The sequence below is a fragment of the Lysinibacillus sp. NPDC093190 genome (assembly GCF_050280425.1).
Taxonomy (GTDB): domain Bacteria; phylum Bacillota; class Bacilli; order Bacillales_A; family Planococcaceae; genus Lysinibacillus.
In genome coordinates this window covers 1-115,343 of sequence record NZ_JBNNVG010000015.1, presented here as the reverse complement: position 1 = coordinate 115,343, position 115,343 = coordinate 1, and the positions used below count along the sequence as shown (strand labels likewise).

Below are 115,343 nucleotides of genomic sequence, written 5' to 3'. Positions count from 1 at the left end.
ATGCACACTTACCCAGCTAGCACCACTTGCTGTATTAACAAGTGCATTTAGAATTGGCCAATCTGATACTGCGTCAGAGCCATCAAGCATACCCTCTGTTTCACGATTTGGTGATGCAACAGAGCCTGAGTCTAGATGATCTCGACCAAAGACAATCGGTGCTGATAGCTCACCATTAGCAACCATTTCATTAACCTTCAATGCAAAACGATGACGATCACCATAGCCTAACCAGCAAATTCTTGCAGGTAACCCTTGCCATTTCACCATTTTTTGCGCCATATCAATCCAATTCACAAGACCTTCATCTTCAGCAAACATTTCTTTTGCAAGTGCATCTGTTTTATAAATGTCCTCAGGGTTACCCGAAAGTGCAGCCCAACGGAATGGCCCTTTCCCCTCACAGAATAATGGACGAATGTACGCCGGAACAAAGCCAGGGAAGTCAAAGGCATTCGTTACACCCATCTCTTTGGCATAAGCGCGAATATTATTACCGTAATCAAATACTTCTGCACCCGACTGTTGGAATTCCAGCATTGTGCGAACATGCTCAGCCATCGTCTCTTTTGCTCTTCGCTCATACGTTTTTACATCACTTTTACGCAGTTCAAGCGCTTCCCCAAACGTCATGCCATTTGGAACATAGCCATTTATCGGATCATGGGCAGATGTTTGGTCAGTTACAAAATCAGGGATAATTCCTCGGTTCAATAGCTCACGATTAACGTCTGCACAGTTGCCAACAAGGCCAATCGACGCAGGCTCTTTTTGGTCACGTAGTTTATTGACTAATTCAATAGCTTCATCTACTGTCTCCACAAGATAATCACAGTAGCCCTCTTTTATTTTACGTTCAATTCGAGCACGATCCACTTCGACTACTAAAATGACAGCGCCAGCCATTTTCCCAGCTAAAGGCTGTGCACCACTCATGCCACCCATACCACCTGTAAGGATGAATTTGCCTCGTAAATCTGCTGTGCCAAATACTTTTTTGCCCGCCTCTACGAATGATAAATATGTTCCTTGTAAAATCCCTTGTGCACCAATATAAATCCAGCTACCAGCCGTCATTTGACCGTACATCATTAAATCGCGGTCCTCTAACTCATAAAAATGCTCCCAATTTGCCCACGCTGGTACTAAATTAGAATTCGCAATTAATACACGTGGTGCATGTTCATGCGTACGGAATACAGCTACCGGTTTTCCTGATTGAATAAGAAGTGTTTCATCATTCTCCAATTCTTTTAATGACGCAATAATTTGCTCATAGCTTTCCCAATTACGTGCCGCTTTACCGATCCCACCATAGACGATTAGCTCATCTGGATTTTCTGCTACTTCAGGATCTAGATTGTTCATTAACATACGCATTGCAGCTTCCTGCGTCCAATCCTTACAATTTAGTTCATTTCCACGTGGTGCACGAATATTTGTTTTAACTACCATTAAAAACACGCTCCTTTAAAATAGTAAAAATGCTATTGGTGTTACGATGATTAAAGTTAATACGACACGCTCAAACCAAATGAGTAAAATTTGGCGCAATGTCAATGGAATTTCAGATGATAAAACAAGTGGAATAACGGCTGAAAAGAACAGAACTGCCGATATCGATACGACCGCCACAATAAATTTCGTCACAAGTGCTGCCTGTGTGACAACAAGTGCTGGTAAAAATACTTCTGCTAACGATAATGACAGCGCTTTCGCTGCTAAATATGGTTCTGGAACTTGTAACACATATGTGAATGGTACAAAAATATACGCAAACCAATCAAAAATTGGTGTATATGTTGCAAGTACAAGCCCTAGTAGACCAATTGATAGAATCGATGGAATAACTCCCATCGCCATAATGAAGCCATCCTTTAAATTCGCCCATAAAACTTTAGATAAAGGTGGATTTTGCTCAACTGCATCCATCGCTTGACGCCATGCTTCTTTAAAACGGTCCTTCTTTACAAGCTTTTCTGGCATCGGCGTCGCGCCCTTGTAGTATTCATCCTTCATTGAACGAAGTGGATAAATACGCGCTGTTAACGCAGTGACCACAAATGTTACAACGAGCGACACCCAGAAAAACGCATTCCAATGCTGCATGATATCCAGCGTACTCGCAATGACAACCATAAACGTTGCAGATACAGTCGAGAAACCTGTTGCAATAATCGCGGCTTCCTTCGCTGTATAGCGACCTTCCATATAAACACGATTCGTTAAAAGTAAGCCAACCGAATAACTGCCAACAAATGAGGCAACCGCATCCACTGCTGAACGTCCAGGTGTTTTAAAAATAGGCTTCATAAACGGCTGTGTTAAAACACCGATATATTCAAGCAACCCATAGCTTACTAGAAGTGCTAAAAACAAAGATCCTATCGGGATTAGTATCCCTACCGGCTTAATAAGCTTCTCCAGTAAATACGGACCAATACTTTCATTTGCTAGCCATGCAGGTGCTATATTAAAAATTAATAAAATCCCGGCAACCATACCGCCCACTTTAAAAATTGACAATACAATATTGACGATCGACTTATTCCACTTCTTCGTAAGGAATGGATGAACCGCTCCACCTACAAGCATTATGAGTACATATGCAGTTACAAGTAATGGTGCTTCGGTGCGAATAAAATTCACGATGTGATCAATTAAAATTGTATTCTTACCTTGCCATTCAAACGATACAAAGAAACTGAATATTCCGACTAAACTACATACAATCATCTTCATAGCGGAGGAGACTCGGAATTGCGAGTCTTGCCTCAGCTCTTGTTGTTGAAATTCCATCCTATTCCTCCTCGACCGTTAAATAGAATTCCCAGTCAATCCGGACAAGTTGAAAGATTTGTCGGATTTCTTATAGGAAGTTATCATCTTAAGGATTACATATACTCATTTAATAGAACATCACTCGTTAATAAATACTGTGAAAGCGCTTCAATTTCATCGCCAATTGGTTGATCTGCTAACAGCGGCGGGCAAAATTCACGCACTTTTTCTAAAAACTTTCGCGTTGTTGGAGATAACTGCTCTTCTGCCTTATCTAAATGGATAGCCTGCGATGCACAAATCAATTCTATTGCAATGACACGAGCGGCATTGTGTACGATTTGACGTACTTGGCGAGCAGATGTTGTACCCATGCTCACATGATCCTCTTGGTTCCCTGATGTCGGTATAGAATCCACACTTGAAGGATGTGCCAATACTTTGTTTTCGGATACAATAGAGGCTGCTGTATATTGAGCAATCATTAGTCCACATTCAATACCAGGATTTGTCGCTAAAAATGGAGGCAAACCTTCATTAAGCTGTGGATTAACCATGCGTTCTGTACGTCGCTCCGAAATATTAGCCCATTCACATACACCGACTTTTAAAAAGTCCATTGCTAATGCAATTGGTTGACCGTGGAAATGCCCACCAGACAATACTTCTCCATTTTCTAAAACAATCGGATTATCTGTCGTTGCATTCATTTCAGTTTGCACACGCTCCTGAGCATAGAAAAATGACTGCCATGAAGCACCATGCACTTGTGGAATGCAACGTAGTGAATAGGCATCCTGCATACGGATTTCACCTTGCTTTGTCACACGTTTACTTCCATCAAGCCACTTACGGATTCGTCCACCAACAAGCTCTAATTCCGGGTGTGGTCTTACTGCCAAAAGCGCTGGATCAAATGCGGAAGTAATCCCCTTTAGTGCCTCAAGCGTTAAACTTGCTGCCATATCTGCTGCTAGCCCCATACGCTCTGCCTCGTTCACTGTTAAAACTCCTATACCCGTCATCGCTTGTGTACCATTTACAAGCGCTAGCCCTTCCTTAGCTTGTAGTCGGACAGGCGTTAGCCCAGCTTGCTGTAACGCCGCACTGCCGCTCATAACCTCTCCATTAAACTCCGCCTTACCTTCGCCTACTAGCACTAAAGCCAAATGTGATAACGGCGCTAAATCCCCACTTGCTCCAACTGAACCTTGAGACGGTACAATCGGATGTACTCCCTTATTAATAAAATCCAATAGTAGCTGCACCGTTTCCAGACGAATCCCTGAAAAACCACGAGCTAAAGCATTGGCACGTAAAACCATCATGGCACGTACAACATCTGTTGGAAACGGCGCACCAACACCTGTTGCATCTGAGCGCAATAAATTTAACTGTAAAAGTTCAATGTCTTCCTCTTCAATCTTTATATTACTTAGCTTTCCAAAGCCTGTATTTACACCATATATCGTTTGCCCCTCAGCTAAACGTTTTTCAATTTGTTCCCTACTTAAACGTATACGCTCCACACTGTCTAGAGAAAGCGCTACCGTGGCATGACCGTCTACAATTTCCCCTATTTGCTGTCTTGTTAATGTATTGCCATCGAGCTCGATAATAGACTTCATAATAATGACATCCCCCTGTTTCCTTAGAGCTATGTAAAAATGCTTTTAATCAATTTCGCTATCGCTACAAAAGATAAATAACAATAACACTAACTACATTGTACTAACTACCTTTTTCAGAAAATAGGGAATTTTAAAAGAGAAAACATGAATTATTTCAGAATTTTTGTTATTTTAATAATATAATAGTATTTTTTTATGAAACTAGATAATTTTAAGGAGGTTTACACTTTTGAAATTGTTATTAATTGACAGAGATTCCACTGACCTTTCGGGAATTCGCTGGTTTTTACATACATATTTCCCTGGCGATGTAACTATAGAAATAGGTACAACTATTAATGAGGCACTTCATAGTATCCAGCACTTCGAGCCTGAGGTGATACTGCTAAACATTGACCTATTCTCGAATAATCGTTTAACAGCACTTTATCGTGTTTTACAAAAACATTCAGGTACTATTTTAGCTATGACGACAGAGCCATTGTTTAAAAATGCATTAAAGGCAATCGATTTACAGGTCGCACATCTCTTCGTTAAACCAATTGATTTAGAAGTATTAAAGCAAAAGCTCACCGCTATTTCCCTTCGGACACCCAAAGCAGAAGCAGTGTATCAAGAAGCTACAGATGAATCTTTTTACTATCAACTATTTTTAGATAGTAAAACTAGTTCCCTAGAGACAAATATACATTTCACAATGATCGAGCCTGAGCATTCTGAAATGTTTAACAAACTATACAACTGGCTTCAGCAAACTCCTATTTATTCTAGTATGAGGATTTATCCTTTATCAGAAAGAATTGTTTGTTTATTCCAAACAAATGATTTAGAGAAGGATGTTCGTACATTAATGAAGGAATGGCGATTAACAAATAATAGCTCTTTAAATATTGGGGTTTATGATGGAGACCCGACCACCATGAAGAATATGTATACCTTAACGAAACGTGCACTTCATCAAAGCTTTTACGAAGGCTATGGACATATTTTTTATGCGAGCAAACAATTGGAAACACAGCCCTTCGATCCATTGTTAACACCTGAAGAGCAGCAATTACTAATAAGTAGTTTAGAGGACGGAAATATTGAAGCCGTCAAAGCATTTTTATATCGACTATCTAATGAAGGAATTTATTACAAGCAAGATGACTTACGTATTCACCTAACGAGTGTTTTGGCGCAAATTCGACGCTTTATGCTGAAGTATAAATTACATGAGAAAGCTGCAATTGAGCAAAATTATCGTCAGCTTTTTCATTTAATTATTGAACATCCTATATTTTATACCATTCTAAATGGCATTATCTCATTTACACAAAGGCTGATTGAATTAGCTAATGAGGCACGAATGGAAAAACGGGCTGACTATGTAGAACTAGCCATAGAAATTATCGACCAGCAATTTCAGGATAGTGGGTTATCTTTACCTTACGTTGCCCATAAATTAGGGATTAGTCCTAATTATTTAAGTACGATTTTTTCTAAGAAGCAAGGCCTGCCATTTAAACGCTACCTACAGCAAGTCCGAATTCAAAATGCCACAAAGATGCTTGTAGAAACAGATTTTGCTATTAGTGAAATTGCCTATTTAAATGGTTTCGATGATTCGAATTACTTCATTAAAATTTTTAAACAGCACATCGGAATTACTCCCCATCGTTATCGTAAAACGTAAAAAGGCACATCAACGTCATGGGGTTGATTTTCGTTCCAGCTGGGCGCTTGTGTGAAAGTGTAGCGGATGAAGGCTTTATCTTCGCGGGATCTCATCGATAACGGATTCCCAAGAAGTGCCCCACAGCCACCGTAATTAAGTATTTTTTCAATTATCATATCCCATTTTCAATAAGAATATATAAACAAAGGAGTTCATTTTAATTTCTTTTATTTTTAAGTAATTCTCGAAAATGTTTAAAAAACTTAATTAGTGGTAAAAGTTATTCATAAACCTTTTAAATCTAGCATATATTTATAGTTTATATCTTAATGTAAAAATTCTTTAACAATAATCATTATAATTTACTAGCAATTCTAGTTTGTGTTTGTTATAGTTATTGATGAAGAGTTTGACTCACAATTTTTCTTCAGGAGGTAAACTAATATGACAAATGAAAATGATCGTAGCCGTCGATTTACAACAGCAGGTGGCGCTCCAGTAGTAAGCAACCACGATTCAATGTCAGCAGGTCCTCGTGGTCCTCTATTACTTCAGGATGTATGGCTAGTTGAGAAATTAGCGAACTTCAACCGTGAAGTTATTCCTGAACGTCGTATGCACGCTAAAGGTTCAGGTGCATTCGGTACTTTCACTGTAACGCATGATATTACTAAATATACAAAAGCAAAAATCTTCTCAGAGATTGGGAAAAAGACTGAAATGTTTGCACGCTTCTCCACAGTTGCAGGTGAGCGTGGTGCAGCGGATGCTGAGCGCGATATTCGTGGCTTCGCACTTAAGTTCTATACTGAAGAAGGTAACTGGGATTTAGTTGGTAACAACACACCTGTATTCTTCTTCCGTGATCCTTTACACTTTACAGATTTAAACCACGTGGTAAAACGCGATCCACGTACAAATATGAAAAACGCTAATTCAAACTGGGATTTTTGGACTTCATTACCAGAGGCACTTCACCAAGTAACAATCGTTATGTCTGATCGTGGTATTCCGGCTGGATACCGCAATATGCACGGTTTCGGTTCTCACACTTATAGCTTTATTAATGAAGAAAATGAGCGCGTATGGGTTAAATTCCATTTCAGTACAGAGCAAGGTATTAAAAACTTATCTGGTGCTGAGGCTGCTGAAGTGATTAGTAACGACCGCGAATCTTCACAACGCGATCTATATGGAGCAATTGAAAAAGGCGATTTCCCTAAATGGAAAATGTCCATTCAAGTAATGACAGAGGAACAAGCTCGCAAATTACCATATAACCCATTTGATTTAACGAAAGTATGGTATAAAAAAGACTTCCCATTAATTCCTGTAGGTGAATTCGAGTTAAACAAAAACGCGGACAACTACTTTGCGGAAGTTGAGCAAGCTGCATTTGCACCATCTAACATTATCCCTGGTATTAGCTTCTCGCCAGATAAAATGTTACAAGCTCGTATCTTTGCGTATGCAGATGCACAACGCTACCGTTTAGGTGTGAACCACTACATGCTTCCTGTAAACGCACCAAAATGTCCATTCCGTACGTTCCACCGCGATGGTGCTATGCGTTTCGATGGTAATCTTGGTTCAACTTTAGGCTATGAACCAAATAGCTATGGTGAATGGGAGCATAATTTAGACTACAAAGAGCCTGAATTACGTATTGACGGTAATGCTGGTATCCACGACTTCCGTGAAGACGACAACAACTACTTCGAGCAGCCGGGTAAATTATTCAGCCTAATGACTGCCGAAGAGCAACAACGCCTATTCGAAAATACTGCTAATGACATGGCGTCAGTTGAAGAGTTCATCAAACGTCGCCATATCCTGCACTGCTATTTAGCTGATCCAGCATATGGTGAAGGTGTAGCAAAAGCTATGGGTCTTTCATTAGAAGGTATGGATCTTTCAAACCCATACGTAAAACAACCAACTAACGTCTAATTTTCCACTATTATTGATATCCAAATCCAACTTTTTACTCCATGTGAAGGGCAACTTCACATGGAGTTTTTTTTATCTTAATGACTAAAAAAGAGGCTGGGACAAAAGTGTTTCAGCCAACAAAAATACCGAACTATCCAATGAAACGCTCATGAAGTGTTTCAAAATAGTTCGGTTTTTCTATTTATCGTTTTTTGTTAATTTAGAGATTATTCGGCTTTATGAAGGAACCATTTAGTTATGTCCCAGCCTCGCTCTAATAATTATTGATAAATTTGACTGCCTGCCTTTTTAAATTCCTCGGCTTTCTCCTGCATACCTTTGTGGATTGCTTCAGTCGTATTTAAGTCACTATCTTTTGCATAATTACGAATATCCTGTGAGATTCTCATACTACAAAACTTAGGTCCACACATTGAACAGAAGTGCGCAGTTTTTGCCCCTTCTGCAGGCAACGTTTCATCATGATATTCGACTGCACGCTCTGGATCAAGCGATAGGTTGAATTGATCGCGCCAGCGGAATTCAAAGCGTGCCTTAGATAGTGCATCGTCACGCTGCTGTGCTCCCGAATGTCCTTTCGCTAAATCTGCCGCGTGTGCAGCAATTTTATACGTAATAACCCCTACACGAACATCCTCACGATTTGGTAAGCCGAGATGCTCTTTAGGCGTTACATAACATAGCATTGCCGTACCATACCAACCAATCATCGCAGCACCAATGGCCGATGTAATATGGTCATAGCCAGGCGCGATATCTGTTGTCAGTGGCCCTAAAGTATAAAAAGGAGCTTCCTTACACACCTCTAACTGCTTATCCATATTTTCTTTAATAAGATGCATTGGTACATGCCCTGGTCCTTCTACCATCACCTGGACATCATGCTTCCAGGCGATTTGCGTTAATTCCCCTAACGTTTCTAGCTCCGCAAACTGAGCCTCATCATTTGCATCTGCAATAGAACCAGGACGTAAACCATCACCTAAAGAGAAGGCAACATCATAGGTTTTCATAATTTCGCAGATTTCTTCAAAATGAGTATATAAGAAGCTTTCTTGATGGTGATATAAACACCACTGTGCCATAATCGAGCCTCCTCGAGACACTATGCCTGTTACACGATTGGCCGTTAATGGCACATAGCGTAGCAATACCCCTGCATGAATCGTGAAGTAATCGACACCTTGTTCAGCCTGTTCGATTAACGTATCACGATACACCTCCCACGTTAAATTCTCTGCCACACCATTTACTTTTTCTAGCGCTTGATAAATTGGCACCGTTCCTACCGGCACCGCGGCATTACGGATAATCCATTCACGTGTCGTATGAATATGTTTACCGGTAGATAAATCCATAATGTTATCAGCACCCCAGCGTGTAGCCCATGTCATTTTTTCTACCTCTTCTGCAATAGAGGATGACACCGCTGAATTTCCAATATTGGCGTTAATTTTTACGTGGAAGTTACGTCCAATAATCATCGGCTCTGCCTCAGGGTGATTAATATTAGCTGGCAAAATAGCACGTCCTGCCGCGATCTCTGAGCGCACAAATTCTGGGTCCATATTTTCGCGAATCGCTACAAATTCCATTTCTGGAGTAATAATTCCCTTTCGTGCATAGTGAAGCTGTGTTACATTTTTACCTTTCTTCGCACGCAAAGGCTTCCTAGATAAATCCGGAAAAACATTTTCATTCATTCGTGGATCATCAGCTTTGCGGAAACCATTATCTTCTGGCTTGATAGTACGACCTTCGTATTCTTCAACGTCACCTCGTTCTTTGATCCATGCACTACATAAAGCTGGCAATCCTTTTGTAATATCCACCTTATGTGCAGGATCAGTGTACGGGCCGCTCGTATCATAAACACGTACTGGTGCATTTTCCTCTTCACCAAAGCTTCCTGTCGTAGGACTTAGAGCAATTTCACGCATTGGCACTAAAATATCTGGTCTAGAACCTTCTACGTAAACTTTTTTACTTCCTTCAAAACTTGACATAATCGTAATATTCTTGTCGCTAACTGTTGTCATAAACTACTTCGCTCCCTTTTACTTTTATCCAAGGACCGAATCTAGCTCACCCCACAAAAACAAAAAGCCGAATCCAAAAAAATTTGGATCCGGCTAAGAATGTAAAGGTAAAGTTATTGCAAATAACGTAGAGTGCAATAATGGTTAACTTTCCCACGCTGGTATGAGCCAGATCAGGTCCAAAGGGTCAAGAAACCTCTATGCGTTTCCCTCTCAGCCTGACTCATCAGACTCCCCTAGTTAATGCTATTAAGTTTGATGCTAGTGTAGCAGATATTGCTAAGAGATGGAAGCTTCATTTGAATATTTTTGTGTCATCATCATACGTGTGGTTGATTTCCGTTCCGGCTGGGCGCTTTGTTGCTGTCGCTTCGCTTTCGCACAGATAAAACATTTGTTGCTGTCGCTTCGCTTTCGCACAGAGCAAAGCTTCCTGGGGGCGCCCGATGAGCCGCTTGGGCCAACATGATGTTGGTCACGAAGGCGTTATCACAGGACGTGATGCCCTTAGCCTTTGTTCCCCTACTTGCTCGCTCCAGGGTCTCATCTGTGGCGCTAATCCCCAAGGAGTCGCCCAGCCTCCACTCCAATCAACTTATTTACATGGCATACGTTTTAAAAAGTATAATCCCTAACTTTTGGTGATTAGCCTATTTTTAAAAATCAGAAGAAAAACCGCTTACTCCAGATGGGCTGTCACTCTATCTTATTCCGAATAACATCCAGCTGTTAGGTAAACAACAGTTCCGCTACGTAAATCACGATCGTCACTGTAATACAGCTCACAATCGTTGAAAATAATACTGTTTGTGCAGCAGTTGCCGATTCTACGTCATATTCTAATGCCAGACTAGAACTATTTCGCGATGTTGGAAACGAACTAGCTATAAAAAGTGATTGTGCCACGACACCGTCAAGGCCAAGCGCATAAATGATCAGCAATGCTACGGCTGGCCCTATGACTAGTCGTGTAAAACAGCTAATGAATACCATTTTATTGAACATGGATTTGATTTCAAGCTGTGATAGTTGTGCCCCTAAAGTTATTAATGCTACAGCGATGAAGCCATCTGCCACATGGTCTATTGGAATTCTTACAAACTGCGGAATAGCGATATTAAAATAGTTCATTGCTACACCAATAATAAGTGCATGAATAATAGGCATTTTGAGGAAGTCTTTCACAATAGACATGCCCGATTTTGTTGAAGAAATTAAATTGTACAAGCCGTAAGTATAGGTCGTCATATTTTGAAATATGACGAGAATGACCTGAATTGCTACTCCAATCGGCTGGGTCACGAAAATCATTTGTGCAACCGGAATACCGTAGTTACCCGAATTAATTAGGACAACACTATTTTTAAACACCGCCGCCTCTGTTTTTACTAAGCCGAGTCCCTTTGCTAGAAAGTGACTAAGCACCATTTGGCTTCCGATAAAGAGTAAAATAAATAACGCAACTTCTCCAAGTACAGTCAGCTCTATACTCGTTTCATATATATTCACAAAAACAGCCGCTGGCATGAAGCAATATGTAATAAGTTGAGATAACGCCTTTAAATTAAAGCGAAATTTCTTTTGTAAAACTGCGCCAAGTACTAGAAGCACTAAAATTGGAGCTACAATTTTAAAAAAAATCATACCGAGATACATCATAGCGTGTCCCCTTTCCTCTCCTATAGTAGGGCTGTTTTTATACTTGGTCAATGTACTTCACCATTAACTCATAGCCCTTTACGAAGCACTTTTAGCCCAACGCCTTTTATCATAAATGAACAAAAAGACCGCCTCATATTGAAGCAGTCTTTCTCTGGAAGAAGTTAAACAAGCTTAAATCGATTAACGACCGCTTGTAATTCTTTTGAAATTTCGTTCATATTATTGATGGACTCTGCAACCTTTTGTAGTTCCGCTTGTTGGTCAATAGCAGATGCACTTACCTGTTCTGCAGATGCAGCAGTCTCCTCAGAAATAGCAGAAATACTTTGGATTGCCATAATCGCTTGATTTTTATGCTCTAACATATGAGAAAGTTTAGCCATTAACTCACTAATTGACGTTGCAATAGAACTAGAAAGCTCACTATTGTCTTTAAACGCAACCTCAGTGCTTTGTACTGACTCATTTTGAGCTTGTATTAAGCCCGCGTTTGAGGCAATGACAGCTACCGTTTGCTGAGAATTTTCAAGAATGCTATCTACCGTTTGCTTAATAATATCTGTTTCATTTCTAGATTGCTCTGCTAGCTTTCGTACCTCTTCAGCGACAACTGCAAAACCTTTACCATGTTCGCCAGCACGTGCAGCTTCTATGCTTGCATTTAAGGCTAATAAATTTGTTTGCTCAGTAATACCCTGAATAGACGCTATAATATGATTGATATTGGCAATATTAGACGCCAATGACTCCATTTGCTGCTGAATACGTCCATTCATTACATTCGTTTCTGAGTTACGTTCACGTAAGCTTTCGACTTCTTTCATTCCTTCGTCTGTAGTTGTTTTCGTTTTTTTCGATAGCTCATCCATTTCATTTGAAAGCGTTGTAATAGCATCAATTTGATCGGATAAATCTATCATTCGATAATTAGTTTCTTCTGTATCCTCAGATTGCTTTGATGCCCCCTGCGCAATTTCATTAATAGCTACCGAAACCTCTTGACTTGAAGCAACTATTTCATTAAACGCCTCATGAACATAATTTGATGATTGATTGAGTAATGTCGTAGCATTCAGCACGGTTTGAATGGCGCTATTCGTTTGATCTAACATATTATTATAAGCTAATGCAACAGCACCAATCTCATCAGACTTAATATATTTCTCATCCACTTTTTGAGTTAAATCTCCATCTGCCGCCGTTTCAATAGAAGTGCGTAAAAACTTTAATGGCTTCAGTAATTTATAGATAAACAATGCACTAGCAACGGCCATTAATACAATTATAATAATTGACGCTATGATGGTAAAAGTAAGCACATGATTATAGGTTTCTAATATTTTGGATTTTGGTAGCACTAATTGTACAGTCCATGTTTCATCAATCTCATCTAAATTCATCGGAGCAAAAACGTTAAATGAATTTTCCTTAAGCTCTTTGGAATCCAAATACATACTTTTTAGCTCGCCACTATCCATTGTTTGTTTAATACTTGTCCAGTCCAAATTATCCTGCATATTTAATCCTTTTAATGACTCACCAAAGCTATTTGCAGTTAAAACTCCATTATTAGTAATAATAGCTGCATAGCCACCATCTGGCTTTACGGACTCTGTCAATCCCTTTAAATAGTCAATAGCTATATCAGCCGTCAATGTGCCAAAAAACGATCCGGAAGCATCGACTAACGGAACAGCAATCGTTGTCATTTGTACTGTTTGTCCGTTGATATTATATTCGTACGGTTCCGTTAGGACGGATCTTCCTTCTTCTTTCGGTATCCAATACCACTCGGAAATACTCTTGTCGTCGATGCTTTCAAGAGACGTCGTTGTTATTCCATTTCCATCCTTATTTAAATAAGGTATAAAGCGTTTTTTTGAATCTACTAAAGTAGCATTTATTGTTGGCTCTATATTTGTGGAGTTCTGTTCAAAAACAGCTCCTACACCAAGTAAATCTTCATTATTAGTTAAGTTAGTTTCCATCATTTTTATTATGTCTTCTGCAGAAAGTTTACCTTTTTTCTCCATATCCTCGACTATACGTTTCATCGTCAGTAAAGTCGTGTTTACTTTATTAAAGCGTTCACTCATCTTTGCTGCCGAATATTCAGCAGTTTTCAATGTTGCACTTTCTGCATCATCAACACTTTGACTCTTTAAAATAACACCTACAATAACCGTATATGTAATAAATAACACTAAAAATAAACCTATAATTAAAGCAGATAGCTTTAAAGCGATACTCCTAGACTTCCCCATCACAACACCCCATTTTTATACATAATGATAATAGATGGAAGGTTTTATCACAATAAGAAATTTATCGAATTAAGTAGAATTTTACGGATTTACAGAGAATTTAAATGTATATATCCCAAAAATTCAAACCATATAAAAAAGGACTAATTACCCATCAATTTTTGAATATCCGGCAAAACATACCTATTATATACTAAAATATTGAAATATATGATATATTATCTATAAAACACTGAGATTGGAGTGATTAACTTGAAGAATAAAGCGTTATCGACTTTTATGGCAACAGCAATTACAGCAACCTTAGTTTTGCCAGTATCACCTGCAAACGCCGCTTCAAATGATTCCTCTTTAAACCACTCAATTCAAATTGATGGGCAGGTAGCTGCAGCCAAAGCAAAGGGGCAAACCGTTACCATTAACAACATCACTAAAGATAAAGTACTTACATCCAATGGCCAACTTAAAATTAGTCAGTCGCTGAAGCCCCTTTTTAAATCAGCGAATAGCACTGCATTGAAGAATGCTGAAGCTACTATTGTCGTAAAAAACGGGGAAATTACGAGCGTTACAGAACTATCATTAACTAAAGCTGGCACAAGCAATAAAGCGGTATATTTTGATGGCGGTGACGCGCAAATTGAAGGAAGCCTAACTGTGAATGCGGATTACGTAAAGGTTCAAAATGTAACTATTAAAGATGAGCTTATTGTAACTAATCGTGTGAAGAAAGCCATTACAATTGATGACGTTACTATCGGGGATACAATTACTTTTAAGCCTTTATTGACTAGAAATATTAATTGGTTAAATGTTTCCCTAAAAGATATTAAATCTCCAAACATTAACTTGGAGCGCACTAAAGTAAATGTGACTTCTGACAAAGCTATTTCAAAAATCGATGTAGTTGGTAAAGTTACAGCATTTGAAGTTACAGCCAATGTTGATAAGCTTACAATCGATGTTGAGAAAGATTTTAGCCTTTACGGAGAAGGTAAAATTGAGCGAGTGATTGTCAAGCACGGGGCAAAGGTGGCATTAGATTCAGGACATCTAATTAACAAGGTGCAGGTGGATGATAAAAATGCCTCTGTGATATTACCTGTGGTGAATAAAAATGAGCTTAGTAATTTAGTAGCTATACCTCCGTACGTTGCCGTATCCGTTAATGGATACGACGTTTTAACAACTGAAAAATGGACGACACAGGCTGAACGTACAGCATTCGAATCTGCCGTAAGCAGTGCAAGAGCAGTAGCTAATAATTCCAACGCCTCTCAAGAACAAGTAAACAATGCTATTACACAATACAGAATTGCATTAACCGTTTATCAAGCTGTGCAAAAAAGCGGAACAAAATATGTTTATGGCGATAAGTCTTCATTACAATCGACGATTAATTCTATACAGTATGTAACGGTTTCTTGGAACAATGGTAATGATGTAGCATCATATGTACCTTGGACGACGCAAAGTGAGAAGGATGCTCTTACCTCTGCCGTTTCATCGGCTCAGTACGTTGTAAATCATATCTATGCTACGCAGTCTGATATCACGAACGCTATTAGCAATTTAAACTACGCTATCACAGTTTATAAAAATGCTCAAAAATATGGCACTTATCAATATAATGCTGATCGATCTGCCCTTTTATCACTTATTAACTCTGTTCAGTATGTAACCGTTTCTGTGAATGGATCTGAACTAGCCTCCAATGTAATTTGGACGACGCAAAGTGAAAAAGACGCTCTAGTTTCTGCTGTTTCATACGCACAAAGCATTGCAAATAATGGCTCATCATCTCAGTCAGATATTTCGTCTGCATATAATTATTTATATAGTGCCATTTCAACATATAGAGGTAATTATAAATCCGGTGTGAATTATCGAAATTACGTTGATAAATCTTGGCTAACATCACTCATTAATTCTGTTCAGTATGTGAAGGTTTCTGCGAATGGGGATGGCTCTGATATCGCCTATTATGAATGGTGGACAACAGAACGAGAAAAACGGGACCTAAAAAAAGCAGTTGAACACGCCCAATCTGTTGTTAATAACTCCTATGCTTCTTCGTACGAGGTGACAGATGCTATTAACAGTTTAGACAAGGCCATCAAAATCTATAAAGATGTCCAACGTCCAGGTAAACAATAAAAATTGAAAGGACTCGGCACAATGCCGAGTCCTTTCATGTTGATGAAAAACAACTATTGTATGAATAAAATTAAGTTGTCCTATTAAATATACTATTGTTCTTCAATCTCATATAAAATCAAATCTCAACCCAAAATATCTACCGATGAAATCATACTCATTTTTCTCCAGTCTTTATACCATTCTTCAATTTCCTCTCTAGGCTCCATCGCTAATTGCTCCTGCAGCATTTTTTTTAACAGCCAATATTGCTCCTCTACTGCAGCAACGTTGTTCAGTAAATCATAGAGCTTCATCAAGGTGAAATAGCTTTCTTCTTCATCAGGTGAAAATAATTGAACTTTTTCTTGCACCTTCACAGCAGCTTGATAGTCTTTATTTTTTATATAGAACTCACTTAATTGCTGAGCATGGCGCAACCACAATCGTCTTAGTCGCTCTTTTTCACTTTCTGACCATATATAACCATCATCACCTAAATAATGGCCTGTATAAGCTTGGAATACACACTCATACTCCTCTATCGTTCCCTGATCAAGTGGAGGCAAAGATTTTAATTGAGTTAGCCATTGCTCTACATCGATTACCACATTTTCTAGCAATACTTTATAGCCTGAATTTAGTAATGGACTAGAGATCTTCACACCATCTAGTCCATAATTTTTTAAAGTTTGTCGGACGTTGTAAATAGCTGTATATAGCTGTTTGGAGGCCTTATCTATATCAGATTCTGGCCAAAACAACTCCAAAATAGTGTCTCGATAAATTATTTCATTGCGATGGCTAAGCATATAAGTAAACAATCCTTTTGCTTTCGATGTACGCCATTTCATTAATTGTGTAGTACCATCAGGCGTAACCACCTTCAGGCCCCCTAATAGCTGAATCGTTTTTTGCTTAGTTGGAATTGGTGGATTTTTTTCGATAATCCGTTGTAGTCGTTCCAATGCTTTATGCAAACGAGGCTTTTGCACAGGCTTTAATAAATAATCTATAGCATGCAAATTGAAAGCATCTATAGCATATTGGTCAAATCCTGTAGTAAAAACAATTTCTACGTTTGGCAATAGTTCTTGAATTTTTTCCCCGAGCGCAAGTCCATCCATATTAGGCATTACTATATCTAAAAATACAACATCAGGTTGTAAACTTTGTATTTGAGCAATCGCTTCTAAAGAATCTGTATAATCTCCAACTATGTCAATTTCCGGGATACTACTTTTTTCAATTAAGGTTTTTAGTCTCATTAATGGCAAATATTCATCATCGACTATTACAATTCTCATAACATCCCCTCCTAAAAAGCTAGTCATACCATTAATATCGTTCATTTATATTAATATTTGATAAAAAACATTACTTTTGAAGGAGTTTTTGAGAATCTGTCGAAAAATATCATCTATGATAAAAACAAAAACTCTTTCAAAAAAAATAAAAATTTTCCTGATTGCTAGTATATTCTTTACCTTGCTTACATTACTGCGATTCGCCTGGATGGATTTCATTAATGTCCCAGAAGGGTTAGTTGCGAAACAAGGGACTATCGATTTAAGAGGTATTGAAACTAGTAAAGATTTTCAAAGAAAGCTACAGGGTGAATGGGCATTTTACCCAAATACCCTACTCGTTTCGAAAAACCAAAAACCATCTGAACAGAATGATCATGAAATTTATTCCACTTTACCAGAATCTTGGGATCAATACTTTAACAATGGAAAAAACATTCATTTTGGTTCTTATCGCTTAACTATTTTGAAAGATCACAAAAAGCCTCAACTATATGGCATTACTATACCCGAAGAACTGTCACCATATGAGCTTTATGTTGATGGACAGCTTATTGGTGGTCTAGGAGACATGACATTAGATAATGAAAAAACTGCCCCTATCGGTAGACCTATCACCTATTATTTTACACTAGATTCCAGTGAGAGTGAGATCATCATACAAGGCTTCCAAACAAATCGCTATGTACAAGGTGGTTTTACAAAAGAAATTATTTTTGGCGATTTACAGTCTATGGAACAATCCAAGTTTTTTTCATTTGTAACGCAAATTGTAGTTTGTCTAGTGTTTATATTTTACTTACTTTTCACGGTTTTACTTTATGCGATGGGAATTCGAAGTAACTCACTTATTTACTTCACAATGCATATTATTTCTACATGTATAACTATTCTTGCTTCGAGCAATAGAATTTTATATATTTACATGCCCATTAGCTGGATTTGGGCGAATAAAATATATTACTTCTTTTATATTAATACCATGCTATTTCTCTTTTTATTTTTACGCGATCTGGTCAAGAAGTATTCCAAACCCAAAATATTAAATGTTATTCCAATACTATTAGCTGCATACTTACTGTTTATTGTCATAGCTCCTATTGAGTATATTGTTAGTACTAAAATTATTTTCATAATACTCCTTATTGTTTCACCTATTATTATAACCATTTTCATGCTAATTATAGTAATTAAAGGAGAAAGCGGAGTAGCATTTTTATTATTAATGGGTGCTGCGGTTGTAAATAATTCGTTATTTTTCTCATTTGGCCGAAAAAATTACCCATTCGATATATTGATTGCTATCACTGCCTTATCAGCATTTTGGTTTACTCGTTATTTCCAAACAACGCTGCAAACTGAAAAGCTTTCCGTGAAGCTACAAAAAGAGATAAATACAAAGGATGATTTTCTTGCAAATACCTCACATGAGCTTCGCAATCCTCTGCACGGCATGATGAGTATTGCACAAACACTCTTAGTGAAGCAGGATCATCAACTCGCTGAAAAAAATAATGACGATTTAAAGCTTTTGCTAACGATCGGTAATCATATGTCCTATATGCTAGATGATTTACTTGATTTAGTAAATTTAAAGGAAAAAACTATTCGTCTTCAGCTAAAGCAGATCAATGCTTATAATCTAGCAAGCAGTGTAAGCAATATATTTCTTTTTATGTTAAAAGGTAAACCTGTAGAGGTAATAATAGACATCCCTAAAGATTTACCACCTGTGTTGGCAGACGAGACTCGGCTTATTCAAATTTTTACGAACTTACTTCATAATGCTATTAAATTTACTGAAAAAGGTTCCATTACTTTCGATGCCGAAGTGGTCGGTAAAAAACTATATATTTCTATTACGGATACAGGGATTGGCATTGAAAAGGACATGCAAGAAAAAATATTTGAGCCCTATGAGCAAGTTGATTCAAGTATGACATCTATCGGTGGTGGACTTGGTCTAGGATTAAGTATCTGCCAAGAACTCGTTACCTTACATGGAGGCACAATGTCGCTGTCATCCACTGTTGGCAAAGGCTCTACGTTTACTTTCTCATTACCGATAGCTAAAGATTTGGCGGTGGACGAAGCTGACTTAAACGCTGAACATGATGCTTCTCTTTCAAAATACGTTTCATTACTAAACAACCTTTCTATGATTGAAGGTGAAATTACTGCAGCTACCGAACAAGGGTCCCTTGTGACAAGTCATTCGCGTGTTTTAATTGTTGATGATGACGCTGTGAACTTACAGGTGCTTGTTAATGTGCTGTCAACGGAGCCATACGAAATTGAAACGGCAATAAGTGGTGCAGAGGCTCTAAAAAAACTACAGGAAGGCAGCTTTGATTTAGTCATTTCTGATATTATGATGCCGTATATGTCAGGCTATGATTTAGCAAAACGGATTCGTGAGCGATTCTCTATTTCCGAGCTACCTATTCTTTTCTTAACAGCTCGTCAGCAAAGAGAGGATATACAACTTGCTTTTTTAAGTGGTGCAAATGATTATGTAAAGAAACCAGTGGAATATGTGGAGCTTAAATCAAGGGTCCATGCACTCGTTCGTGTTAAGCAATCCAGTGAAGAACGTCTACGCATCGAAGCAGCATGGCTACAAGCTCAGATCCAGCCCCACTTTTTCTTTAACACACTTAACTCGATCATTTCTCTACACGGAGTAGACGATGAGCAAATGGAGGAATTACTGCTTGCTTTTAGTGATTATTTACAGATGAGCTTTGATTTCCAAAATGCCGACTTAGTTGTACCTCTTAACTACGAATTAAAGCTGGTCCGCTCCTATATAGCCATAGAGCAAATACGCTTTGGCAATAGAGTTCAAGTAGAATGGGACATCCCTGAAAATATAGAGCTATCCGTCCCACCACTGTCGATTCAAACACTGGTTGAAAACGCCATCCAGCATGGAATTTTACCTAAACAGCAAGGAGGAACCATCACAATTCGCATTACAGAGGTCGACGAGTACTTTACAATATCCATTTCCGATAATGGCGTTGGCTTCGATAACACCGACTCTAAAAAGAAAGCAAGCATCGGTCTCGTTAATACCGAACAACGCCTAAAGCAATTATTTGGCGCGCAATTAACGATCGAAAGTGTGATTGGACAAGGCACGACCATCTCTTTCCCAATTCCTAAATAAGGGTAGGATCATCGGGTTCTATCCGTTCTACAAATAAAAAAACAACAGGCTAGATCCCTATAGCCTGTTGTTTCTTTTATATAAGCAATATCGCCTCTGTATAGGTTTTAAAATCACTTGAATGCTTCTCGATAATTGCTTGGAGTATATTTAATTCAATAGCTTGATATAGGTTCTATCCATCATTCTTCCGATTCTATTCATCTCTATTGAAAAGCGACATGCTTACCTTTCATATTTTCAAAAGTACTTAAGACACAAAGTATTAAAAAAAACACACAACCTATCTACCTATTCACCTAAAATATACATAAAAAACCCTAGTCTATGATAAAATTGGTTTATCAACATAAATTAGGATATTATCAAAACAATCAAAGGTTTCATCTAGGATAAAAACCCTATGATTTATTCATTGCAATTATCTAAAACCCAATAGGAGGTTTCCCGTATTATGAAAAACAAAAGAAAACTAGCCTTACTCGCCCTAGTTGCGGCCCCTTCATTGATCTATGCTGCACCTACTACGTCAGCATCGGCTGCTGATATTACAGGGCAGGTAAAAACTGCTTATATATACGATAATACTTATTACTACAACTCTAATGTTGCGAATGTTGTTCGACTTATTTCCAACATTAATGATACAACCGCTACATTCCAAGCAACTTTAGAGACAGCCAGCAAAGCATACGATGCATTAACCGCAACGGAACAACAGTACGTCACGAATTATTCAACGCTGTCAAATCATAAACAGACGAAAGTAGCGTATCGTAAGCTTGCTGCACAAATCGAAGAAAAATTAGCATCAGTGGAATCCACTTCTATTAATTACTATCAAAATGTTATTGAAACGAGAGATTGGTACAATACGTTAAACGCAGCGCAGAAAACCTTTGTGAGTGCGGAATCACAAAGAATACTGACATCCTATATTTCGCCAAATACATCTATCGATAAAGTGGTTTATAAAATTCGATTGTTAAACTCTTCTCGCATTACTTTCCATCAAGATGTAGCTGATGCTAGAGCAGAGCTCAATGCATTACGCAAATTTACAAACGTTTCTTTACCTGTTGGCGTAGAGCAGCTTTTATTAGATGCTGAGCAGCTTGTTGTGAAAGATAAGGAAGCAGCTAAGGAAGTGGAAAACGCCATTGCAGATTTATCGCCTAAAACGTCCACTACCCAAGATGTACAGGCAGTGAAAACAGCCTTCGAAGCTTTAACGCCTGTGCAACAGCAGCTTGTCCCTAATGTCTGGACTTTAGTGGACTTTGTAAATGGGAAATATAAGCTACCGACTAAAGGGAACGGGACAAAAACTCCAATTTTATCGGATACGGTAGCAGTACCTGGTAAAATTACAGCTATGACTAGAAATAAAAATACCTATACAGCAAAAATAAACGTTACTGATTCGGAAATCAGTACAGAGCGCTTCGTTTTAACAACAAAATCTAATATGACTGTTATTATTCCACCGCTAGGAACTCTTCTTAATGAGGATACTGGTGTTATGGAAATTAAAATTACACGAAATTTGAATCGTATCACATTCCAAGCAACATTAAATAAAAAACTAGTTGAATTTGAGGCAGATATGGAAATCATTATCGATAATTTATCGCCGAATACCTCCATCGTTCGTACGTTTGATCTTGGCGATCAAGAGCCTGCTGATTACATAGTAGAAGGCAATCGTCATTTCATTCAAACAACTACATCTGGTTCATTCCAAATTGTTAGATAGTAACCCACTAATATCTCAGTAAAGAAAAAAGCATAACTCTCTGCCAATATCGCAGAGGGCTATGCTTTTTTCTGCTCTGCTATCGCTTCTTCACAGTCAATCCCTTCTTTCAAAAATTCAATAGGCACCTGTAACGAAATCTTACTTACATTAATACATCATAAAGAGGACCTTTTCATACCATTACATCAACAACTTTGCTCAGTGGTACGCCTACAGCTCCCCATTTTTTAACATTTCTTGGTCCAACAACTGATTAAGTAATGCGCTTTTGTTCCCTTCATCAGTACGCTCTTTTATCGCGTTCTTTCAGAAAATTTTCAGAAAACCATTGACAATTGTCATAAAACAGGGATAATCATTAATAAAGTTTCCTTAGAGAAACAATATGAAGTTCGGGAAATATTATTATAGAGAGGAACAAAAAATGCATATGGAAAAGACATCATTGAAACCACTTTCTGAATGCTCATTTGGAGATTGCTTTTTAATAAAAGAAATAAATATTAAAGGGCCTTTAAGAAGAAGATTATTAGATTTAGGCTTTGTGAAAGAAGCAGAAATCTCCGTTCTTCGTAAAAGTCCTTTAGGAGACCCTGTTGCTTATCGCGTAAGCAATACGACGATTGCATTACGTAATGATGAGAGCTCTATGATTCTCGGCGAAATTGTTAGGGGGAATACAAAATGAGAGTAAATAGAATAGCTTTAGCAGGTAACCCAAATACCGGTAAAAGTACATTGTTTAATACATTAACAGGATTGAAGCAACATACTGGGAACTGGCCAGGGAAAACGGTTGTTCATGCAGAAGGATCTTTTGAACACAAAGGAGAGCAATATGTACTCGTGGATTTGCCCGGGACCTATTCTCTATTTTCCAATTCAGCAGATGAAGAAGTTGCAAGAGACCATATTGTTTTTGACCAACCGGATGCAACGATTGTTGTGCTTGATGCAACATCATTAGAGAGAAATTTAAATCTTGCGCTCCAAGTTTTAGAAATGACTGATAATGTCATCATTTGTATCAATTTAATTGATGAAGCTGAGAAAAAAGGTATCCGAATTGATGAAAAGAGATTATCTCGTGAACTAGGAGTTCCTGTCGTAAAAATATCGGCAAGAAATAAAAAAGGTATTAATCGATTGTTGGATACATTAAGTCAACTGGTGAATGGGACAATTGTGACAACTCCGTATCGCATGAAATATTCGAAAGAAATAGAGGAAGCCATAACTAAGATAGAATCGAAATTAGAAGGTTATTTTGATGAAAAATATCCATCAAGATGGGTTGCCCTTCGCTTACTTGATGGTGATGAGGAATTGATTTTAAAACTGCAAAATCATAAGAATACTAAACAGCACGAGGTGAGAACGAATGGAGTCCCAGTCAGTGTTAAATCATAATTCGCTTAAGGGTATTTTAGCTGAAGTGAACGAGGTTTCGAATGAGGATATTCGAGATGAAATCGTTAGTGATATTTATACTAAAAGCAAATCTTTATGTAAAAAAGTAGTATCTCAGCAGCCTGCAATGTACAGATCTGATAAATTAGATGAAATTTTCACATCCCGCATTTGGGGATTCCCTATTATGCTTATCTTGCTTGGAACTGTCTTTTACATTACAATTGCTGGCGCAAACGTACCGTCTGATATGTTAGCAAACTTATTTGGCTATCTAGAGGGTAAGCTAACAATTCTTTTTGAAGCAGTGCACGCACCAGAATGGCTACACGGTATTTTAATTCTTGGGCTATTTAGAGGAACAGGCTGGGTTATTAGTGTTATGTTACCACCGATGGCTATATTCTTCCCTATCTTCGCTCTATTAGAAAACTACGGTTACCTACCACGAGTAGCATTTAATATGGACCGTTTATTTAAACGAGCAGGTGGACACGGGAAGCAGTCATTAACAATGGCAATGGGCTTTGGCTGTAATGCTGCTGCTATTCTATCAACGAGAATTATAGAATCTCCTCGTGAAAGAATGTTGGCCATTTTAACGAACAATTTTGTTCCTTGTAACGGGAGATGGCCAACACTTATTTTATTAGCATCATTATTTATGGTAACTGGTTTTTCAGGTGCAACAGGTTCATTGGTCACAGCGGGTATTTTAATAGGATTTGTTATGTTGGGCGTCGTTGTGACATTATCCGTTTCCTGGGTTCTTTCTAAAACCGCTTTAAAGGGTGTACCTACCCATTACACATTAGAGCTTCCACCATTCCGAAAACCAAAGTTTTGGGATACAGTTTTAAGAGCGAGTATTGATAAAGCATGGAATGTATTAAAAAGAGCAGTTATCGTTGCAGCGCCTGCCTCTATTTTGACTTGGGTATTCGCCAATATTTACGTTGGTGATACAAGTATTCTAATGCATTTTGTTAACTTTTTAGATCCGTTTGGTCAGGCTCTTGGTATGGATGGCTTTATTATGGCTGCGTTTATTCTTGGGCTACCAGCCAATGAAATTGTTATCCCTATCCTAATTATGGCGTATTTATCACAAGGAGCTATGCTAGAAATTGAGGATTTATCGAAGCTAAAACAAGTGTTTATCGACCAAGGCTGGACGTGGCTAACAGCTTTAAATATGATGTTGTTCTCACTGCTACACTTCCCTTGCGGAACGACTTTAGTCAATATTTATAAAGAAACAAAAAGTGCAAAGTGGACATTTATGTCATTTTTAATTCCAACTGTTATTGCCATTGGCGTAACATGGCTAACAGCAACAGTTGCTCGCGCGTTTGGTTGGGTGTGATGATGAAAGGGATGGTCTTAAACCAGATACCCCCTATTTGGTATCACATACGTATTTACACCGCATAAGGGCGTAATTGTTCATAAAGCGATAGAGCAAGAAACTATAAATGGAAAGGCAACTTACTAGTTATCCTTTTGATATTCCCATAATAAACACCTTAAATTGATTTACTCAATTTAAGGTGTTTTTATAATCTAGGACTCTACATTCGATTAAGGTCTCTTAATATTTCTCTAGGATTAATTCCAAATTTCTCTTTAAAAATCTCCGCAAAATAGCTAGGATTAGAATATCCTACTGCATTCGCAATGTCTGTTACATTCATAGTCCCCTCTTGTAATAAAAGAAATGCCTTCTCTAGCCTTTTTTCTCGTAAATATCCAAACACTGTTGTTCCGAACATCTCTTTAAATCCCTTTTTTAATTTGTAATCGTTTAAACCAACTAAACGTGATAGTTCAATAAGTGTAGGAGGATTAGACATATGTTCTGTAATAATTGATTGAGCTTGCTGTATTTTGGTTCTATCACTTTTTGAAAACATAACAGGGCTAAGAGAATTATCAAATAGTTGAGATCGAAATGTCATTGATAATAGCTGTAATGCTCGACATTCTAGCTCTAAATTGGTCATTTTCTTACTTGCTATAGCATCTAACATTTGCTGAACAATAATTAAGGAAGATGCGTTAATTCTCTCTTGAAAGAGTCTATATCGTTTCCCACCAAGAATTTTAGAGAAATTTAGGGATTCCTTACTAGTTTTACTAGTTTCACTCATAAAATGATTAAAAGTTGAAACCGGAATACCAATCCCAACCATTTGATAGGATTGATTTTTATGAAACATAAAATTTGCCCCCACCTGCTCTATAAATTGAAGCGAGCATGTTCCTGAAGAAATTTCATATTCTGAGCCTGAGATGTAAACACCTCTATTACCTTGTAAACAAAGACTAAGCTCAACCATAGGCTGTTTTGTAACTATTTGCATTTGGTGCTCTCGATAAAATGAATAATCAGATGTAACCACTTCTAAATCTCGGCGGGGAATAAAACGATGTATAGCTCCTTCCTGCATATTTGGTTGGAATACAAACGGACATTCATGTACCTTTGATATTTCCAATGCATGAAAAAATTCATTAAAATTATCATGGAAATTAGTATTCAACGTGTTCATCACCATCCTTCAGTTTATTGAGAACGATTATCAATTATAACCAAAGTATAGCAAACGAACTGCGATTTAGCTATTCTTCTTTAGTTGTAAGTGCCATTGATAGCAGTAAACACAAAAAGAAGATAGTAGCTCCAAAACCATAAGCAGTAGCATATCCCCCAGCATATTCTATAAGCCATCCTGCAAGTCCAGGCCCAATCATTTGACCGATAGCATAAAAGATAGAAATAAAGCCGATCGCTGATGCCACATATTTTGGTGACACCCCTTGGCTTGCCTTCATTTGAATAAGCACAAGGACACCCCCAAGAGACGAGCCCCATATAATAGCAGACACGATAAATCCAGCTACATTAGGAAATAACATCGGAAAAACATCTCCTACAATTGACAAAAGCAACGCTGCCATTAATGCTATTTTTACACCTATCTTATCCGCTAGCATTCCCCATAATGGCGCACCTCCAATTGAAACGATCCCTGCAACAGCATAAATGGAGCCCGCCACTGCATTTGAAATCCCGATGTCCTTCATATAACTTGTTTGATATAAATTCGGAATAAGATAAACAAGTCCCACGGCACAATAAATTCCAGCTATGAGGTACAGCTCTTTACTTCTCCAGGCTTTAGTTTTTTCTTGTACAGTACCCTTTTCTGCCGTTGATTTTGGTGTCTTTATCACAAAAGATGCTACTAACACGACTATAATTGTGATTACGACAAATACTAACCATACTCCTCGCCAGCCAAGCTCAGGAAAATGTCGAAGCATAAAAGGTACAAGTACTCCAGAGAGTAGCATTCCTACTCCCGCACCACTCATTAGCAATCCCATCACTGTCCCTCTTTTCTTAGGGAAAGAGCTAACTGCTATTGATAATAGTGGCGTATAGACAAGAGCACTACCAGCACCAGCCAAAAATAAAGCTATAGCAGCCCACCAGAAATTCGTGACAAATACAAGACCCCCTAAACCCGCAATAACAAAACCTCCGCCTACCAACAGCACGTTTTTCGCTCCAATACGCACCGTTAGCATCCCTGACAGACCTACTGTAAGTAAATAACCTAAAAATAGTATAGTACCTAATAAACCTGACTGTGATGTAGTTAATGACAGCCCTTCCTGCATAAAAGGTAATATAATACCGTAAGCCATACGGGCAAATCCTGTAGTTGTAACGATTAATAGCATTCCAGTTATAACAAATGCCCAAAAATTTTTCATTTTTATTCCCCTTTCATTCATTAATGCCTATGACTCTTAAAATAAAAAAACTATTCATTATGTTTATCTAAGATCTCCTTTTCATCTTTTGTTAATTTTTCTCTTTAGAAATATAGTTATCTTAATTTTTTTAGTCCTACTTCTCTACCAATAGACGGATAATAATGCCGTTTAACGGATTTTATTTTCTTTTAAACATGAAAAGAGACATCTCAATAGATTTTGAGACGTCTCTTTTGGGTACTATATATTTTATCCCCACTTCTTATTAAAAAACAGAAAGCTAAGTAGGCACTACAAAATTATAATGATCAAGTAAAGTAATGATTGATCAAAAAGGAGGGTCTATCATGAATATCTCCTCTATGTCTGGCATCATTGCGAATACCCACTATTTCAATCTTCCTATAACGCATCAAAAGCCGGTGTGAAATGCTTACGAAGAGTTTAGCAATGGAATGGGCAAAGCATAATGTAAAAGTGAATACAATTGCTCCAGGATACATGAAAACAGAGCTAACAAAGCCTTATTTTGAGCAAGACGGCGATATGATCGATACTTGGATGAGCCTTACCCTTATGGGCAGACCTGGGACACCGGATGAACTAGGAGGCATTGCGTTATTCCTAGCTTCGGAGGCTTCTTCTTTTGTTACAGGAGGCGTGTTTACTGTGGATGGTGGGTATACTGTGCTGTAGTTGTTAACCGTTTTAGGAAACATTTTTAAAGGAATCAACACCTTCAATAAAGGCATATTGATTCCTTTTTCTTTGGATATTCTCATTAGTATACTTGCCCTTCCCTGTTTATAGACTGCAATGAAGTGGGAGGGAGGGAGGGAAAGAAAACGCTTTTACCTTGCTCAACTAGATAAAAAAGAAGAAACTCATCAACTAAAAATGTTGAAAGTTCCTTCTTTATTACTATTCTTTATTTTGTTATCTTATCCTGAACTTTATACATGTTACCGTATTTGTCTACAATTACAATCACGATATAATCCCCTTCGATAAACGGTACTGTTGGATGTGTAATAGGTTTCTCAGTACGTCCTTTTGAAAGTTCTGTTTGACCATCACCACTACTTAAGCTTATTAGTGCGCCAGATGCATCTGGTTGAATTACCTCTATTGGCTTAATTGCATCAATAACTGTCTGCGAATATGTTTTACTGTATGCTTTATAGTAGAATTTTGCCGCTTCCCCCGGTTGAACCGATGGATCAGCAAAGGTAAAGTCAAATGTTGCTAAAATATTTTTCCCTCTATCCGTTGAAATAGGTGGTTGTAATTTCGCACTTTCGATATTTGTTGTAAGTGTTCTGTAGATGTAAGAAGCTGTTGGTTTACTAAATGTCCAGCCACCTTTATCTTTGACTGTAGCACTTACAGTAATATCAAAGCTTTGTTTTACTTCATTAGCAAACTTGATAATTAGCTTACGAGGTTCCCAATCCTTTTTGCCTGTAGTATCTTCCCACTCCCATGATGCATAGGATGGTGAAATAGCAGTATTTGTACCTGGTTCTACTAATTTAAAATCTGAATCCTTTAGATCAACAGCCTCTGAAAATGTTACTTCAAATGTTTTACCATCAATACGTTTAAAGATTGGATCTTCTACCTTTGATGGTGTGCCATCTGAGAAAAATTTGTATGCCATAACACCTGTGCCATTTCCACCAGGAGTCAGGGTTATTAGTTTATTTTGTTTTTCATCAAATGTGTAAACTTTTGATTCTGTACCCACCTGTAGCATTGTTGCGTTATTATAGCGATCCTTTACAGCAATATAAAGCTCGTAATCTTGATGTTCTGATAAGGAAAGGTTAATTTCATTTGTATCTTTTCGCATATTGCTAGCTGTTCCTCTAGCGATAATCTCTTCTGCACTAGTTGGAACTGGGATGGTTGTATCATCAGCTTTTCTAAGGATATAGTGATAGGTTCCATCTTCGTCTGACATAAATTTAAATGTGGCCTTCTTGTCACCCTCAGCTATTTTTATTGATGTATTTTCAATTTTCGGTGGTGTTTGGTCATCAATAACATGTTTTGCTTGAATGTCAGATACATTTCCTGAGCGATCTCGTAACACCATATAAATCGAATAGCTTTTAAATGGGTCCAAACCTGTAGTTGGCAAAGGAATTGTAACCTTTTGTTTTCCTAATTGCGCTGGTTTATTACCGCCACTACCGACAATGGCTACATCCTCTGTGCCAACTTTAAAAGTTTTCGAATTCAATTGAACGGCTTCAATTAAGCGTAGACGATCATCACGTGTTAGCTTTAAGTCTGACTCCATAATCAAATAATGGTACGTACCTGCTTTAGTTGCATTGAATTCAATAAGCGTCTGATCTTTTGTCGCATTAATCGCAGGTTCTCCTATAATTGTTAAGTAAGGCCATTCACCGTCTTTATGAATATATTCAGCCGTATTTCTAGGAACACTATTAGGCGGAATATTATTAATATTTTCGAATCCATTATCAGCTAAGTCTTTAACATTTGGAGAAATAGTTACAACTAAGTTATCACCATTGACAAATCCTGTTAATGAAGGGATTGTGAATATTAATCTTTTTTGTGATTTATTATAGACAACTTTTTCTGGACGAATTGGTTTTTGTAAGCCTTGATTGACAATCCCTGTACCCGTAAGTTCATAGTTCTCTACTTTTTCAGCAGAAACAGGATCTAACTCCTCACTCACTGTTACATAAAACTCATTTTTTATTTCATCAAGTAAAAACAGCTCGCCACCTACAATATATGGTGGGATATTATCAAGTGCACCTGTCTTAAAGCCTTTCGAAGCAGGTGGGTCTATCGAATAATTACCCGAATCATCCTTCATCACTACATAAAGTTCATACTCTGTTTCAGCCTCTAAGCCTGTTAGAATTTCAGTAATTCCAAGTTTCCCTGCAACTGCCTTGCCCTTACCTGTTGGTTTAGCAACAATATCTGCAGTTGTTGGAGCAGCTGCAGTTGTCTTTTTACGTACGTAGTAGTAATAGTCTCCTGGTTCACTCGCTGTAAATGTAAACTCTGCACGTGTTCCACCATGTAGAGGTGTTACTGTTAAAGATTTAACAACTGGTGGTGTTCCATCTTTCATTTGGAATGATTGTGATTTAATATCCGAAACATTTTTCGCTCCATCAACGACCATCACATAAACAACATATTCTTTTTTCTCACCTAAATTAGTGATTTTAATAGTGTTTTTGCCATTCACTGCTGCGCCTGTTCCACTTGCCGCATTGTCAGTGGAAATACGATTTACCATTTCTTTTTTCGTTGGTGCATCGGCGCCTTTTTCACGAACAATATAGTAGTAGGTTCCAACTTTATCTGAAGTGAAATCTACTTGAATATCACTACCATTTAAAACCGTTACATTTGTAATGTCGATTAAAGGTTTTGTTTTATCAGCTGGTTTTTGATTATCAATATCGTCTTTATCAATCGGCTTACCGTCTGGATCTGTAATAGTACCGATATTATCTTTATCCTCTAGGAAGTCATCGAAGATATTATTCGGTGACTCGTCCTTCGGCATAATAACTCTATCAACATACGTGTAATCTCCAAGATCAATCCAACCATATACATTATCAACGTACAGAATACCTACGCGACCGTCTATATATAGCTCTAAATCAGTAAAGCTATTGTAGTTAATCCTGTCGATATTACCAGTTCCGTAAATTGTTAGCTTCGTTTCTGTATCAAGGTTTAGTGTACCGATATTTCCTTGAATCTCAAATTCACGGACATTCCCGATGATGTCTACACGTGGTAGCTTCATATTTGTTTCGATTTTTGTACCGCTTTGAGAGACTACTAGGCGTGATACAGTGCTGTTATAAAATTCAATATGTTTTTCAACATTTTTCATCGTCACTTTATCTTTAGACCAGTTCACAAATGGCTTATTTTTATCAGGATTCTTGTCGGAATTCTGATCTGTCCAATTTTGAAGATCTGTTGTCGGACCGTTATTGGACGAGGATGAGCCTTCATCATTTGGATTATCTGGATTAGACCAGTTAATAAATGCCGTATTTGTGCTTGCTATACGACCAAGTGATAATGGCTTATAGTTGGAAGCGCCTAATTGTAAAGGTGGACGTACCGTTTCATTGACAAGCATTGTGCCAGTCAGTGTAACATTGGAAAATTCAATATAGTTCCCGTTAACAACGATTGTCGCGCCGAAGGACTTATGATCGCCATCAAACTCTAGAAATTTTGAGCTTGTCCCACTTGCATTCAATGTTAGCTTTGAGACAGAGCGGATGGTTTTGCCTGAAAGATCCCCTTCAATAAGTGCACCTTTTAATACTGGGGCATTATCTTCGTTAAAAATATGCGAGAGACTTTCCGGTACTGAGTAAGGTTCACCATTTATGAAGACATTATCGTCTTCAATACCTGTAATTTTGAAAGATGTGGCATGGCCCTTTTTCTCTTGTGAACGCACAATAAAAGATGAAATTTGTCCACGTGTTACCGCATTATATGGTGAGAAAGTAACAGGTGTTGTTCCTTCTGTAATCTTTAAATCTACTAAAGTTTGAATATAAATGGCGTTGCTCGTCTGACTAGTAACATCTTGGAAACTATGGTTGTAATTAGATGCTACCTCAAATTTAAAGCCTAGCGCTAAAATTTTCGCTAATTGCCCACGTGTAATCACTTCATTAGGCATAAATGTTCCATTTGAATACCCAGACATGATTCCTGCATTTTGTAATGCAGCTATATACTTGTAGTATTCACTACTTTTTGGGACATCTTTAAAATATGGGTCTTGCACATTTTTTAAATCCAAGTCTAAAACAGTTGCTAGCATTTTTGCTGCTTGACCACGTGTTACATTTTGATTTGGTCGAAAGGTTTTATCTGCATACCCACTAATTGCACCTTGAGAGTATAATTTTAAAATATTGTCGTAATGGCTTGAATATTGGTCAATATCCGTAAATGGTGAAGTAGCCGCAGCTGCATTTTGTGGTGGTACTACAACAGCAATCCCACTAGTAGCAAAAACAGTTGCTATAAGTGCTTTGTTCACTTTTTGGACTTTTGTTTTATCCATCCCACTCTTCCTTTCATCTATGTATTTGATACGTTCAAAATATCATTTTCATCATACCCTTTATATCGACAGGTAGGTAGTGAACCTTCATAGATAATTCTAAAATACTGGAAGAAAATCGTTAACAAAAATAGGCAACAAACTTAAAAAGTTCACCATCATGATGTGGGGTTGATTTCCGTTCCGGCTAGGCGCTTCCCTGGGGGGCGTCCAGCCTTCACTCCAATCAACTTATCTACATAGCATGAGTTTCAACAAAATATCAATCTAACTTTTAGTGATGAATTAAATAACAGTTTAGACACTGTACACTCTTAGTCATCCAAACCATTCTACTTTTCCGAAACACCGTTTCCTTAACCCCACATAAAAAAGCCAAGGAGCATCGGTGCTCACTTGGCTTTAACGATATATAGGCATACATCTAGTCGTACTTGTGATGTCATAAGGGAAAGGGGGATAACCTTGCATCTTGTCAAGTCGAATCAAGAGATGTGTCCCGAGTTTACGTATCATTTGAACATGATTTACAAGTCATATGGGGAATGACTAAAAGTAGCTTGCCCAAATGATCGTAGCATTAATCATGTACCCCAAAAATTAGAAATGTATGCTTATTCCGAAATATTTTTTATTTATTTTCTTGCTCTGTTACTATGACTCGATTACGTCCAGCTTGTTTAGCTAGATATAGTGCACCATCCGCTACCTCAATTAACTTTTCCGTCGTGTCGGCCATTTGTGGATATACTGCAACGCCTGCAGATAAAGTAACTGGGCGACCACAGGGGCTTATAGTTTGTGCCAAAACATCGCGCAGTTGCTCGGCCACCTGTGTCGCTTCCTCAGCAGTAGTAGTTGGCAATAACAGCACAAATTCCTCACCACCGTAGCGGCAGCAAACATCTCCCTCACGAGCGACTGCTTTCATATTTTGAGCTAAAAATTGTAAAACCTTATCTCCTACTGCATGACCATACGTATTATTAACACTTTTAAAATGATCTAAATCCAGCAAAATGAGGGCATGTGGCAAATCGTTCTCAAGCCACTCAGCTAGCATCGCATCCATTGTGCGACGATTAGTTACACCCGTTAACGGATCTGTTGTAGATTGATCTTTAAAATAGGACACCTGGCCCTGTAAAAATGTTAAACTCCGAATGAGTGCACTTTTTAGAAAGTGCGCTTCAAAATACCAACTACGTACAGATTTCAAGCCTTCTACATTTTTCGATTCCATGCTCTCCTCTGTTAAAGTAGCTAATTGCTGTAAGGGATTGGCAATACGTGCTGCCATCCAAAGGACAATGAAAATTGAAATTAGCATAAGCGGAATGGATTTTATAGCTACATCCTGTACTCTATCAAATGAAGGAGCTAATGCTACCTTTAACGGTCTTTGAGCAACTACTCCCCAGCTTGTTAAAGGTACAGCGCTATAACCAGCAAGCATTTCTACTCCTCTAGTATTCATTACTTGCTGAGCCCCACTTTTTCCAGAAATCACTGCTTGAACAACTTTATTATCAATAGCAATTTCATTAACGAGATTTGGGTCCTGATGATAGATAACACGCCCATCTGAATCAACTACGTACACATATGAACCCTCATGATAATAATGCTCTCCGAGTAATTCATTAAAAACATTTCGTTCCTTTAAATAAATTGTCCCAGCTACCATTCCTAAATATTCATTTGTCTCTGAAAATATAGGATACGATATAAAAATAAGGAGACGCCCTGTCATTCCCTTATAAGGCTTTGAGACAAGAGGTTCCCTTTTAGATAAAGCCTCTTTTGCTCCAACTGATGTTAATACTTCACCTTGTACCTCTACAGATGGTGGTGAAATAGATAATACAAGACCTTTTGCATTTGTAATAAGAACAGAGTTAAACATGTTATTTTGCTTTTTCAAACGCTCAGTTTCCTGAATCAATGCATTATTATCATGCATTTTCGTCTTTATCGTGCTGGCGCTATACCCTAAAATCTGAAATGATTCTTCAAGATAAGAACTTGCGGTTGTTGCTAATTTCTGTGCATATACTCGATTCGTTTCAAGCGTATTTTCTTTAATCGAAGCAACATTCATACGGTAACCACTCCAAATGCCACCAATTCCTGTTAAGAAAAAAGCAGCCATGGCAACACCCATGATTAAATACTTTAACTTTATCTGTTTTGATTTCATTTTCTATCTTTTACCCCTAGTTTATAAATTCCTCTATTATTCTATTAAAGCACAAAAAAATTCCTTATTAAGAAAATATCTTATATTGAGAGAAAAGTATTTGTAAAAATAGTACTTTTCAATTCCCTCTTATAACAAAAGCAAAATATTAGACTCACCACTAAAGCGTCGGGTTGATTTCCGTTCCGACTTGGCGCTTTCGCACAGAAAACATCCGCTGCGCTGCAGGGTCTCGAGCCAACAGATGTTTTTTGCGCGAAAGCGAAGCGGCAGCGGCACCGATGTTGGTCACGAAGGCGTTATCACAGGACGTGATGGTTTTAGCCTTCGTTCCTCTATCGCTGGTCCCCAAGGAGTCACCCAGTCCGAACGAAGATCAACTTTTATAAATGGCACACATTTTAACAAGATCATCCCTTCAGTAAGCCATATAGTAGGGAAAGTTCCAAAATTTTAGCATCGTTAACAGAACAAAAATATAGTAACTTTATATCTATAAAACTTTTATTATTTTGATAGATTTTTATTATAAATTTATTATTAGAAGAGGGTTTAAATATGTTGTTACGTAAAGTAGCTCCAATAATGGTTGGTTTTAGTATGGCTCTTTGGACGAATACTTCTCTCAATCCAAATAAGTCAGCTCGTACAAAAATAATAGATACGCAAAAAACTTTGTCACTATCCAGCTTTCAAAGTGAATATAAAATAAAATGGCATCGAGTAGAGACGGATTACTCCCAATTTCTCCTCGTAGGAAAGCATAATTCCAATGAGGTTGGAGGTTATGAAACACGCACTGGGCATAGCGTATTTGGTATTCCTATCGGTGCTAATCGAATAGATGTGAATAGAAAATACAGTCTTCCAATTAGAGCTATTCACTATCAAAATACAAGCTATTTGCTCGATTACAATGATTGTGATGGCAATACTACACACGGGACCTATTTGATTGATGATCACTATGTTACTTTTTTCTATGATTTACACAAAAATAATATTGTCCGTTCTATTATTTGGATTAATGCCAAAACAGAATTAAGTAAACGTAGTTATTATGGTAAGCCTTCCAATGAGCTACGAGCAGGACATGAAGATTTAATGGTTGATCTTATTAACCATGAGCGGGTTATAGAAGGATTGCAACCGCTCATTTATGACAAAGGATGTAATCCTATTGCTCGGCAGCATAGTAGCAATATGATCACACATCAATTTTTTAGTCATGAAGATCATAAAGGTAATCATTCCAATGACCGCCTCACTACTGGTGGAGTTAATCACTATTGGTATGGCGAAAATATAGCACAAGGTCAGCCCAATAGTATATTTGCCCATGAAGCACTGATGAATTCAAAAGGGCATCGTATAAATATTTTAAGAAAAGAATTTACACATATATTTGTTGGTGTCTGCTTTAAAGATAACGGTGCGCCCTATTATACAGTTAACTTTTATTCTAAGTAATTTGAATAGTTGAAGCTTATCGACGATGACCAATATACACAAAAATCTCTATGCAGAAATCTATTGCATAGAGATTTTTTGCAGCCTTACTGAAATATGACAGAAAATCTGTCCCCTTTTATTAGTTGATTGGATTGTACCAATCGGAACGAAATCACCCCTACGTTATGAAGGTAACCCTACATTCTGAATTTTTTTACTTTTATTGTTATTCTGACATATAATTTTTTGACTAAATATTTTATAATAAAATTTAACATAGTCAAGCCATCATTTTTTCTGTTATAATACTGATAATTTATCATCAATCTGTATTAATACAGTAGTGATACATGCTTTTCACAAAATGGGGATTATGAGAAAAGCGCTACAATGCATTCTTGAATACAATGTAGCCTACACAAAAAGGGGTTGGGAGATTTGGGTATTTTAAAGGGGTTAAAAATTCTCGATTTTTCTGCATTACTACCGGGACCAATGGCGACAATGATATTTGCTGATTTAGGCGCAGAGGTTATTCACGTTGAATCATCAAAGCGCGTAGACTTAACGCGTATTATGCCTCCTTACGACGATGATCATGAGGCGTATATTCATCAACATTTGAATCGCTCTAAAAAGTCATTAACATTAAATTTAAAATCTCCTGAAGCTATAGAGATTGTTAAGTCACTCGTGAAAGAGTACGACATCATTATCGAAGGATTTCGACCTGGTGTCATGCAACGACTCGGCATCGGCTATGACACTCTAAAAGAAGTAAATCCTAAGGTAATTTATTGTGCTATTACAGGCTATGGACAAACTGGACCATATAGCAATCGGCCAGGACATGACAATAACTATTTATCATTAGCTGGGATACTTGATTATTCACGCCATAAAGATAAAAAACCTGTCTCCATGGGTATTCAGCTAGCTGATATTGCTGGGGGCACGATGCATGCAGCAATTGGAGTACTTGCAGCTGCTTTACATCGTGAAAAAACAGGTGAAGGACAATATATTGATATAAGTATGACCGATGCTGTATTTTCGCTCAATGCTATGTATGGGTCTGCCTATATTGGCGCTGGTCGTGTGCCTCAGTCCGAACAGGAAATTTTAAATGGTGGCAGCTACTATGACTTTTACAAAACAAAGGATGGCCGATTTTTCTCGGTAGGAAGTCTTGAGCCTCAATTCCGCAGATTACTCTGTGAAGCGCTCGATATTCCTGAGCTCATTGATAATACTTTTAATGATTCATACTATACACAAATTCGTTTTAAAGAGGCTGTCCATGATGCGTTCTTATCGAAGACTTACGAAGAATGGCTTGAAGTGTTTAACGAGAATTTCGAGGGATGTGTCGAACCTGTATTAACTTTTCCAGAAGCATGCGAGCATCCTCAGCTCAAGGCTCGTGACATGATTGTTGATATTCCCAAAAGCGACGGTACTACGCAAAAACAAATTGCATCTGCTTTTAAGTTTGACGGTGTTAAACCGCAGTACAAGCATGTCGGTGCTAAGCTTGGAGAGCATAATGAAGAAGTGTTATCTTCACTTGGCTATAGTAGCGAGCAAATTGCGGACTTAAAGGACAAAGGGATTTTAGAATAATATCGTAGGCCAACTACAAGAAATAAAAAGAGTGTCTAATGATGCATGTAAAACACATTAGACACTCTTTTGTATTTCTATTAAACGTGCACTTATAAAAACTCGTAGCTTTTCGAAATGATCGTCAATGAGTAAATATTTTTTATAAATTTCCATTAATTTTTCAAACAGCTCGTACTGCTCTGTCACAAATAAAACTTTTAAAATATTAAGTATATGCAAGGATGCGCTCTGTGCTACCAAATAGCAAGGCGTTTCTGGTTGACGATAATGTCGGCGCCATTCTTCTACAGACAAGCCGATATGCTGTAATGAATTATTCACATGGAGAGCAACATCCTGCTGAACTGACGCCTCAATCGCAATAAATTGCTCATTACTATAGTTATTCTGTACTAAAGTGGCATGTATTTTTTTATTGGATGCTAGTACATGTTCCTTTAAAAGCAGGAGCCCCTCTTGATAACGCTCCATTTTTACATAATGCTCAAGCAATACTGCATACAAGTTTTCTAAAAAATTTAGTTCATAATTTTTAATAATGGCAGGAGGTGTTGGCTTACGATTCGGCAATAAGTCCTTATATTCCAACAAAATCTCTATCGCGTAATTATTAAGTCTTTCATCTTCTAATAAATACTCACCGTAGTGAATAACAGTTTCATGATTCTGCTCCTGATGTGCTATATGAAATAGAAGATATGCAATCAGAACTTTTTCTTTCTCTGTCAATGCATACATCGAATAACGCCAATCGGCTTCAAAGGAAGTAATTAGAGCTTTAACACATCGATAATTCCCTTTTGATAAGCGATAGTGCGTTACAATTTGGTAAAGGTGTAACTGTTTTTTGGCCAAGCAAGTCGAATTATAGTTATCCACATAAGTTATACACTTATCCAAAGTTTCTCTATAATTATTCACAAAGTTATCCACATGCGCACAAGATTCTCTTGTAGATTGTTCAATATGACCCATCATTTCATGGATAAATGTGAATTGTTCTAATGGTTTGTGGATAAACAGTGAATAAACCTTTTTCGTGAAAAGCCAATGCCAAAATTGGACTTCTTCTTTATAAATCATATGCACGAAATATTCATTTTCAAATTTATATAAAAATATTGTTTGTAGTTCGTTAACTGGCAATGTAATTTGCAATCGCTTCCCGAAAATTAGCCAGATTAATCGTTCTAAGTCCATTGTATGCTGTGCGAAAAGCTGCTCAAAAAAGGTCTCCTTGCCTTTTTGCGTGTAAAAAAAAGCATCGAGACGTTCATTGACAAATTTAGTATCTAAACCATGCTTGTTAAAAAAAGTTTGCATATCTTTCGTTACACGACCCCAATATTTTCGTGCAGTTGAAAACGCAATATTCATCGCTGTTTCCTCATTCACTAAAAATAAATTCGGTGAAAGTGCAGTACCTAGAATTTTCGGGTCAGCAGGTGAGTCAATCTCTGCCTCTAACCATTTTGAAAGTAATTTCTCAGCACCCTTTTCACCACTTTGTTTATATGTCATGAATAACTGCTCATCACAATCCAACAGCATGCAACTGGAGCCCCCCATCAAATTCAACCAACAAAGATCTTCCCCTATCGTGTAAAATACTTGCCTATATGTTTTAACTTCTTTCAGCAAATGTCTTTTGTAGCGAAAGCAAAGCGTCAGCTACAGCAGTCTCCACCTCTATAGGTAGTGAGATGAATGCGGATTTAAGTTACATTTGTGGGTGTCCAAACATTCGCTGAAATAGAGGAACTCAGTCTAAGAACGCCACGTCCTGTGGCATCACCGAAATGACCGACATCGTGTCGGCCCTCGTGCAGGCCTAAGCACAAAGCCGATTCCGGACGCAATTATGCCGAGGCATAATTGATCACTCTTTCTTCAATATAACAAATCTTATCCAACATATGCTAAAAAAATCGTGATATGCATAAAAGAAATGACAACAAAAGTATTCGTGCACAATCGACAACTTTAACTACAACGCATAAAAAAAGCCATCTATAAAGGTCAAATACCTCATAGATGGGTAAAGAATAAATTTGCTATTTAAAAGAAAAACGGCAAATGAGCTCATTGGACAATTACTCATAAGTTGGTAGCCCATTTGTATTGTCTCAAACGGCTCATTGCCTACGCCAGCTCAAAGCTAGCACCATAGTACGCACAACTTAGAAAGCTATGCATCATTTCACCAATACAATCGAGAAAAAGCATTCTCACAACAGTAGACGAGCAACCAACAAAATAGTTACAAAAAAATCCGTCAATTTTGACGGATTTTTTTCTGCCCCGAAAGCGCAGCGGCAGGGGCAAAAGATTTTCAATACGTCAAATTTTTTGACGTATTTTTTCTGCATCGAAAGCGCAGCGGCAGGGGCAAAAGATTTTCAATACGTCAAATTTTTTGACGTATTTTTTCTGCATCGAAAGCGCAGCGGCAGATGCAAAAGATTTTCAATACGTCAAATTTTTTGACGTATTTTTTCTGCATCGAAAGCGCAGCGGCAGATGCAAAAAGCTCTTCAATTAAGGCAAATTTTTTCCGCCCGAAATTGCAACATATTTTTTCCGCAATTTGCTTAAATTTATTCCTCACCAAAACAAAGGATACTTCCGCGTTTCTCGTAGATTATTTATCACAAGACCAAAAAATACGATAATGAGAGCTCCAATAAGGACAGGCATTACTAGATAGCTCCATCCATAGCCTCCTAATATAATAATAATCGGATTTGCTCCTGCTGGCGGATGAATGATTCCTAATAAGGCCATTAAAAAAATGGTTAAACCTACACCAAGGCTAATTGATACAATGCTCGTCCCCAACAGTGAATACATGATCAAGCCGATGACAGCTGAAATTAAATGACCTCCGATAATATTTCGAGGTTGAGACAATGGCGCATTCCAAACGACAAATACGAGTACACAGCTCCCACCAAGTGATGCCATTAACCATGGTGCCCCTGTATAGTTCGTCAACCAAAGCAATATAGAAATACATATTAATCCGCCGAATGCACCTGTTATGGCATCAGCAAAATTTGTTCGTGAAGGAGCATGTCCCCCACCTTTCATCTTGAATATGTATGTTTTAATAGGGTTTGTTTTTTCTTCCTTATCCTGCAAACGTACGAAATCTGCCATGAGTCACCTTTCTTTCTATCCAAAATTCTATGGAACCGTATCGATTTTTTTATCTTCTAAGCTTGTTCTATTATAACAACTACTGTATAGAATTCAATTTCAAAATGTCGAATTTTAGACACAATTCCAAATAGCATCTGACTTTTAATTAAGTAGTTTATCGCCCTATAACACAAAAAAGCAAACTATGAAATCTTCTAGTTTGCTTTCTTTTCGGGCTTTTCGGTATGCATTTAATCATATTGCTTTTTCACTGGCTTATAAATTTTCGCTTTTTTCAGTACTGTTTTAGGTACTTGGAAGGTTGCTGTTACAACTCCCGGATGACGACCGATTTCAATCGATCCTGTAATCGTCGCTCGATTCATAACTTCTGGTTCGCTCATCTCAAAAAGTCTTGCAGCACGGCTTATAGCATTAGTTGTTGCCTCATTTAATGATGTTCCGGAGCCAACAATTGATACAGGGAATACTTCCTCAACTTGTTTAACGCCGAATTCCTCCGCAAGCTCACGTGCACGACGTTTTTCTTCCTTTGTAAAAGGTTTAGCCGTATAAGGTAAATCCTCTGTATTTGGCAATAAAATAGGGCCATCCAAAGCTACTTTTTTCATTACACTTACCTGAAGTTGAACAATACCAGCAACATCTGTTGTATGTCCTGCAATTTCTCCGTCCCCTTGCATAGCGTGCATATCGCCTATATACACACCCCCACCCGGAACCTTTACTGGACAAATAATTGTTGCTCCCTCACGAACACGGCTTATATCCATATGTCCATCTGTACGGTGTGTGTCTAATTCAGTCTGCGTAAATGCATATTCATGTGGCGCACCAATTAAAAACGAACCAAAATCTCCAGCATTATGGGAGTCTGGCATCGCCTTTGAAGGTGTCGTTCCAAGCTGCCCTAAAAACGGTCGCATTCTTGCCATAACACCAATTAAATCACTTGGTGCTAATGCAACTACAGGATTTTGCACAGAATTTTCAGGTGTACGCATATAGTTTTTCGCATCAAGTGCAATACGGCGAGCCCCTTCTCGCCCAACAGTCACACCAATATTACCATTATGATCTAAAGCCATAGTATAGCCATTCGTCATGTTAAAAGGTGACGTTTCTGTATCACATGTCGAACAGCGAATGGCCTGCCGACCTATCCCTTTGACAACTGTACTAGGATGAAGCTTACCACAGCCTGGACATTTTACTGATACGAACGGATCCCCAATAAATCGATCCAAAATTGCCTCATCATGCCCAGATGCTGTTGCTATTGATGTTACCTGTATTGATTTAATCTTGATAACAATGGCGTCTCCTACCTCTGCCCCTTCTACAAATACAGGTTTTGTTACTTCATGCCCACCACGAATCGTTGGTGTTAGCATCGGGCCCCAACATCCTGGCGTCGTATTAGCAATAATTGTTCCACCATCTTTGACAGGCCCAAGCATTTTCTGTTGTGGATCTAAAATACCATCTATGAACTCATTTACAAATAATGTTTCGACGGCTTGCGGCTGCTGTACAAAGTCTTCACTTTGCACTCCTTCTTTTTCTAGCACATGCAATTCGCTTGTCATTTTTTTCGTCACACTCCTAAGTTTTTATTTTATGTAAATAGATTTTAGTTAAATATAATTTCAACGCTTTATATAACTCTTTGTAGTGAATTGTCGATTGTAAAACTTAATTTCGACATAAAGTTTAATAGTTCCTGCCATTTCGAGGAAAATGTCACTAATCGTATGTGTTGAATAATCAAAGTAGCGTGAAATCCTTTCTTCTTAGTGCATTTTCTATATGAATAAATACATGATTTTCGTCCAATAGAATGGCTATTGAATATATGGAAAATGATGCCGTTCATTTTATATATTTTCAACCATTTATACACAAAAAAGCACAGACTCATACAAATGCATTGTAAAAGTCTGCACTTTTAGTTGTAATAAACATTCATCTCTTTGTAAGTATGGGCTATCATCCCCTTTTGTTTATTTTGATATCACCGTTTCATATTTTCAAATTAGTTAGACGATATTTTTTGAAGTCATTTTATTACATATATATTCTACATAAAGCTCGATAATTCCTGCCATTTCATGAAAAGTATCGCTAATATGCATTGAGTAATCAAAGTAGCGTGTATTTCTCAGTGTATTAAAAAAGCTCCAGCGATCAGTGGTCGAACGCTGGAGCTAGTTAGTGCTCTAATAAATTTCTCAATATATTGTTTAAAAATGATTTAAAATCATTGAAATCAATCCATATAGCATTCCAATAACCGGTATCAAAACCCACCATCTTGTCGTTTGAAGTTTATTATCTGTATTTTGGATTATAATTTTTTTTTGAAAATCTTTATCGCCCTTAACCAATTCATCTAGCGAAATATTATATAGCTCACTTAACAAAATGAGATTATCTAAATCCGGATAACAATTACCGTTTTCCCATTTTGAAACAGATTGTCTAGAAACATTTAATTTTTGAGCAATATCTTCTTGTGAAAAACTGTGCTCTTCTCTTTTATTTTTTAAGTTCTGAGATAAATTCATAAATCATTCCGCCTATCGTTTTTGATACCTTAACTTTACTGAAAACCAAAAAATTAATCGAGAACTCATTGGTTACTTTTTCCGCAACTTGAAGTTGCATCGTTGATTTTAAAGGCTTTTTCACTTATTTCAAAAATAAGTCCTCATCTTTTTTTACAAATTTCTTGAGATTTGTACGTGTTTAAATATAGACTTTTCAAACGAGGATTTAAAGTATTATTTTACCTTTATAGGTAATTGATAAGTTAACATCTTTTTATTTTTTAATTCAAGTAAGTCTCAATTCCTTTTTTAAGCAAGTTTCATTTATAATGAGTCACATAAAGTGAAACTTCAATCGGCGGGCAGATCTCAAACTAAGAACGCTAATTTTTGTGGTAATTGATGACCCGTGACTCTATTCGGGTGAGTTAGATAACTTTTTTTGGGCGCTAAACCATTTAACGATACGCTATTTTTAAAATGAGGATTTACAATAATAAAGAAGAAAGGACGTGTGAACAATGCAAGAACCAACTATTCTAGTGGTGGATGATGAGGCAGATTTAGCAAACCTTCTAAAAGTCAGCTTACAAAAAGAAGGTTATAAGCAAATTCATACAGCTGGCTCCATTCAAGAAGCTTGGACGAGCTTTCAACAGACACAACCCGATATTGTACTTCTTGATGTGATGCTTCCTGATGGCGAGGGCTACGATTTATGTCGACGTATTCGAGAAGTGTCGCATGTGCCAGTGCTTTTCATGTCAGCGAAAAATGAGGAAATCGATAAAATTTTAGGACTTGCGATCGGAGGCGACGATTATATTACGAAACCTTTTAGTCCTAAAGAGGTTGCCTATCGTGTGAAGGCACAGCTTCGCAGAGCTGGTTATCAGACGCAGGAAGCGGCACCAGTAATTTCCGTGAAGTCGATTCAAGTTGGTCCATTTTTGCTTAATGGGGATGAAACGGAAGTACATAAGGACGGCGTTTTATTGGAGCTAACGGCAAAGGAGATTGGCTTGATGGCTTGCTTTATGAACAATCCTAATCGAATTTTAAGTAAAGAGACGCTGTTTGAGCGTGTATGGGGAGAGGACTTTTTCGGCTCAGACAATACTGTTATGGTGCATATTCGACGTCTGCGTGAAAAGGTTGAAAAAGATGCATCTAAACCTATGTATATTACAACTGTAAAAGGGCTTGGCTATAAATTTGTCGTTCCAAAAGAGGAGCAAGTATGAAATGGAAATTAACAGCTAGATTCCTTCTGTCTGTGCTGTCCATTGTTATTATTGTTATTTTCTTGAATACAGCCATTTTAATTGGGTTTTTCATTTTTCAACAGGTAAAAGATTACGATCATACAACTTCGTATTCAGAGGAAAACTTCGTGCGCGAGTTCCAGCAGTATATTGATATAAGTAATGGAACGCCAGCAGTAAGCAAAGATGGACTTCAACAATTGCATCAGCGAAATGCCTGGATTCAATTACTTGATAGTAATGGACAGGTCGTTGAAGCCCATTTTGCTCCAGATAAAGCTCCTTCACACTATGCGCCGATTGACTTAATCCAAGTTTATAAATATAAAGAATTCGATGTGGATACTACCGTATATGTGGGAAGTAAAGAAAGTATTAGTTATCTTATCGGCATCGAAGGAAGTGGCGTTACTAGATATGTCACTCATTTTTCTGGCTCATCAGTCTTACAGTTTATTGGCAAGTTTGGTTTGCTCATTGTCATTGCTGATTTATTAGTAGCTACACTCGTTGGCTGGCTTTTCGGTCGAACATTGACTAAGCCTCTACATGCAATGATTGAACGTATTCGTCATTTAAAAAATCATGAGCATGTGGCTAGTAAAGTGCCAGGTGGTGTGTACAAACCTGTTTTCGAGAATTTAAATGAGGTATCACGAGAACTAGCTGCACACGAGCAGGAACGCAAACGACTTGAGATGATGCGTGAGGAATGGATTAGCAATGTCTCACACGATATGAAAACACCACTTGCCTCGATTCGTGGGTATGCGGAGCTACTGAATGATGGAAAATTAGCTCCTTATGAACATACAGAATATGCGCAGATTATCGAAAAACAATCATTGCATATGCAAGATCTACTGGATGATTTAAATTTAACTATGCGATTAAGACATCAGCAGCTTCCGCTCAGTTTAACCGAGGTAAATATGGTGCAATTTATTCGCGAAATCGTTATTGATACACTCAATACACCACAATATGAGCAGGCCAATATTGAATTTAATGCAACTAAAGATGTCATCAAGCATTACATTGACGAGCACTTTATGCGACGAGCGATAATGAATTTTTTACACAATGCATTGCTTCATAATCCTTCCGACGTATCAGTTAATATTCTTGTTGAAGATCATTCTATTACGATTTCTGATAACGGTAACGGTATTTCTGCAGAAGACCTTGAGCATATTTTTGAGCGCTATTATCGAGGTACCAATACTGAACAAACACATGGTACTGGGTTAGGTACTGCTATTGCTAGAGATATTATTGAAGCGCACGGAGGAACTGTAACGATTACCTCTGAAGAACAACAAGGTACAACTGTCAGCATTCAATTTCAAGTAGAAAAAAAGGAGTAGCCCGATACTAGGGACTACTCCTTTATCTTATTTCTTCATTAGCTCCTGTACTTTTGTAGGTAGCTCATGGAATTTTACTTCATCATATGATGTAACTTCCGTTTCTTTTTTTACATAAAGCTTCAAGTATGCATCGTGGCGTAAATTTTTCTGAGCTGAAAACTTTAATGTTTGCTCTTCACCATTTTTGTCATAGGCAGGTACCTCATACCAATATGACTTCCATATTTCGCCGTTGCTTGCCTTGAATTCCTCTACTTCACCGTCAGTAGTGATATGAACATAGTATGCTTCTTTATTTAAACGGTTAAAATCTACGGTCATCAGAACAACAAGTCCTGCTACGAACAATAAGAACAATGCTCCTATACCTAAGAAAACCTTTTTCATATTAATTCCCCTGTCTAATAATTTTATAGAATGAACGAACTGTAAAGATATAATATATACCGTAAATTGCTGAATAAGCAATCATCCACAGTATTACTGGTTTCGTTATATCCATACTAAATAGCTGTGAAAAGGCTAGCAGCGCAAATGCACTATGGACGATGCCGACCACGAGTGGTGCACTAAAGATAACTGCAACCTGCCCTGCAACTGTTTTTAATATTTGTTTTTTGTTAACACCGATTTTATTTAAAATCGCATATTTAGACTGATCTTCCTCTGCCTCTGTTAAAACTTTGAAGTAAATAATACTTCCTGTCGCTGCTAAAAATACTAATCCTAAAAAGCTTCCTACAAACAATAGTGATCCTACAGCAGCTATACTACTCTCATAACTTTGCGGAACACTTGAAAATCCTTCCTGATGTTCAGTAGATAGTTGATTGTAAATTTCCTTTGAAATAGCCTGTTGCTTCAAGTCATTATCCATACCAACTACTTGCATTTTAACATTTTCTGCATTTGTTGCTGTGAACACTTTATCATTAACAACGAGTACTGTACCAGCTGCAATATAGTTTAATACGCTCTCTGTATACATTTTATCAACATGAAATGATTCCCCGTTCTCCAATTTAAACACTTCACCCGTAAAATCATGTGAAAAACGTTCATCGAAGCTTGCATCAAGTAAAACGGTTGAACCATTTGCAATGTGCAGTTCTTCATCTTTACCCTGCAATTTTGCAAGACGATTATAGTCGGATTCCTTTAATAATGTATATTCAAAAAACGAAAATTCATTATCAACACGTAAATTTTTCACAGAAAGCGATTCGTTGTACAAAACGTTTTCTTGGGAAAATTTCACTGCATCACCCTTCCACATAAATGTATTAGGTAGCATATGACGTACGCTGGCTTCCGCATTATAATACATTCCGAATACACCGCCGCCAGCTGTGATCGTTGTCGCACTTAAAATAGCGATGATCGAAAGCGATTTAGCATTTGCTCGAATACGGTACAATAATTGCGATACACCAATTAAATTCAAGCCTTTCCATGACCAAGAGGTTGCTTTTTTCAACGCCGTTAATACAAATACGCTAACACTATGGAATAATAGATATGTCCCTGCAATTGTCACACCTATAACCATTAATGGAGTGCCTAGCACTGTGAAGAATTTCCAAATATTACTCGTAAAGATATCTGAAGACGCTGTATAATAACCAAATGCAAGTAGCGCTGTCCCAAGAATAGCTACTAAAATTGATGCGCGTGGAATTTTCTCTCCTTGCTTCTCAGCATGGAACAGGTCAATCAATTTAAATTGATAGATAACACGATAGCCCTGTAAGGATGTAAATAAAAATAGTAGCGTAAAAATTCCTGCTGTATTTACTAGAGCCTCAGTGGAAAATGTTAAACTTCCTACAACATCATAGCCCATCAAACGTACCAAAATCATTAATAAACCTTGTGACATAAAGAATCCAAGAACAATTCCTAGTACTAGAGAAACAAAACCGATCACTAAATTCTCAAAAAAGAGCATTAAGCCAATTTTCTGCTTACGCACACCTAGTAGCGAGTATAGTGCTACTTCCTTTTTCCGTTTCTTCATAAAAAACGAATTGGAATACGCCATAAAGATGATGATAAAGAATAATAGCACTACGGATGATGCACTCATCAATCCTTTAATTTGCTGTGATGATTGTTTTAAGGCTGAAAGATCATCATTATATTTCAATGTCACAAACGTAAAGTAGATGACGATACTAAAGACCATTGAGGCGATATATAAGAAGTAGTTCGACAAATTGCGCTGAATATTTTTACGCGCTAAACTAAATAACGTCATTTACTCCACCTCCGATGCCAGCAAGCACCTGTAAAATCTCTTGGAAGAATTGCTTTCTTGTTTGAGTACCACGATGAATTTCTTTAGAAAGCTGTCCATCCTGAATGAATAGAATACGCTGGCAGAAGCTTGCTGCGAATGCATCATGCGTAACCATCATAATAGTAGACGCTTGAGAATTATTCAGATCACTTAAACTTTCAAGCAAGTCTGTTGCTGATTTGGAATCAAGAGCACCAGTCGGCTCATCCGCAAAAATTAATTTCGGCTCTGTAACTAATGCACGTGATGATGCTGTACGTTGTTTTTGCCCACCTGAAATTTGATATGGGTATTTATCTAGCAACTCTTTTATCCCAAACAGTGTAGCTATGCGTTCTACCCTTGCGTTAATTGCCTTTGTTGGCACTTTTGCAATCGCAAGAGGCAGTACGATATTTTCACGAACTGTTAAAGAATCGAGTAAGTTATAGTCTTGGAAGATGAAGCCTAGATTGTCGCGACGAAAATCTGCTAACTCAGCATCCTTCATGCGCGCTAAGTTTGTATCTCCAATAATGATTTCACCAGTTGTTGGTGTGTCAATTGTAGCTAACACATTTAGTAGCGTCGATTTCCCAGCCCCTGATGGCCCCATTACACCAACAAACTCTCCTTTTTCTACTTCAAATGATATATTCGATAGCGCTGTAAATGTATTTGCGCCTTTGCCGTAAGTTTTTTCTACATTTTGTACCTTTAATAATGGCGTCATAAACGCTCACCTCTTCTTTCTGACTTTAGTATACGACCCCAAACTTACAACAAAATTGTCGCAAGCTTACAACAACCTTAAATCGTAGGCACTTTATCGAGGAGTTTTTTAATTTTATCGGAACACTTTTGAGTTTTATCGATTAACTTTCGCTTTTTATCACCCAACTTCTGAATTTTATCGACATCTACCTGAAGAGCAAAAAAAGATTCACACACAAAATTGTGCGTGAATCCTCTACCTTTATTATGCTAATACTTTTTTTATTTCATCCTCAAAGCTACTTGGCTTATCAGCTGATCCATAGCGTCCAACGACTTCACCATTACGATTCACAAGGAATTTTGTGAAATTCCACTTTACACTGTTGCCGAGAAAGCCTTTTGAATGAGAGGTCACATGCTCAAAAATAGGGTGTGCATCCTTACCATTGACCTTCACCATTTTATGCATCGGGAACGTCACACCATATGTCAAACGACATTGTGACGCCGCTTCCTCAGCAGTCGCTACCTCTTGCTTAAACTGATTTGATGGGAAGCCAAGAACTACAAGGCCTTCATCCTGATACTTTTTATATAGATCTTCTAATTCTTCAAACTGCGGTGTAAAACCACATTTGGAAGCCGTATTAACAATTAACATTGCCTTACCCTTATAACGATCTAAGCTATATTCAGTACCATCTTCTAAAGCAACTTGAATGTCGTAAATGCTCATTTCTAATACCCCCTATGTTATAAACGCGCATTTATTCTAGCAACCTGCTGTAGAGGATCCCAAACACCATTGAATGGAGGCGCGTAGGCTAAATCTAAATCTAGTAAATCTGGTAACGTCATTTTATTGTATAAGGCTGTTGCAAACACATCGATCCGTTTATCAACACCCGCAGGTCCAACAATCTGAGCTCCTAAAAGCTGTTGATCTCGCTTACGAACAACAATTTTAATAAACATCCGTTGAGCACCTGGATAATAACCAGCAATATGGCGTGCAGACAATTTAAAGGCCTCATATTCAAAACCAAGCTCTTTAGCCTTGCGCTCATTAATACCTGTCGTGGCGATCGTTAAATTGAAAAACTTTAAGATCGAAGTACCTACAATACCACGAAATGGCGCAAACTTGCCCGACATATTGAGTCCCGCTAAACGGCCTTGCTTATTAGCTGTCGTTCCAAGAGGTACATAATCTAAGCGTTCTTTCACAATATTAAATTGCATTGCGCAATCTCCCGCAGCATAAATATTTTCAACAGATGTCTCTAAATGTCTATTGACGATGATCGCACCATTTTTAGCTAGTGCTATGCCTGTCCCCTCTAAAAATTGGGTATTCGGTTTAATCCCTGCAGCCATAATGACTAAATCTGTATCAAATGCGCCATTATCCGTAATAACACGCTCAACACGGTGATTCCCCTCAAACGCCTCTACTTTTGTATTTAACACAAGCTCGATGTCGTTCTTTTTTGCTTCCTCATGAACATGTTGTGCAAGCTCTTCATCTAGAATTCTTGCAACATAACTACCTCGTTGAATCAATCTTACTTTTTTGCCGCAAGCATGTATCGTCTCGGCCATCTCTAGCCCAATATAGCCTGCACCTATAATTGTTACATTTTCTATATCTGGCGTTAAATCGGCTAGTAATTCCTCGAGCTGAGGTATTGTTTTCACAGTGTGTATGCCTGTTAAATCCGACCCCTTCTTCACCGGCATAATAGGATCTGCGCCTGTTGCAATTAGTAGCTTATCATAGGGAATTTCAAATGATTCCCCAGACGACTGTGTTCCAAAAACAAGCTTCTTGTCTACATCAATACCATTAACTTCATGACCAACACGGGCATCGATACGATACTTATCACGAAACGTTTCCACATCTCTTGCTATTAGACGCTTGGTCGATGAAATACGTCCATCTACAACATAAGGCAAGCCACACTGCCCATATGAATAAATAAATCCACGTTCTACAGATGTAATCTCTGCTCCTGGTACATTTCGATATATTTCCATTGCTGCTGACATTCCGGCAGCATCTCCTCCGATGATTACGTATTTCATCCAACAATCCCCCTTATTTTTTTCTCGTTGCTAGTAAGCCTGCATAATAGTCCATAAATAAACGGCGTCTGCCTCCACTTACGATGACGCGTATTACATGAATAGCAATAACCATCGTTAGAACAAAATTTGCAATAAAGGCTAGCAATGTAATGACAATTTGCAGTACATAAAATGGTGAATCCATATCTAATTGAATATGGCCTAAAGTTGTTATCATCTTCGAAGTACATACTACTACAAGAATAGCAACACAACGGCGCCAAGATTGTTTTACAATACTTTTGCCGTCTTCACTGACCATTGTAAATCGCATAACCTTCATCCCTAATGTTGCCCCATTTGTAAAGCTTGGAACAACACCAAATAACAACATATACAAAGCAATTTTTACTAAAAATTCGAACATACCACTATAGCCTGTTACAACACCAACGTAGAACAAAATAATATATGCGCTAAATAAATCTATTGCTAGTGCCAATAAAATTGATAATGGCTTGACGATATCTTTTTCTACCATCTCTGCTGCTTTAGCTGCAACCTCTTCATGAGAAGGAAATAGCGCCCACACAACAGGGGCTAAAAAGAACCCTAATAGTGCACCAACACTGTTAAGCATTAAATCATCCACATCAAAAATTCGATACGCACAATTAAAGATGCCATATATCCCTGTGTATTGGGTTACCTCATAAAACAATGTTAGCAAAAAGCTAAATAGAAATGCACGCTTCCAGTACTCTCTTTTTTTAAGAAAATAACGCAAGTATACGCCAAAAGGCATGAGCAGTAAGAAATTATAGAATGCCTGATAAAAAGCAGGCTGCTTTGGGATATAAATCCATGTTGATGGATTCGTCAGAACAATCCCACTATCCTTTAAAATATCAGTGACAAATTGAAAAGGATGTAAATTATAATGGATCGTATCCGGGGCTTGTAGAGAACAAGTATCACGTGTTTCCGGGAAAGGTAGTAAAACTAAACATAGTGCCGATAAAAAGTAAAAAATAAATGAGAACATAATAATGGTTTTGGATACAGATAAGTAGCCATATTTCCGATACGTATAAATAAGCCAAGGTACAAATAGCACAAAGGATGCGAAAATTGTTATTAAAAAAGCTACCATTATAGAATGTGAGTAAACTGACATAAAACACCTCTTCGTTTAAAAATTCCCGTTTTTTTATATCTTAAACATAGTTTAGCACTTAAACACAACACGAATATTTCACCAATCTTAAATAATCCTTAATTTAAAAATAAGGCAGTCATATTGATGTAAAGTTAAAATTCCGCGTAGACTCCCAGGAGACAAACAAGAGAACGCCTCGTGCCTGCCCACTGAAAGAAAAGCGGAATTTTACCAAATAAGAATATTAATTTTTGTTTGGAGGATTTTCACACGAGCATACTATGCTTTTGCAATTTCCTCTTTGCAGAATGCTAAAATTTCCTCTAGCTCTTCATCCTCTAATGCAAAATCTAAATACTCACCTTTAGCTTTTTCTAGGATGAAGTAATTTAAAATAAATGGCTCTTCACCTTTTTCAGCAATTAATACACGAAGCTCAATTCCTGCTTCATGATAAAGCTCATCTTCTTCATCAATATCTACATCTAAAATAAATTCATAACGCTTACCTTCAATAATGTTTGTTGGATCTAAAATTTCTTCCATTGAGAATTGTGTAATTTCCATTGTATTATCTCCTTTAAGTTAACCTGTTCTTTTATATATTAAATCAAATTCAGCATGGGTCAACTATAAAACTCGTATACACTTGAAAGTAATTATGCCAAAATAAAATGGAACTAATTGAGAGACCTGGTTCTCTTAAGAATACTCTACATAAAGGAGGCTTTTTTCTTGAAAGAGCTACTATATTATCAAGATGTTATGCTACGTGAATTTAGAGCAACAGTTATTAACAGTGGAACTGATAAAGATGGCCGTAACTACGTGGTGCTATCTAATACTGCATTTTATCCAACAGGAGGCGGACAACCTCATGATACAGGTACTTTAAATGATATCAAGGTCATTGATGTTGAGAAAATTAATGATGAAATTCGTCATTATATTCAAGACGGCTCTTCCACTTTAACTGGCGAAGTGCATGGTAAATTAAATTGGCAACGACGATTCGATCATATGCAGCAGCATGCAGGTCAACATATTTTAACAGCGGCCTTTGTCGAGCTTTTTGATGCACCAACTGTTAGCTTCCATTTAGGTAGTGAGCAGGTCACGATTGATATTGCCATGGATGCCCTAACAGAAGAACAGCTTGAAGCCGTGGAAGTCCGTGCCAATGAAATTATTCTAGAGAATCGCCCAATTGAAACGAAATGGATTACAGAAAAAGAACTTGAAAACTATAGCCTTCGTAAAGAGGTAGCCGTCACAGGAGATATTCGACTTGTTATTATTCCTGATTTTGATTACAACGGCTGTGGTGGTACCCATCCGATATCCACAGGACAAGTAAGTGCTATAAAAATCCTTGGCACAGAAAAAATGAAGGGTAATATTCGCGTCTCCTTTGTCTGCGGTCACAGAGTTTTAGCAGAGCTTACAATGCGAAAGAAAGTACTAGCTGACGTTGCAAGACAATTAAGTGTACCTGAAGTTGAAGCATCTACAGCACTTACAAAAGTCTTAACAACACAGAAAAATACAGAAAAAGCACTTGTGGCAGCAAAAGAGGGGCTACTAAATTATGAAGCAAAAGCGCTAGTTTCTAGTAAAAAACGTATTATTACTGCTGCCTTTACTCAGCGTACTATGCAAGAGCTTCAAAAATTAGCTCGGACTGTTGTCGCTGAGCAGGCAGACGCTATCGTAGTACTAGTTTCAGAAAATGAAGACAAGCTTCAGTTTGTCGCAGCACGTGGCGCAAAGGTTGCGAAAAGTATGAAAGACATTGCTGCAAAAGCACTGCCACTCGTAAATGGAAAAGGCGGCGGCACTTGCTGCACGTTCTATTGCGACTATCTTCCCTATCAATGATTGTTCACAGACATTTGCTCAGTTGACGTAATCAATTCCTCAGCACCCTGCATTTATCCACATATTATCAACAATTAATCCACAATTCCCCCACAATTTATCTCAATTACATCAAATCAATTCACCATTTGGATTAAATTAAAAATTTTTCCATAGATACCTGATTATAATTTACTTTTTTTGCTGATTATAAAAAATAGAATAGTTTCTATACATTTTGAGGGGAGGATTTCGATGAGTTCGGAAAAGGATGTTTCACGTCGTGATTTTTTAAAAACAACAGGGATTGCAGCAGGTACATTAGTCGGTGGTGGATTAATAGGAGGTCTTGTAGGCTATAACATGCCCGGTAAAGGAACTGCCACGCTAGAGCATGATCAGCATGGAACTGCTACTGAAGAGACTGGCTCGCCAAAAGCTAAAATGTTTTTTATGAATCAACGAGATTTTAATATTTTAGCAAATGCTACTGAACGTATTTTCCCTGAGGATGATTTAGGTCCAGGAGCAAAGGGCTTAGATGTGCCTTACTTTATCGATCACCAGCTAGCAGGACAATATGGAAGTAATTCTAAAGAATATATGCATGGACCATTTGGTGAGGGTGCTCCAACACAAGGTTATCAGAGTCGTTTAACCCGCGCAGAGATTTTTAAACAAGGTGTTCAAAAGTTAGAGTCGGAAGCACAGAATCGCTATAAAAAGAGCTTTAATGATATTGATAGTAAGCAAATGGATGAAATTTTAACTGCCTTCCAGAAAGGTGACGTGCAAATGAGTGGTGTCACATCTGCTTTCTTCTTTACTTTATTACGTGCAGCAACATTAGAAGGTGCTTACTCTGACCCTATATATGGCGGTAATCGTAATATGGATGGCTGGCGTATGAAAGGCTTTCCTGGTCATCAAATGGCATATATTACTCAAATCGAAGATCCGAAATTCCAAAAAATTGAGCCTAATTCATTAGGTAGCCACTAATATAAGGGGGTTAGAAAATGGCAACAACATTACCAGGTGTAGACGTTGTTACAGTCGGGGTAGGTTGGACCGGCGGCATTGTCGCTGCAGAGTGCTCGAAGGCAGGCTTAAAGGTCGTTGGTTTAGAACGCGGACAAAAGCGTGGCACAGAAGATTATCTAACTATCCATGACGAGTATCGTTATGCAATTCGTTACGATATAATGCAAAATCTTGCAAAGGAAACTATAAGCTTCCGTAATAATCGCAATATGAAGGCATTGCCTATGCGTCAGCTCGGTTCCTTTTTACTTGGTGAAGGGCTTGGTGGCTCTGGTACACACTGGAACGGTATGACGTATCGCTTCTTACCATATGATTTTCAAATTAAAACATTAACAGACAAACATTATGGTCCGAAAAAGCTTGGACCAGATTATTTATTACAGGACTGGGGATTAACATACGATGAACTTGAGCCCTATTTCGACAAATTCGAAAAAACGGCAGGTATTTCCGGAGATGATAAAAATCCATTTAGCGGAAAACGTTCAAATCCTTATCCGACTGGGCCTATGAAAATGACACCGATGCTTACGCAATTTGAAACAGCTGCAAAAAAACTAAAATTATCACCATACATGGTACCATCTGCAAACGTATCAGAAGTTTATAAGAATCCTGACGGTGAAACGATTAATGCTTGTCAATATTGCGGCTTCTGTGAGCGCTTCGGCTGTGAATATGGTGCCAAATCATCTGCAGAGATTACTGTTGTTCCTACTGCATTAAAAACAGGTAATTTTGACTTACGCTATAATTCCAATGTTGTTGAAATCTTAAAGAAAGGCAATAAAATAACTGGTGTCCGATACATCGATACGATATCTGGTGAAGAATTTATTCAACCAGCAAACGCTGTTGTACTCACTAGTTATGTTTTTAATAATGCCAAACTATTGATGGTCTCTAACATTGGAGAACGATATGATCCGGCTACTGGAAAAGGGACACTTGGAAGAAACTACTGCTATCAAATATTACCTGGAGCAGCAGGATTCTTTGATGAGCAATATAACACATTTATGGGTGCAGGTTCACTCGGTATGAGTATAGATGACTATAACGGTGATAATTTCGATCATAGTGACTTAGATTTTATTCACGGTGGAAATATAGCTCTAACACAAACAGGTGCACGCCCTATCGGCTCCAACCCAACACCTCCTGATACACCAACATGGGGATCAGAATTTAAAAAACAATCTATTCATTACTATACACGCTCATTCGGAATTGGTGCACAAGGTGCTTCGATGCCACATAAAGAAAATTATTTGTCTCTTGATTCTACGTATAAGGATGCTTACGGCTTACCTCTAATGCAGTTAACGTACAACTTTACAGATCAGGATCGTGCACTTCATAAATATATTTCAGCCCGTGCAGCTGACATTATGAAAGAAATGGGCGCCAAAACTGTTGTCCCAAATGCTGAAATAACTGATTACAATATTGTACCGTATCAAACAACCCATAATACAGGTGGAACAGTTATGAGCTTAAAGCCAGAGGATGGCGTTGTGAATAACTACCTGCAGCATTGGAATGTAGAAAATCTTTTTGCTGTGAGTGCCGGAAACTTCGCACACAATAGTGGTTATAATCCAACTGGTACGTTAGGGGCACTAGCCTATCGCTGCGCAGAGGGTGTCGTGAAATATAGCAAATCAGGTGGTTCATTAGTTTAAAAGGAAACGCTATAGCTAGACATTTTATTCAAAGGAGGCAAGACTATGGGAGGTCTTGGAGCAATTGGTGTACCTGGGTTAATCATCATTTTAGTAATTGTTTTAATCGTGTTTGGTCCGAAAAAATTACCAGAAATCGGCGGTGCAGTCGGTAAAACATTTGCGGAGTTCAAAAAGTCCACGAAGGGGCTTATCGATGATGAGGATGATTCAGCGAAAAAAGAAGAAAAAAAATCTGACGCTTCGTAGGAGGTTGTCCTATGGATCCATATGAAGAAGGAAAAAGAAAATATTTAAGTCCACTTGATAAGAAAGAAGCTGAGCCTCTCACACCTGTAGAGGCTTTTGTTGAAGTTCCAGTAGTGACAATTGAAGAGGATACGGAAGTCGAGGGACCACTTTTTCCAATAGCATCATTGCTTGAACATCTTACTGAACTGCGAAAACAAATTATTAAAGGGCTTATCGTATTTATTCTATTTTTTATTATTGTATTCTCTACCATTAATATTTGGTTTCCTTATGTAACTCGAGGACATTCACTAATTATTTTAGGGCCTTTAGAGGTTGTCAAATTTTATATGACGATTTCCACAACACTAGCATTCGGGCTATCTATGCCGTTTTTAGTTCATTTTTTGTGGAGCTTCGTTAAGCCAGGTTTAAAAGAAGAAGAAAGCCGTTTCCTCGGTCTTTATGCACCTGTCATGCTTGTACTCTTTTTATTAGGCGTAGCTTTCGGTTACTTTATTGTGAATCCACTTAGCTACTCGTTTTTAGTAAGTATAGGGGCAACTAATTTTGATATTATGGTATCAGCAAATGAATACATGCATTTTTTAATAATGACAACTGTACCACTCGGACTACTCTTTGAACTACCAATCGTAGCTCTCTTTTTATCGTCCATTGGTATATTAACGGCTGAATCCATGAAAAAAATACGAGGCTGGTCTTATATCGGGATGGGCGTTGGTTCTGCTTTGATTACACCACCTGATTTTATTAGTCAGCTACTCGTCTTATTTCCAATGATTATTTTATATGAAATAAGCATCTATCTCGTTAAACGTATAGAGCGTAAACAAATTGAAAGCACTGCGTAGCAAAACGCAGTGCTTATTTTTTCTTTAATTCCATGACAAGAATCTCTGGTGGATTAAAAATTCGAATAGGTACTGTACTATTACCTAACCCTCGACTAACGGCCATAGTTGTTGTTCCTTCCTCAACAACGCCTGCCGTATATTTTGGGAATATTCCCTGTCCTCGTGCGAAAAGACCGCCAATACCAGGAATTCGAACTTGTCCGCCATGTGCATGTCCTGCAAATACTAAATCAATTCCAAACTCCACATACGTATTAAACACTTCTGGTCGATGCGCTAGTAAAATCGTTAATACATTGGGTGGAACATTTTTTGTTGCTATCTTTAGCATTTCTTTCGTTGTTCTACCCGATAACGGATCTTCTATGCCAACAATCGCCAAGCGCTCCCCGTCGCGCTCAATGATGGTCGATTCATTGGACAATACATGTACACCTAACGATGATAGTTCCTCATAAATAACGTTCACTTTATTCGTCGCTACTTCATGGTTTCCTAGTACATAATAGACATCCGCTAATTTAACTAATCCTCTAACAGCCTGCAAGCTTCGCTCCAAATTATAACGATTACTATCAACTAAATCACCTGTAATAAAAATCAGGTCAGGATTTGTTGTCTTCACCTTTGCAATGAGTTTCTCTTGCTGTTCGCCAAAGAGAGCATCCTGTAAATCTGTTATTTGCGTAATGCGTAGCCCATCAAAGCTGGCGGGCACTTTTTCTGACTCGAATTCATGCTTGCTTACAACCAGCCAATGATTGTTTACGTACAAAAAAATGACTATAAAAACAACAAAAAAAGCTACATATAATAATTTTTTCAATCGCAATCGCTCACCCTAGGCTACTTTTTCATCAGATCAATACTGAATGCAGATAAAAATCTGCCCCCCCTATTATAAGCATAAAACAAAGTAATTGTAAGCACATACACATAAAATCATTAGATTGCACAAAAAGAGTTACTCTAAACGTTACATTTAAAGTAAATAAAAAAACGCATTTAGACACTCCTTTCAGAAAGTCTAAATGCATTTCCCGTTTATAATACTTTTTCTAAGAAATCTTTCGCGCGCTGTGTAGATGGTGATGTGAAAAACTCTTCTGGTGATGCATCCTCAATTAACTTTCCGCCATCAAGGAATAGTATACGGTCAGCCACTTCACGTGCAAAGCCCATCTCATGCGTTACGATTAACATCGTCATCCCCGTATCAGCAAGATTTTTCATAACAGCCAATACCTCTTTTACCATCTCAGGATCAAGAGCTGAGGTAGGCTCGTCAAATAAAATTACTTTTGGATCCATTGCAAGTGCTCGAGCAATGGCAACACGTTGCTTCTGCCCTCCTGATAGACGGTTTGGATATTCATTGCGCTTTTCAAATAGGCCCACCTTCGTTAATAAATCTTCAGCCTTTTTGATAGCAGCTGCCTTATCCATTCCTTTTACATTAATCGGTGCGTATGTTAAATTTTCAAGTACCGTTTTATGAGGGAAAAGATGAAAATGCTGAAATACCATACCGACTTCTTCACGGATCTTCATAATGTTTGTCCCTTTGTCCGTTAGAACGTCGCCAGCAATTGTAATCTTTCCGCTCGTTGGCTCTTCTAATAAATTTAAGCAGCGCAGGAATGTTGATTTACCAGATCCTGATGGTCCAATAATAGCAATTACTTCTTTTTCTTTAATTTCTGTTGAAATACCCTTCAGTACTTCGTTTTGTCCAAATGATTTGTGTAAATCTTCAATTTTAATCACTTTTTCTCATTCCTTTCTCAATTCGTTTACCAAGGAACGTTAATACAAGCGTCATAATGTAGTAGATCACACCCGCAAATAGTAAAGGCTCAAGATAGCGATATGTTGAACCACCTACAATGTAAGCACGGCGCATAATATCAAGTGCACTAATAACTGTGACAACAGCTGTTTCTTTATTTAATGTAATAAACTCATTCACTAAAGATGGTAATATATTTTTTACGGCTTGTGGGATAATAATATCTTTCATCATTTTTGCATATGGAATACCTAGCGCTTGTGCCGCTTCCATTTGCCCTTTATCAACCGCATTAATACCAGCGCGAATGATTTCAGAAATATAAGCACCTGAGTTTAACCCGAATGCAATAATAGCCGTTGGAACTGGGTCAATTTGAATATCTAATAACTGTGGCACCGCATAGTAAATAATCATTAATTGTAATACGAGCGGTGTGCCACGGAAAATCGATGTATAAAAATCTGCAAACCAACGCAAAACATTCACTTTACCGATTTTGCATAATGCTAGTAATATACCAACTATAAAACCGATGATTGATGCACCTAATGCAATTTGAAGTGTAACGCCTATCCCTTTTAATATATAAGGAATAGAGGGAATGATAGCTGTAAAATCTAAATTCACAGCGTCCCCTCCTTTCTTGTTCTCTTTTAAGGAAACGTAAGCGATAGCTCGAAATAGAGCTATCGCAGTTTCAACTTACTTATTTAACTTTTAACCATTTATCTTCTAGCTCTTTAATTTTACCTTCATCAGCTAATTCTTTTAATGCTTTGTTAATTTTATCTTTAAGATCGCTGCCTTTTTGAACAGCGATTGCTTTAAAGTCTTCAGGTTGCTCTTTAACTGGGAAGGCATCTAGTTTATCGTTCGTATCAAGATAACCTTTTGCTACACCACTTTCTACAATCCCGGCATCTAAACGCTTAGACATCATGTCTTGAATAATTTCTGGAATTCGTGTACGTCCTTCAACGCTTGCATCTACTTCTTTTGCAATTTTATTACCTAAAGTTTCTTGGATAGAAGCGTTTTGAACACCAATTTTTTTACCCGCTAAATCAGATTCTTTTTTAATTCCACTATCCTTTTTCACGATAAACACTTGCTCTGTTTGATTATATTTATCAGAGAAATCTACAACTTGTTCACGTTCTTCATTAGGTGACATACCAGAAATAACAATATCCACTTTACCTGCTTGTAGAGCTGGCACTAGACTATTGAAGTCAATATCTTGAACCTGCACTTCTGCCCCAATTTTTTCACCAACTAATTTAATTAAATCAATATCAAAACCAATAATATCTTCACCCTTTGCAGCGTCAACATACTCAAATGGTGCATAATCAGATGAAGTACCTACTTTTAATACTTGCTTTTGTTCTGTGCCTTCGCCAGCATTTGAATTTTTATCGCTCGCCTTATCATCTTTTGCGCCACATGCCGCTAGTACACCAATTACTAGAACAAGCATTAGCATGAAAAATTTATTCTTCATATTCAATGATCTCCTTTTATTTATGTTTTTTGTCTATGAAAATTTAAGTTCTTGAAAATACTTGAATGGATATTTATTCACTTTAGAGAATAAAAATCTATCTGCTAATAAGATATACTCTTTTGAAATAATAATCAAGCTAAATTGAAAATTTTTAGACAAAACATTATAAACATAATTTTTCGACAAATCAATCTACTTAGATTCCCCTATAAACAATAAGCTCATCACCATAACGTATGGTTGATTTCCGTTCCGGCTGGGCGCTTTCCTGGAGGCGTCCAGCCTCCACTCCAATCAACTTATACATGGCGTCAAATGCAATCCCAAACTTTTGATTATGAACATGTTTAAGCAGTTTTATTCAACAAAGACCCCCAAACATGGAGGTCAGTCACTTATTTTTCATCTGCAAATAGTTTTTCCTTTAACTCATCCTCCCCAGACCCTTCTGCTAAAGGTACGCGAGAGCGATACGCTGCACGACATATTAAATGTCCTGCTACAGGAGCTGTTACAAAAACGAAGATAATTCCTAAAATTAAACGTACACTCACATATCCATCATGTACCCAAAAGTAAATAAATGCGCCTAATAGACATGTTAAGACCGACAATGTCGAACTTTTTGTTGCAGCATGTGAGCGTGTGTATACGTCAGGTAAACGAATCATCCCAAATGCGCTAATAACACTTACAATGGAGCCAATCAATATAAGTATAACTGCCGCCCATTCAATCATTTGATTTACGTTCAACAATCACACCTCTTTCAATATATTTCGTAAATGCAATCGTGCCGATAAAAGCTAAAATACCTAATATTAAAATGGCTTCTAAATACGCCTTTGTTTTCAATATAATTGAGACGATAGCGATTGCTGAAAGTAGATTAACACCTATTGTATCAAGTGCAATAGCACGGTCAGGCAATGAAGGACCTCGAATCACACGAAATAGCGACAACGCAATCGATACACTGAATAATGCAAGAGCCAAAAGTAAAATTTTATCAATCATTAACGTGTCACCTCCATGATCGCTTGTTCAAATTTCCCTATTGAACGAATGACAGCTTCTTTCGATTGTTCAATATCCATTGCATGAATATAAAACAGATCTCCTTCTTCAGAAACTTCCATCACGACTGAACCTGGAGTCAGAGTGAGCAACAACGCAAGAGCTGTTATTTCCCAATCTCCTTTAAGCGCTGTTTTATACGTAAATATTCCAGGAGTAATAGTGAGCTTCGGAGTAGTAATTTGTCTTAATACGCTGTAACTCGATAATAGTAGCTCCCAATTAAAGAGCCATAATAACTTAATGATTGAAAACACACGTCGTAAATAAAATTGTGTGCCGTAAAAGCGATGCATAGCATATAAAATCCCTATTCCGACGATAAACCCCATTAAAAATGTCGAAAACTGCGGTATAACTTCATCCTGTAACAATAGCCAAAGTGCTGCGATAAATAAATTTAAGATAAATTGCATCGCCATTATTTATTCACCTCACATTGCCATGTTGTGCCATCTAGCACTGCATCAATATAGATTGATGGCGTGTAGAGTGTTTTTGCTGCATCTGTTACATACGGAGCCATCCATTCAGCTCCAATTCCTAAAGCAATTGTACAAGCTGCCAACAATGTTAATGGTAAGACCATACGCTTTGGTAACGGCTTTTCATCCTCTAGACTAATAATCGTTTCCCCAAAGAAAGAGGAAAGAAAAATTCGTAATAGTGAATACAAAACAATTAAACTAGATAAAAACCCTAGCCCTAGTAGAACAAAATTTCCTCCCTCAATAGCTCCTTGTCCAATTAAAACCTTGCCTAAAAAGCCACTTAATGGTGGTATCCCAGCAAGGGAACACATGACAATAAAGAATAACCAGCCAAATAGAGGGTAATTTCGAATAAGCCCACTCATTTTATCAATAACCGTTTCGCCAGTAACATACATCATCATGCCAACTGCTAAAAACAGCATAGCCTTAGCTACCATATCATGCATCAAATAGTATGTTACGCCCTGTAAAGCAGACTCCGTACCAATCGCTAGACCAGCTACTATAAAGCCAACACCAATCAGGACGTTATAAGCGGCAATTGTTCTTACATCTCGCCCTGCCAGTGCTCCCATACATCCAGCAATAATCGTAAGTCCCGCCATAATTCCTAGCACCATATGAGTCACTTCAGTATTATTTGGGAAAAGTAATGTAAAGGTACGGACGAGCGCATAAATTCCAACCTTCGTTAATAATGCTGCAAAAAGTGCACCTATAGCTGTTGGAGGTACGCTGTATGAGCCTGGAAGCCAGAAGAATAACAATAGGCCAGCCTTCAAGCTAAAGACAATTAAGAAAATAAGACCCACAGTCGTTATAAGTGGGTTAGCTCCTGCCTCCATAACACGGACAGAAATATGTGCCATATTCAACGTTCCAACGGTTCCATATAAAAAAGCTAATGCCACTAGGAAAATCCAAGATGCAACAATATTGATCAGCACATATTTTAACGCCTCGCGCAGTTGAACTTTATCGCCACCTAAACTAATGAGTGCGTAAGAAGCAAGTAACATAACCTCAAAGCACACAAACAAGTTAAAAATATCCCCCGTTAGAAACGAGCCGTTAACTCCCGCTATCATAAGTAGGACAAACGGGTAAAAATACATCTTCTCAAAGCGCTTACCGATTGTAAAAATGGCATATAACAAACAAATGGCTGCCACAATATTCGCTACTAATACAAGGAGCATGGCGAATGAATCAGCAACAAATAAAATGCCAAATGGTGGTGCCCAGCCACTAAAATCAATACGCATCACACCTTGTTTCTGAATCTCTTGTAATAAAATGACACTAATAAGGACAACAAAGCTTAATGTCAATAAACTAATGATGCGCTGTAAAAAAACATTTTCACGTAAAAACACAAGTAAAATCGCCGTAATAACCGGCACAATTAATGGTAAAACAATCATATTACTCATCCGGCGTACCTCTCATTTCATCAAAATTCGCCGAACCGTTCGTTTTATAGGCTCGGTAACCGAGAACAAGCACGAACGCCGTTACCGCAAAGCTAATCACAATTGCAGTTAAAATTAATGCTTGCGGCAGAGCATCTGTGTAAGGACCTTCTGATTCTTCTAAAAGTGGTACATCCCCCTTTTTCAGTCCACCCATCGTTAAAATCAGTAAATGTGCTGCATGCGATAAGACCGCAGTTCCTAAAATCACACGTAATAACTGTTTCGAGAGGATTAAGTATGTCGCAACAGCTACTAATACACCAACTAACACTAGTATTAAAGACTCCATTGGCTACTCATCCTCACTTATACTTAAAATAATTGTGACCACAACACCTACTACCGTTAAAGCCACACCTGCCTCGAAAATTGTTACAGTCGAAAAGCCCATTTTCCCGAATATCGGTACATTTATATAACTATGTGTCTGCGTTAAAAACGGAACATCAAAAAATAGTGAGCCGATTGCTGTGCCTGTAGCTAGTAATACGCCAAGCGCTGCCACTTTTTTAAAATCAAATGGCATCCCTTTATGCACTGTTTCAATGTCATATGCTAAATACAGTAGAACAATTCCAGAGGCCAGTACGAGACCACCTATAAAACCTCCACCAGGAGCATGATGCCCTGCAAAGAATAGATAAATACCTAGGGTTAAAATAATGAAGACGACCGTCTTAGTGACAGTACGTAAAATGACGTCATTTATTTTCATGATCCGTTTCCTCCTTTCGTGGCTTTAGCTTCGTTAATGTATACACTCCTAAGCCCGCAATCAGAAGAACGACAACTTCCAGCATCGTATCAAATGCACGGAAATCACCTAATATTGTGTTGACAATATTTGAACCACCCGCTAATTCGTAGGAATCATTGAAGTAAGTAGCAACTGGCTCAAAGCGATCGAAATGGACAACCGCTAAGCCTATTAATGTAACTGTGGCGCCAACGAAAATGGATATAATCACCTTAGACCATTGCGTTTTTTTGCGAGAGGCTTCAGGCATTAAATCCGGTAAATATTTAAAGCATAGAAGGAATAATGCAGTTGTCACAGATTCAACGACTAATTGGGTTAATGCTAAATCAGGAGCACGGAAAATAACAAAGAAAAATGCGATTGAATAGCCCAGAACGCCATTCAATAACATGGCTGTTACGCGTCCTTTAGCGAAAATCATCCATACTGCGGCAAACATCATTACAAACACTAAAATGAGCTCATAGGACTCTATTGTGGAATCCTTCGCAAAATTAAATGCAGTAGCATCCGACCAAATAAAATATCCTGCAATAAGAGCAATAAAAAATACATAGATATAGACAAAATAATGTGTTAAATTACCTGTCATATAACGATTAGTAAGCTTTGCAGAACTATATTCACTGAACTCAATCATACGATTGTAATACGTATTAAACGTATATCTTTGCGGGAATATCCGATACAAAGGCTTCCAACTTTTTAACGTTTTAAATAAGATGATCCCTATAATAATTACACCAATAGTCATTAACAATTCTGCATTAATGCCATGCCAAGCATGAATATGTGGTGTTAATTCACTAGTTGATGGGAATGTTGGATAAATACTTGCCATAGCAGGCTCTAAAATATAATGCCCTAGCACGTTTGGAAAGAAGAAAATTCCAACTACAAAGACGCATAGAATGATTGGCGAAAGTAGCATACCTAACGGAGCTTCATGCGGTTTTTTATCCAACTTATCAAGCTGTAGTTTTCCGAAAAACGTTCGACTGATTAAAATCAAACAGTAAACAAATGTAAAGATACTTGCCACCCATGCCACTATTGGAAAGAGCAGTCCCAAATCAGTTATTGAAAAGGCCTCTACATCGCGAATAGCTAGTACCGCGGCGAAAAACATTTCTTTACTTAAGAAGCCATTAAATGGAGGTAAACCGGCCATAGAAAATCCGCCAATGACTGCAATTGTGAAAGTTACCGGCATTAAGGCCATTAATCCCCCAAGACGGCGAATATCGCGTGTGCCCGCCTCATGATCGACAATACCAACCATCATGAATAGTGCACCTTTAAACGTGGAGTGATTAATAAGATGAAACAATGCTGCAAAGCTTGCCTGCGTATAAAGAACGCTATTTTCAGCATAACCGTAATAATGACCTACTGATCCTAGCCCAAATAAACTCATAATCAAACCGAGCTGACTAATCGTTGAAAAAGCTAATAACGCCTTTAAATCGGTCTGACGTACAGCATTAAATGAACCCCAGAACAACGTTACAAGGCCAATCACACTTACTAGCCAGAACCAAACAGCCTCTCCTCCAAATACTGGGGAAAAACGCGCAACTAAATATATACCGGCCTTTACCATTGTTGCCGAGTGTAAGTAAGCACTGACAGGTGTTGGCGCCTCCATCGCATCTGGCAACCAAATATGAAAAGGAAACTGTGCAGATTTTGTAAATGCACCGATTAGAATAAGGATTAACGCTGGGATGAACAGTGTATGATCTCGTATAACACCTACATTGGCTACGATTTCACGAATACTAAAAGTACCCGAAGCTACATAGAGCATCAAAAAGCCTGCTAACATGGAAAGGCCACCAAAAACGGTAATTGTCATAGCTTTTCTTGCACCAGCACGAGATGATTTTCGATGATGCCAAAATGCAATTAACAGGAATGAAGATACACTTGTTAGTTCCCAAAATGTGTATAATACCATTAAATTATCTGAAAAGACGACGCCAAGCATAGCGCCCATGAAAAGTAATAAATAGCAGTAAAAATGATGAAGAGATTCTTTCGTTGATAAATAAAAAATAGAATATAAAATGACTAAGCTACCTACACCCGTAATCAGCAAGCCAAAAATCATACTGAGTCCGTCGAGATAAGTTGTGAAATTTATATTAAAAGAGGGAATCCACTCATATGTATGAATAAACGTTTTACCCTCGGCAATTTGAGGAATATAGCGCGCAAGTAAAAGAAACAAGATGAATGGAACGGATAAAACAAACCAGCCAAGATGTGCAACACGCCTTAGTCGCCTATAAAGTAGTGGAATAAGTGCAGCACAGACAATTGGTAAAAGAATCGCAAAGAGAACTGTAACCAAGTGAAAACCTCCTACTAACAATTTCGTTCAGCAACTGCTGGTTGAGATGGTGCGAAAAACTGTATATATGAGAAATAACCAATAATAAAGTATTCCCAAATCTACTGAAGTTACTACTGTTTTATACTTTGCTTCACGCACAAAAATCTATAACAATTGCTCGAGAGCGTTTAACTTCTTTCAGCGGGTGTCACGGAAATCGGAAGGGAGTTAATAAAGGATGTTAGCCTAAAATCATCGCATTCATGCGATAACGGCTAACTGACCTGCATCGGTGCCGCTGCCGCTACGCTTTCGCGCAAAAAACATCTGTTGCTGCCGCTACGTTAGCACTGCGCTTTCGCACAAAAATCATCTGCAGGCCTAAGCATAAAGCCGATTCCGGACGCAATTATGCCGAGGCACAATTGATATAACTCACTGAAAAATACTAAAGCCTTTATGCTTCTTGCCATCCAAAAGGAGACGGCAGATATTGGATGAATAAAGCTAACTAACATATCAGAAATTCTCTTGAAATTTGATTTTTATCACGTATAAAGTGTGTACTCCTTGAATTGAAAAGTAAGTGGTATGTGTTGAAGTAATAGACAATAATAAATAAGGACAAATCTAGTTCATTTCAACATTCAGCGCATATTTTATGGGTGATAGTACTGCATAAAACCAGGGGAACTTTTCAGGCTATAAGCTTCATATCTTGGGAAGCCTGAATAACCAATAGCGTATTTCCTTAAAGCCTTTAGAAAATGGCATGACTTTTGAAGAGAAAAATGTACACACTATTCCTGTCACTATGGCGTACCAAGTCACTTGACTATCTTTTTAACAAACTGCATAATAGTGTGGCATATAGAAGCAAATTGGTTTAGATGCACGAAATGCATGAATCAAATAACTGTAAAGTATAGAGACAACCCAGTTTCCTCAAGGTTTTCCCAATATATTATCATTAACTTTTATACGTTTTTTAGTATACAATATAAATGAGCATAATGCACTGTATCAGTATCGATTTTAACTGTTTTAGGATAATTTTTTCGAAACCGACAGTGAAATTGACAAAATAACGACAAGATAAGAGGTGTTAATTTTTATGAAGCATGTAAAAGGGCGTTTAGACGAAAGTATATTAGTTTGTGTCTACTATGGGCTTAACGGTGAGCGATTAATACGACGTGGTCATAAAATGGCTACAATGTTAGATTGTCCATTATATATTCTTTCAGTCGATTCGCAACCCCTTGATGCCTTTGATGCAGAGAAATCTAGCTACATCGAGCAATGGAAAAAGTTATCTGATGAGCTTGAAATTGAAAAATTCATATTACAAGATAATGAAAAGCGCCCAATACAAAAGGTTATTGCAGAAGTAGCAAAAGATTACGGAATTTCTCAAATCATCGTAGGCCAAAGCGCACAAAGTCGCTGGGAAGAGATTACAAAGGGTTCCTTCCTAAACGTTTTATTAAAAGAGGTTCCTTTTGTTGATTTTCATATCGTAGCTGTCCAACGTCCAACTGACGACGAAGCGAACGATACATATGAAAAAGGTGTGCGTGCTTATTTAATCCAAGAACATGAAGATTTAAAAGTAGCATTTACCTGTCCCAAATATGTATCAATCGAAGGTATATTTTTCAAAGAAATTGGAACTGACTTTGATAATGGCATTTTTAAATTCACTTACAATGATAAAATGCATGAAGTTCACGTATCAGAGGGCTATGTACTAGATAAGGAAAAACTTCCGACTGAATTTTTATCACCATTACGTCAATAATAAAAACACGTTCCCCTAACTGGAGAACGCGTTTTAGCTTATCGATAAAATAATGAATATAAATTAAAGTGTAGCGTTAATCAAAAGTTGATTTTCACTCAGAGTTGGCGCTTTCCGCAGGAGTCGCCACTCTCCGTGAAAAATCAACAGTTCCTCATCATTGGTATGAATAGCAAGCTAAACCAAAATAGTATAATAACTTCGATTAAAATACTAAAAAGATCCAACCTAAATTATTCTCCCAAGACAAGCCTCACCTAGGAGGAAAACAAACTGTTTCGATGTTCCTCGCAAAAAATCACCATACAGCTTTATGCAATTAGGAGTAGCGTTTTTATCTTTCACTCTTACCTAAGCGTTACACCGCTGAAGCCGGTTTATCCTTAGGTAAGAAAAATGCTACTAGTAATAATACTGGTAGTAAAGATACGACCATCATCGTAAAATCAATACCCCTATGATCCATTAATACACCAATTACCATCGCACCTATTGCACCCATTCCGAAAGCAAAACCAGTTGTTAAACCAGCCATTGTCCCAATTTTTGTCGGAACAAGCTCTTGTGCGTAGACAACTGTTACCGAGAAGCTAATCATAATGAGTGTACCGATAATTACTAAAAATATCATTGCTGCCCATAACGGTACATAAGGCAACGCTAAACAAAATGGCATCGGTACAACAACGGACAGTAAAATAACGTTTTTTCTACCAATTCGATCTGATAATGAACCTCCGAAAAATGTGCCAACGACGCCAAATGCCATAAAGGTGAAAATTAAAATTTGTCCAAGGCGAAGACTAACACCATAATGATCCATTAAATAAAATACATAAAAACTTGTAATATTAGTTGTATAAAATGATCTCGCAAAAATAATAGTAAATAGTAACGTCAACGCAATGCCTACTTGTTTCTTTGTTAATGGAGGCAAGTTAGAAACCAACACTCGTTTTTTCTTTGCCACACGTTCTTGCTCCAACTGCTTTTTATACCACACTGCAATTTTGCTCAATATAACAATACCTATTGCTGCCACTACTAAGACAATCGCGGCACCACGTTGTCCAAGCAAAGCAAAAATATAAGCACTAATTAGTGGTGCGAGTGCTTGCCCAGAGTTACCGCCAACCTGATAAATCGATTGAGCAAGTCCTCTTTTTGAGCCTGCCGCCATGAATGAAACACGTGAACCTTCAGGATGGAAAATAGCTGAGCCAAACCCTAAAAATAATACTGCAATAATAATTATCCAATATTGTGATGTAAACGCTATAATAGCAATGCCTATGAATGAACTTATCATACCAATCGGTAGAGCGTAAGGCATCGGCTTTTTATCGCTAGCAAAACCAATAACAGGCTGCAAAGCAGAAGCAAACATATTTAATGCGAACGAAATAAGACCTATTTGTGTGAAAGTTAACCCTAAATCACTCTTCAATATCGGGAACATCGCTGGAATAACAGCCTGCATCGTATCATTGATAAGATGGGCAACAGCTATTGCAATCATTATTGGATAGACTGGATTGTTAAAATTCTCTATTTTCTTATTCATGTCGCCACCTACTTTCCAATTTTATTCAATTTCCATTTATAAGAGATCGTTGCATACTATTGATCTTTTTGCACAAGCTATTCATTGAAAATAGCAGTTTTAAGGGAGTTGATTTATGTATGAATATAGACGAATTTTTTAAAGCTGATTTTTGGGAAATGATACTTAGGTCAACCCTTTCCTTCTTTGCGTTACTCATCGTAACCCGATTACTAGGGAAAAAACAGCTTGGACAACTTACATTCTTCCACTATACAACAGGTATCACATTTGGTTCCATTGCTTCTGAAATTGCAGCACAGGCTGAAACACCGTTTTTAGATGGACTTATTGCCCTTATTTGGTGGAGTATCTTAACATATATAATGACCATCATAACCATTAAATCTAAAAAAGCCCGTGTGATTGTAGATGACAAGCCGACAATCCTTATTCAAAATGGAATTATTTTAGAGTCTGCCTTAAAGAAGAATCGTTTGCATATGGATGAATTAGCGATGATGCTAAGGGAACAAGCCGTATTCTCTGTACAAGATGTACAATATGCGTTACTTGAAACTACAGGTAAACTAAGTGTGCTACCAAAGCCTGCTGAACAACCAGCTACAAAACAAGATGTAAAGGCCGATGTTACACCACCAACCTATATACCAACAGAAGTAGCTTCAGATGGGAAGGTTATTTATGAAAACTTAGTTGAACTTGAATTAACTGAAGATTGGCTTATGAAAAAGCTGAAAAAACAAAACGTCCAATCCGTAGAAGATGTTTATTTTGCTCAGGTTCAAGCAAACGGCTCCCTCTATATAAGCATGAAGGATAAAGCAAGACGATCAAGCTCCTAGCAGCTTGTCTCGTCTTGCTTAATCTATTTTTACAATATCTAATGGTGTAACAATGCCGATTAGTTTTTGATGGGGTTTCCCATGCTCCGTTATTAATAAAGCTTCAAAGCGGCGTCCCCGCTCTACGCCTTGTTTAAAAATATCTTCTGCTTCATATATCGTTATGTATCTACTCACAAATTTATAATTCACTCTATTCTTTTCATGCATTAATATATCATGTAAGGTCGGAATCTCCTTAGGTATTTGATCGCCTCCCATCATCGTAGCTAACCAGTTTGTAATTCCTACTGTCGTCACAAGCCCTTTAAATTGATCTTTATGGTATACAGGAAACTGTGTAAATTTACGATGACGTATAACTTTTAAAGCATGTTTCAGTGAATCTCTTTCCTGAAAAACTAGTACTTTTTTATGAAACATTTGACCAACGAGTGTTGGCTTAGCAAGTGTTGCATCTATATATTCAATTCTTTCCACCACGTCTATATGTGGTTCAGCAATGACATATTCTAACGACGTGCGATGATGAACAATGGCATTTCGTAAATCTGCATAAGAGCGCAAGTCGTCTTCGTATTTACGAACTAGTACATCCTTCTTCTTAGCTTGATCGATCAAACGATAAAAAGGCATAAAGTCCTTTGCACCAACAATATCTCTTAACCTGTGATCTATCCGATTAAATGCTATGAGAAAGCGATCGGAATTTTCCGTAGCCAATTTATCCACATCCTCCTACTTATATTTTTATATTTTCCGAGTTATTCGACAAATCCTGAGTTATAGCTACATTATATTCCTAAGTTATGGATATTCCAAGAACAGTTCTTATTATTCTTAGTTCTCCCTCTTCTATTTGAATGTTGACCAAAAAAAATCGAATGAAAAACAAAAGAAGAACGCAAGGTATAAGTAATTAGTTTAGATAAAAAAAACATCAACTCGCTAGGAATCTACCAGGTTGATGCTCTTAAATATGATTAACCATTAAAAAATAAAGTTACTTATGTGTACGAATAGCACTTCAACAGACATGAAATTCTTACTTTAACTAAGTGGCTAAGTACACTATAGTTTTCTATTGGCAGGGTACATTTCCTTTAAATTTTCGTCATCGATGCATTTTTCTTCATTGTCAAAATTCCTATACACACACAAATTATCGAGACAACTAATGTAAGAGATAGACTCCACCAATAATCCGACATCTCCATTGTGCCCCTAATTAATTGAACACCATATACCGGTAATTTCCACGGAGATATTGTCCAAAATGCCCCCACTAAAGAATCCAATATTTGTCCAATAAATATGACAGCGAATGCACATGTTGTTGCGATCACTGTTTTAAACGTCGCGCTCATCATTAATGTCACTGCTATCACAAAGAGTAGCCAAGAAAAATACGTGATAAGACTTGCCACAAGTGGCCCAATCTCAAATGTCCCATAAAGCACGACCGTATAATATATGCTCGCAGCAAAACCAGCTAAAATGCTAATAAAGCCAACAGTACTCACGACGATAAATTTACTTATAAAATAAGCGCCGAACGATATAGGACGGACATACAATAAAGTAGCCATCCCACTTGCTCTTTCTTTACTAATAGCACCTACGAAAGTAGCCATCAATACGAGTAAACCTATCGTTTGAAATTGCCCAATGGAAGCTTGTAATAGGTCAACTGGCATTAATTCCGGCATCAACATTTCAAAGCCTTCTGGTACGTTACCAGCAGCATTTAAAATATCCATCATATAATAGTTTGTTAGTGGATTGCTCATACCGAGCAAAGCAAATACAAGAGGTATCCATAAAAACTTCCAGCTTCGCCAAGCTTCTCTGAATTCCTTTTGCAGAAGCACATTAAATCCTCTCATATTTTTCTCGCCACCTTCATGAAAATCTCTTCAAGTGATGCTGTTTGTCGCTCCAATTTTCGTATTTTATAAGGACAACTGCTTAAATGTTGAATCAGCTCCTGCATACTCGGCTTTTCATCAATAATTTCTATATATACATGACTGCCCTTAGCTTCTCCTATAAGTTCAGATTGACTGGCAAAAAGTTGTGCCTCTTTTTCAGTGCCAAACTCTACAACATAATTTGGTTCATCGAAACGTTGTCGAACTTCACGTAATGTCCCCTGTTCTACTAGCTTTCCATCACGTAAAAACAATAATTGATCTGTCATCTCTTCGGCATCATTTAAAATATGTGTCGAATATAAAATAGTTGTTTCTTGTTGTAAGCCCTTCAATAAATCAAGAACTTCCCTACGACCAACCGGATCCAAAGCAGATACAGGTTCATCTAATAAGAGCAATTTCGGCTTATGCACAATTGCTTGGGAAATACCTAGTCGTTGCCGCATGCCACCAGAAAAAGTAGAAATTTTCTTATTTAAAACATTACCTAGACCTACAAACTCAAGTGTTTTTTGTGCTTCTAACTTTGCTTTTTTTGCAGGTACACCATTTAACTTTGCCGCCATTTCAGTAAACTCTACCGCACTTAGCCAAGGATGGAATTGCGGATATTGTGGCAAGAAACCAATGTTGGCTCTTACATCACCCTCCAGCATTTTTACACTTCCAGAGGTCGGTTTTAATAAGCCTGTTAGCATTGATAATGTCGTTGTTTTACCAGCGCCATTAGGTCCAATTAAAGCTGTCGATGTGTTTTTTTCTAATGTGAACTCGATTCCATCCACAACTACTTTTTCTGCAAATTGCTTTGTCAGTCCTGTTACCTGAAGTAATATCGTCATGATTGTTTTCTCCCAACTATAAAGTACGCAATCGATCCGAGATAACTAGTAAAAATAATAAGAAACACCCATAATATCTTAGGCCCATTAGTGGCATGGATTTTACGCAAGTCGACTAGAGCTACAATCATTAAAATAAATTGAACCACAATTAGCGGTGCTATGACTGCCCAAGGGACTTTCGCTAACTCCTCCATCATACAGATCACCTCATCTTTGTTATATTATTACTATAACAAAAACTGTTCTAATATGTATAGCACAATTTTAATGTATCTGCTTAAAAATGATTGCTAATAGGTGTGTTATTCAACCATTTTAATCCGCTTAAATTAATTTAAAGAAGCTGATTTCCGCTGCGGGCGAGCGTCGAGCCGCTTCCTCCGCTACAATCAGTTAAAAATGGGCATACACTAGCAAAATATCAACAAAAAGAATTCTTTTATCAGTCATAATAAACCTTTATTTTCCTAATCAAAACGCATGAATTATTAATAAAAGTTGGATTCGAAAATAATTCAAATTAAGAAAAGTCTTTGAATCACTTCACAAACGAGGCAGTTTAATAAGTTATCATGGGGTATCATTTGGTATGGTTGTAATAATCGGTTTTATAATATGAGCACAGGGGTGTATATTATTTGGCTGATAAACAAAAAAATCGTGGGTTTCTTTCTTTTATTGGATCGTTTTTTTTGTTACAGTTGATCTTCATTATATTTGAAGGAACTGCTTGGATACCTAATATGAGATATATTGATGGAAAGTTATTTGGAAGAATTGCTGAAACTGCAATTTTTAGTGAGTGGTTTAATTTTTATGAAACACCACACTTCAATGTATTTACTGTCTTTTTTGGTATCGTACTTCTTGTACCTGGAATAATAGGTGCAATCAAAGATATTTTTTCAAGAAAGTCAGTCTCTAATTAATATAATGGCTATTTTACTATATGGGCTTTTTCTTCAACTAAGAAGCAACTCCGTTTTGTTCAATTTTTTTCAAAATGGAGTTGCTCTTTTTCATGCAAAAAAACTAAAGCGCACTCTTGCCACTTTTCTTTGGGGCTGGTAAATTTCCGAATAAAAACCATGCACGCGGGAAAAGAAGTTGTAATGAGCGAATAAATACATAACAGAAAATGACCGTTAAGAAAAATCTTAAGAATACATATAAATGTATATGTGAAGGAACGAGGTCACTCAAAATAGTATCGCTCAATAAATATAAAATACATGGATGGACTAAATAAAACCCAAACGAATAAATTCTTAAATGCTCTGCCAATTCGTTGAGCTTTCGTCCTCCGTGATGGACTAAATAAATACTAATTTTGAATAGTACGAAACATGAGAGAAGCATATAGCTAGTAGATAAAAATTTAAATGCTATGTATGAAATTTCATCATATCCCAATATGCTGCGGAAATAATACAGATTTGTGTAAGCTATGCCTAATAAAAAGGTAAAGGACATCCATACAAAATATTGCATTTTCGACCATTGTTCCTTTAAAGATTGATAATGTAATGCAACCCAGCCACCGAAGAAAAAGCTTGCAATGTATATTGCAAATAAAGGAACGGTAAAGGAAATATCAAACATTTCAAAGTAACTTTGAACAGCTACTTCAACAGCAAAGCCAATGAATAATAAATATTTTTTAAACCACCAAAAGCGTTTTACGAGATATATGAAAAGTGGCATTAAAAAATATAGCTGCACTAAAATTAAAATGAAATATAATTGATAATAGGCTCCCCCCGTAACGATGGAAGTGAGCATTGCCTTCCAACCTGTAAACACTCGAAATCCTTGGTAGTAGGAAAATAGCTCATAAAAAATAGACCAAACGAGGAAAGGTCCTAAAATAAACAAAAATCTACGTTTGTAAAAGTTTGTCCATGTTTGTTTTGTAAAGGGTTTCGATTCGTAATTATAAAACAATGTAAGTCCACTTAAAAATACAAAAACAGCCCCTTCAAAGCGTGTAAAGCGATTTAAAAATAAATAGACAAAATAAGAGGAATTATCATTGGGGATTTTACTCAGTGCAACCCCAGTAGCATGAATTAATATAACAAGTAACATCGCTGTTACTCGCATAAATTTTACTGCGTCAATTCGTTCTTTATTTAAAGGCAATTGAAGAACCTCCCTAGACACAATAATAACTATATATTAACTAGAGCGTCAACTAACCTTATTTTAATGGTTAATTACCATAAATAGGATTTATTCACATTCCGGCTGAGCGCTTCCCCAGGGCGACCGATGAGCCGCTTGGGCCAACACGATGTTGGTCACGAAGGCGTTATCACAGGACGTAAATGCTTTTAGCCTTCGTTCCCCTGTGTGCTCGCTCCAATCAACCTATCCACATGACTTACGTTTTAACATAATGTCATCCAACTTTTTAATTTTATCGGAACACTTTCGGGAATTATCGCCCAACTTTTAATTTTTATCGATAAACTTTCACGTTTTATCACCCAACTTTTAATTTTTATCGACATCCACCTTTCAAAGAGCAAAAAAAGATTCATACACAAAACTGTGTGTGAATCCTTTTACTTTATTATGTCGCCTAGCCTCCACTCCAATCAATTTATATAAACCACAATTGTATAAAAAAACACATATAAATTCGATATATTACCAAATTTATATGTGTTAATGATTAAGCTCTTATATCGCAGCTAGCCATTGTTTATCTGTTTTCTTCCTCTATAAAACCATTAGATCCATCGACTGCTAACGCCATAGCTAAAGCGTAGAATGTGCGGCGTGCTCCGGCACAATTTGGAGATTCTTTATCAGTAGTCGTAAGGTCCGTAGCAGAGCTAACAGTCCCATCTGTATTTGAAGCATCGGCTAATATATCTAAGCGGACTAAATCCCAAAGGCCTGAACGACCGTGCGATGGGAAGGAACTTTGACCATGTAATGCTTGACCAACTTCAAGTTGAAGTTTAATAGCTTCTCCGATTTTATTGTTACTACTTGCAAATCCTTGACCTGTAAATCCAGGATAAACATTGAACAATCCTACCATGGCTTGATTAATCCCCTCACCCTTATTAGGTATTTGCCACGGATTTTTAATCAGTTCGGATGAACCTAACATAGCATTTTCCGGAATGTACATACCCCAATATTTAGCTTGGCTAAACAATTTATTGATTAAAGTATTTTTGATAGTTGAATAGTTTGTAAATATGTCTTGGTAGGTATTAATCATCTGAGATACCATAACTCCAGAATCTGAATCAAAATTTGGAACAAGATTGTACCATGATGAAGCTGTTGGATTTTCGATCAAGCTTGCAAAGATTTGTAAGAATGTTATTGCAAATGTATTATATGCCGGAGAATCAAATCGAGCACGTAGCATACTATTTGCTAAGTTTACTTCGGAAAATCCATGAACCGGAAGGACTCTTCTAGCAGATAATGCACCGTTAAAGGGCTCTTGTTGGAAACACCCTTTAGAAGCATTAGCAACTGAAGTATTGGAACCCCAATGAGTATAGCTAAGAACATCTCTGATTGCGTTTTTCATGTTATAGGCAGGATTTAATGAAGCGCCAGTCTCATTAACTTTTACATCATAAACATGTGCTGCCATCCATAAAGCAATTGCATTTAGCGAGGCATTAAGAATAAATCGCTGATTTTTAGTGTTGAAAAAGGAATGGTGATCTATATAATCTCTAGCACTTGTTCCTGGTTGAATACCAGCAAAAGAAACTTGTCCTGAACTATCAAGAACTGTTGGCATCTCTAAGTAATCTTTTTGAGGATCGGTGGATAAATCTGCAGTAGTTATCCAGTATCCAATTTGCCCCGAATATGGTCCAGTTGCAAAACGATACGCTTTTTCTGAGTCATTGTATGTCCAAGCAGACGGAGTACGATGATACATTAAAGCATGATATTCTTTAGAATTTAATACTTCATTAGCAAAATAATCTCTGTATCGCACTAACAACTCATCCACATTAGAAAGTGATACATCGCTTTGAGATTCATCTAACTTCTTAAGCATCGCTACACCAAGATAAATAAAGCCAGCTAATGGATTGATTGTCGGAAAATTATATGTTCTTTCCAAAAGTTTAGGAATAACAGTATTAACCATCTCCTTGTAAACTGCATCACGCTCGCCAACTAGTGCCTTTTGTTGGGCGAACTGGGCACAGAACATCATTAATTGTCCAACACCTTGTTGATATGTGGAAGCATCACTTGTACCATTTAATAAATGATTTTGGAAAAATTTTCGCACTCGTGGATATCGGCCTTTATCCTTCTTATAAGGATGGTTTACAGATACCTGCTCAGTAGACAATAGAAAAGCTTCAGCAAAAGCTTGAGCCTCTTGTAAGGGTGTAAATGTAGTCAATTGAATCACTCCTAAATTTGTATTTTTAACTTACAAAAATTAAAGTGAATTATATTTTGAAAAATAAACCAATTTATTATTTTTTCACAGGACGTGAAGGTTTTAGCCTTCGTTCCCCTATTGGCTCGTCCAATCACCTATCCACAAGACATACGTTTTAACATAATGTCATCCAACTTTTAATTTTTATCGACATCAACCCTTCAAAGAGCAAAAAAAGATTAATTCATTAACTAAAAAGAAGATGAACCAAAGTTGAAAAAAACTTTTGGTACATCTTCTCATTTATTTGTATAGCTTCTGCAAAGCATCTGCCATTTTTGGACGAATTGTTACTTGTGGACGGGCGTTCTTTACGGCCTCTTCCGCTTCCTCTAGAGAATTGGCCGTGCCAAGCTCCATTAATACAGCAGTGGCTGCCACTCCTGCGCGACCTCCCCCGCTTCCGCAATGGAAGTACACTTTCTGCCCATTCTCATAGGCAGAAACAATTTCTTTCGCAACCTTTTGAATAGATGGTGCAACTGCTATGTCCTCATCAGCAATTGGCATGTGCTTGTACACATATGAAGCCTCTTCCTGCTCTTCATTAGATAAGCCATTTACTCGAACATCAATCACGATATCAACCGTTTCTTGTTCAAAAGCTGAATCTGCATCTTTCGCACCGCCAAAGAATAATCGATCCTTCACTAATACATCGTAATTTTTCTCCATTGTAAGCACGCTCCAAACGACTATTTAAGTAAATGCTTAATATCATTATAATATGGAAGAGCTGTTAATGCTCCTGCTTTAGTGGCTGCTAAAGCACCTAGCTTATTACCAAAGCTTACACAACGAACAAGTTCTTCTTCCGTTGTAGGTAAACCATTGTAATGAACATCGCGTAATACACCAGCCATAAATGCATCTCCAGCACCTGTAGTATCTACTGGCACAACCTTTTCTGTTGGTACATGGATAACCTCACCATTTAATACTGCATAAGTGCCATTTTCCCCTACTGTTACTAAAATAATAGGTACTAAATAACTGTTTAACTGCTCAATGCCCTCTTCCAAGCTAGTTGTTTCTGTCAGGAAAAATAATTCTTCATCAGTAACCTTTAAAATATCAACGTGCTCAAAAAATGACGTGATCGTTTCACGACAAACCTGCTCACTGCTCCAGCGTAGAGGACGAATATTCGCATCCATTGCTATAATTGCCCCTTTTTCCTTTGCCATCTCTACAACAGCACGTGTTGTATCAAGGGCTGTAGGGTGGAACATTGTACCCGAGCACACAGTTAAAGCAGATGCATTTTTAAAAGCTGCTTCATTTAATTGTGTTGTTTCTACTTGTAAATCTGGCGTCTCATCGACATAATCCTTAAAAATTCGCTCACATGCTTCTGTTAAATGTACATAGACACCGCTAACACGCTTCGCAGGGTTAAATACTGCATAATCCAGGCTTACCCCTTCTTGTGCAAGGCCATCTCGAACAAACTGGGAGCCTTCGTCATCTCCTGTGATTGTAATTAATGCAGATGGAGCACCGATACGGCTAATTCCCGCAGCAACATTTACCGTTGCACCACCCATATATTTAGTAAAAGATGTGTTTGTTACATCATCTGCGATATAGTCAATAAAAGCATCTCCATAAACTAAAATATAATCCTTATCTTCCTTTGTCATTGTTGTCCTCCCGAAACTCTAGTCATTATAGATTAACACGAAATCTGATATCGTATAAAGTTTTAAACTTTCGGAAAAATAATCAATTATGCCTTGGCATAATTGCGTCTGGAATCGGCTTTGTGCTTAGGCCTGCACGATGCAGGTCAGTTAGCCGTTATCGCATGGATGCGATGGTTTTAGGCTAACATCCTCTAAGCACTCCTTTCCGATTTCATGACATCCGCTGAAAGAAGGTAAAGATGCCTTGAGAATTCACTATTTTCTCAAAAACTTGAGTCATCCTCTATCTTTGTTATACTTGCCTATAGAAAGGTAGGGATTTTGACAATGAGTATTACAATTCGACAAGCGCAACCACAGGATGCCCATGCCGTTGTACCACTAATTATTGATGCGATTGGTGATATTGCCAACCGTTTAACAGGTGAACAAACAGCGAAAGCCGTTGAACAAGAACTTACTGTACTATTCAAGCGTGAGGACAATCGACATTCCTATTTAAATACTTTTGTTGCTGCTGAGAATGAGCAAGTATTAGGAATTCTTGTTTACTATAATGGTGTCGAAGCCATTCACATGGATGCAAATCTCGTAAAATGGCTTGAAGAAAAAAATGCGCCATCCATCATCATCGATCAAGAAGCTCATGAAGATGAATATTATATTGATACTATTTGTGTAGCACCAGAAGCTCGTGGTAAAGGAATAGGAACATTATTACTGCAATTTGCCATAGAGGAAACACGAAAACGTGGCTTTACAAAATTATCATTAAATGTTGAAACACAAAAAGAGGACGCTCGTCGCCTTTATGAACGCATGGGCTTTGTCATTACAGAGCCATGGTCCATAATCGATGAACCATTTCATCATATGGTGAAGCAATTTTAGGAAGTGAAACAAAAAACATGAAGAAAAATTTATTTTATCCTCTTTTGATTGTCATTGCTTCTAGTAGCTACGGAATACTATCGACAATTGTCAAAGTAGCTATGCAGCATGGCTTTACAACAGGAGAGGCAGTATCAAGTCAATATATTATTGGCTTTATGCTTATTGCAACTATTTTTATTGTGACACAAAGGCAATTACCGAAGCTTTCTAAAAAGGGACTGCTTATTTTGGTTTATGCCGGGATATTTACCGGTACTACAGGGATTGTATACGGAGAATCATTAAAGTATCTACCAGCCTCTCTTGCAGTAGTAATGCTTTTCCAATTCACGTGGATAGGCTTATTAATAGATTGCGCACTTCATAAACGCTTACCAAGTCGGACTGAAGTGATTTCAATCATTGTATTATTTGCTGGAACTATTTTAGCTGCTGGCGTACTAAATGTAGATTTAAGCGGCATTGCTATTCAAGGTTGGCTACTAGGTTTTGCTGCTGCCTTTACTTTTGCTTGCTTTATCCAATTTAACTCTCGTCACGTGGATGGTATTACAACTACATCGCGCGTGTTGATCGTTTCCTTTGTCGCCCTTATTGTGATTAGTATTTTCCTAAATCCTGAAGTTCTTTGGAACGGCAAATTATTTGCCGGTGGTTTATGGAAATTCGGACTAGCATTAGGGCTCTTCGGTATTATTTTGCCAATTTATTTATTCTCTATAGCTGTTCCGAAAGTGGGAGGAGCTCTCGCTTCTATTTTAAGTGCTATGGAGTTGCCTGTTGCCGTAACCGTTTCAGTTATTGTTCTCCATGAACCATTAACTTCTTTACAAATAGCGGGTATTATTTTGGTTATTGTCGGTATGATGCTACCGACAATACTTTCGCAGCGACGACAAAAGGATAAATCTTTAGAACCTATCAGTAAGTAAATACTTTAATCTAAATTAGAAAGGGGGATGTATCATATTTTTTTGATACATCTCCCTTATTTCTGTATGAATTTTTATAAACCAAGCGCTCGATACATAAACGCTGTAAATTGTGCGCGTGTTAAGTTTTCATTTGGTCTAAAATTGCCGTTTTCATCGCCTAGTGCAATGTTATGGTCTGCTAGAGCGGCAATATATCCACTCGCCCAGTGTGATGACTCAACATCCTTGAACGTACTATTGCCTTCTGGCGTTAAGCCAAATGCAAGCACCATTATTTTTGCCATTTGGGCACGCGTTATATAAGCGTTTGGTCGAAATGCCCCGTCTGAACCATCCACGATACCCGCTCGTTGTAGTCGTGTGATTTGTTCATAATATACATGACTTTTTGGTACATCCGAAAATGATGCAGCCTCTCGAATTGGTGTTGGTTGTAATGCACGGTCAATCATAAGTACCACATGTTGACGTTGAGCCAAATCGTTTGGTCGGAAAGTGCCATCTGGATAACCTTTAATAATGCATCGACTAGCAACTTCTTGAATCATATCTTTCGCCCAGTTATTGTCAATATCCTTAACACGTGTTCTCGTCGTAAGCCCGAAATACAAAAATAAGTAGTGCACCTTCTCGGTACGCACGACGAATGGCCAGCTATCTGAGTTTTTTTCAGATAGCTGGCTATTTTGAACATGTGGCTTGGATATTTTTCGACCAAGGCATGTAATCTTGTAAGATCTCTGGCTGTTGTTGAATCGGTAAATTTGGTAGCTCAGTTAATAGCTTCACAAGGTACTGATAGAAATCAATGCCGTTTGTTTTGGCTGTTTCTGCTAAACTCAAACAGATGGCATTTGCTTTAGCACCGGCTTCGCTAACAGAAAAAGCCAGTTATTGCGACCGATTACATTTGGGCGAATCGCATTTTCGGCTGGATTATTATCCATCTCAATTCGGCCATCGAACAGAAAAGCTTTTAATCCATATATACGATTTAATGTGTATTCGGTAGCTTTAGCTAAGGCATTCTTTCCGAAGAAAGGCGATTCATCCACCCATTTTAAGAATTTCTCTACAATCGGCTTTGAATATTTTTGCCGGAATGAATTTTTCTTCTTCACGCGCAATCGTTGTACCAGCTCCTTCATGATCATTTGGATGATGCGCTCATCTGCGCCATTGAAGAAGGAGATTTCAATACCAATTGTTTTAATGATACAGCTTGGTTCAGTGGAAACTTGCGTTGAATTGATAAAAGAATGGGGAAAAGTAAGAAAAATGAAATTACTTATAGGATAACTTTTTGCTTTAACACTAACAGGTTGATTTGGAGAAAATTATGATGTGGATGTTCCAACTGCCCATTTATACCTTGGTATTGGAAGTGTACAATAGAAGCCAATATCAGTTGGTAAATGAAAAGTGAGAACATCCATGAAACAATAGAGGATGTTCAGGAATTTGGATTATCTCAGGATGAAATAATAGTTTCTGCAAATCAAGAAGCCACTTTAGATTTTAAAGAAAATGAAAAAATGGTGGAGATATTTGGACAGACCCAGAGATTACAGCCGTTCTAATAAATAATGAGAAACAAATTGAAATTGAAATAAAGTTACAGCTCAACAAATTATAAAAGACCAGGTACCCGCCCTTTAAATGAGCACCTAATCTAGCCCTAACATATTTGCGAAATCAGTAAGTTTTGAACCCTTGCTATTCCGCCAAAGCAATAAGGTAAACGGTTAAAAGTAAAAAAGTAAATCCCCCTAAAACCATTGAAACATTATGGTTTTAGGGGGAAAAGTGAAGGGTTTCACATTGTAAGATGTATTCTTGTAAATAGACTATATTTTTATTTTTTTAATTGGTCATATAGTTGATCCATTGCCATTGAGTTCCCAAGAGCTGAATAGTCTAACCAAGGTTGATCTGAAACAACAAAAATTTGGCCCTTTTGAACAGCTTTTAGAGATTTCCATATAGATGATTCAGCAAGTTCTTTGTATACTTTTTCAGCTTCTTCGTTGCTATTTACTACAACAAATATAATATCTGCATCGTAATCACCAATAACTTCTTTTGATATCACTTGATAAGGCTCTTCTGTACCCATTTCTGTAATTCCTGTAGCAGGTTCAAGATTTAAGTCTTTAAATAATATTGGGCCCATTGGTCGTGCTGTTGAGAAAACACGTAATTCTTTATCTGTAACACGGATTGCCATTGCTGTTGCATCTTCACCATATTGTTTAGTAAGTAAAGATTTTACTTCCTCCGTTTTCTTTTCGTAATCTGCAATAAATTGTTTCGCTGATTCTTCTTTTTTGAATTTTTCTCCAAGTAATGTTAAATGATCACGCCATGTTCCTTCATCTAAGTTATATAGTTGAACGGGTGCAATTTTTTTGTAGTGTTCTAAATTCGCTGCTGCAAATTCTTCATCTGCAACGATAACATCTGGTTCGGAGGAAAGTAATGATTCCATATCAACATCTTTTGCAGGGCCATATTTTGTAGCTTCTGTTAAGTATGGAGCTGCTTGTGGTAAAAAATCACCTAATGAACCGCCAACTACAGAACCAACGGGGGTAATATCTAGGGCAATTAAGTCATTTGTTAAGTGAATTGATAAAGAGCCAATACGTTGTTCTTCAACTACTTTCGTTGTTGAATTAGATGTTGTTGATTCTTCATTTCCACAAGCACCTAAAACTGCTGTTAATAGAGCTAAAGTTACTGGTAAATACCATTTTTTCATATTGTTATACACTCCTGTTGTTTTTTAATAGTAAATAAATAAAATAAGGTCCTCCAATGAAGGATACCAATATACCTGCTGGGATTGGGTTTGCTTCAAATAGAGAACGACCAATCGTATCAGAAAGTAGTAAAATGCCAGCGCCAATCAATGCAGATAAAGGTAGGTTGAGGCGATAGTCACTGCCAACTAATTGACGTGCCAAATGTGGCGCTAAAAGTCCTAAAAAGCTAATATTACCTACGATGGCTACTGAAACGCTTGATAACACCACAGCCAATATCAATGCGCTATTTTTTGTGCGCTTTACATTAATTCCCGTTGTTTGAGCGAATGCCTCTCCAACTTGTAAAAGGTTTAATCGATGCGCTAAGTGATAGGCAAGAAAACTAAATAGAGCAACCCATGGAATTAAAATAGAAACATGAATCCAATGACGCCCCCAAATATTCCCAAGTAACCAACTAGCTGCAAAAGAATAAGTATCTTTACTTAAACGTAATGATAAAAATAGCGTTATTGCATTAAAAAGTGCCGATACAGCAATACCAATTAAAATCAATTTATTTGTATTGATACCGCCATTTTTTGATTTTGCTAAATAAACAATCAAAACGGCGGCCAAAGCACCACCTGAAAAGGCGAATAAAGGTATTAAAATTTCAGCATATAAAAATTTTTGACTGAAAAAGCTCATGAATATAATTAATCCACATGAAGCACCCGCATGGAGACCTAATAAACCAGTATCCGCTAAATGGTTGCCCGTATAGGATTGGAGTAATGATCCTGCCACAGCGATACCAGCACCACCGACTAATGCCATCAAGATGCGGGGTAATCGATACTCAAATAATACGAGTATACTATTATCCTGCCCCTGACCAAATAGGTTATTCACCACTTCTGGTAAAGAAAGTTGATAGCTTCCTGTGTTAATTGAAAAGAAAAATGTTAGAAAAATGAATATCAAAGTGATCGAGATGTATAAAAGAAATGGAATTCTTCGCTTTGGTGCCATTTAAGTTCCCTCCAGTTTCTTCGCGACAACTAGAAAAAATGGCACACCAATAAAGGCAATTAATATTCCTAATGCAAGCTCTTTAGGTGCAAAAATTATTCGAGCTGATAAATCAGCGATTACTACAAGTGTACTCCCTAATAAAGCGCTTACTGGAATATTCCAACGGTAATCATGTCCAACAAATTTACGTGAAAGATGAGGGATAATTAGTCCAACAAAACTAATAGAACCAGCGACTGCAACTCCAACACCACCAAGTAAAACGATAACCCCCATACTTGTGAATAGTAAGAACTTAATGTTAATACCTAAACTCGATGCCATTTCTTGTCCTGTACTTAAAATCGTTAATTGCTTACCAAGTAATGTTGCAATAATGATGGATACGATAACGATAGTAATCAATAAAGGAAGTTGCCTCCACGTAACACCAGCAACTCCACCTGCATACCAAAAAGCCAATTCTTGATTCAAATCAAAATAAATGGCAATACCAGAACTAATTGCATGTAGAAATGCAGCAATCACTGCCCCAGCAATTGTAAATGTTAAAGGGGAAAGATTCCCACGAGCGACTATACCGATTGAAAAGACAAGGAAGGTCGATAGTGCGGCCCCGATGAATGAAAAGAACGTAAGCCAACCGTAGGAAATCGCTGGATAAAATGCAAAACAGATAGTCACAAGAAGTACTGCCCCACCGTTGATTCCTAAAATGCCTATATCAGCAAGGGGATTACGTGTGATTGCTTGAATTACTGTACCAGCGACTGCGAAAGCAGCTCCAACAAATACAGCCCCTAACACTCGTGGTAATCGAACTTCATAAATGATCTGATGTAAGTTATCCTCTGAGTTGTATTGGAAAATGGATGTCCACACTGTGATAAAGGGAATATTTTTAGCCCCTATACTGATTGCAAAAATAATGGAAGCAAAACAGATAATTAAAAGTACGAATATCGTGATCCATTTGTGCCAAATTGTCATCTCATCACCTCTTATAAACTAGTGTCGTAAGATAGACAAATTGGTTTTTTAGTATAAGGATCTTCACTAATGACAGCATCTATTTGAAAAACCCGCTTTAAATTATCAGTAGTCATCACTTCATCAACGGTTCCAGCTTTTACGATTTGACCAGAATTCATTGAAATCATATAGTCTGAATATCTAGCTGCTAAATTTAAATCATGTAGTACCATAACAATTGTACGATTTTCTTCCACATTCAATTGTTTAAGAAGTTTCATTAAATCAAGTTGATGTGCAAGGTCCAAATAGGTTGTGGGCTCATCTAAATAAATAATGTCCGTTTGCTGAGCTAATGCTAAAGCGACCCAAACGCGTTGACGTTGCCCACCCGACAATGAATCAACAATAGAATTTTCTACGTCATTTAACTTGGTCTTGGAGATTGCCCAGTTAATAATTTCTTGATCTTGAGAGCTTAAAATACCGAAATTCCCTTGATGGGGATACCTTCCGTAAGCAATAAGTTCACGTACTGAAATGTTAGAAGGTGCAATCTGAGACTGCGGAAGTAATGCCATTTTTTTCGCCAAATCTTTTGTTTTATATGAGGTTAAAGCTTGTCCATCTAATAAAATTTGACCTTTGGAATAAGGCAATATTTTTGTTAGAGCCTTTAATAAAGTTGATTTCCCACAACCATTCGGTCCAATAATTGTTGAAATACTATTATCTGGAATATGTAATAATAGGTCTCTAAGAATAATATTTTTATCATATTTTACTTCGATGTCGTGTGCAGAAATTCGAAACAATTTGTTAGTCTCCTTTTACTGAGAATGATTATCGTTATCGAATTGTATTCTATTTGCATTTTAAAGTCAATATAGCATTAAAAAATAAATTATTTAAATATAAGTTAAATTAAACATCGTTTATTCATTTTCATCCACTTATAAAAGCGTTTAAATATAGCTAAGAAAGGTACATTCAGTTTATTCTGCTCTGAACTCTATTCTATTCTTTTCCTTCTAGAACCCCAAAAAACACCATTCATAAGTGGAATGGTGTTCAAGAAATAGTTGTTTAAGTGGGAAGATGTTTATGAAGAGTTCAGTGAATTAACTAAATCAGAGCAAATGGCGTTATTTAATGCGATGAGACAAGACCTGTTTCCAGACGAACCCGATAAAATTACTAAACTTCTTAAAAGCATTCGTGAAGCCCGATTTGCTTCTGGTTTGGGATGTGTACATTGCGGAAGCACTTCTGTAAAACGAAATGGTAAATATCGTTCAAGACAAAGCTATCTTTGTAATGATTGTGAAAAGTCTTTCAATGATATGACAAATACACCATTTTCAGGTTCCCGCTACCCTAAGAAGTGGGTAAAATACATTGAATTAATGGTAGAAGGCTATACACTGCCAAAAATCGCTGAACGCTTTAGAATACACATTTCCACTGCGTTTTATTGGAGACTTAAAATCTTAAACGCATTAGAAAGTCTTGGCTTTAATCAACTGCAAGGAATAGTCAAAAGTGATGAAACCTTCTTTCGTGAGTCTATGAAAGGGCGAGAAATCACCCATAGAAAGGCCAAGAAGCGTGGAGAAAAAGACAAAAAGAGAGGGATTTCTAACCTTAAAATTGCTGTTGTAGTTGCACAAGACCGTAATGGTAGTGTGATTGCACGAAAAGCAGGAACGGGTCGTGTAAGAGCCGAAGAAATTGACACTGTGATAGGTGAGTATATTCACCCGTCTGCTTTGTTATGCACTGATACGGCAACGAATTATAAAAAGTTCGCTAAGATAAAAGGATTACAACACGAAACAGTCAATAAGCGACAAAAACAGCGTGTAAAGAAGGGAATTTACCACATTCAACACGTTAATAACTTTCATAATCGCTTGAAAAAGTGGATGGAGCATTTTCAAGGAGTTGCGACAAAATATTTGGACAACTACCTATACTGATTCCGTTTGCTTGATTTGGGGAAAAATATGGCATTTGAGAATCGAGTCGAACAAATGCTTATTTCAGCTTGTCAAAAATCAAATATCACTACTGTTGAAATGCTTAGAAAAATACGCTTCTGAAGATGAAATTCAAATTATCTTTCAACAAGACGGTGTTTTTAAAATTAGTAATGATACTACGCTTACAGACATTTCCAGAATACGGAAACCTTTTTATGTTGGAGAAAGTTCTCGTGACAAGAACTTTTCAGGTACTGGGCTTGGACTTGCTACTGTTAAAAGCCTTGCTGAACAATTAGGGTATAAAACTCAAGCAACGCTATCTAACGGTAAAATCATTTTTAAAATTGGATTTTGTAAATCATGATTCATGGATGTGCATTAATTAAAATTTTTCGAGCCTTAAAATTAATTGATAACAGTTGTTGAACTAATAAATATAACAATATACATTAACAATGTTGCATTTTTTAGTCTAAAAACAAATCATCGCAATATTGTTTTTTATTAAGTAGTTGTATCTTTAAATACATGTATTTAAAGAAATAAGCCTAATAAACTTTGAATAAATTAATAAAAAGTCTTGATAAATCCTTGATTATAAGAAAATGCACTCTCTCCTATCGTTATCACGCCTGATGGTATTTCTACACTTGTTAATTGATTTTGAGCAAATGCACTCTCTCCTATCGTTATCACACTTGACGGTATTGATACACCTGCGAGTCGTTTATTAGCAAATGCTCTGTATCCTATTTCTATAACTGGTTTACCATTGAATTCACTAGGAATTACGATATCTGATTTATCGCCTTGATAACCTATAATGGCAACACCATTGCCTACATCATTCGTTAAGTATTCATCTTGATTATCCTCTATAGTATCTCCCTCATTATTTTTCTCAAAGTTGGTACTATCCTCACTACTGTCCGCCTCATCATTATTCTGCGCAACAATATTCTCACTAATATGACTTAGATAGACAAATAAATCATTTATCCAAGAACGATTAAAAGGCTTAAACCACTGGGATACAGGGCTTAAGCCTTAAAGCATTTTTTAGTCTTTTCATTTTCTACTTGGTAGGGAACAGATCACAATTGAACTAAATGGATACCGTCTCTTCTTAAAGATTTTTGTAAAAAAAGTGAAGCCCTTTACACATAAAATATGTGGGGCTTCACTCTAGCAATATTAAAGCTGGTATACTAACGACTCCTATTAAAGAAACACTTTTTCTCTTAATTTATTATTTTTTATCATGTTGATCTTCTTGTATTTTACTTTTTGTATTATCAATAATCGTTAACAAAATCGGTATGAAAATCAAAATAATAATCCCAATAGCTTGTACGATTAAAACCCAAGTTTGTTGCGAAATTCTATCTAATAATAAAAACAAAATGACTATGATTAAATACAAAATAACACGTTTGTTTTTAATTAATTTATTAGTTATCCACCCTATCTCAATTAAAGTGCTATAAACAAAATAACAGCTTACGCCATGCTATTGCTCATTCCAAATGCTTTACAACCTTCATAAACAGCATTCTCTATTGTTTCAGTAAAGTGATCAATTGTTTGATTATTACCATTTCAATTTTGGATATAGTTCATTAATTTTCATACCGTCTATCGTGGCCTTTTCAAAGAGTTCTTCATATCCATTAAATTCTTGGGCGTAGTGGTCTCTAGTTCTTGACAGAAACGATTTATCACCATTATGTCATTTTTATAATCAAAATTAAATTCTTCCCCTATTGCGATGAGGCTTTTAAACTCTTCGAATTCTTCTTTTGTCATTTTAGCATCCTCTATTCTCTATAGATTTTAATAGTTTTTAACTTTTTGGCCGTTTACCCAATCATGTATGTGGCACTTTGGGATTAGCCGATCGCATCATTAATCTAAATCCGGAGCCTACCAAAACCCGATAAACCCCTTTACTTAATTAAAATTTTATTAATGTCCATATTTTAAAGCGTAGCATGCTTTTCAAAATCACCAAAATCAACTTTTGTTCACTTTCCTACATATTTTAATATCTATTCTTAAAAACTTAAATTCTCCCTATTTTAAAGAGTTTTCGACTTTAGTGAAACGCCATCGCTATCTAGTATTTACTTAGTTATGATGAATCTAATGATAATTTTTTAATTATTCTAACATTAATATCGAGTTTTAGGATTATACTGATAGTATGTAAGTTTTTTCACTATTAGGAAGGGGGAAGATTATGCAGAAAACACGTATTTTCAGTTTTTTACTTGTGCTGATGCTTCTTGTCTTAGCTGCTTGTAGTGGTGACAAAGCTTCTACAAAAGATGCAAAAGATAGCGACAAAACGTCCAGTTCTGAAATGACTGATGTAGCAGCTAAGCCATCTGGAAAGCTTGTTATCTATACAGGGCGCGATGAAGAAATGGTGCAAAAGGTAATCGATCAGTTTAATGAAAAGTACCCGGACATTGAAGTGGAATTTTTAACGATGGGCGCACAGCAAATTTTAGAACGCCTACGTGGTGAAAAAGCAAATCCTCAGGCTGATTTTTGGTGGGGCGGTACGCAATCTGCACTAACTGTAGGCGCCAATGAAGATTTGCTTCAAGCTTGGAAGCCTAGCTTTAACGACTCCATTGATGCGGCTTATAAAGATCCAGATGGTCGTTGGTTTGGCGAAATGTTACTACCAGAGGTCATTATGATTAACAAGGATGTATTAACAAAAGAAACGGGTCCACAAGATTGGGATGATTTATTAGATCCAAAATGGAAGGATAAAATATTAATTCGTGGTGTGTTAGCATCTGGAACGATGCGTACTATCTATTCATCTATGATTTTACGTCAAGGAGCAGATTCACCTGAGAAGGGCTACGATTGGTTATTAAAATTAGATGCCAACACGAAGGAATATACACAAGATCCAAATGCACTTTATTTAAAGATGACACGACAAGAAGGCAGTGTTTCTTTATGGAATTTGCAAGATATTTTATTAAAGAAATATACGACTGATTATCCGTTTGATTATATTTATCCGAAAAGTGGTGCACCGATTTTAGTTGATGGTGTTGCAGTTATCAACAATGCTAAAAACTTAGAAAATGCAAAGCTCTTCGTCGAATTCTTATTTGAAAAAGGTATGGTGACTCAACTAGCAAACGATTACTATCAAATTCCTACTCGCTCAGATATCGATAAAGCGGCAATGCCGGAGTGGTATAAAGACTTAGATTTAAAAACGTTTGATATAGATTGGCAGCTCATGACTGAGAAAGAAGCTGAATGGATGGAGCATTGGGATAACAATATTAAAGGGCGAGGAAAAAAGTGACCGATTAATAAGTAATTCATAAAAAATCTACGAATATTGTTCATGTTTTTAAGCCTCGAGTATATTTTGCTCGAGGCTTCATGCAACTAATTTTCTAAAGAGAAAGGAGCATTTTACTTGAAAAGTGTCAAAATAGAAAATGTCTCTAAGAAATTCGGTCAAATTCATGGCGTAAAAGATTTAGATCTTCATATTAAAGCTGGTGAATTTTTCACGTTCCTCGGTCCAAGTGGTTGTGGAAAAACGACAACGCTAAGGATGATAGCCGGATTTTATTACCCAAGCGAAGGGAAAATTCTTTTTGATGATTCTGATGTGACAAGGCTTCAACCTAATAAACGAAACATCGGTATGGTGTTTCAAAATTATGCCCTCTTTCCACATATGACGGTAGACGAAAATATCTCCTTTGGATTACAAGTACGAAAATTTTCGAAGGCGGAGATCAAGCAAAAGGTTGACCGTATTAGAGGGCTTGTACATTTATCGCAATATGGGAATCGGAAAATTAATGAATTATCTGGTGGGCAGCAGCAACGGGTTGCATTGGCAAGAGCACTTGTGATTGAGCCTGACATTTTATTACTCGACGAGCCATTGTCGAATTTAGATGCTAAATTACGCGAAGAAACGCGCGTTGAAATAAAACGTATTCAATCTGAGCTCGGTGTTACAACCATTTATGTTACGCATGATCAAATGGAAGCTATGTCCATGTCCGATCGGATAATGGTCATGGAAAATGGGAACGTCAGACAAATCGGTACTCCGCAAGAGATTTATAATCGACCTTCAAACCGCTTCGTAGCAGATTTTATTGGTGAGACAAACTTAATTGAGGCGACCATCGATGCTGTTAACGGTAACGATATACACGTAAAAACAGCGAATGGACTTGTTCTCACTGGGCGAAAGCAACAAAGCTCCTCCACTTTAACGCATATGATTGGAGACAAAGTGTTTATTTCTATTCGCCCTGAATCCATTAATCAAGGTACTGGTGAAAACACATTAACAGGTAAAATCACTTTTGTTGAATTTACAGGAATTAGTGTGAACTACATTGTGGAATGTCTAGATTTTTCACTAAAAGTAATGATTATTAATATGAACGGTCAATTTAAAAAAATCGGTGAAGAAATCACTTTAAATATAGCCCAAGATTCACTGTATTTTTTAGGGGAATAGGAGGGTACTAACATGGAAAAAACACACCTCAAACCTTCTGAAGGAAATGCCTGGACACGACTAACTAGCTCAAATTGGTTTGTCTATATTTTAGTTACACCTTTATTTTTAGTGTTGTTTGCCTATGTAGTATACCCGTTCTATCAAACTTTTAAAGAAAGCTTTTCTGGTGCTGACGCGCTATCTAATTATAAAAACTTTTTTAATATAGCTAGCCCAGCAAATTTAGAGGCATTGTGGACTAGTATATATATATCCGTTATCAGCGTTATTTGCTGTGCAATCGTCGGTGTAACTATGGCATTTCTACTGGAACGCTATGATTTCCCCGGCAGACGGATACTCTCTGTTTTAGTATTGATACCCATGGCTCTTCCGCCGTTAGTAGGTGTGCTGTCCTTTACATTTTTATATGGAGAGAGTGGTATTTTCCCACGTGCGTTTCAGCACCTATTCGGTTTAGAGCAAGTACCTTTTTCATTAAAAGGCATATGGGGGGTTATCGTAGTACATACATTCACGATGTACACTTACTTCTACTTAACCGCCTCAGCAGCTATAAAAGGTCTTGATCCCGCTTTAGAAGAAGCCGCAACTAGCTTAGGTGCCGGGCGTATTCGGGTATGGACAAAGGTTATTTTGCCCATGTTGACACCCTCGATTGTTGCCTCATCCTTACTCGTATTTATGATATCTATGGCATCCTACACTGCACCTTTAATGTTCGGTGTCGAACGCACGATGACAATGCAAATCTATTTATCACGTACGAATGGAAATTTAGATATGGCAGCGACACAATCTATGATTTTATCCTTTGTGTCCATTACCTTTTTAATTGTTATGCGCTGGTATCAAAACCGCCGAAATTATCAAAATCTCAGTAAAGGTATTAGTGTTCATCGATCCGAAGTGTCTTCAAAAAGCATGAAAATAATGGCGACTATTGCATCTTTCACAGGTACATTAATTTTAATTTTGCCGATTTTAGTGCTTATATTAATTTCATTTTCCGTTGATGGTGCATGGAAAACACAAGTTCTTCCAACAGACTATACATTGGATCATTATCAAGCACTTTTTACAGATGAACGGACGTGGCGACCGATTTGGAATTCCATTCGAATGGGGCTCATTGCAACACTCGGCAATATCATTTTCGGTGTTGCGGCAGCCTATGCTATGGTACGGTTAAACTTTAAAGGTAAAACATTACTCGATATTTTAATCATGGTTCCATGGGCATTGCCAGGGACAGTTGTAGCTGTCAATTTGATCGCAGCTTTTAGTACGGAAAATATATTCGCCTTTAATCAGGTTCTTATCGGGACGTTCTGGATTTTGCCGTTAGCTTATTTTATTAGACATTTACCTCTTGTTTTCCGATCGACATCAGCATCACTTGTGCAATTAGATCAATCTATCGAAGAAGCATCACGAAGTTTAGGTGCAACATGGTGGTATTCATTTAGACGTATTGTCCTACCACTTACATTTACGGGCATTTTGGCAGGTACGTTACTAGCACTTGTTCAAAGCTTTGGCGAATTCGTAGCGTCTATCCTTATTTACAGTACGTCGACAATCCCATTATCAGTGGCAATATTCCAAAAATTGTATTCTTTCAAATTTGGAACTGCTTGTGCATATGGCGTCTTACAAATTTGTTTAATTTTAATTGTACTTATTATTTCCGAGAAGTTATCTAAAGGCAGTGCTGGTTCGGCCATATAACTGCCAATCTACTAGGAGGCAATTAATATGTTTGAAGATTTCCGCAACAAAACCCAGCAAGAAGATGGGATGAACTTCCCGTCTAATATTTATCGTAAAATTGTCTTACAGCCGGCTTACGATGAAGCCAAGAAAAACTTTTTAACAATTATGCTACAAATCAATATTGCACACTTGAAAATGTTGGAAGAACAGGGTCTAGTAAAAAAAGAAGAAGCTAAAGAAATTGGTACTGCTTTAAAAAAACTAGACTTGAACTATTATCGTATAGAGGATTACAGCCCGCGATATGAGGATTTGTTTTTCCGCATCGAAAATAAATTAATAGAGCTTGCTGGCGATGTTGCTGGGAATCTTCACATTGGTAGAAGTCGTAATGATATGGGTATTGCCATTTATCGCATGACTTTAAGAAAAAAATTGTTGTTGCTTATGCAAGAATTACTGACATTACGAGATGATTTAATCGCAGCTGCTGAGGAGCACGTCGATACGATTATGATTGGCTATACACATACGCAGCAAGCACAGCCTACGACCTTTGCGCATTATTTGAAAGCTGTTATCGATCAACTTGAACGAGATTTTGAACGTTTACAGCATGTCTACAAAACGGTGAATCGCAGTAGTATGGGAGCTGCGGCATTAACGACAACAGGCTTCAATATTAATCGAGAGCGCATGCGTGAGTTATTGGCATTCGATGATATTATTGAAAATGCGTGGGATGCTGTTGCTGGTGCAGATTATATTGCAGAAGCAGCGAGTATTGTTCAGCTTGCGGCACTTAATCTCGGCCGCACATCCCAAGATTTTTTATTATGGGCTACACAGGAATTCAATGCATTTACGCTAGCAAGCCCGTACGTGCAAGTTAGCTCTATCATGCCACAAAAGCGCAACCCTGTTTCGATCGAGCATACGCGTTCATTGCTCTCAGCGGTTGTTGGTGATGCTAGTACAGTATTACAAATGGTACATAATACACCTTTTGGAGATATCGTAGACACAGAGGATGATATGCAACCATATTTATGGCGCGCCATTGACCGTTTAATAGGTATTTATAAACTATTTGGTTCACTTGTTGTCACGATGGATGTAAACAAGAAAAAACTAAGAAGTCGAGCAGAAAATAGTTTTGCCAATGTGACAGAGCTTGCCGATACGCTAGTGCGCTCGGAAGGTATTTCATTCCGCCAAGCACATAGTATAGTTAGTAAATGTATTAAAGTATTGCTCTCTCATGGTGAGGAGTCTCTAGCAAGTCTTACATGGGGTCTTACCAATACACAATCTAAATTAATTACTGGTAAACCATTAAAAATTTCCGAGGAAGATTTTTATAACACATTAAAACCAGAGACTTTCGTTGCTGTACGTACATTACCTGGTGGTCCGGCACCCGTAACGATGAAAGCATCACTTGAACGCTCCAAGGAAAATACTCATAACCTTTATGAGTGGATTCGTTTGAAGGAGTCTATGATTATTGAAGCAGAAAAACAATTAACAGTGTATATAGAGGAATGGAATCAATGATGGTATGGCTACTTATTATTGACGGTGGTGCTACAAAAACGGCATGTGCGCTCGTACATGCCGAGTCTGGTGAAATAAAATATACAACATCAACAAGTGGCTCGAATTATCAAGCAATCGGTGCTAAGTCTGCTACAGAAATATTGCAAGCATTATTAGCAAATGTGAAGGATTTTTTGCAACAGCAAGATGACGCAAATATTGCTGTTGCTACCTTTGCAATGGCTGGGATTGATTCTCCCAAAGATCATGAAACTGTATCGGCAATCGTTCATAGTGCCATATCTGCAATACAGTTAAAAATAGATACGCTTATTATAGAAAATGATGCACAAGCCACTTTACTTGGTGTTACTGCTGGACAGGCAGGCGCATTACTCATTGCTGGAACAGGGGCCATTGCGTACGCATTTGATGGTACACAAATAGTACGTGCAGGTGGTTGGGGGCATCGCGCAGGAGATGAAGGCAGTGGCTATTGGTTAGGGCAAGAAGTCATACGTGCCATTTTCCATATGGAAGACGGACGCGGTGAGCCGACCATATTAAAAAATGCTGTCTATGATTACTTAAGGATCCAAGATGTTACAGAGTTAGCTACATGGCTGTTCCATCCATCCTACACGAATGCGCAGCTTGCAAAAATGGGCGCATTTTTAGCAGCTGCCGTGGCCAAAAAGGATTCATGTGCCATTCAAATATCAATGCGTGCTGCCCATGAATTAGTGCTCCTTGCTTGCGCCGTGTTGAAAAAAGTTGACTATCAAGGCGAAGCATTTAGCCTTTATTGTAATGGTGGTGCTATTAAGCATAATCCATTAATTTTTAAAATTTTTTCACAGGAAATGAAATCGGTGTATCCACAAATTGAAGTTTCTCTATGTCAGCATCAACCAATCTATTATCTTATGGAACGAACAAAAAGGGCCTATGACAGTTTGTAATGTCATAGGCCCTTCATGTTGTTGAAAAACTATTATATTCAATGAAATCAGGGTATCCATTTCTCTTCTGCAAAACGAGTGGTTGATTTCCGTTCCGACTGGGCGCTTTGTTGCTGTCGCTTCGCTTTCGCACAGAGCAAAGCTTCCTGGGGGCGTCCAGTCTCCACTCCAATCAACCACTACACAAAGCATGCATCTTCTGGCATGTCACTCTAATTTATTGTGATAAAACGAAACTGCAATAACAACAGATTACAATTGCGCCATAACGTTAAAGTGCCATTTTTTTAAGCTCATTTGTAGTGAAATATAAATAGCTGTCCTGCACAAATAAATCCTTCGTTTCTTCCCTATTTAATATTTTCTCTCCGCTTCCATCTGGGCGAATCTTTGTTAAATACGCTCCGTGTGAATAATTACTAAAATATAGCCAACCATCTGCATAAACGACGTATTGTGCACGTGAATTGGAGATGCGGTGCGATTTACCTGTTTTTAAATCAAGCACGTACATTTTATTATCGTCAGATACATTACTATAAAATATTTGTTGCCCTACCTGTGCAGCGAAATCTACATTGTGAAAGTAGTTATACATCGTACTAGTTGCTTTCGGATAGTCTTTAGCAATCCACGTATGATCTTTTGCCATTGTTCGATCATCCACTAAAAAATATTGATAGCGTACCGCCCCTTTACGATCAGGCACTGGATCATTCCATGTAGTATCAAGGTGATACCATTGACCGTCCAGCTTTACTAAATTCCAAGCATGTCCTTCCTGTCCGACATAGCCTACTATATATTTTGTTTCTATACCTAGCTTTTGTAACATCGAATGAGCCAGCAATGCATAGCCCTGACATACGCCACCATGTTCCGCAAGCACTGTATAAGCGCTATGTGGACTTGAATTCGTTTGATCCGTATAGGCGGTATTGGCAACGATATAATCGTTGACAGCCCTAACCTTCTCTACATCACTTAATGCTTTTTTATTGATAGAGGCTACAATCTCTTGCACATTCATTTCAACAAATGCTGCCTGCTCTGGTGTCATTAAATAACTTTGCTCTCCAAAGATTGTGGCCGTTCTTCCTCCATATTCAAAACGAATTGAGTGTTTACTAATATGCCCATATACATAATCATCTCGTTTTATAGCATTTTCATAGGCTTCTTCCACTAGCTGTTCAATTCGTTGTGTATTGCCTTTATATTGAATCTCAAACTTAGGTGAAAAACTACTGTAGTACGCATACATCGCATCAGCCATTTCCTTTGCATTTGTTACAACTAACTTTGCTTCAGGTTTTTTGGCTGCAGGAGCTGTAACGGCTACTCCTTCTTCAGGCTTTTCTTCTATAGGTGTGGCCGTTTCAATGGAGGTATTCTCTGAAAGTTTAGCAGTAACGTCTATAATTTTTTCCTTTGTTGAAAGAAGTATCGTTTCTATTTCATCATTATTTGACCAAGTTATCACTTGTTGCACAACTGCTTTACCAGCCGTATAAATGGGGTCAATAAAAATAATAATAATTACGATAATGGCTAATTTTTTCCACAAAATCCTCACCTCCAACCGTTTTCCTATTTCATTATATACAAAAAAAGCACAAAGAACTCACTTGGAAGTCCTTTTGTGCTTTCATTTTATAAATAGATAAGAATATTTAAAGCTTACTTTATTTTAAGCTTCTGTTCTTTTCCATTAACAGTATAAACTAAATAGTTATCATTAATTCTTAAATCAGAAACTACTTGCTTCGCGAGCACCTCAGTTTTTAATGTTTTAAGATTTAATTTTGTTAAGTAACCACTGTTACTGTAATCACTGAAATATAAAAAGTTATCCGCTCCTGTAATATATAAGGCACGTTTATCAATGACTTTTGTTTTTGTACCACTTGCTAAATCAAGCTTGTACAATTTATCTTTATCTGCTGTATTACTAAAATACAGTGTATTATTAACCTGATATGCAAAATGAACATTTTGCATATAGCTATATTTTGTACTTGTAGCAGCAGGATAATTTGATGCTATCCATTTATGATCTTTCTTTAGCTGTGCATCCGTTACTAAGAAATAATCGTATGAAGAAGCGCCGAAACGATTTGGTAATGGATCATTCCATGTTGTATCTAAATGATACCATTTACCATCAACCTTCACTAGGTTCCATGCATGTGCCTCGTTACTATTAACAGTACCAACAACATATTTTACATCAAATCCAGCTTGTTCTAACATTTTATAAGCTGTTAACGCGTAGCCCTGACATACAGCTTGCCCTTCCATTAACAATGCATAAGTACTATGGGGACTAGCCTTTGTTTTAGTACCATATGTAGTATTTGACACAATATATTCATTAATCGCTTTTACTTTTTCGAATTCTGTCATTGAAGTCTTAATAATCGTTTTTAATATTTGATCAATCTTTTTTTGTACGGTTGCTTCTTGTGTTTGGTTTGTCAAATATTTCACTTTAAACGTTACATTTCCTGTTGAGTCTGCAGAAATAGCGGTACTTTCCATATGACCACTCGCATAGACTGCTTGCTCCTGTGCTTTTTCAAAGGACTCCATAAAGTTCTTTTTAAAATCAGTCATTGGTCCACTATATGTAATTTTAATTTCGGGAGCGAAATTATTTAATTGCTTTACGATTTCTGTTGTGAATTGATCCCAAGTTGTTACTTTCATATTAGCTACTACATTATAAGCATTCACTGGGGAAGTATTTACTGAACGAGCGTCTGCATTTTGAGCATAGGCTGCTGTTGGGCTTAACATCAATAATGCTGCTCCACTTATTAACCACTTTTTCACAATAAATCACCTTCCCATTTGTTATATTCTTGTAATTAGAATAACAGAGGAAGGAACTATAAATCTATCGGACAAGTTCACTATCCGTGACTTTCAACTGTCTACACAATAAATAATATATAGGTATAAATTCCCTGAAAAATAATAGAAGTATCGAATTAAACTATATTTTTGTAAAAAAATAAAAACTCACCTGTTTTTCAGTGAGTTTTCTATATATTAATGGCCTTTTCTATCGAGCAGGCTTCTCTTTATTTTATCGACTTTTTACTACTAAGTTGACTGCCTCTTGAATAACTTCATTCATTTTTTCGCCATCACCTTCAGCATTTTGTACACATTCTAAAAGATTCGTACTAACAATGACACCAACTGTTCGATCTACTGCTGAACGTACTGCCGATAATTGAGTAATGACTGCCTTACAGTCCTTTTCTTCTTCCATCATTTTTAAAATTCCACGTAGCTGGCCTTCCATCCGTTTTACACGATTTTTCACTTGATCTGAATATTCCATCATCATTGCTCCTTCTTTCTATACTCGCTACGTTCTTGAGTAATTATTAATCTTTATCCTAGCACATTATTTCAAAATTAAACCTATAGTTATTTTTTCCTTGGGTTTAAATAATTCATAAGCATTTTAGTAATAATTGACCCTGCATTTGTTATTTCATCATACTGGATCACTGTATTTTTCTTTATTCGTAACTGACCTATCTCTACTTCAAAAATTGGGCACTTTCTTTCAAGTGCAGCGACTAACATATTTGTGTCGTAGTCATATCGTTCACCTTTTACTTTTATCAGCCATGGTAGCTCCTTTATAGAAATAAACCGTAAACCTGTTTGTGTATCCATTAGTTTTCTATGATAAAGGATCTCAAAAAACAAACTTGTTGTACGATTACCCCAATATGATAAAAACGTGCTGTCCGAAGAATGGAAGTTACGTACTCCTAACACAATTCCTTCAGAAAATACCTTTGTCATCGTTAAAACTAACTTTACATCTTGTAACGTATGTTGGTCATGAGCACCTACTGTAATGACACCTTGAAACACACCCCTTTGCGCCCTTACATAGGCAAAGGCTGTTTTTAGTGCGCCTCCCTTACCAATATTGTGGTCATGCTCTAGCACTCGACAGCAGTCAATCTTTTTCAACTCTTCAAATACACTTGTATATTTTTGATCGCTGCCATCATTGACAATAATAATTTGGCTAATGGTGGTGGCTAATAATTGATGGACATAGGTTATAAGTGATTGTTGTGGATTATAGGCTGGTATAATTGCTGCAATATTTTTCATCATTTCTATCCCCCGGATAACATGAAACTTTGGCAGATGTATTTTTTAGTAATGGCTACTTCGAATATCAACGAATCTCCTTATAACAAATAGTATCATTTATCGAGGACAATTCAACAATAACGGTATTTCCCCGATATATGAAAAAAGAGGACATCATCGTAGCGGTTGATTTCCGTTCCGACTGGGCGCGTCCGATGAGCATAAAAAGAAGAATTTTATGAAAGAGGTGAGTTCTATCGTCATACAATATGAGATTCTCCAAGATCAATGTACGAAATTAAAAGCTTTATGCTTGGTTAAATTGGCTAAAAATTTACAGGATGCTAGCTCGCTCACCATTTCAAAGCCAGCTATATCTCTTCAAAAATCACTCCTAGTACTGGAGGAAATTTTATCTGAGCTTTATAAGCTGGAAATGCATACCGAACCGAAGCTAAAAAACATGCGAACGTTACTCAATAATCGTAACTTTGTCGCAAAAATTCATCCACGTCGTATTTATTTATTAATGAATCTTGTTAGCAAAATGACTTCTAGTAATAGTAGTGAAGTTGTCGAAGCAAAGGCTGCAAAAATTGTTCTTGATTATTTAAGTGATATTGTAGAATGGTTTATCGAACGCTATGACCGTAGCTTAAAGGCAAAAATGATTCGCATAGCACCAGGCTTTGAAGATATAACTTCAGCTTTTGATGTAAATTTGCTGCTTCAAGATGACCAATCAACCGAGGCTTATAAAAGTGCGGCAAACTGGTTTGAGCTTGCCGCAAAACAAGGGGATGCAAGTGCTCAATATAATTTAGGCGCTCTTTATAATCAAGGCCGTGGTGTTAAGAAAGATTATGCTGTTGCAAAAATGTGGTATGAACACGCCGCTGCACAAAATGATGCAAACGCGCTGTATAGCTTAGGCGTGCTCTATCATTTAGGCCACAGTGTTGTACAAAATTATGAAGAAGCCGCTCAATATTATAAAGCTGCTGCGGATTTAGAAAACGCAGATGCACAGTACAATCTGGGGGTTCTATACAATCAAGGACTTGGGATGCCACTAAACTTTGCCGAGGCAGCAAAATGGTACATGCTAGCAGCCAATCAAGGAAATACAAGTGCTCAAAATAACCTTGGATTCCTTTATCACAATGGAACTGGTGTCGAGCAAAGCTATGAGGAAGCTATAGCCTATTTTGAAATGGCTGCATTAGCTGGTGATGCAAGCGCTCAGTATAATCTTGGCTATATGTACCTTAAAGGTCGTGGCATCTCGCAAAACCTTGAAGAAGCTGTGCAATGGTTCCATTTAGCTGCACTTCAAGACCATACAAATGCGGAATTTCAATTGGCAATGCTATACAACACTGGTCAAGGTATTCCTCAGGATCATATAGAGGCTATAAAATGGTTTAAACTCGCAGCACATAAAGGACACTTAAATGCTCAATACTGTCTCGGTGTGCTCTATGTCAAAGAAAACGATATAACTTTAGCAGAAAAATGGTTACATTTAGCCGCTAACAATGGACATATAAGTGCAGGATTTGAGCTTGGACGTATTTATGTATACCAACTTCAGCAACCAGAGAAAGCTCTCCCTCACTTTAAAGCAGCTGCTGAAAAGGGTTATGCTGATGCTCAGTATGAGCTCGGAATATTATATGAAGCTGAATTGAATTATGTTGAAGCAATAAAATGGTGGAGAGCTGCTACTGATCAGTCCCATATTCAGGCTGAATATCAATTAGGATTATTATATGAGCACGGATTGGGGATCGAGCAGGACTTAGAAGAAGCACGACGCTGCTATCGACTAGCAGCCATCCAAGGACATTCAGGTGCTCAATATCAGCTCGGTAATTTATTTGATAAGGGAAAAGGTGTCGAACAGGATTATACCGAGGCCGCAAAATGGATTGAACAAGCTGCCGCTAAAGGACATGCCAAAGCACAATATCAATTGGCTCAAATGCACAGTCATGGACAAGGGGTACCGAAAGATTTTACGAAAGCAGCCCAACTGTATCGATTGGCTGCCAATCAAGGGCATCAAAAAGCACAATTCCAGCTTGGTATGCTTTATAAAAAAGGGCATGGTGTTGCACAAGATTATACCGAGGCAACAAAATGGCTTAAGAAGTCTCTTGAAAATATGAAATAAAGGGATTATAAGCATAACGTGGAGTTAGGCAATTTCTTTGAGGCGTCCAATGAGCCGCTTAGGGCAACAGATGTTTTTTGCGCGAAAGCGTAGTGCTAACGAAGCGTCAGCAGCAGGATGTTGGTCACGAAGGCGTTATCACAGGACGTGATGGTTTTAGCCTTCGTTCCCCTATGGGCTCGCTCCAATCAACCTATCCACATGACATACGTTTTAACAGAATGTCATCCAACTTTTAGTTTTATCGGAACATTTTCAGGAATTATCGCCCAACTTTTTAGTTTTATCGATAAACTTTCATGTTTTATCGCCCAACTTTTGAATTTTATCGCCCAACTTCTGAATTTTATCGACATTCACCTTCCAAAGAGTAAAAAAAGATTCACACACAAAACTGTTCTTCATAAAAAAATACCGTGTCACCTTTTATTAAAGACAGTGACACGGTATGTTGATTAGTTTTTCATTTCTTCTTTTTGGTTTACCATAAATGTTACAACGATGAATAAAGCAAAACTAATTAATAATGTTGTCCCACCTATGATAAAGAAAACCGTTGTAAATGTTCTGCTAAAACTAAATGGATTTAAATTGTAGAACCACATGCCTAGTGTTAAGCCAAAAACACCGAGAATAGCTGTCCAACCATGTGCTGTCACTAATTTTTGCGATTTCACTTTAAAGGCACGGTAGAAAATACCCCATGCAAACATACTTAACCAACCTACGAGCAAAATATGTGCATGTATCGGTCTATATTCATAACTACCTGAGCCTGACATATGTGAGCCTAGATATGTACCAAATAAGGCAAAAATCGCAGCAAGACGAATAAGGCGTATACTCCATTTTTGTTCCAAACGATAACCCCCTAAGCTTTTTCAACTTAGTTAGCAGTTTATCTCGCGAACATGAACTTTACATGAACTCCTCATTACAGTTTTGGTAAGTGGACACGCACCTTTGTACCAGAATTCATAACACTGTCCATATAAACCGTTCCTCCATGTAGCTCAGAAATTTGCTTCACGATGGCTAGTCCAAGCCCAGTACCTTGCTTTGTTCTGGACGCATCAACTCGATAAAAGCGATCAAATACCATTTGTAATTGTTCAGCAGTCAGTCCTATGCCACTATCCTCAATGAGCACCTCAACTGAGGTCGAGGATTCTAGCAAGTGAATATGAATCTCTCCACCTTCGACATTATATTTAATGGCATTCGTCAATAAATTATCCCAAACATTTTGTAATAGCCCAGCATCACCATCATATGTTACTGGTTCAAGTTGATACGATAATTGTACATTTGCTTCTTCAAGTTGCCAGCGGTATTTTCTTACGGTTTCCTTTAATTGCTCATCTAAACGATAAGATTCACGCTTTAACAACCTTGTAGATTGATCGAGTGACGTTAGTAAAAGTAATTGCTTAGTTAATGTCGACATACGCTTAGTTTCTAGCTCAATAATCGTTGTATATTCCTGCCTTTCCTTGTCAGTCAGCAAGGGATTCTTTAGTAAATCTACATAGCCTTGAATATTCAACAATGGCGACTGAAAATCATGGGATACATTACTTATAAACTCTTTACGTATTCGATCATTTTCCTGTAATTTTTCTGTCATGACATTAAAGCTAACCGCTAATTGTCCAATCTCATCTGCTCGATCTATATCCAGTAGCGCATCGAATTTTTCATGTGCAAGCTGATGTGTTGCCTCTGTTAGCTGTGTAATAGGGCGAATTAGTGCCTTAGCAAAAAGTAGCATTGCCAATAGACTAAGTACTGTCATCACAAGAATTAGTCCGCCAAGTATCGTATGCACCTCAGAAAACAACAAGCGAATATCAGGTCTAATGAACAGTGCATACTGCTTATTTTCATAAGTGAATGGCACGCCTATCGTATTAATTAACTCATTCGCAAAAAAGCCTGTCACAAAAGTCTCTTTTGGAAAATCACGCATACCATGATAAATTTCCCCGTTTAAAACATGTTTGACTGTATTAGACGGTAGTGTTTTATCACGATACTCACCGCCGAAGAAATGTCCTTCGTCATCAGTTGTTGCATAAATTTGATAACCTATTTCACCAAGAGTCTTTAAATAATTATCTAAATTGTTAGGCTTTGAAGACTCAATGTATTTTGCAATATCCTGCGCAATTTTCACATTTTTAGCATCGTTTTTTTCCTTCACAACTTGATGATAATAAGTATTTGTCGCTAAAAAGCCGATACACAAGCTGCCGATCATAACGAGCATCGTCGTGACAACAAATCTACTATATAACGTTTTTATCATGCAATAACCTCAAGCTTATAGCCAACGCCACGCACTGTTGTAATCTCAACACCTGATTCATAACGATGAAGACGCTCACGAATTCGCTTCACATGCGTATTTAAAGTCTGCTCATCTCCATCGTAATCATAGCCCCACACTTGCTCCATAATAAAACTACGTGTAAACACCTGATTCGGGCGGGATGCTAGTAATGCCAATAGTTCAAATTCCTTTAAAGGCAGAACAAGTGTATCTTCCCCAATGACAACCTCAAAGCTTCGACGATCAATAACGAGCCTACCCACCTTGATGGTTACCTGATTTTTCTTATCGAGTCTACGCAATATCGCCGCTATGCGAAACAGCAATTCTTTAGGTTCAAAAGGCTTCACAACATAGTCGTCTGAGCCTGCCAAAAACCCTCGTTCCTTGTCCTCAAGCTCGCCTTTTGCTGTTAATAACAATACAGGAATATCGTAATCCTGGCTCAATGTCTTGGTTAGTGTAAAGCCATCCATTCCCGGCATCATAACATCTACAACAGCCAAATCAGGCAAGTTTCCTTCAAGTAATTTAAGGGCCTGTTGTCCGTTTTCCGCCTGTATCACCTGATAGCCCTCTCTTGTCAGATAAATATTCACTAGCTGTAAAATATGTACATCATCATCTACAACGAGAATTCTCATTCAAGTCTACCTCCATCTAACTTGTTTCTGGTACATTATTTCAACAAAAAATCCGCTCCATTCCGCGGACGTTCTGCAAGCCTCGCGTGCTCGCTGTCCCGCAGGAGTGTAGCGAATTTTTTTCATAACAACTTTCATTTATACTATAACGAAAAGAAAGAAATCAACAGCAATATAAGTAACGGCAAACCAATTACGATATAGCCTCGTGGATTTGCAAAATTCATCGTCCAACCGATCCCAAAGCGTTTCTCTACAAAAACAGAAGGATCTTGCCGATTCATATAAATTAATCCACCCTTCCAATAGCGATCCTCATCCACATCCATTACCTCTGAAGCAACATTATCTCCATAATTCACCCTCAGCTTTCGTTTTTTCCATGCGTAAACAAGGACTGAGCCAAGAACAAGCAATAAGAATAAAATAAATACCGGTAGTAGACTTTTTCCTGTGGTCATTGAAGGATAGATATTACTTAGCTGTAATACTGTAAATAATATTGTAAAGGCATAGCTTAATAACATAATGCTCCAGCTCATATACTTTCGACTTTTTAGCTGATCTTCCAAAGATTCTTCCTTACGATTAACAGCCAACTTGATTGCTGAACGCTTTATAGAATCTACAATTCCCCACATCATACATTGCATCATCAGCATAACAAGCGGCAGTGAAACCGCAGTAAAATATGTTTTGCTTCTCCAAGAATCTGCTTCACCGCTAGGTCCCCAGTGTACAGCAATGTGATCTGGTATTTGGTCATAATGGCGGACTGTAAAGATAATTAGAAACACCGTAACACCAAAAGGGATTACATAAAATGGCCACGGAAGCATTTCATCACGACTACGAGCCGTTAAGTCAACTGCACGCACTTGTTTTATATTTAAGCCCCATTGTTCTTCCCTTTTAAGTTTTAAAACTTTTTGATGATTTATCCAATATAATGTCATACTGACTGCAAGCATTGTAAATAAACATCCTAGCAGTAAAATACTTTGCATGAACTCAGATTGTGCAAAGTAATAATAGCTAACAATCATCATCAGTAATAACATGACACCAGATATTCCGACGATTTGAGCATAATGCTTTTTCATATTTCGTAATGCGGGATGTTTTACATTTTGTTCAGGTACAGTAACACCAAAAATGATTGTCTCACGTACTATATATGGAACAAATACTTGTAGAGCTAATGTTAAGAGGTAGACGGTTAAAAAAACGAAAAGTAGCATTTGCTACACCCCTTCTGCAGGTATTTGCAAATCAGAAAATACCTTTTTTATCATGTGCTCGATCTGCTCGACTGTTGCGCCGAGCACCATTCCTTCTACCACAACAGGCTTTAAGTTTTTTTCAATTTGTTGTAATTGTTCAGGAGTTAACGCTCGCTCCTCTGCTGAACGAATAATAGCACCTGATTTCGCTCTAATTATAATGATTCCCTTTTCCTCCAGCTCATGGTAGCTTTTATTAACCGTGTGCATATTTACACCCAGATCAGCTGCTAAATTACGTACAGATGGCAGAGTATCTCCTGGCTTCATATCCCCCCTTGCAATCCCCTCTATAATTTGCCGGGTTACCTGTTCATAAATTGGTACATCAGATTGTGGCTCTATTTGCATAAACATTAATATCATCTCCATAATTGTTATATAGATAATATAACAAATAATCATTTTTTGTGCATAAAGAAAGGGAAATTGCAATTATAAAGAGTTCTTAACAGTTTCTATAAACTTTTGCACAAGTACACTGTGCTTTTCATTCTTTCTAGTGCAAATTGCAATTTTATGATTAATATGAACATCCTTTACATAAACCCTCGCCAATTGCCTACTATCAACATACTCTCGAACTGCTAGTGACGAAATAAAATTTGCACCATAGCCGGTCATAACTGAACGGATCGTTTCATTTATTCCATTAAATTGTAGTGCGATTTTAGGTGGCTTGACTTGATACGTTTGACATAAAGAAAAAAGATGCTCTCTCATTGAACTTCCTTCCTCACGCATAATAAAAGGCTCCTTCATCATGTCAGCAAGTGAAATAGACTGATTTGCATAAGGATGATCAGGTGCGACTACAAACCATAATTCATCCTCAAAAAGCTCCTCCCACGTTACTTCTTCCGGTCTTTCTAAAATACCACCACCATAAATAGCAATATCAGCTTTATACTGTATTAACTGCTCAAAGGCATCTTTAGTGTTTGTAGTCGTAATGACTAAATTTATGTCTTCATTTGCCCCTTTAAAGGTAGCTGCCCACTTAGGAATTAGAAAGTTAGCTGGTAAGTATGTAGCAACTATATGTATTGTTCCTGCTTTAGCAAGACGATAATCTTCAATGAATGAATTAATATGCCCTTCAAGCGTAACAAGATTTTTCGCTTTTTCTGCTAAAGCTTCCCCAAATTCAGTTAATACTACACCCCGACCTTGTTGTTTAAATAATTGAACGCCAATCTCATGCTCAAATTTTTTTATTTGGCTTGAAACTGCTGGCTGACTAATACGAAGTAATTCTGCCGCTCTCGTGACACTACCTGTTGTAGCAACTTGATAAAATAATTTTAATCCATGAATATTCACGATTCCACCTCATATCCATAACTAAAAGTTATGAATTAATAATATTAATATATTTTTATTATGATTCATTTTATCATACACTTTACATGCAAGCTTGCAAAAAAATGCGAAACGAGGACTGTTTGATGACCAATTTTAATGTTTGGAATAATGTAGATGCGTACTTTAAGGAAAAACTAATACCGGCAGACACAGAACTTGAAGCAGTATTACAAGCTAATAAAGCTGCGGGCATTCCGGAGATTGATGTATCACCTACTCAAGGCAAACTATTATATTTACTAGCTAAAATAAAAGGCGCAAAAAACATTTTAGAAATAGGAACACTCGGTGGCTATAGTAGTATTTGGATGGCACGTGCCCTCCCTAACGAGGGTAAAGTTTACACACTTGAAATTGATCACGAGTATGCCTCAGTAGCTAAAGAAAATATTAAAAGAGCTAGCTGTGAACATAAAGTTGAAATTATAGTTGGAAAGGCATTAGATACATTGCCTATTTTGAAAAAAGCAGGACCATTGTTCGATTTAATTTTTATTGATGCAGATAAGCCTAATAATCCACACTATTTGAAGTGGGCATTAGAATTGGCTAAATCAGGAGCAATAATCATCGCTGATAATGTAGTGCGTGATGGTGCTGTAATTGATGAAAAAAATGAAGATGAAAGGGTACAAGGTGTGCGACAGTTTATGGATTTATTGCAAGAAGAATCTCGAATTGAATCTACAGCTATCCAAACAGTTGGCAATAAAGGCTATGATGGTTTTGTACTCGCCGTAGTTAAATAATTAAAAAAGGAGATGTCTCATGATTAATTCGAGACACCTCCTTTCAACAACAGCTATTTCGTAACTATTGCTAATTTTTCTTTCAAACATGCAACAGCTTGTTCGATATCAACTGTACATCCTATTTCATTTAATGTTTCCCCTATTAATCGGTACAGGAACCTATAGTATTTCGTTATTTCGCATGTTTGCTCCCCCTTACAATGTTTTTGGAAAATAAAAAAATGCCTTACAAGCCCCCATCTATGCTCGTAAGACATCCTTCACCCCTTTTAAATCTCTTTTATTAATAGACCCCTTTTTTGTAACCGTGTTCAATTTTCTGTAAGGAACGAGGGAACAGACCCCGCTCATTACTTTAGTGAAATAAGGTGGACTTCCTTCGAGTTTAGTCCACAACAATTTAGGAAAGTTTGGATATGTTCGTTTAGTAGATTCGTATCTTAAATCATTTCTTTCAGCAATTGCTGAAAGAAAGTTAAGCTAATTTTTCGTAACCTGGAAGCGTCAAGAATTCCACAAATTCATCTTGTTCAATTAAAGATTTAAACAGCTCAGCAGCTTCTTCATAGCGGCCACCGTTATAAGCTTGTTCCCCAACAGCCTCTTTAATTTTCACAAGCTCTTCCTCCAAGATATCTAGTACAAAGGCCAATGTAATGCCACGACCATCATCCAAGATTCCTTTTGGATGACGAATCCATTGCCATACTTGTGTGCGAGAGATTTCTGCAGTTGCAGCATCCTCCATTAAGTTGTTAATCGGTGCAGCTCCGTTGCCTCGTAGCCAAGAAGCGATGTACTGAACCCCTACACTACAGTTAATACGAAGACCTTCTAGTGTAATTGTACCTTCTGGAACAGCTACTAAATCTTCTGCTGTAACATTTACATCCTCGCGTTTTTTATGGATTTGGTTTGGCGTCGTCATAATCGCATCAAACTGTTCCATTGCCGTTGCAACCATACCTGGGTGCGCTACCCAAGTTCCATCATGGCCATCTGTTGCTTCACGACGTTTATCTTCTGCAACCTTTGCAAACGCTACAGCATTCGCGTCGTCATCCCCTTTAACCGGGATTTGCGCTGCCATACCGCCCATCGCAGGAGCATTACGTTTATGACATGTTTGAATACATAAAGACGTATATGCCTTCATGAAAGGTACAGTCATTGTTACTTGCCCACGGTCCGGTAAAATTACATCAGGTTGATTGCGTAGACGTTTGATATAGCTGAAAATGTAATCCCAGCGTCCACAATTCAGACCAGCTGAATGTTCACGTAGTTCATATAAAATTTCATCCATTTCAAATGCTGCTAAAATTGTTTCGATTAATACAGTAGCCTTAATTGTCCCTTGTGGAATTCCGATATAATCTTGTGCAAACACAAAGACATCATTCCATAAGCGTGCCTCCAAATGGCTTTCAAGCTTCGGTAGGTAGAAATAAGGACCCGTACCTTTTGCCAATGCATTTTTAGCATTATGGAATAAATACAGACCAAAATCAAAGAAACTACCAGAGATCGGTTCGCCATCCACTAGAACATGCTTTTCAAGTAAATGTAGACCACGTGGACGAACTAATAACACAGCTGTATTTTCGTTTAACTTATACGTTTTACCATTAGATGCTTGTGTAAACTCAATTGTCTTATTAATAGCATCACGCATATTAATTTGACCGCCAATCATGTTTTCCCATGTCGGAGCAGATGCATCCTCAAAGCAAGCCATAAACATTTTTGCGCCAGAGTTTAATGCATTAATAACCATTTTACGGTCAACAGGTCCTGTAATTTCTACACGACGGTCATGCAAATCTGCTGGAAGTGGTGCAATTGTCCAATCTCCCTCACGGATTTGCTTTGTTTCTGGTAAGAAGTCGAGTTTCTCACCTGCATCAAGATGCTTTTGGCGTTCTTGACGAGCCTTTAATAGCTCTTTTCGACGAGCATCGAATTTTTCGTGCAGGGCAAGAACAAACTCAAGGGCTTCTAATGTTAAAATTTCTTTTGTTTGCTCGTTTTGTTCCCCAACAATTTTAAGCTTACCTGTTGTTGCTTGTTCCATCAGTTGTTTCCCCCACCTTTGCGATTTTAAGTAGTCATCCCCCGCTTTAGGAGGAGCGGAGGAGACTAATCTATGATTATGAATTTAGAAATACACGTACTTTATGAAACTTATACGAATTGTTCTGTTTCTGTAGAACCAGCCATAGCTGTTGTAGAAGAAGTACCACCAGAGATAACTTGAGATACATCATCAAAGTAACCAGTACCTACTTCACGTTGATGGCGTGTAGCTGTGTAGCCTTTTGATTCTGATGCAAACTCAGCTTGTTGTAGTTTAGAGTATGCAGCCATACCATTATCTTTATAATCATGCGCAAGCTCAAACATAGAGTGGTTTAATGCATGGAAACCAGCTAATGTTACGAATTGGAATTTATAACCTAATTTACCTAGCTCACGTTGATATTCTGCGATTTCTTCTTCTGATAAATTTGCTTTCCAGTTGAAAGAAGGCGAGCAGTTGTATGCTAGCAATTTACCAGGGAATTTAGCATGAATAGCTGCCGCAAATTCACGAGCTTCCTCAAGAGATGGTTTAGAAGTTTCGCACCAGATCAAATCGGCATATGGCGCGTAAGCTAAACCACGAGCAATCGCTTGTTTGATACCTGGTTTTGTACGGAAGAAGCCCTCTGGAGTACGTTCACCAGTAATAAACTCAGCATCACGCGGATCGATATCAGATGTTACCATATCAGCAGCATCAGCATCTGTACGAGCGATTAAAATTGTATCAACACCCATTACGTCTGTTGCAAGACGAGCAGCAATTAAGTTACGAACAGCATTTTGTGTTGGAAGTAACACTTTACCACCTAAGTGACCACACTTTTTCTCAGAAGCTAATTGGTCTTCTAAGTGAACACCAGCAGCTCCAGCTTCAATCATTCCTTTTACAAGCTCAAATACGTTTAGAGGGCCACCGAAGCCAGCCTCAGCATCTGCTACGATCGGAGCGAACCAATCAAATTGATCTACACGTCCTTCAGCATGATCGATTTGATCAGCACGTTGTAAAGCTTGGTTAATGCGTTTAACTACTGCTGGTACAGAGTTTGCTGGATATAAGGATTGGTCAGGGTACATTTGACCAGAAAGGTTAGCATCAGCAGCAACTTGCCAGCCAGATAAGTAGATTGCTTTTAATCCTGCTTTTACTTGTTGTACAGCTTGATTACCAGTTAATGCACCTAATGCATTAATGAACGGTTCTTCGTGTAAAGATTTCCAAAGTCGATCCGCACCTTTAGTCGCTAAAGTTTGTTCAAGTACAACAGAGCCCTGTAACTTAACAACCTCTTCAGCTGAATATGCGCGTTCAATACCTGCCCAACGAGGGTTCTCTTCCCATTGTTTTTCTAATGCTTGGATTTTTTCTTGACGTGTTGACATATTGAAATTCCACCTTCCCCTTTGTATACAATATACTCTGTTAAAAAACTTTTAACCGACTGTTCCATAACAGGTTTATTTGTTGTAAATTAATATATAACAGAACATCTGAATTTTCATTATTTTTAGATAAAATACCAAATTTTAATGATGAAACCGCTTTTTTAGGCGACTAAATTTGGTAAACTGTTTACAAACAAGGGGGATATTCACAATGAATAATGAGTTTAATTCTTTGCCAAAAGATATTTCACAACAGTTTATTTCAATGTTAAAAGACTGGGTTCCAGCCAATTCATCCATTGCAATTGCTGCTGAAAACTCCTATATCTATTTTCATTCTGGACATCAAAACATTAACTTGGAAATAGGCCAACAAGTACAGTCTGGTAGCATTGCCGAACAAGTACTACACACGAGGAAACGAACAGATGCCGTTTTAGATAATTCCTTATTTGAAACGCCGTATTATGGGATAGGTTATCCTATAAACCTTTTAGACGTGCCTGCAGCACTTGTTGTAGTATTACCTTCAACCTTTACCGAAAAGAAATTGGAGCCCTTTCAATTTTTAACTGGAAAGCAAGAAGAGGAATGGAATCCTGTTGCAATTGAAAAAATCTCTCATATTGAAAGCCTGCAGAAAAAAACGTGGTTTTATGTGGAGGGGGAACAATTTAAAACAAGTATTACTCTTAAAGAACTTCAAATGCGTCTACCGTCATCTTTTATTCGCATTCACAGATCTTATATTGTTAATATTCATTTCATAAAAAAAATGGCTCGTGATCTTACTTCCAATTTTATTATCACTCTAAAGGATGGAAGTGAACTACCCGTTAGCCAATCTTATTTAAATAATCTAAGAAACGCCCTTGAATTTTAGATTTCACCTTAGCGTAATTGATGTCATTTGTTGCTGTCGCTTCGCTTTCGCACAGAAAACATTTTGCTAACTAAGATAAAAGGCTGTCCTATACATTAGTTGTATAAGACAGCCTGAAAAATAAAAAAGCCTGAGAAAAAATTCTCAGACTTTAGATTGCCTAGCGACGTCCTACTCTCACAGGGGGAAGCCCCCAACTACCATCGGCGCTAAAGAGCTTAACTTCCGTGTTCGGTATGGGAACGGGTGTGA

93 protein-coding genes, 1 rRNA gene, 3 pseudogenes and 1 riboswitch (1 of these 98 running past the window's edge) are annotated in these 115,343 nt (G+C 37.5%); of the genes and pseudogenes, 34 read left to right on the top strand and 63 right to left on the bottom strand.

All coding sequences use genetic code 11. The features are described 5' to 3' along the window. The 3 genes from hutU to hutH form a co-directional block, all read right to left on the bottom strand. Nucleotides 1-1,455 carry the 5' portion of a urocanate hydratase gene (hutU, locus tag ACQKOF_RS13475; RefSeq protein WP_427557751.1) on the bottom strand. It extends 216 nt beyond the left edge of the window, so the window shows 1,455 of its 1,671 coding nt (coding positions 1-1,455); it begins with the start codon at nucleotides 1,453-1,455; its stop codon lies off the left edge, out of view. Between the two features lie 15 nt (nucleotides 1,456-1,470). Continuing rightward, nucleotides 1,471-2,799, bottom strand: a complete 1,329-nt coding sequence (locus tag ACQKOF_RS13470; protein WP_427557748.1) for a YjiH family protein — start codon at nucleotides 2,797-2,799, stop codon at nucleotides 1,471-1,473. A 95-nt stretch (nucleotides 2,800-2,894) separates the two neighbouring features. After that, complete coding sequence (gene hutH / locus ACQKOF_RS13465; RefSeq protein WP_427557746.1) at nucleotides 2,895-4,409, bottom strand: histidine ammonia-lyase; 1,515 nt, start codon at nucleotides 4,407-4,409, stop codon at nucleotides 2,895-2,897. A gap of 232 nt (nucleotides 4,410-4,641) precedes the next feature. Between hutH and ACQKOF_RS13460 the strand changes: the two genes are divergently transcribed. Both ACQKOF_RS13460 and ACQKOF_RS13455 read left to right on the top strand, forming a co-directional pair. Next, complete coding sequence (locus tag ACQKOF_RS13460) at nucleotides 4,642-6,087, top strand: helix-turn-helix domain-containing protein (protein WP_427557744.1); 1,446 nt, start codon at nucleotides 4,642-4,644, stop codon at nucleotides 6,085-6,087. A gap of 426 nt (nucleotides 6,088-6,513) precedes the next feature. Further along, the gene (locus tag ACQKOF_RS13455; RefSeq protein ID WP_427557741.1) at nucleotides 6,514-8,019 is read left to right on the top strand and encodes a catalase; all 1,506 of its coding nucleotides are present in this window, start codon (nucleotides 6,514-6,516) and stop codon (nucleotides 8,017-8,019) included. Nucleotides 8,020-8,282: 263 nt separating this feature from the next. Here the strand turns inward: ACQKOF_RS13455 and thiC are convergent, their stop codons facing one another. From thiC to ACQKOF_RS13440, 3 genes are all read right to left on the bottom strand, one after another. Then, nucleotides 8,283-10,061 (bottom strand): phosphomethylpyrimidine synthase ThiC, encoded by a 1,779-nt coding sequence (gene thiC / locus ACQKOF_RS13450; RefSeq protein WP_427557738.1) that lies wholly within the window; start codon nucleotides 10,059-10,061, stop codon nucleotides 8,283-8,285. A gap of 133 nt (nucleotides 10,062-10,194) precedes the next feature. Further along, a riboswitch (TPP riboswitch) is annotated at nucleotides 10,195-10,309 on the bottom strand. Between the two features lie 481 nt (nucleotides 10,310-10,790). After that, a complete protein-coding gene (locus ACQKOF_RS13445; RefSeq protein ID WP_427557735.1) occupies nucleotides 10,791-11,720 on the bottom strand; it encodes an AEC family transporter in 930 nt (309 codons plus the stop codon). A 164-nt stretch (nucleotides 11,721-11,884) separates the two neighbouring features. Next, nucleotides 11,885-13,987 (bottom strand): methyl-accepting chemotaxis protein, encoded by a 2,103-nt coding sequence (locus ACQKOF_RS13440; protein WP_427557732.1) that lies wholly within the window; start codon nucleotides 13,985-13,987, stop codon nucleotides 11,885-11,887. Nucleotides 13,988-14,239: 252 nt separating this feature from the next. On the opposite strand from ACQKOF_RS13440, the gene ACQKOF_RS13435 reads away from it, so the two are divergent. Beyond that, complete coding sequence (locus ACQKOF_RS13435; protein ID WP_427557729.1) at nucleotides 14,240-16,144, top strand: S-layer protein; 1,905 nt, start codon at nucleotides 14,240-14,242, stop codon at nucleotides 16,142-16,144. A gap of 125 nt (nucleotides 16,145-16,269) precedes the next feature. Here the strand turns inward: ACQKOF_RS13435 and ACQKOF_RS13430 are convergent, their stop codons facing one another. Next, nucleotides 16,270-17,430 carry a response regulator gene (locus tag ACQKOF_RS13430; RefSeq protein WP_427557727.1) on the bottom strand — a complete coding sequence of 387 codons (1,161 nt, stop codon included), beginning with the start codon at nucleotides 17,428-17,430 and terminating at the stop codon, nucleotides 16,270-16,272. Nucleotides 17,431-17,638: 208 nt separating this feature from the next. Between ACQKOF_RS13430 and ACQKOF_RS13425 the strand changes: the two genes are divergently transcribed. The 5 genes from ACQKOF_RS13425 to ACQKOF_RS13405 all read left to right on the top strand — a co-directional run bounded on the left by ACQKOF_RS13425 (nucleotide 17,639) and on the right by ACQKOF_RS13405 (nucleotide 25,137). Beyond that, complete coding sequence (locus tag ACQKOF_RS13425) at nucleotides 17,639-20,602, top strand: ATP-binding protein (protein ID WP_427557725.1); 2,964 nt, start codon at nucleotides 17,639-17,641, stop codon at nucleotides 20,600-20,602. Between the two features lie 454 nt (nucleotides 20,603-21,056). Continuing rightward, nucleotides 21,057-22,358 carry a hypothetical protein gene (locus ACQKOF_RS13420; protein WP_427557722.1) on the top strand — a complete coding sequence of 434 codons (1,302 nt, stop codon included), beginning with the start codon at nucleotides 21,057-21,059 and terminating at the stop codon, nucleotides 22,356-22,358. 433 nt (nucleotides 22,359-22,791) lie between these two features. Then, nucleotides 22,792-23,049: a FeoA family protein gene (locus ACQKOF_RS13415; protein WP_400728793.1), complete on the top strand. Its 258-nt coding sequence runs from the start codon at nucleotides 22,792-22,794 to the stop codon at nucleotides 23,047-23,049. Continuing rightward, the gene (locus ACQKOF_RS13410) at nucleotides 23,046-23,771 is read left to right on the top strand and encodes a FeoB small GTPase domain-containing protein (RefSeq protein ID WP_427557720.1); all 726 of its coding nucleotides are present in this window, start codon (nucleotides 23,046-23,048) and stop codon (nucleotides 23,769-23,771) included. The genes ACQKOF_RS13415 and ACQKOF_RS13410 overlap by 4 nt, the downstream gene beginning before the upstream one ends. Then, nucleotides 23,743-25,137: a nucleoside recognition domain-containing protein gene (locus ACQKOF_RS13405; RefSeq protein WP_427557717.1), complete on the top strand. Its 1,395-nt coding sequence runs from the start codon at nucleotides 23,743-23,745 to the stop codon at nucleotides 25,135-25,137. The genes ACQKOF_RS13410 and ACQKOF_RS13405 overlap by 29 nt, the downstream gene beginning before the upstream one ends. A 205-nt stretch (nucleotides 25,138-25,342) precedes the next feature. On the opposite strand, the gene ACQKOF_RS13400 is transcribed toward ACQKOF_RS13405, so the two are convergent. Beyond that, nucleotides 25,343-26,323 (bottom strand): helix-turn-helix transcriptional regulator, encoded by a 981-nt coding sequence (locus tag ACQKOF_RS13400; protein WP_427557714.1) that lies wholly within the window; start codon nucleotides 26,321-26,323, stop codon nucleotides 25,343-25,345. Nucleotides 26,324-26,393: 70 nt separating this feature from the next. Then, nucleotides 26,394-27,554 carry an MFS transporter gene (locus ACQKOF_RS13395; protein ID WP_427557711.1) on the bottom strand — a complete coding sequence of 387 codons (1,161 nt, stop codon included), beginning with the start codon at nucleotides 27,552-27,554 and terminating at the stop codon, nucleotides 26,394-26,396. Nucleotides 27,555-27,871: 317 nt separating this feature from the next. Here ACQKOF_RS13395 and ACQKOF_RS13390 point away from each other — a divergent pair. Continuing rightward, nucleotides 27,872-28,253: pseudogene (locus ACQKOF_RS13390) on the top strand (SDR family NAD(P)-dependent oxidoreductase); the annotation flags it as partial. 232 nt (nucleotides 28,254-28,485) lie between these two features. Here the strand turns inward: ACQKOF_RS13390 and ACQKOF_RS13385 are convergent. Beyond that, complete coding sequence (locus ACQKOF_RS13385; RefSeq protein WP_427557708.1) at nucleotides 28,486-32,667, bottom strand: S-layer homology domain-containing protein; 4,182 nt, start codon at nucleotides 32,665-32,667, stop codon at nucleotides 28,486-28,488. Nucleotides 32,668-33,298: 631 nt separating this feature from the next. Further along, nucleotides 33,299-34,867, bottom strand: a complete 1,569-nt coding sequence (locus ACQKOF_RS13380) for a sensor domain-containing diguanylate cyclase (protein WP_427557705.1) — start codon at nucleotides 34,865-34,867, stop codon at nucleotides 33,299-33,301. A gap of 558 nt (nucleotides 34,868-35,425) precedes the next feature. Between ACQKOF_RS13380 and ACQKOF_RS13375 the strand changes: the two genes are divergently transcribed. Both ACQKOF_RS13375 and ACQKOF_RS13370 read left to right on the top strand, forming a co-directional pair. Continuing rightward, entirely contained in the window at nucleotides 35,426-36,337 is a 912-nt protein-coding gene (locus ACQKOF_RS13375; protein WP_427557703.1) for a CAP-associated domain-containing protein, read from the top strand. Nucleotides 36,338-36,757: 420 nt separating this feature from the next. Beyond that, nucleotides 36,758-37,942 carry a CaiB/BaiF CoA transferase family protein gene (locus ACQKOF_RS13370; protein ID WP_427557701.1) on the top strand — a complete coding sequence of 395 codons (1,185 nt, stop codon included), beginning with the start codon at nucleotides 36,758-36,760 and terminating at the stop codon, nucleotides 37,940-37,942. A gap of 57 nt (nucleotides 37,943-37,999) precedes the next feature. On the opposite strand, the gene ACQKOF_RS13365 is transcribed toward ACQKOF_RS13370, so the two are convergent. The 4 genes from ACQKOF_RS13365 to ACQKOF_RS13350 form a co-directional block, all read right to left on the bottom strand. Continuing rightward, nucleotides 38,000-39,496, bottom strand: coding sequence for a hypothetical protein (locus ACQKOF_RS13365; RefSeq protein ID WP_427557698.1), 1,497 nt, complete (start codon nucleotides 39,494-39,496; stop codon nucleotides 38,000-38,002). Between the two features lie 1,053 nt (nucleotides 39,497-40,549). Then, the gene (locus tag ACQKOF_RS13360; RefSeq protein WP_427557695.1) at nucleotides 40,550-41,104 is read right to left on the bottom strand and encodes an HPP family protein; all 555 of its coding nucleotides are present in this window, start codon (nucleotides 41,102-41,104) and stop codon (nucleotides 40,550-40,552) included. 233 nt (nucleotides 41,105-41,337) lie between these two features. Further along, nucleotides 41,338-42,696 carry an acetamidase/formamidase family protein gene (locus ACQKOF_RS13355; protein ID WP_427557692.1) on the bottom strand — a complete coding sequence of 453 codons (1,359 nt, stop codon included), beginning with the start codon at nucleotides 42,694-42,696 and terminating at the stop codon, nucleotides 41,338-41,340. A gap of 654 nt (nucleotides 42,697-43,350) precedes the next feature. Then, nucleotides 43,351-43,674, bottom strand: coding sequence for a helix-turn-helix domain-containing protein (locus ACQKOF_RS13350; RefSeq protein ID WP_427557690.1), 324 nt, complete (start codon nucleotides 43,672-43,674; stop codon nucleotides 43,351-43,353). Nucleotides 43,675-44,177: 503 nt separating this feature from the next. Between ACQKOF_RS13350 and ACQKOF_RS13345 the strand changes: the two genes are divergently transcribed. Next, nucleotides 44,178-44,900, top strand: coding sequence for a response regulator transcription factor (locus ACQKOF_RS13345; protein ID WP_427557687.1), 723 nt, complete (start codon nucleotides 44,178-44,180; stop codon nucleotides 44,898-44,900). Continuing rightward, the gene (locus ACQKOF_RS13340) at nucleotides 44,897-46,288 is read left to right on the top strand and encodes a sensor histidine kinase (protein WP_427557684.1); all 1,392 of its coding nucleotides are present in this window, start codon (nucleotides 44,897-44,899) and stop codon (nucleotides 46,286-46,288) included. The genes ACQKOF_RS13345 and ACQKOF_RS13340 overlap by 4 nt, the downstream gene beginning before the upstream one ends. Before the next feature lie 27 nt (nucleotides 46,289-46,315). Here the strand turns inward: ACQKOF_RS13340 and ACQKOF_RS13335 are convergent, their stop codons facing one another. The 7 genes from ACQKOF_RS13335 to ACQKOF_RS13305 form a co-directional block, all read right to left on the bottom strand. Continuing rightward, nucleotides 46,316-46,678: a YxeA family protein gene (locus ACQKOF_RS13335; protein ID WP_427557681.1), complete on the bottom strand. Its 363-nt coding sequence runs from the start codon at nucleotides 46,676-46,678 to the stop codon at nucleotides 46,316-46,318. Nucleotide 46,679: 1 nt separating this feature from the next. Beyond that, the gene (locus ACQKOF_RS13330) at nucleotides 46,680-48,548 is read right to left on the bottom strand and encodes an FtsX-like permease family protein (protein ID WP_427557678.1); all 1,869 of its coding nucleotides are present in this window, start codon (nucleotides 48,546-48,548) and stop codon (nucleotides 46,680-46,682) included. Beyond that, nucleotides 48,535-49,302: an ABC transporter ATP-binding protein gene (locus tag ACQKOF_RS13325; RefSeq protein ID WP_323650654.1), complete on the bottom strand. Its 768-nt coding sequence runs from the start codon at nucleotides 49,300-49,302 to the stop codon at nucleotides 48,535-48,537. Before ACQKOF_RS13325 ends, ACQKOF_RS13330 begins: the two co-directional genes overlap by 14 nt. A 246-nt stretch (nucleotides 49,303-49,548) precedes the next feature. After that, nucleotides 49,549-50,022 (bottom strand): glutathione peroxidase, encoded by a 474-nt coding sequence (locus tag ACQKOF_RS13320; RefSeq protein WP_427557675.1) that lies wholly within the window; start codon nucleotides 50,020-50,022, stop codon nucleotides 49,549-49,551. A gap of 17 nt (nucleotides 50,023-50,039) precedes the next feature. Further along, the gene (locus ACQKOF_RS13315) at nucleotides 50,040-51,374 is read right to left on the bottom strand and encodes an FAD-dependent oxidoreductase (RefSeq protein ID WP_427557673.1); all 1,335 of its coding nucleotides are present in this window, start codon (nucleotides 51,372-51,374) and stop codon (nucleotides 50,040-50,042) included. A gap of 13 nt (nucleotides 51,375-51,387) precedes the next feature. Then, nucleotides 51,388-52,533 carry a VanZ family protein gene (locus ACQKOF_RS13310; protein ID WP_427557671.1) on the bottom strand — a complete coding sequence of 382 codons (1,146 nt, stop codon included), beginning with the start codon at nucleotides 52,531-52,533 and terminating at the stop codon, nucleotides 51,388-51,390. 261 nt (nucleotides 52,534-52,794) lie between these two features. Further along, nucleotides 52,795-53,082: a DUF6509 family protein gene (locus tag ACQKOF_RS13305; protein WP_370045435.1), complete on the bottom strand. Its 288-nt coding sequence runs from the start codon at nucleotides 53,080-53,082 to the stop codon at nucleotides 52,795-52,797. A 168-nt stretch (nucleotides 53,083-53,250) separates the two neighbouring features. On the opposite strand from ACQKOF_RS13305, the gene ACQKOF_RS13300 reads away from it, so the two are divergent. The 5 genes from ACQKOF_RS13300 (at nucleotide 53,251) to tatC (ending at nucleotide 58,210) form a co-directional block, all read left to right on the top strand. After that, nucleotides 53,251-54,393: an alanyl-tRNA editing protein gene (locus tag ACQKOF_RS13300; RefSeq protein ID WP_427557668.1), complete on the top strand. Its 1,143-nt coding sequence runs from the start codon at nucleotides 53,251-53,253 to the stop codon at nucleotides 54,391-54,393. 234 nt (nucleotides 54,394-54,627) lie between these two features. Beyond that, the gene (locus ACQKOF_RS13295; RefSeq protein ID WP_427557665.1) at nucleotides 54,628-55,374 is read left to right on the top strand and encodes a gluconate 2-dehydrogenase subunit 3 family protein; all 747 of its coding nucleotides are present in this window, start codon (nucleotides 54,628-54,630) and stop codon (nucleotides 55,372-55,374) included. A 17-nt stretch (nucleotides 55,375-55,391) separates the two neighbouring features. Beyond that, entirely contained in the window at nucleotides 55,392-57,104 is a 1,713-nt protein-coding gene (locus ACQKOF_RS13290) for a GMC family oxidoreductase (protein ID WP_427557662.1), read from the top strand. Nucleotides 57,105-57,149: 45 nt separating this feature from the next. Then, nucleotides 57,150-57,353: a twin-arginine translocase TatA/TatE family subunit gene (gene tatA / locus ACQKOF_RS13285; protein WP_100546241.1), complete on the top strand. Its 204-nt coding sequence runs from the start codon at nucleotides 57,150-57,152 to the stop codon at nucleotides 57,351-57,353. Nucleotides 57,354-57,364: 11 nt separating this feature from the next. Next, the gene (tatC, locus tag ACQKOF_RS13280) at nucleotides 57,365-58,210 is read left to right on the top strand and encodes a twin-arginine translocase subunit TatC (RefSeq protein ID WP_427557659.1); all 846 of its coding nucleotides are present in this window, start codon (nucleotides 57,365-57,367) and stop codon (nucleotides 58,208-58,210) included. A gap of 13 nt (nucleotides 58,211-58,223) precedes the next feature. On the opposite strand, the gene ACQKOF_RS13275 is transcribed toward tatC, so the two are convergent. The 11 genes from ACQKOF_RS13275 to ACQKOF_RS13225 form a co-directional block, all read right to left on the bottom strand. Next, the gene (locus tag ACQKOF_RS13275; RefSeq protein WP_370045425.1) at nucleotides 58,224-59,039 is read right to left on the bottom strand and encodes a metallophosphoesterase; all 816 of its coding nucleotides are present in this window, start codon (nucleotides 59,037-59,039) and stop codon (nucleotides 58,224-58,226) included. A 218-nt stretch (nucleotides 59,040-59,257) separates the two neighbouring features. Further along, nucleotides 59,258-59,980 (bottom strand): amino acid ABC transporter ATP-binding protein, encoded by a 723-nt coding sequence (locus ACQKOF_RS13270; protein WP_427557656.1) that lies wholly within the window; start codon nucleotides 59,978-59,980, stop codon nucleotides 59,258-59,260. Beyond that, on the bottom strand, nucleotides 59,973-60,632 hold the full coding sequence (locus tag ACQKOF_RS13265) for an amino acid ABC transporter permease (protein ID WP_370045421.1): 660 nt from the start codon (nucleotides 60,630-60,632) through the stop codon (nucleotides 59,973-59,975). The genes ACQKOF_RS13270 and ACQKOF_RS13265 overlap by 8 nt, the downstream gene beginning before the upstream one ends. A gap of 79 nt (nucleotides 60,633-60,711) precedes the next feature. Further along, nucleotides 60,712-61,509 (bottom strand): transporter substrate-binding domain-containing protein, encoded by a 798-nt coding sequence (locus ACQKOF_RS13260; protein WP_427557652.1) that lies wholly within the window; start codon nucleotides 61,507-61,509, stop codon nucleotides 60,712-60,714. A 398-nt stretch (nucleotides 61,510-61,907) separates the two neighbouring features. Then, complete coding sequence (locus ACQKOF_RS13255) at nucleotides 61,908-62,267, bottom strand: Na+/H+ antiporter subunit G (protein WP_400728706.1); 360 nt, start codon at nucleotides 62,265-62,267, stop codon at nucleotides 61,908-61,910. After that, complete coding sequence (locus tag ACQKOF_RS13250; protein ID WP_079562764.1) at nucleotides 62,245-62,529, bottom strand: Na(+)/H(+) antiporter subunit F1; 285 nt, start codon at nucleotides 62,527-62,529, stop codon at nucleotides 62,245-62,247. The genes ACQKOF_RS13255 and ACQKOF_RS13250 overlap by 23 nt, the downstream gene beginning before the upstream one ends. Further along, nucleotides 62,529-63,011: a Na+/H+ antiporter subunit E gene (locus tag ACQKOF_RS13245; RefSeq protein WP_427557648.1), complete on the bottom strand. Its 483-nt coding sequence runs from the start codon at nucleotides 63,009-63,011 to the stop codon at nucleotides 62,529-62,531. Before ACQKOF_RS13245 ends, ACQKOF_RS13250 begins: the two co-directional genes overlap by 1 nt. Continuing rightward, nucleotides 63,011-64,516 carry a Na+/H+ antiporter subunit D gene (locus ACQKOF_RS13240; RefSeq protein ID WP_427557646.1) on the bottom strand — a complete coding sequence of 502 codons (1,506 nt, stop codon included), beginning with the start codon at nucleotides 64,514-64,516 and terminating at the stop codon, nucleotides 63,011-63,013. The genes ACQKOF_RS13245 and ACQKOF_RS13240 overlap by 1 nt, the downstream gene beginning before the upstream one ends. Then, nucleotides 64,509-64,847 (bottom strand): Na(+)/H(+) antiporter subunit C, encoded by a 339-nt coding sequence (locus tag ACQKOF_RS13235; protein ID WP_387085367.1) that lies wholly within the window; start codon nucleotides 64,845-64,847, stop codon nucleotides 64,509-64,511. The genes ACQKOF_RS13240 and ACQKOF_RS13235 overlap by 8 nt, the downstream gene beginning before the upstream one ends. A 3-nt stretch (nucleotides 64,848-64,850) precedes the next feature. Next, entirely contained in the window at nucleotides 64,851-65,273 is a 423-nt protein-coding gene (locus ACQKOF_RS13230; protein ID WP_349661496.1) for a Na(+)/H(+) antiporter subunit B, read from the bottom strand. Continuing rightward, entirely contained in the window at nucleotides 65,260-67,674 is a 2,415-nt protein-coding gene (locus tag ACQKOF_RS13225; RefSeq protein WP_427557643.1) for a Na+/H+ antiporter subunit A, read from the bottom strand. Before ACQKOF_RS13225 ends, ACQKOF_RS13230 begins: the two co-directional genes overlap by 14 nt. Before the next feature lie 1,096 nt (nucleotides 67,675-68,770). Here ACQKOF_RS13225 and ACQKOF_RS13220 point away from each other — a divergent pair. After that, complete coding sequence (locus tag ACQKOF_RS13220; protein ID WP_427557640.1) at nucleotides 68,771-69,457, top strand: histidine kinase; 687 nt, start codon at nucleotides 68,771-68,773, stop codon at nucleotides 69,455-69,457. Nucleotides 69,458-69,815: 358 nt separating this feature from the next. Here ACQKOF_RS13220 and ACQKOF_RS13215 read toward each other — a convergent pair whose 3' ends face one another. Next, complete coding sequence (locus tag ACQKOF_RS13215; RefSeq protein WP_427557637.1) at nucleotides 69,816-71,021, bottom strand: MFS transporter; 1,206 nt, start codon at nucleotides 71,019-71,021, stop codon at nucleotides 69,816-69,818. Between the two features lie 119 nt (nucleotides 71,022-71,140). On the opposite strand from ACQKOF_RS13215, the gene ACQKOF_RS13210 reads away from it, so the two are divergent. Beyond that, nucleotides 71,141-71,866, top strand: coding sequence for a DUF421 domain-containing protein (locus ACQKOF_RS13210; RefSeq protein ID WP_427557634.1), 726 nt, complete (start codon nucleotides 71,141-71,143; stop codon nucleotides 71,864-71,866). An 18-nt stretch (nucleotides 71,867-71,884) separates the two neighbouring features. On the opposite strand, the gene ACQKOF_RS13205 is transcribed toward ACQKOF_RS13210, so the two are convergent. The 4 genes from ACQKOF_RS13205 to ACQKOF_RS13190 form a co-directional block, all read right to left on the bottom strand. After that, nucleotides 71,885-72,589: a CBS domain-containing protein gene (locus ACQKOF_RS13205; RefSeq protein ID WP_427557632.1), complete on the bottom strand. Its 705-nt coding sequence runs from the start codon at nucleotides 72,587-72,589 to the stop codon at nucleotides 71,885-71,887. 380 nt (nucleotides 72,590-72,969) lie between these two features. Further along, nucleotides 72,970-73,752, bottom strand: coding sequence for an ABC transporter permease (locus ACQKOF_RS13200; RefSeq protein WP_427557629.1), 783 nt, complete (start codon nucleotides 73,750-73,752; stop codon nucleotides 72,970-72,972). Next, entirely contained in the window at nucleotides 73,749-74,642 is an 894-nt protein-coding gene (locus ACQKOF_RS13195; RefSeq protein ID WP_427557627.1) for an ATP-binding cassette domain-containing protein, read from the bottom strand. The genes ACQKOF_RS13200 and ACQKOF_RS13195 overlap by 4 nt, the downstream gene beginning before the upstream one ends. Continuing rightward, the gene (locus tag ACQKOF_RS13190) at nucleotides 74,639-74,842 is read right to left on the bottom strand and encodes a PLDc N-terminal domain-containing protein (RefSeq protein ID WP_049663636.1); all 204 of its coding nucleotides are present in this window, start codon (nucleotides 74,840-74,842) and stop codon (nucleotides 74,639-74,641) included. The genes ACQKOF_RS13195 and ACQKOF_RS13190 overlap by 4 nt, the downstream gene beginning before the upstream one ends. A gap of 441 nt (nucleotides 74,843-75,283) precedes the next feature. On the opposite strand from ACQKOF_RS13190, the gene ACQKOF_RS13185 reads away from it, so the two are divergent. Further along, the gene (locus tag ACQKOF_RS13185) at nucleotides 75,284-75,574 is read left to right on the top strand and encodes a YfzA family protein (protein ID WP_427557625.1); all 291 of its coding nucleotides are present in this window, start codon (nucleotides 75,284-75,286) and stop codon (nucleotides 75,572-75,574) included. Nucleotides 75,575-75,677: 103 nt separating this feature from the next. On the opposite strand, the gene ACQKOF_RS13180 is transcribed toward ACQKOF_RS13185, so the two are convergent. The 4 genes from ACQKOF_RS13180 to ACQKOF_RS13165 form a co-directional block, all read right to left on the bottom strand. Further along, on the bottom strand, nucleotides 75,678-76,787 hold the full coding sequence (locus ACQKOF_RS13180) for an acyltransferase (RefSeq protein ID WP_427557622.1): 1,110 nt from the start codon (nucleotides 76,785-76,787) through the stop codon (nucleotides 75,678-75,680). A gap of 565 nt (nucleotides 76,788-77,352) precedes the next feature. After that, complete coding sequence (locus ACQKOF_RS13175; RefSeq protein ID WP_427557619.1) at nucleotides 77,353-79,047, bottom strand: hypothetical protein; 1,695 nt, start codon at nucleotides 79,045-79,047, stop codon at nucleotides 77,353-77,355. Between the two features lie 285 nt (nucleotides 79,048-79,332). Further along, a complete protein-coding gene (locus tag ACQKOF_RS13170) occupies nucleotides 79,333-79,764 on the bottom strand; it encodes a protein-tyrosine phosphatase family protein (protein ID WP_427557616.1) in 432 nt (143 codons plus the stop codon). A gap of 20 nt (nucleotides 79,765-79,784) precedes the next feature. Then, complete coding sequence (locus ACQKOF_RS13165) at nucleotides 79,785-80,732, bottom strand: carbohydrate kinase family protein (protein ID WP_427557613.1); 948 nt, start codon at nucleotides 80,730-80,732, stop codon at nucleotides 79,785-79,787. A 330-nt stretch (nucleotides 80,733-81,062) separates the two neighbouring features. Between ACQKOF_RS13165 and ACQKOF_RS13160 the strand changes: the two genes are divergently transcribed. Beyond that, the gene (locus ACQKOF_RS13160; protein ID WP_427557610.1) at nucleotides 81,063-81,626 is read left to right on the top strand and encodes a GNAT family N-acetyltransferase; all 564 of its coding nucleotides are present in this window, start codon (nucleotides 81,063-81,065) and stop codon (nucleotides 81,624-81,626) included. Nucleotides 81,627-81,643: 17 nt separating this feature from the next. After that, nucleotides 81,644-82,561: an EamA family transporter gene (locus tag ACQKOF_RS13155; RefSeq protein ID WP_427557608.1), complete on the top strand. Its 918-nt coding sequence runs from the start codon at nucleotides 81,644-81,646 to the stop codon at nucleotides 82,559-82,561. Nucleotides 82,562-82,635: 74 nt separating this feature from the next. Here ACQKOF_RS13155 and ACQKOF_RS13150 read toward each other — a convergent pair whose 3' ends face one another. Further along, the gene (locus tag ACQKOF_RS13150) at nucleotides 82,636-83,175 is read right to left on the bottom strand and encodes an S-layer homology domain-containing protein (protein WP_427557605.1); all 540 of its coding nucleotides are present in this window, start codon (nucleotides 83,173-83,175) and stop codon (nucleotides 82,636-82,638) included. 70 nt (nucleotides 83,176-83,245) lie between these two features. After that, nucleotides 83,246-83,670 (bottom strand): annotated as a pseudogene (locus tag ACQKOF_RS13145) (IS66 family transposase); the annotation flags it as partial. A 309-nt stretch (nucleotides 83,671-83,979) separates the two neighbouring features. On the opposite strand from ACQKOF_RS13145, the gene ACQKOF_RS13140 reads away from it, so the two are divergent. Then, nucleotides 83,980-84,144, top strand: a complete 165-nt coding sequence (locus tag ACQKOF_RS13140) for a hypothetical protein (protein WP_427557603.1) — start codon at nucleotides 83,980-83,982, stop codon at nucleotides 84,142-84,144. A 275-nt stretch (nucleotides 84,145-84,419) separates the two neighbouring features. Here ACQKOF_RS13140 and ACQKOF_RS13135 read toward each other — a convergent pair whose 3' ends face one another. From ACQKOF_RS13135 to ACQKOF_RS13120, 4 genes are read right to left on the bottom strand one after another with little or no spacing between them, the layout of a single operon-like run. Beyond that, nucleotides 84,420-85,325, bottom strand: a complete 906-nt coding sequence (locus ACQKOF_RS13135) for an ABC transporter substrate-binding protein (RefSeq protein WP_427557600.1) — start codon at nucleotides 85,323-85,325, stop codon at nucleotides 84,420-84,422. 4 nt (nucleotides 85,326-85,329) lie between these two features. Next, nucleotides 85,330-86,346, bottom strand: a complete 1,017-nt coding sequence (locus tag ACQKOF_RS13130) for a FecCD family ABC transporter permease (RefSeq protein ID WP_427557597.1) — start codon at nucleotides 86,344-86,346, stop codon at nucleotides 85,330-85,332. After that, nucleotides 86,347-87,339: a FecCD family ABC transporter permease gene (locus tag ACQKOF_RS13125; protein WP_427557594.1), complete on the bottom strand. Its 993-nt coding sequence runs from the start codon at nucleotides 87,337-87,339 to the stop codon at nucleotides 86,347-86,349. It abuts the gene before it with no gap. 11 nt (nucleotides 87,340-87,350) lie between these two features. Beyond that, nucleotides 87,351-88,136: an ABC transporter ATP-binding protein gene (locus tag ACQKOF_RS13120; protein WP_323657614.1), complete on the bottom strand. Its 786-nt coding sequence runs from the start codon at nucleotides 88,134-88,136 to the stop codon at nucleotides 87,351-87,353. A gap of 324 nt (nucleotides 88,137-88,460) precedes the next feature. Here ACQKOF_RS13120 and ACQKOF_RS13115 point away from each other — a divergent pair. Together ACQKOF_RS13115 and ACQKOF_RS13110 are read left to right on the top strand one after the other, a co-directional pair. Next, a pseudogene (locus ACQKOF_RS13115) lies at nucleotides 88,461-89,423 on the top strand (IS1595 family transposase). After that, nucleotides 89,335-89,670 (top strand): ATP-binding protein, encoded by a 336-nt coding sequence (locus ACQKOF_RS13110; RefSeq protein WP_427557592.1) that lies wholly within the window; start codon nucleotides 89,335-89,337, stop codon nucleotides 89,668-89,670. The pseudogene ACQKOF_RS13115 and the gene ACQKOF_RS13110 overlap by 89 nt, the downstream one beginning before the upstream one ends. A 203-nt stretch (nucleotides 89,671-89,873) precedes the next feature. Here ACQKOF_RS13110 and ACQKOF_RS13105 read toward each other — a convergent pair whose 3' ends face one another. Together ACQKOF_RS13105 and ACQKOF_RS13100 are read right to left on the bottom strand one after the other, a co-directional pair. Further along, nucleotides 89,874-90,059 carry a leucine-rich repeat protein gene (locus ACQKOF_RS13105; RefSeq protein ID WP_427557773.1) on the bottom strand — a complete coding sequence of 62 codons (186 nt, stop codon included), beginning with the start codon at nucleotides 90,057-90,059 and terminating at the stop codon, nucleotides 89,874-89,876. Between the two features lie 882 nt (nucleotides 90,060-90,941). Next, a complete protein-coding gene (locus tag ACQKOF_RS13100) occupies nucleotides 90,942-91,112 on the bottom strand; it encodes a hypothetical protein (RefSeq protein ID WP_427557589.1) in 171 nt (56 codons plus the stop codon). Nucleotides 91,113-91,545: 433 nt separating this feature from the next. On the opposite strand from ACQKOF_RS13100, the gene ACQKOF_RS13095 reads away from it, so the two are divergent. The 5 genes from ACQKOF_RS13095 to ACQKOF_RS13075 all read left to right on the top strand — a co-directional run bounded on the left by ACQKOF_RS13095 (nucleotide 91,546) and on the right by ACQKOF_RS13075 (nucleotide 98,054). Then, nucleotides 91,546-92,646 carry an extracellular solute-binding protein gene (locus ACQKOF_RS13095; protein WP_427557587.1) on the top strand — a complete coding sequence of 367 codons (1,101 nt, stop codon included), beginning with the start codon at nucleotides 91,546-91,548 and terminating at the stop codon, nucleotides 92,644-92,646. A gap of 117 nt (nucleotides 92,647-92,763) precedes the next feature. Next, the gene (locus ACQKOF_RS13090) at nucleotides 92,764-93,834 is read left to right on the top strand and encodes an ABC transporter ATP-binding protein (protein ID WP_427557584.1); all 1,071 of its coding nucleotides are present in this window, start codon (nucleotides 92,764-92,766) and stop codon (nucleotides 93,832-93,834) included. A 12-nt stretch (nucleotides 93,835-93,846) separates the two neighbouring features. Then, entirely contained in the window at nucleotides 93,847-95,568 is a 1,722-nt protein-coding gene (locus tag ACQKOF_RS13085) for an ABC transporter permease (protein ID WP_427557582.1), read from the top strand. A 27-nt stretch (nucleotides 95,569-95,595) separates the two neighbouring features. Further along, on the top strand, nucleotides 95,596-97,110 hold the full coding sequence (gene argH / locus ACQKOF_RS13080; RefSeq protein WP_370045375.1) for an argininosuccinate lyase: 1,515 nt from the start codon (nucleotides 95,596-95,598) through the stop codon (nucleotides 97,108-97,110). Then, complete coding sequence (locus ACQKOF_RS13075) at nucleotides 97,107-98,054, top strand: N-acetylglucosamine kinase (RefSeq protein WP_427557578.1); 948 nt, start codon at nucleotides 97,107-97,109, stop codon at nucleotides 98,052-98,054. The genes argH and ACQKOF_RS13075 overlap by 4 nt, the downstream gene beginning before the upstream one ends. Before the next feature lie 271 nt (nucleotides 98,055-98,325). Here the strand turns inward: ACQKOF_RS13075 and ACQKOF_RS13070 are convergent, their stop codons facing one another. From ACQKOF_RS13070 to ACQKOF_RS13055, 4 genes are all read right to left on the bottom strand, one after another. Further along, a complete protein-coding gene (locus tag ACQKOF_RS13070; RefSeq protein ID WP_427557574.1) occupies nucleotides 98,326-99,630 on the bottom strand; it encodes a transglutaminase domain-containing protein in 1,305 nt (434 codons plus the stop codon). A gap of 104 nt (nucleotides 99,631-99,734) precedes the next feature. Continuing rightward, a complete protein-coding gene (locus tag ACQKOF_RS13065; protein ID WP_427557571.1) occupies nucleotides 99,735-100,889 on the bottom strand; it encodes a transglutaminase domain-containing protein in 1,155 nt (384 codons plus the stop codon). A gap of 256 nt (nucleotides 100,890-101,145) precedes the next feature. Further along, nucleotides 101,146-101,406: a metal-sensitive transcriptional regulator gene (locus ACQKOF_RS13060; RefSeq protein ID WP_010857552.1), complete on the bottom strand. Its 261-nt coding sequence runs from the start codon at nucleotides 101,404-101,406 to the stop codon at nucleotides 101,146-101,148. An 89-nt stretch (nucleotides 101,407-101,495) separates the two neighbouring features. After that, nucleotides 101,496-102,206 (bottom strand): glycosyltransferase family 2 protein, encoded by a 711-nt coding sequence (locus tag ACQKOF_RS13055; protein ID WP_427557568.1) that lies wholly within the window; start codon nucleotides 102,204-102,206, stop codon nucleotides 101,496-101,498. Nucleotides 102,207-102,423: 217 nt separating this feature from the next. On the opposite strand from ACQKOF_RS13055, the gene ACQKOF_RS13050 reads away from it, so the two are divergent. Beyond that, the gene (locus tag ACQKOF_RS13050) at nucleotides 102,424-104,361 is read left to right on the top strand and encodes a tetratricopeptide repeat protein (protein ID WP_427557565.1); all 1,938 of its coding nucleotides are present in this window, start codon (nucleotides 102,424-102,426) and stop codon (nucleotides 104,359-104,361) included. A gap of 455 nt (nucleotides 104,362-104,816) precedes the next feature. Here the strand turns inward: ACQKOF_RS13050 and ACQKOF_RS13045 are convergent, their stop codons facing one another. The 6 genes from ACQKOF_RS13045 to ACQKOF_RS13020 all read right to left on the bottom strand — a co-directional run bounded on the left by ACQKOF_RS13045 (nucleotide 104,817) and on the right by ACQKOF_RS13020 (nucleotide 109,943). Next, the gene (locus ACQKOF_RS13045) at nucleotides 104,817-105,221 is read right to left on the bottom strand and encodes a hypothetical protein (protein WP_134026634.1); all 405 of its coding nucleotides are present in this window, start codon (nucleotides 105,219-105,221) and stop codon (nucleotides 104,817-104,819) included. A 74-nt stretch (nucleotides 105,222-105,295) separates the two neighbouring features. Further along, complete coding sequence (locus ACQKOF_RS13040; RefSeq protein WP_427557770.1) at nucleotides 105,296-106,666, bottom strand: ATP-binding protein; 1,371 nt, start codon at nucleotides 106,664-106,666, stop codon at nucleotides 105,296-105,298. Next, nucleotides 106,666-107,337, bottom strand: coding sequence for a response regulator transcription factor (locus ACQKOF_RS13035; RefSeq protein WP_427557563.1), 672 nt, complete (start codon nucleotides 107,335-107,337; stop codon nucleotides 106,666-106,668). The genes ACQKOF_RS13040 and ACQKOF_RS13035 overlap by 1 nt, the downstream gene beginning before the upstream one ends. A 143-nt stretch (nucleotides 107,338-107,480) precedes the next feature. Next, a complete protein-coding gene (locus ACQKOF_RS13030) occupies nucleotides 107,481-108,578 on the bottom strand; it encodes a DUF1648 domain-containing protein (RefSeq protein ID WP_427557560.1) in 1,098 nt (365 codons plus the stop codon). Between the two features lie 3 nt (nucleotides 108,579-108,581). Then, nucleotides 108,582-108,977: a GntR family transcriptional regulator gene (locus ACQKOF_RS13025; protein WP_427557557.1), complete on the bottom strand. Its 396-nt coding sequence runs from the start codon at nucleotides 108,975-108,977 to the stop codon at nucleotides 108,582-108,584. Between the two features lie 78 nt (nucleotides 108,978-109,055). Beyond that, nucleotides 109,056-109,943, bottom strand: a complete 888-nt coding sequence (locus tag ACQKOF_RS13020) for a LysR family transcriptional regulator (protein ID WP_427557554.1) — start codon at nucleotides 109,941-109,943, stop codon at nucleotides 109,056-109,058. A gap of 125 nt (nucleotides 109,944-110,068) precedes the next feature. Between ACQKOF_RS13020 and ACQKOF_RS13015 the strand changes: the two genes are divergently transcribed. Beyond that, nucleotides 110,069-110,734: an O-methyltransferase gene (locus ACQKOF_RS13015; protein WP_427557551.1), complete on the top strand. Its 666-nt coding sequence runs from the start codon at nucleotides 110,069-110,071 to the stop codon at nucleotides 110,732-110,734. A gap of 478 nt (nucleotides 110,735-111,212) precedes the next feature. Here the strand turns inward: ACQKOF_RS13015 and aceB are convergent, their stop codons facing one another. Both aceB and aceA read right to left on the bottom strand, forming a co-directional pair. Further along, the gene (gene aceB / locus ACQKOF_RS13010) at nucleotides 111,213-112,811 is read right to left on the bottom strand and encodes a malate synthase A (RefSeq protein WP_427557548.1); all 1,599 of its coding nucleotides are present in this window, start codon (nucleotides 112,809-112,811) and stop codon (nucleotides 111,213-111,215) included. Between the two features lie 110 nt (nucleotides 112,812-112,921). Further along, nucleotides 112,922-114,205 carry an isocitrate lyase gene (gene aceA / locus ACQKOF_RS13005; RefSeq protein ID WP_427557546.1) on the bottom strand — a complete coding sequence of 428 codons (1,284 nt, stop codon included), beginning with the start codon at nucleotides 114,203-114,205 and terminating at the stop codon, nucleotides 112,922-112,924. 214 nt (nucleotides 114,206-114,419) lie between these two features. On the opposite strand from aceA, the gene ACQKOF_RS13000 reads away from it, so the two are divergent. After that, complete coding sequence (locus tag ACQKOF_RS13000; RefSeq protein ID WP_427557544.1) at nucleotides 114,420-115,091, top strand: LytTR family DNA-binding domain-containing protein; 672 nt, start codon at nucleotides 114,420-114,422, stop codon at nucleotides 115,089-115,091. Between the two features lie 158 nt (nucleotides 115,092-115,249). Here the strand turns inward: ACQKOF_RS13000 and rrf are convergent. Next, nucleotides 115,250-115,343, bottom strand: a 5S ribosomal RNA gene (rrf, locus tag ACQKOF_RS12995); the annotation flags it as partial.

Coding starts and splice junctions, on each gene's coding strand:
- ACQKOF_RS13470 (WP_427557748.1), bottom strand. CDS start 2,799: ATGGAATTTCAACAACAAGAGCTGAGGCAAGACTCGCAATTCCGAGTC.
- hutH (WP_427557746.1), bottom strand. CDS start 4,409: ATGAAGTCTATTATCGAGCTCGATGGCAATACATTAACAAGACAGCAA.
- ACQKOF_RS13455 (WP_427557741.1), top strand. CDS start 6,514: ATGACAAATGAAAATGATCGTAGCCGTCGATTTACAACAGCAGGTGGC.
- thiC (WP_427557738.1), bottom strand. CDS start 10,061: ATGACAACAGTTAGCGACAAGAATATTACGATTATGTCAAGTTTTGAA.
- ACQKOF_RS13445 (WP_427557735.1), bottom strand. CDS start 11,720: ATGATGTATCTCGGTATGATTTTTTTTAAAATTGTAGCTCCAATTTTA.
- ACQKOF_RS13440 (WP_427557732.1), bottom strand. CDS start 13,987: ATGGGGAAGTCTAGGAGTATCGCTTTAAAGCTATCTGCTTTAATTATA.
- ACQKOF_RS13430 (WP_427557727.1), bottom strand. CDS start 17,430: ATGAGAATTGTAATAGTCGATGATGAATATTTGCCATTAATGAGACTA.
- ACQKOF_RS13425 (WP_427557725.1), top strand. CDS start 17,639: ATGGATTTCATTAATGTCCCAGAAGGGTTAGTTGCGAAACAAGGGACT.
- ACQKOF_RS13420 (WP_427557722.1), top strand. CDS start 21,057: ATGAAAAACAAAAGAAAACTAGCCTTACTCGCCCTAGTTGCGGCCCCT.
- ACQKOF_RS13415 (WP_400728793.1), top strand. CDS start 22,792: ATGGAAAAGACATCATTGAAACCACTTTCTGAATGCTCATTTGGAGAT.
- ACQKOF_RS13410 (WP_427557720.1), top strand. CDS start 23,046: ATGAGAGTAAATAGAATAGCTTTAGCAGGTAACCCAAATACCGGTAAA.
- ACQKOF_RS13405 (WP_427557717.1), top strand. CDS start 23,743: ATGGAGTCCCAGTCAGTGTTAAATCATAATTCGCTTAAGGGTATTTTA.
- ACQKOF_RS13400 (WP_427557714.1), bottom strand. CDS start 26,323: ATGAACACGTTGAATACTAATTTCCATGATAATTTTAATGAATTTTTT.
- ACQKOF_RS13395 (WP_427557711.1), bottom strand. CDS start 27,554: ATGAAAAATTTTTGGGCATTTGTTATAACTGGAATGCTATTAATCGTT.
- ACQKOF_RS13385 (WP_427557708.1), bottom strand. CDS start 32,667: ATGGATAAAACAAAAGTCCAAAAAGTGAACAAAGCACTTATAGCAACT.
- ACQKOF_RS13380 (WP_427557705.1), bottom strand. CDS start 34,867: ATGAAATCAAAACAGATAAAGTTAAAGTATTTAATCATGGGTGTTGCC.
- ACQKOF_RS13375 (WP_427557703.1), top strand. CDS start 35,426: ATGTTGTTACGTAAAGTAGCTCCAATAATGGTTGGTTTTAGTATGGCT.
- ACQKOF_RS13365 (WP_427557698.1), bottom strand. CDS start 39,496: ATGCTGTTGGATTGTGATGAGCAGTTATTCATGACATATAAACAAAGT.
- ACQKOF_RS13360 (WP_427557695.1), bottom strand. CDS start 41,104: ATGGCAGATTTCGTACGTTTGCAGGATAAGGAAGAAAAAACAAACCCT.
- ACQKOF_RS13355 (WP_427557692.1), bottom strand. CDS start 42,696: ATGACAAGCGAATTGCATGTGCTAGAAAAAGAAGGAGTGCAAAGTGAA.
- ACQKOF_RS13350 (WP_427557690.1), bottom strand. CDS start 43,674: ATGAATTTATCTCAGAACTTAAAAAATAAAAGAGAAGAGCACAGTTTT.
- ACQKOF_RS13345 (WP_427557687.1), top strand. CDS start 44,178: ATGCAAGAACCAACTATTCTAGTGGTGGATGATGAGGCAGATTTAGCA.
- ACQKOF_RS13340 (WP_427557684.1), top strand. CDS start 44,897: ATGAAATGGAAATTAACAGCTAGATTCCTTCTGTCTGTGCTGTCCATT.
- ACQKOF_RS13335 (WP_427557681.1), bottom strand. CDS start 46,678: ATGAAAAAGGTTTTCTTAGGTATAGGAGCATTGTTCTTATTGTTCGTA.
- ACQKOF_RS13330 (WP_427557678.1), bottom strand. CDS start 48,548: ATGACGTTATTTAGTTTAGCGCGTAAAAATATTCAGCGCAATTTGTCG.
- ACQKOF_RS13325 (WP_323650654.1), bottom strand. CDS start 49,302: ATGACGCCATTATTAAAGGTACAAAATGTAGAAAAAACTTACGGCAAA.
- ACQKOF_RS13320 (WP_427557675.1), bottom strand. CDS start 50,022: ATGAGCATTTACGACATTCAAGTTGCTTTAGAAGATGGTACTGAATAT.
- ACQKOF_RS13315 (WP_427557673.1), bottom strand. CDS start 51,374: ATGAAATACGTAATCATCGGAGGAGATGCTGCCGGAATGTCAGCAGCA.
- ACQKOF_RS13310 (WP_427557671.1), bottom strand. CDS start 52,533: ATGTCAGTTTACTCACATTCTATAATGGTAGCTTTTTTAATAACAATT.
- ACQKOF_RS13305 (WP_370045435.1), bottom strand. CDS start 53,082: ATGGAAATTACACAATTCTCAATGGAAGAAATTTTAGATCCAACAAAC.
- ACQKOF_RS13295 (WP_427557665.1), top strand. CDS start 54,628: ATGAGTTCGGAAAAGGATGTTTCACGTCGTGATTTTTTAAAAACAACA.
- ACQKOF_RS13290 (WP_427557662.1), top strand. CDS start 55,392: ATGGCAACAACATTACCAGGTGTAGACGTTGTTACAGTCGGGGTAGGT.
- tatA (WP_100546241.1), top strand. CDS start 57,150: ATGGGAGGTCTTGGAGCAATTGGTGTACCTGGGTTAATCATCATTTTA.
- tatC (WP_427557659.1), top strand. CDS start 57,365: ATGGATCCATATGAAGAAGGAAAAAGAAAATATTTAAGTCCACTTGAT.
- ACQKOF_RS13260 (WP_427557652.1), bottom strand. CDS start 61,509: ATGAAGAATAAATTTTTCATGCTAATGCTTGTTCTAGTAATTGGTGTA.
- ACQKOF_RS13250 (WP_079562764.1), bottom strand. CDS start 62,529: ATGATTGATAAAATTTTACTTTTGGCTCTTGCATTATTCAGTGTATCG.
- ACQKOF_RS13245 (WP_427557648.1), bottom strand. CDS start 63,011: ATGGCGATGCAATTTATCTTAAATTTATTTATCGCAGCACTTTGGCTA.
- ACQKOF_RS13240 (WP_427557646.1), bottom strand. CDS start 64,516: ATGAGTAATATGATTGTTTTACCATTAATTGTGCCGGTTATTACGGCG.
- ACQKOF_RS13235 (WP_387085367.1), bottom strand. CDS start 64,847: ATGGAGTCTTTAATACTAGTGTTAGTTGGTGTATTAGTAGCTGTTGCG.
- ACQKOF_RS13230 (WP_349661496.1), bottom strand. CDS start 65,273: ATGAAAATAAATGACGTCATTTTACGTACTGTCACTAAGACGGTCGTC.
- ACQKOF_RS13220 (WP_427557640.1), top strand. CDS start 68,771: ATGAAGCATGTAAAAGGGCGTTTAGACGAAAGTATATTAGTTTGTGTC.
- ACQKOF_RS13215 (WP_427557637.1), bottom strand. CDS start 71,021: ATGAATAAGAAAATAGAGAATTTTAACAATCCAGTCTATCCAATAATG.
- ACQKOF_RS13210 (WP_427557634.1), top strand. CDS start 71,141: ATGAATATAGACGAATTTTTTAAAGCTGATTTTTGGGAAATGATACTT.
- ACQKOF_RS13200 (WP_427557629.1), bottom strand. CDS start 73,752: ATGAGAGGATTTAATGTGCTTCTGCAAAAGGAATTCAGAGAAGCTTGG.
- ACQKOF_RS13195 (WP_427557627.1), bottom strand. CDS start 74,642: ATGACGATATTACTTCAGGTAACAGGACTGACAAAGCAATTTGCAGAA.
- ACQKOF_RS13190 (WP_049663636.1), bottom strand. CDS start 74,842: ATGATGGAGGAGTTAGCGAAAGTCCCTTGGGCAGTCATAGCACCGCTA.
- ACQKOF_RS13170 (WP_427557616.1), bottom strand. CDS start 79,764: ATGGAGAAAAATTACGATGTATTAGTGAAGGATCGATTATTCTTTGGC.
- ACQKOF_RS13165 (WP_427557613.1), bottom strand. CDS start 80,732: ATGACAAAGGAAGATAAGGATTATATTTTAGTTTATGGAGATGCTTTT.
- ACQKOF_RS13160 (WP_427557610.1), top strand. CDS start 81,063: ATGAGTATTACAATTCGACAAGCGCAACCACAGGATGCCCATGCCGTT.
- ACQKOF_RS13155 (WP_427557608.1), top strand. CDS start 81,644: ATGAAGAAAAATTTATTTTATCCTCTTTTGATTGTCATTGCTTCTAGT.
- ACQKOF_RS13140 (WP_427557603.1), top strand. CDS start 83,980: ATGAAAAGTGAGAACATCCATGAAACAATAGAGGATGTTCAGGAATTT.
- ACQKOF_RS13135 (WP_427557600.1), bottom strand. CDS start 85,325: ATGAAAAAATGGTATTTACCAGTAACTTTAGCTCTATTAACAGCAGTT.
- ACQKOF_RS13130 (WP_427557597.1), bottom strand. CDS start 86,346: ATGGCACCAAAGCGAAGAATTCCATTTCTTTTATACATCTCGATCACT.
- ACQKOF_RS13125 (WP_427557594.1), bottom strand. CDS start 87,339: ATGACAATTTGGCACAAATGGATCACGATATTCGTACTTTTAATTATC.
- ACQKOF_RS13100 (WP_427557589.1), bottom strand. CDS start 91,112: ATGACAAAAGAAGAATTCGAAGAGTTTAAAAGCCTCATCGCAATAGGG.
- ACQKOF_RS13095 (WP_427557587.1), top strand. CDS start 91,546: ATGCAGAAAACACGTATTTTCAGTTTTTTACTTGTGCTGATGCTTCTT.
- ACQKOF_RS13085 (WP_427557582.1), top strand. CDS start 93,847: ATGGAAAAAACACACCTCAAACCTTCTGAAGGAAATGCCTGGACACGA.
- argH (WP_370045375.1), top strand. CDS start 95,596: ATGTTTGAAGATTTCCGCAACAAAACCCAGCAAGAAGATGGGATGAAC.
- ACQKOF_RS13075 (WP_427557578.1), top strand. CDS start 97,107: ATGATGGTATGGCTACTTATTATTGACGGTGGTGCTACAAAAACGGCA.
- ACQKOF_RS13060 (WP_010857552.1), bottom strand. CDS start 101,406: ATGGAATATTCAGATCAAGTGAAAAATCGTGTAAAACGGATGGAAGGC.
- ACQKOF_RS13055 (WP_427557568.1), bottom strand. CDS start 102,206: ATGATGAAAAATATTGCAGCAATTATACCAGCCTATAATCCACAACAA.
- ACQKOF_RS13050 (WP_427557565.1), top strand. CDS start 102,424: ATGAAAGAGGTGAGTTCTATCGTCATACAATATGAGATTCTCCAAGAT.
- ACQKOF_RS13035 (WP_427557563.1), bottom strand. CDS start 107,337: ATGAGAATTCTCGTTGTAGATGATGATGTACATATTTTACAGCTAGTG.
- ACQKOF_RS13030 (WP_427557560.1), bottom strand. CDS start 108,578: ATGCTACTTTTCGTTTTTTTAACCGTCTACCTCTTAACATTAGCTCTA.
- ACQKOF_RS13025 (WP_427557557.1), bottom strand. CDS start 108,977: ATGTTTATGCAAATAGAGCCACAATCTGATGTACCAATTTATGAACAG.
- ACQKOF_RS13015 (WP_427557551.1), top strand. CDS start 110,069: ATGACCAATTTTAATGTTTGGAATAATGTAGATGCGTACTTTAAGGAA.
- aceB (WP_427557548.1), bottom strand. CDS start 112,811: ATGGAACAAGCAACAACAGGTAAGCTTAAAATTGTTGGGGAACAAAAC.
- aceA (WP_427557546.1), bottom strand. CDS start 114,205: ATGTCAACACGTCAAGAAAAAATCCAAGCATTAGAAAAACAATGGGAA.
- ACQKOF_RS13000 (WP_427557544.1), top strand. CDS start 114,420: ATGAATAATGAGTTTAATTCTTTGCCAAAAGATATTTCACAACAGTTT.